This is a genomic window from Vreelandella profundi (assembly GCF_019722725.1).
Lineage (GTDB): Bacteria > Pseudomonadota > Gammaproteobacteria > Pseudomonadales > Halomonadaceae > Vreelandella > Vreelandella profundi.
On sequence record NZ_CP077941.1, the window covers coordinates 3,505,871 to 3,619,821 of the forward strand.

Genomic DNA, 113,951 nt, shown 5'->3' on the forward strand with positions numbered 1-113,951 from the left:
CGCCAGCACCACGAGTGGATTGGCCTCTGACCCGAGCAGCCGGTAGGCCACGCTGCGACCATTGATCGTGTGAAATGCCATAAAGCCTCCGTTAAACCCGCTCAATCAGTGTAGCGATACCTTGGCCAACACCCACACACATGGTGCACAGCGCGTAGCGTTTGCCGCTGTTTTGCAGCTCATGCGCGGCCGTCATTAACAGACGTGCACCGGACATGCCCAGTGGATGGCCCAGGGCGATCGCGCCGCCGTTAGGATTCACGCGAGGGTCGTCGTCTTGCAAGCCCAAATCGCGCATGCAGGCCAGTGCCTGGGCGGCGAACGCCTCGTTAAATTCAAATACATCGATCTCGTCAATAGAAACACCGGTGCGTTTCAGCAGCTTCTGTACAGCGGGTACCGGCCCGTAACCCATAATACGCGGCTCGACGCCTGCGGTGGCCATACCGATAATTTTCGCCATCGGCTGAAGACCGTGCTGTTTAACCGCTTCTTCGCTGGCCACCAGCATCGCCGCCGCACCGTCGTTGACGCCCGACGCGTTGCCTGCGGTAACGCTGCCGCCTTCACGAAAGGGGGTAGGCAAACCTGCCAGTTTTTCCAGCGTGGTTTCCCGCAGGTGCTCGTCCTGATCAAAGATCAGCGGCGCCTGCTTACGGCGGGGAATCTCGATCGCCGTAATCTCTTGAACAAACCGGCCGGCTTTTTGGGCAGCCGCGGCTTTCTGCTGGGAGCGCAGCGCAAACGCATCCTGATCTTCCCGGGAGATATTGAACTGCTCGGCGACGTTTTCTGCTGTCTCCGGCATGGAGTCAACGCCGTAAGCTTTCTTCATTAGCGGGTTGATAAAGCGCCAGCCAATGGTGGTGTCTTCCATTTTTTGGCTACGAGAGAAGGCGCGATCGGCTTTACCCATCACAAAGGGCGCCCGCGACATGGACTCCACGCCACCGGCCAGCGCCAGCGCCATCTCGCCCGCTTTAATGGCGCGAAAGGCGGTGCCCACGGCGTCCATCCCCGAGCCACACAGGCGATTCATGGTCGTGCCGGGAACCGAAGTAGGAAGACCCGCCAGCAGCGACGCCATACGCGCCACGTTGCGGTTATCTTCACCGGCCTGATTAGCACAGCCCATAAAGACTTCTTCAATCGCCGCGGGATCAAGACTCGGTGCTTCTGCCAGGACGGCTTTAAAAATGGTGGCCGCGAAATCGTCCGGACGCACGCTTGCCAGCGTGCCGCCAAAGCGGCCTACGGCGGTACGTCGTGGGTGACATAAATAAACGTTTGTCATGACCGACTCCTTATTCGCCCGCGTGGGCGCGTTCGGTGCGGGCTTTCAGCTCGCGCAGGATCTCAAGTTCTTTCTCGCTGGGCTCAGGCGTGCTTTCAAGCTGCTCAGCAAAGCGCACTTCCCACCCCGTCGCATCCATCACGTCGCTACGATTAATACCGGGATGCAGCGACACCACCACCAGCTCTTTCGTCTCCGGGTCGGGTTTCATCACGCACAGGTCGGTAATCACACGGGTGGGGCCTTTGCCAATATTGGGGACGTTATCGCGCCCTTTGCCGTCGCGGCCAAAGCCGAGAGTGGTGACAAAATCTACGTCTTTAACAAATGCCCGCCTGCTGTGCTTAAGCGTAATAAATACTTCGCCTGCGTTAGTGGCAATTTCGGGCGCGCCGCCGCCGCCCGGCAGGCGAACCTTGGGCGCTTTGTAATCACCGATCAGCGTGGTGTTAAGGTTAGCAAAGCGGTCGATTTGCGCGGTGCCTAAAAAGCCGACATTGACCTTTCCACCCTGCAGCCAGTAGCGGAACATTTCCGGCACCGCCACGGTGGTCAGCGCGGACTCACACAGCTCGCCATCGCCGATCGAAAGCGGCAGAATCTCAGGCTTGGTTTGTAGCGTGCCAGACTCATAGATCAGCACCACGTCAGGCGCGTGGGTCAGCCGCGCCAAGTTGGCGGCCTCAGAAGGCAAGCCGATGCCCACAAAGCATGTCATGCCATTTTCAAGCGCCCGCGCGGCGGTAACGGACATCATTTCAGAAGAGGTATATTCAAGGCGCATCAGGCTTGGTCTCCTACGTTAAACACGTTGTCATCAAGCCACTGGGTAAAAGTATCGCGGTCGCGGGCGATGGCATCCCACTCTTTATAAAAGCGGTTGCTGCGGCCGTAATAGCCGTGGGTATACGAAGGCAGTGCGCCTTTCTCAGCCACAGCAATGGCGCTGATGGCCCAGCCGGGAATCACGCAGGCATTAGGGTGCGACTTCAGGTCATCGACGATTTCTTCTACGGTCACGATGCTGTGTTTAGCCGCCAGCACGGCTTCTTTCTGCACGCCAACAATCCCTTCCACCAGCACGTTGCCTTGGCGGTCGGCGCGCTGGGCGTGAATGATCGAGACGTCCGGGCGCACTGATGGCACCGCGGCTAGCCGCTCACCGGTAAACGGGCATTCAATGAACTTGATTTGATCGTTCACACTGGGCAACTCGCTGCCCACATAGCCGCGCAGCACCGCCAGCGGCAAACCTGCAGCACCGGCCTCAAAAGCACAGGCCATGGCCGCATGGCTATGCTCAAGAATGTCGATCTTATGGGGCCAGCCTTTCTCAACCGCATCGCGCAGGCGATGCAGCGAACCCACGCCGGGATTTCCCCCCCAAGAGAAAATCACTTTTTTCGCGCAGCCCGCGCCAATCAACTGATCGTAGATAATATCGGGCGTCATACGAATTAGCGTTAGTTCACGCTTTTTCTGGCGGATGACTTCGTGGCCCGCGGCAAAAGGGATGAGGTGGGTAAAGCCTTCCATAGCTACGGTGGCGCCGTCTTGGACGTAGCGCGCTACCGCGTCATGCAAGCTGAGAAACTCGGCCATATGGGATGCCTCTTAGCAGATCGTTGGCGAATCGCAGGGAGCTTGTTCGTTTGGCGAACATAGATTCTTAATGCGAACAACTTACTGCCGAACGCTAATTAGGTCAAACCCTACAGCGGGCGTTTGATGCCCAGCGTTTAGGTGCCACTGTTAAAGATAGTTTGTAAAATTCATATTTTTCAGTAGCTTAATTTTTTATTAGCCATTTTTTAGCACGCGTAACCTGGGCAAAGCTGCTACCAAGGTATAAAGCAGGGTCGCAAGCTGTGTGCAGCGCATCGTCATCAATAATGCCTTGTGCATCAGGATATTCAGCGAGTACTTCTGTCAGTACCTCGGTATAGGGCCGCGACTCACGCAATGATATTTCCGCCGCCGCCGCGCTAACGGCTTTCGCCTTATCCAGGCCTAGTTTGGGTGCAAGTAATCGCGCCACAGGTTCAGCCATAATGCCGCCGCCAGTAGCCATCAGATTGCGCGACATGTTGTCGGGGTAGACCTCAAGCCCTTCCAGCAGCACGGCGACTTGCTCTAACGCACCTTCCACCAACAGCGCACTCTCCATTAGTGGTGCCCACTCCGCATGCCATTCGCCCAAACCGCGCTCAAGGGGCTGGGCGGCAGCGTTAATCAGTACACTAGTATGGCCATGGACTTGCCGCGCTGCGCCGCGAATGAGCGCGCTGCGCACTGGGTTACGTTTATGAGGCATAGAGGACGACTCCCCCATCCCAGGCGCCGAAGGTTCTGCCACTTCACCGACTTCGGTTTGTGTCAGCAGCGATACGTCCAGGGCAATTTTTTCAGCCGCCCCAGCGACTGCATCCAACGCCGTACCCAGGTCGTGAATAGGGTAGCGGTCGGTATGCCAGGGCAGCACCGGCACCGCCAAGCCTAACCGCTCGGCTAACGCATCCATCCACTCAAGCCCAAAGTCATCCCAGCCTGAGTGCACGCCTACCGCACCACCAAACTGCACGGGTAGCTCAACAGCGCTTAAACGGCGGCGCGCTTGCTCAAGGCCTATGGCCCAGTGAGCCACCTTCACCCCAAAGGTAATCGGCAGCGCCTGTTGCATCAGAGTGCGCCCCACCATGGGCGTGTCAATATGAGTATCCATCAGCGCCGTCGCCGCCGAGCGGCAGCGCAATAGCAGATCGTCTAGTGCTGTTAAGCGTGGCTTAAGTAGCAGCATGAGGGCGGAATCGACCACGTCCTGGCTGGTCGCGCCCTGGTGCCAGTAGCGCTTGATATCATCGGCGAGCAGTGCACGGCTCTGCTTAACGAAGGGTATCGCCACATTGCCACCGCTGGCGATGCCCTCGGCGATCTCAGCGACATTAACGCTGGCGCGCTCAAGCTGCTCACGCATTTGCTGGCTAATGCCACCAGGCACTGCTCCGCTGGCTTCCTGAACGTCGGCCAGGGCCAGTTCAAAGGCCAGCATAGCACGCACCATGGCGTCATCGTTGCACGCGTCTAAAGCGTGCTGACTCATGAAGGGATGCTTTAAAAACGCGGCAGGCATGGGCAGAGGCCTCCTCTTAGACGGGTGTAGAAAACAATAGCTCAGGAAACGTCGACAACAAGGGCAAGCATGCTCACGATTAAGACGGTGTCTCGTCAGCGCGTACGTAACGCAGCACCATATCGGTAACGTGCTCCTCTAATTTTTGCTGATTCTCCGGTGCGGTTTGGTGCCAATCAAAAATCTGCGAAAAGGTGTGCTGATTTGAGACATTGAAAAATGACAGCGCGCTAATCAGCCAGTGCAGCTCCCGAGGATCCAGGCCTTCGCGAAAACACCCCTCCTCTACGCCGCGGCTATAGACGTTGGTGAGTACGTCAATCACTCCGGCATTCAGCGATTGAATCAGCTCTGACTGCGCCAAAAACCGGCCATGATGAATATTTTCGATCATCACAAGACGAATGAAGTCAGGGTTTTTAGCGTGATGGCAGAAGGTAAACCTCACCAGTCGACTAAGCGCTTCTAACGGGGCTAAGTGATCAAGATCAAGCTCGGTCTCTTGTAAGCGTACCTTTTGATAAGAGGCTTCTAATGTATGCAGGTAGAGCGTTTCTTTATCATTAAAGTAGTAGTAAATCATCCGCTTGGAGGCGCGGGTTTTTTCGGCGATCTCATCGATCCGTGCCCCAGAGAGGCCTTTTTCTGAGAATTCGCGGGTGGCTACCGCCAAAATATCGGCGCGTACGGACTCGGGGTCATTTTTACGCTGCCGCCGCGCAGCGGGAGGACTGGCCTTGGTCGAAGGGACTGTCATAGAGCATGCCTTTTATTGTCGTGGTCGTCTTTTGTCTAGTATGCCACTTCTTGACTGAACGTACCATTTCGTACATTGTTGGCTAATACAGGACGGAACGGCTAAACACGCCATTGTTTCAGGCTGTTCCAACCCTTATAACAACGGCCCGAAAAGAGGACAACAACAATGTCTCTGACCCCACTGTTAACGTTGAAACAACTGCCTTTGAAACGCGCGCTGACGACGGCACTCGCTACGGCTACGCTCGTTGCCGCAGCGAGTGCCTCTGCCCAGACGCTGCGTTTTGCCCACGTTGACCCCGATGAATGGACCACCTCGAAAAAAGGTGCCGCCGGTCAGGTATTTAAAAACCTGGTAGAGGCCGAAACTGATCTCACTGTGGAGCTCTATCCAGCCGCTTCGCTAGGCGGTGAAACTGAGCTTCTGGAAGGTGCGCAGGATGGCACCATCAGCATCGCGATGGTGTCCGGTGCCTACGCCAACTTCTGTCCGGCGGTCGCTGTAACCGATATCCCTTACACCTTCCCGTCAGCACCCGTGGCATGGCAAGTAATGGACGGCGAATTCGGCACCGCACTCGCCGAGCACTGTTTGCAACAGACCGGGCTGCGCACGTTGGCTTACGGCGAGACAGGCTTTCGCCACTTCACTAACTCCGTGCGCACCATCAACTCACCGGAAGATATGCAGGGCCTGAAATTCCGCGTGCAGACCATTCCGCTCTACCAGGAACTGGTGCGTGCGTTGGGTGGCGAGCCGCAGGGCATCGCCTGGGGCGAAGTGCCCACGGCGCTTGCCACCGGCGTCGTCGATGGCCAGGAGAATCCCATCTCGGTGATCTATGGCAATAACTTCTACGAGTTTCAGGATTATTTGACTCTGGATCGTCACGTCTACGGCGTCGATCACCTGCTGATTAACGATGAGATATTCCAGTCGCTGACCGAGGAAGAGCAAGCCGCTGTAAAACGCGCCGCTGTGGTCGCGGGTAACACCGGCCGTGTCATTCAGCAGTTCAACTCGGCGGAAGGTATCGCCAAGCTAGAAGCGGAAGGCATGGAAATCACCCAGCCCAATGCCGAGCAGATGGAAGCCTTCCGCGAAGCAGCGCAGCCACCGGTTCAAGCATATCTGCGCGACGAGCTTGGCGACGATGCCGAGTGGATTGATCGTTTATCGTCTGCGGTGGAAGCGGCGTCCGAACGCTTCTAATCCCCGCCTGATCAAAGCGCTTCGCGAGTGAGCCATGTTGGGCTCACTCGCGACACTGTGTGCCTGACAATCGAACGAAGGTGCTTTTATGTCTCATCTTCTTGCCCGCATACACCGCGGCCTGATCCTGTTCAATGGCAGTTTGGCCGGGCTTGCCATGACGTTGATGTTTCTACTGGTCGCAGGCAATGCCTTTGCGCGCTACACCTATGGCGGCTCTATTAGCTGGGGAGAAGACGCCGCCATCTATCTGATGATTTACGGCCTGATGTTTGGCATGTCCTGGGCGTACTTACAGGACAAGCACATCGGCTTTGATCTTATTCGTCGCCTGCTGCCACCGCGCTGGGTGCGCTGGCAGGCGGTTGCTATCGACCTAGCGGTACTTGCGATCGGCATTGGCCTGATGGTTTCAGCGGTTGAATTCATCGCTTCACGCGGCGGGCGTACTTCATCGAGTACAGGCATGCCTATGTGGCTGTTTCAAACGTCCATGTTACTGGGCGGCGCGCTGCTTAGCCTATCGGCAGCCGTGATGGCGGGACTGCGTTTAACCGAGCACGTCGATGAGGAGATCGCCTCATGATCTTTGTGCTGCTGTTAGCCCTCATACTGCTTGGCGTGCCGTTTGCGTTTGCCATCCTCGGATCGCTGACGGTGCTGATGAGCACCGGCGATTTGCCTTACCACATCCGTATCGTCTCTCAGCAATTTTTTGGCGGCATGGAGTCCTTCCCGCTGCTGGCGATCCCGCTGTTCATTCTGGCCGGCGAGCTGATGAACGAAGCGGGCATCACGCATCGCATTATTAACCTGGCCACTGCCATTGTTGGTCGCCTCAAAGCCGGGCTGGCACACGTCAATATCTGGGCATCCGTCATCTTCGCCGGTCTTTCTGGTTCGGCGATTGCCGATACCTCGGCGCTTGGTCGGGTGTTTATACCGGCTATGGAAAAAGAGGGCTATCCGCGCGATTTTGCTGCCGCACTCACCGCTGCCTCATCGGTGATTGGCCCGATTATTCCGCCCAGCATTCCGGTGATTATTTACGCGCTTACGGTCTCTGGCGTGTCGGTGCCGGGGCTGTTTTTGGCCGGTATCGTGCCAGGTTTTCTGCTGGCGCTGGGACTTTCCCTCTACGTCTACTTTTTCGCCGGTGATCTGGGTGCGACCCAGTCGAAGCAACAGTCTCGCCGCCATGCGCTTCTCCACGGCCTGCTGCCCGCGCTGATGCCGGTATTTGTGGTAGGCGCCATTCTTGCCGGTATCGTCACGCCCACCGAGGCGGCGGCCTTTGCCGTGATCTACGCGCTGCTTCTGGGCGTGGTGCTCTACCGCAATATCAAACTGGTGAACCTGCCCGGCATCTTCGCCCGTGCCATGCGCGATAGCGCCGTGATCATGGTCATCATGGGAGCCGTTGCGGCCGCCAACTGGGTATTAACGTTCGAACGCGTGCCCAACATGCTCACCGAGTGGGCGTTGATGAGTATCGATACTCAGTGGACCTTCCTGATCGCCGTGATTCTACTACTGCTGGTGGTGGGCCTGTTTTTAGAGGGTATCGCGGCCATCTTAGTGCTAGTGCCGATCCTTCACCCCATTGCCATGGCGCTGGGTATCGACCCGCTGCACTTCGGCATCGTGGTGATCTTCAACCTGATGATGGGGCTGATCACACCGCCCATGGGGCTGTGCCTGTTTGTCGCTGACTCCGTTTCCGGTGTGGGAATGGGACCGATTATCCGCCGCATTTTGCCAATGCTGGGCGTGCAGTTTCTGATTCTACTGCTGATTACCTTCGTACCAGCGCTGGTTACCTTCCTGCCGCGCCTGGCGGGTTACTGATATTACTCACTGTAAGGAGCGTGATGCCATGTACTCGTCCATTGCCACGGTGTGCCTAAGCGGCTCGCTGGAAGAGAAGGTAGACGCCATTGCTCAAGCTGGCTTTGAGGGGCTTGAGCTATTTGAAAACGACCTAACGGCATTTACCGGCACCCCACTGGAGGCCGGCGAGCTGATACGCTCCCGCGGCCTCAAGCTGGTGACGCTCCAGCCGTTTCGCGATTTTGAAGGTCTCCAGGGGCGCGCCCGGGAGCGGGCTTTTGACCGCGCTGAGCACAAGTTTGATCTAATGGAGGAGCTCGGCACGGACCTGCTCATGGCATGCAGTACCGTGCATCCCGACGCCCTGCCGGGCTTAAGCCGCGCCGCCGATGACTACCATGAGCTGGGCGAGCGTGCTGCAAGGCGCGATCTACGCGTGGCTTATGAGGCGCTAGCCTGGGGGCGCCATATTCACGACTACCGCGACAGCTGGGAAGTGGTGCGCCGTGCCGCTCATCCCAATGTTGGCCTGGTGCTGGATACCTTCCATATTTTCTCTCGCCAGACAGAGCTTGGCACCATTGGCCGCATTCCAGGCGATCGCATCTTTCTGGTACAGACCGCCGATGCGCCGCGCCTCTCCATGGATCATCTGTCGTGGAGCCGCCATTACCGCTGCTTCCCCGGCCAGGGTGAGCTGCAGATGGATAAGTTCATGGCCATGCTGGAGGAAACCCGCTACGACGGCCCGCTCTCCCATGAAATTTTTAACGATATCTTTCGCATGGGCCACAGCGATCAGACGGCCCGTGACGGTTTACGCTCCTACAATTTGCTGCGCAGCATGCAAAGTGACAGCGGCATTCCCGCACCGCAGCCGATTGAGTCGGTCGCCTTTCTGGAAATCGCCGTTGAGCCTACCGATTTAGCACCGCTGCGCGAGTTGCTCGGCGCACTGGGAATGATCTGTGTGGGGCGCCACCATACGCTCAATGCCGAGCGCTGGGCCGCGGGCGACGTTAATCTGGTGCTCAACACCGAAGCGAACTTCACGGGCCGTGTACCGGGGCGCGATGCCACAGCCGTCACCGCCATTGGCCTGCGCGTGGGCAATGCCTATGAAGCGTTCAAACGAGCGGACAAGCTTGGTTACGCCATTGTTGAGCCCGAAGAGGTGGACGCCACCCACCGCATGAGCGCCCTGCGCAATGTCGACGGCAGTCTCTCCTATATTATTGACGACTCGCAGCTAAGCCGTACCTGGGATCGCGAGTTCCCTGTCGATGCGCAGCCCGTCCCCCAGGGGTCGCTAGTGGATATCGACCATATCAGCGTGGCGCTTTCCTACCACGACTACCTCTCATTGATGCTGCAGTACCGCGCCATTTTCCAGCTGGAGCCAACGCCCTCTTTCGATGTCACCGATCCTCGCGGATTGATCCAGAGTCAGGTGCTGCAAAATTACAACGGCCGCTTTCGCCTGGCGCTTAACGCCAGTGCCTCGCCGGATACCGCCAGCAACCGCTTCGTACGCCAATACGGCGGCTCAGGGATTCACCATGTTGCCCTTCGCACCAACGCCATGCGAGACACCAGTAAAGCGCTACAGCAAGCGGGCACGCCGGTACTGCCGATTCCCGGTAACTACTACCGCGACTTGGCCGCACGCGTTGACCTTCCTGCGCAAACACAAGCGTGGATGCAGGCGCACCACATCCTCTTTGATCAAGACAGCCATGGCGACTTCTATCAGCTGTATACCCAGCCCGGCCGACAGGCGTTTTTCTTTGAGCTAGTGCAGCGTGACGGCTACCAGGGGCTGGGCGCGCCGAATGCCTTTGTGCGCGTCACCGCGCAGCAGCGCCTGGAAGCGGCGATTGACGGCATTGCTCAAGACACGCCAAACCACGACGCGAGAGAGAGCCAAGCATGATCAAGCTCGGATTAGTAGGAGAAGGCATCGCCAAGTCGCAATCTCCCGATTTACACGAACGCCTGGGCGCCTCCTTGGGCGAGCCGGTACGCTACGATTTAGTCGATAGCCTGGGGGTGGCAGATTTTGACTTTCCCAGCGCGATACAAAGGCTGCGCGCGAAGGGCTACCGGGGCACCAATGTCACCTTCCCTTTTAAGGAGAAAGCCGCGCAGCTGGCTGACATTCGTGGCGAAGGCGCACAACGAGTAGGCACCGCCAACACGCTGCTGTTTGACGCTGACGGCCTGCGCGCTGAAAACACTGATTACACTGGTTTTATCAGCGCCTATCGCCATTCTTTTGGCCATCAGCCCGCAAGCGATGTGCTGCTGATCGGTGCCGGTGGCGTGGGCCGTGCAGTAGCCTGTGCGCTGGGTGAGCTTGCGGTCAATTGCATTCATATCCTTGAAAACGATGCCACCCGTGCAGAGAAGCTAAGCCGTGATCTTAACGCCATGGGTATCAACGCGGACTGCGTTACCCCAGAGCAGGCGCAGCAGAAGGTTTCTGATTGGCAGGGCGTGGTCAACTGCTCGCCGATTGGTCACATCAACCACCCCGGCTGCCCAATCGATACAACAAAACTTGGCGCCCAGCACTGGGTGTTTGATGCCGTGTACATACCAGCCCATACCGAGCTTTTAAACGCCGCCCATCAGGCCGGCGCTAAAATGCTCTCAGGTGTCGACCTATTCGTTTTTCAAGGCGTGGATGCGTTTCGCTTTTTCACTGCAGACCGCATCGCCTCTGAACAGATCGATGCGCATGTTATCCCGCTGCGTACTCACTATATCGAACAGTTAGTGACACCAGCCACTCATTCCAGTCTATAAAGACGAGGCTACAACGTTGAGGCCATAACGTTTTTACCAGAAAGCTCGTGCAATGAAGCCCTAGCAAAATAACGTACTATGATTCGTTATTCGAAAATGTCGATTCATCTTCATGCGCTAAAGAGGCCACAATGCTCGCTATTGTTAGTATTACCACGCCCATCTTTCTATTGATTAGCTTGGGATATGTAGCGAGGTGGAGCGGCATTATTCAGCGTGATCAGATACAAGGCGTGGGGATTTTTGTATTGTACTGCGCGCTGCCCGCCCTGGTGATTCGCGCGCTAACCCAGCAGCCGCTAGAAGAGATTCTGCAGCTTAACTATCTGCTCGCTTATGGGCTGGGCTCCATCATCGTTTTCGGCGCGAGTTTATTGCTGTGTTTCAAACTACAGCGTCAACCGCTGCATGCCAGTGCGATGCAGGCCTTGGGTATGGCGGCGTCCAACAGCGGTTTTGTGGGATATCCAGTGGCAGCCATGGTTATCGGCTCTCCAGCGGCCATCCTCATGGCGCTGAACATGGTCATTGAAACACTGATCATTATTCCTATCGCGCTCATCTTGGCTGAAATGGGTAGCCAAAAAGGGACAAGCCTCGGGAAAACGATACAGCAGACAGCTCTTAACTTAGCCAAGAACCCTGTCTTGATAGGGCTTTTTATCGGAATTGCCCTCTCAGTGAGCAACTTAAACTTACCTGCCCCCATTTATAAAGCGATGACTCTGCTCGCCGACGCCGCTGGCCCTGCGGCGCTATTTGTAATTGGTGGCACGCTGTTTGGCTTGCAGGTTAAGGGCATGGCCCGCGACGTAGGTCAAATCGTGATAGGTAAACTACTTATTCACCCACTAGTGATTTTCATAGCGTTTTCGCTGGTGCCCGATATCGACCCACTCTACAAAGTAGGGGCAATACTTTTCGCCGCCGCCCCGATGATCAGTATTTATCCTCTCATCGGCCAACGCTATGGCGCAGGAGGTATGAGTGCTGCTGCAATGTTGGTCGCGACTATTTCCTCATTTTTCACGCTGAGTTTGATTATTGGACTGTTGACGATGGAGGGATTACTGGCCTTCTAATCACTCAACGTAGTAGGCAAAAAAGCTAATCAATACTTTTGCTTACATTAAATATAAGCAAAGCAGTGGCAATCTTCTTCGCTCCCTATACATCCAGCCCCGTTATTCTTTCACTAAACAGTTGCCACCGGCGTGACCGGTGAACCTATCGCACCGGGTAAGCGCAGCGGTGGCGCTGTCAGTAAGAACCGATTACGTTCACGGCTATGCAGCCATTGGGCTAAGTCCTTCAGATACCACAGCTCCGCCAGCGGCAAGCCGAGTTTGAATAAACAGTGGTGGTGCAATGGAAGCTTAGAGCAGCAGCCAGGCGCCAATTCGCGATCCGCGTTCTCGACCGCGTAATTATCAGCGCAGATGGCCGAAATTCCGCTGTCGGTGATCCACGCCAGCAGGGCCTGATCGCTGCCGTCGAGCACGGCGCCGGTATTTTTCAGCACGTCCGGCTGTGGCTTGCCTTGCATATCCAGCAACGCCTCTGCGAAACCCGTGCGCAATACCAGCATATCGCCACGCTCAACCACCACGTTCAGTTGCTCCAGCGCCGCCATCAACGCCGTATGTCCTACCAGCGTTCTTCCCATGCCAAATACCCGAACCAAATCAACCAACACGGCCCGGCCCTGCATGCCATGTACGGCCATATTTTCAACGCCCAAACGCTGGGCATAAGAGCCGTGTTGCTGATCGGGCTGCTGGCTCAAATTGAGCACATCCTGGTCAGCTAAATAGCCGTTGTAATAGCGACGCTCTGGCTGCCCGTCGTTATCGCCATCGAACAGCGCGCCCACATGGGCAAGCGAGTCCCACTGTGTGGAGTACTGCAGCGAGAGCTGAACCTGATCGTCACTAATAACGTCCTGTAACTCTGGGCTATGAGTGGCCAGAGGAAAATTGATGTACTGGTCATCACCGAGCGCCGTGGGAGACAGCTTTGGCGGTGAGCGGCGAGGATTCAGCACCTTGCCACCAGGAATATCCAGCGGCAGCGACAGGCAGAACGTTACGCCCTCAAGCACTTCCTTAACGCCTTTGAGCACCTGTTCAGGCCCAATCAGATTGACCCGACCTAGCTGATCATCGAGCCCGAAATCACCCCAGTTACTGCCTTCAGGGCGCTGTTTCCATCGAGGCTGATTCATGACTCTCCTTTTTGCTCATGCTGTGTGGCAATGGCAATAATACGTTGCAGGCTCTCTCGCTCCTGAGCCTGGTGTTGCGCCCGGGACTCCTCGCTCCAGCGGTAAAAGCCGCGCCCGGTCTTGGCACCTAGACGCCCCTGGGCAACATAATCTTCAAGCAGCGCAGCAGGTTCATCACGCGCATCAAGATCTGGATAAAGGTAGCGAGCGATATTCAGGTGAATATCTAGCCCGTTAAGGTCGCGCTGGCATAGCGGGCCATTGAGCGCCATGCGCACGCCGATGGAGTACTGCACGATGTCATCCAGCGCCTCGGCCTCTACCACGCCTTTCTCTAATAGCGAGAGGCATTCACGCATAATGGCATGCTGAATTCGATTGGCGACAAACCCAGGCACGCAGGTATTGAGCACCGCCGGGCGTTTTCCCAACTGTTTTAGCCAGCGACACGTCGTCTCCACGACCGCAGCCTCCGTATGGCTACCGGGAACCACTTCTACGGTAGGAACAATGTCTGCCGGATTAAAGAAGTGCGTACCTAGAAAACGTTGCGGTAGGCGCAGGCTGCTCCCGATATCATCAATAGGGATACCCGAGGTATTGGTCATTATGATCGTGGTATCGGCCACGCTGGCCTCGATTTGGGCCACGACCTTCTGCTTGATGGCAATATTCTCGGTCACGCTTTCGATCACAAAATCTGGGGCCTGATTCATCTTCAACTGAGTGGTGAAACAAACGTTAGCAGCGCACGCCCCCATACTCAGGCGGCTGGCTTCCAGCACCTGCGGGTTGGTATCCACCACCACGACGTAAACACCCTGCGCGGCCATCAACTTAGCTAACGTGGTGCCCATTGTGCCGGCTCCCACCACGACAGCTTGCAATGAATCTTGTTGCATTAGCTTTGCTCCCTTCACGGCGTCTGATCAGCTTTTTAGTTAGACCTAGACAAACGTCGCATTGAATAAAATCATAAGCGGGTTAACTATGACACCAATAAACGAACTTATGTACGCTGTGCGCACATAGTAGACAATGTCGAATATGCCGACAATAGGGGTATTTACCAATGAATGCGCTGGCCAATTTCTTCACCCGGCTCGTTAATCGTTATATGCCTGACCCTCTGGTCATTGCCATACTGCTGACCGTGCTGACCATGCTATTGGCCATGTTGATGCAGGGCACCAGCCCATTGGATGCGGTGCGTTATTGGGGCAACGGATTCTGGGACTTACTCGCGTTTAGCATGCAGATGACGGTTATTCTTTTAGCGGGTTATATTCTAGCCAAAACGCCGCTAGTAGACGGTTCCCTTAACCGTATCGCTGCGCGCGTTAAAACACCCTTTATGGCGATTGTCGTCGCGACCCTGGTGGGCGGTATCGGGAGCTGGTTGAACTGGGGGTTCGGGCTGGTGATCGGCGGAATCGTTGCCCAGAAGCTGGCGCTGAACGTGAAAGGCCTGCACTACCCTCTGGTGATTGCCGCCGCGTATTCTGGCTTTGCGCTTTATGGCATTGGCCTGTCGGGTAGCGTGCCGCTGCTGATTGCCACCGAAGGGCACTTTCTGCAGGACACTATCGGCCTGATACCGCTTAGCGAAACAATCTTCTCTCCTATTCTTTTGATCACCAGCGCCTTTATTCTTCTCACCCTGCCCTTTTTCAATGCTTGGCTGCACCCTAAAAAAGCCGCAGACATTGTTGAAATCGATCCAAGCTCAGTCGCTAAACCTTCCGAAGTCCCTCTTGCTAAAGGCGAAAAAGCCACCGTTGCTGAGCGCATGAATCACAGCAGATGGGTGGGCATCGGTATTGGCTTGCTAGGGATGCTGTATATCGCGCTGTATGCGTTTGATGGCGGTTCGCTAAACCTTAATACGGTCAACTTCGCTTTCCTTTTCCTCGGCATACTGCTGTTTGCGTCACCGGCCCATTACCTAGCTGCCTTGGCAGACGGGGTGCGCATCGTTTCCGGCATCATCGTGCAATATCCTTTTTACGCGGGGATCATGGGCATTTTGGTCGGCTCGGGCTTAGTAGTGTCGTTCGCCAATACTTTTGTGGATATCTCCAGCGCACAAACACTGCCTATCTGGTCGTTTATCAGCGGCGGCATTATCAACCTGTTAGCCCCTTCCGGTGGCGGTCAGTGGGCGGTTCAAGGTCCAGTTATGGTGCAAGCCGCAACACAACTAGGTGCTTCCCAGGCAGCGACGGCACTGGCCGTACAGATAGGCGATCAATGGACCAACATGGTTCAGCCGTTTTGGATTCTCCCGGTACTGGCTATCTCAGGCTTGAAGTTACGCGACGTGATGGGCTATATGGTGCTAATCCTGATTTATCTGGGAATCATCTATGCCAGCGCCGTACTGATCTGGGGCTATCTTGGCGCCTAATGAGCGCTGCTGACTAATCTTATTAAAGGATTCGCGTATGCCCTTTCTCATCGAAACGTTCGACAAGCCAGACCACCAGGTGCTACGCCTGGAAGTGCGCCAGGCTCACTTAGAGTATCTGGACGCCAACGTCACATTATTGTTGGCCTGTGGTGCCAAGCTTTCTGATGACGGCACCACGGCTTCTGGCGGCCTTTATTTAGTCGATCTAGACAGCCGCGAAGAGGCTGAGCGCTTTATTCAGGCTGACCCCTTCCATGAAGCGGAGCTATTCGCCGAGGTCAACATCGTGCGCTGGCGGCAAGCCTACCTAAATCGCCAAAACACTCTGTAACGCTAACCCAAGGGAGACGTACGATGCTGTTTCATGTGGAAATGATCGTAAAACTACCGCCGGATATGCCAGCCGAGCAAGCCGCTGAGATTAAATCGAAAGAAAAAGCCTACTCTCAGGAATTACAGCGCCAGGGTAAGTGGCGCCATCTTTGGCGGGTGGCGGGCAGTTACGCCAATGTCAGCATTTTTGACGTTGATGACAACGCGGAACTTCAAGATCTTATTAGCGGTTTACCCCTGTTTCCTTATATGGATATCCAGGTAAAGCCGCTGTGTAAGCATCCTTCGTCAGTTCACGAGAACGATGCATAAAAAACACTTATTGCTTGCCCGCTAAGCGCAGGCTCACTTGATCGACATAGGCTGGAAATATCGGAATGAGTCAACACTCTGCTCAACACGAAAACACCTTACAACACTGCGCGGTGGTTACCGGCGGGGCCAGAAACATTGGCGAAGCTATCGCCTTACGCCTACAACAGGATGGCTATCAGGTTATCGTAGTGGATATCGTCGAGCCGGAGGCGGCTTCGTTGAAAGCGCATGCGCGTCAAGTCGACCTTTCCGATGCCGATGCCACTCGGCGCGTGATGGCTGAGATTGCCGAACGCTATTCGGTGACCCGGCTGGTCAATAATGTCGGTATTGTGGCACCGGCACTGCTTGAGGAAGTGCAGCTTGAGGACTTTGATAAATTAATGCACTTAAATGCGCGCTCAGCGCTGGTCTGCACCCAGGCGCTGCTGCCGGCCATGAAAGCCAACGGCATGGGCCGCATCGTGTTGAATACCAGCCGTGTCGTGCTTGGCAAAGAAGCCCGTACAGTTTACAGCGCCACAAAGGGAGCGCTGCAGTCTATGGCCAGAACCTGGGCGCTAGAGCTTGCTCAGCATAACATCACGGTCAACTGCGTTGCCCCCGGCCCCATCGCGACCAGCGCGTTCTGGCAAAACAATCCGCCTGACTCTGAGCGTGCCCGTCGTATCATTGATAATATTCCCCTGCAGCGCATGGGCCAGCCTGAAGATGTCGCCCAAGCGGTCAGTTTCTATTGTGACGAGCGCAGCGGGTTCATTACGGGCCAGACGCTGTTCGTGTGTGGCGGCGTCACCGTCGGCTAACAGGTGGTTATTTCACCACGCCTTTTTGACGCAGAGCGCTGATATCTAGAGCGCTCTTGCGCAGTAAATTGTGCAGAATCTGATCCGTATCTTCGCCTAATTTAGGCGGAGGCTTGCGATATTCCAGGGGTGTCTTGGAATACTTAATAGGATTAGCCACACCGGGCACGTCGCCCATTTCAGATGCCAACGCTATCTTCATATTACGCGCTTGAACCTGCGGGTCATTAAACACCTGAGCAATCGTCTGAATAGGCCCACAGGGCACGCTGATGGCACTCAAGGCAGCTATCCATTCACCGCTGGTGCGCGTTCGCGTGATCGCCACCATGATCGGGATTAGCTCTAGCCGATGCTTTACCCGCTCAGGGTTGGTACTAAAGCGCGCATCCACGGCTAACTCTGGCCGCTCTATCGCCTCGCAAAACCGCTTAAACTGCCCATCGTTGCCGATGGCGATGATCACTTTTTCGCCGTCGGCGGTCGGAAACGGTTGGTAAGGCACGAGATTAGGGTGGTACTCGCCGGTACGGGCTGGAGAATTCCCGCTGCAAAAATAATTAAGCGCCTGATTAGCCAGCCAGCTGACCTGCACATCGAGCAATGCCATATCAATGTACTGCCCCTCCCCGGTCAAGTGCCGGTGATGCAGGGCACCGAGAATAGCAATGGTGGCATTCATACCAGTGGTCAGGTCGGAGACGGCCATGCCGACGCGCTGCGGCCCGGCGCCAGGCTCCCCATCGGCGGCACCGGTAATGCTCATTAGCCCCGCCTGAGCTTGGATCAAATAGTCATAGCCGGCCATAGAGGCCATGGGCCCCGTCTGACCGAAGCCGGTGATCGAGCAGTAAATTAAGCGCGGATTAATGGCCTCTAACGTGGCGTAATCGAGCCCTTTACGCGCAAGCCCGCCACTCTTAAAGTTCTCAACCAAAATATCGCTCTGTGCTGCCAGCTCACGCACCAACGCCTGCCCTTCCGGCTGGCTAATATCGACCGTTACCGAATGCTTGCCGCGGTTGGCCGAAAGATAATAGGCCGACTCAGCGGTATCATTGCCCTGGCTATCTTTTAGCCAGGGAGGGCCCCAGTGACGCGTATCATCACCCAGCGTTGGGTGCTCAATCTTAACAACCTCCGCCCCCATATCAGCCAGTATCTGCGTGCACCAGGGACCGGCCATCACTCGGCTTAAATCCAGTACTCGTAAGCCTGTCAGTGGTCCCGCCATCGCGCCGTCTCCTGCCGAGTGTTATTTGGCCGCTATTAGGCGCTCGTTGACGTCGAATCGTCTTGCTTTGCCTTGCGGCGCGCCTCTACAAAGCGATACAGCGCCAGGGCAATAGAGCCGACCGTCAGTGCGATGAAGACCCAAGTGATAGGACCACGCACAAAAATCGACAGATCGTTAGACCCAATTAACAGCGAGCGACGCAGGTTATCTTCAAACATCGGGCCAAGAATAAAGCCGATAAGAAATGGCGCTGCGGGTATACCAGCACGATTAAATATATAGCCCATCACCCCGAAGGCCACCATTAACCCTATATCAAAGGCGTCGTTATTGACGGCATAAGAGCCGTAGACACAGAACATCAGTACGATAGGAAATAGAATCGACTTAGGAATATCCGCAATTAACGAGAAGTACTTGATAGCGACATTGCCCACCACAAGCAAGATAACGGAGCTAAGCATAATACCCATGAAAAGTGCATAGATGAGTGGCAAGTTCTCCTGGAACATAATCGGCCCAGGCGTCAGACCATGCACCATAAAGGCACCCAGGATGATCGCGGTGATAACATCGCCGGGAATCCCGAGCGAAAGCAGCGGAATCATCGTAGCGCCCGCAACGCCGTTGTTACCGGCCTCGGCTGCGGCCACCCCTTCAACCTCGCCTTTACCGAAATTGGCTTTATTAGGAGATCGACGCCGCGCATCGCTATAAGAAATAAAAGCCGCTGCGGTGGCTCCCGTACCGGGAATTGCCCCAATAACGACGCCGATCAAACTTCCGCGAACGATACTTTTCATGCAGCGCTTAAGCTCAGCAAAGGTCAAACCAACGCCGCTTGCTTTCGCTTTAATATGCGGTATTGCCTTCTTACGATAAAACTCCATGATCTCCGGTATCGCGAAAAGACCAATCAGCAGCGGGATAAAAGAGATGCTATCCATCAAGTTATAGTTATCAAACGTCAGGCGCTGCGAACCGAATACGCTGTCTAATCCTACTAAAGAGAGCAGCATGCCCAACAACGCGGCCATCAGCCCTTTAATCATGGAACCGCTAGCGAGCGAAATAATGATGGTCAATGAAAAGCAGATCAGCCAGAAGAATTCGGGGGCTCCGAAATTAAGCGCAATCTTGGCAAGATAAGCAGCAAAGAAGATCAGGGCGATATTGGAGATAAAATCGGCAATCACCGACGAATAAAGCGCCGCCTTCAGGGCTTTTTTCGCATGCCCCTGTTGCGCCATCGGATAGCCGTCAAGCAGCGTACAGGCCGAGGCAGGAGAACCTGGCGTGCGTATCAATATAGCGGTAATCGAACCACCGTACATACCGCCTTTATAAATGCCGACCAACAGTAAAATAGCGGCGATGGGCTGCATTGAGAAGGTAAAAGGCAGCGCCAGTGCTACCGCCATCGTTGCGGTCAGCCCTGGAATTGACCCGACCACGACGCCAATAACCACGCCTGCTGCAATCGCCAGGAAGTTTTGCACGCTAAAGAATAACTGTATGACTTCCGAAAAATTTTCCATAGTTCACCTAGAGTGGTTCACCAACAATAGTTAACCTAAAACAATAATGAGCGACTTAGTGCCAATACGGCATTATCGGAAGCGGCACATTCATTACTTCAGCAAATAAGAGTGTCACGACGATCGGAAACAAAAATGCCATGCTATATACCCACCACGTGCGAACAGGGTGCGCCACAAATAAGACAACGGTTGCCAAAATGCCGCAGAATACCGCGCCTAACGTTTCAAAAAAGCCGATATAAATCGCTAATGAAGCGACCATCATGATGAAGCGCAGTGACGAACCTTTTTCTATCCTCCGTTCATCCTCCTCGGGGCTGGATTCCACCAGCAAACCTTGAAAGATGAGAAGGATAGAAAACAGCAGTATCAACCAGCCCACGATGTTCGGCAGCCAGCGAGGTGACATCATCGGATTTTGCAAAATCGCCGGCTCATTGATGTAGTTGGGCACAAGGTAAAAAACCAGCACCGCGGAAAAGCCCAATAGAGCAATCCCCGCGATCACATCACTGGCGTCTTTTATCTTCACCCTGCGCTTGGGGTCCGATGTCGTCATCGCTACCTTCTCCAAAGAAACAAGAGAGGCGAGGGCATCAGCCCTCGCCTCAATACTAAATTAATGAATGACTTCGCTTACTGGCTGATACCCGCCTGCTCAGCAACCGCTTCCCAGCGCTGTAAGTCATCAATGATGAACTGCTTAAACTCGTCACCGGCCACTTTGCCCGGCTCCGCACCTAGCTGTTTGGCGAAGTCCAGGAACTCTTCCCGCTGCATGACATTGGCCAATGCATCTTGCATAACGCTTTGGGCTTCTTCTGGGAACGAGCTTTGGGCAATCAGACCAAACCATGCGGTGGTAACAAATTGATCAAGATTATATTCACCGATTTCCGACAGTGTGGGAACATCCGGTAAATACTCAGAACGCTCGGCTGAAGTAACGGCCAGCGCGCGTAAGTCACCCGAACGGATGTGCGAAAGCACGGTTGGCATGTTCTCGAAAGAAACATCCACATCGCCACCTAACAGTGCCGGAAGCGATGCACCACTGCCGGCAAAAGGTACTGCCGTCATGTTGGTATCGGTCAATGTTTTGAACAGCTCACCCGACATGTGGATAGAGCTGCCCACGCCGCTGTGACTAAACGTCATGTTTTCTTCTTTCGCTGCCTCGATAAACTCGATAACGTTCTGGTAAGGGCTATCTGCCGGCACGACCATGACGTTCGGGATATCGACCATGTTTTGTAGGAAAACAAAATCCTCGACCGGATCATAGGTCAGGCCTGGATAAATCGCGGCGCCAATAGTGTGTCCCGGTGATGCCATCAGCAGCGTGTGATCGGCATCACGCCCGCCGCGAGCGACTCGACCAGTTCCTACCGTGGAGCCCGCCCCAGGACGGTTTTCGACAATCACGTTGGCGTCCAGCTCTTGCTGAAGCAAATCAGCAACGCGGCGCGACAGCACATCCGTAGTGCCACCCGGTGCATATGGAACAATAAGATGAACATCTTTTGTCGGCCACTCATCGGCGCTGGCAGTAGATGCCATCAAACCCAGTGCCAGTGCGCCGCTGCAAGCGGCGATGCATGTTGTGCTTAAGATATTTTTCATTTTTTCTTCCTGTAATGCATTGTTTTTTGTGCGCACAGCGTACAAGTATTCGTACTACATACAACAAGATTACTTCTTTGTCCCCCCTGAGCAAAACACAACTTTAGTATATGAAGCCGGCAGGGCGATCCAGACGGCGGGCGCTTTAGATAATCAAATACAATAGTTCGCATAGCGAACTATTTTACAGTACTCTTTTAGTGACTTAAAAATAACGGATAGTAAACATGCAAGAAGAAACGCTTAATGAAGATAGCCGTGACTTTGTAACGGCCCTGGCGAGCGGCCTGGAGGTGATACGCACCTTTGATCACGAACATCCACGCATGACGTTAAGTGAAGTCGCGACGCGAACGGGGATGAATAGAGCAAAAGCGAGGCGTTTCTTACTGACATTGCATGCTCTTGGCTATGTGCGTAAGCAGCAGCGTTATTTTGAGCTCACGCCGCAGGTGTTACAACTTGGTTACGCATTTTTATCTGCCAATAACTACCAAGGCGTGATTCAACAATACCTGGAAGAAATCACCGATGAGACAGGAGAATCATCGTCACTAGCCGTTTTGGAAGGTAATGATGTGGTGTATGTGGCCCGCTCAGCGGCCAAACATCGCCTGATGACCATTACGCTTTCTGTGGGCACGCGTCTACCGGCAGCCTATACGTCCATGGGGCGCACACTGCTGGCGCAGCTGAGTGATACGGATCTTGAACTCTTTTTATCCACTGTTGAGCTACAGCCGCACACAGATAAAGCCATTACCAATATTGATCAACTACGAGATAAGATTCTAAACGCCCGCCAACAAGGCTATGCCATCTCTGACCAAGAGCTAGACCCAGGGCTACGCTCCATAGCCGCCCCAGTATATGATGCTAAAAAGCATCTTTTGGGAGCTATCAACATAAGTACCAATGCCGCCAGAGTCGACTTTAATACATTAGTGAATGTTTACTTACCTATCGTACGAAAAAAGGCTGCGCAAATTCAGCTGCACGTTAATTAGCCATCACTGCTTCTAATGCAGCCCGGTACCCCTGAACGCCTAGCCCGGCAATTACCCCGTCTGCACGCAGTGAGATATAGGAATGATGCCGAAAGGCTTCGCGCTTATGGACGTTAGATAAATGCACCTCAATGACGTGGCCATCAAAAGCATTGAGCGCATCAAGGATGGCCACAGAGGTATGCGTATAGGCGGCGGGGTTGATGATAATCGCCTGAGTACCATCAAGGCGCGCGGCGTGAATAGCATCAATCAGCCCCCCTTCATGATTACTTTGTAAGCAGGTAATGTCCCAATCGGCCATTACCGCCTTCTCTCGTAGCATGTTATTCACATCATCTAATGTCTCAAACCCATAGATTTCTGGCTGGCGACTACCTAGCAAATTCAAATTTGGCCCATGTAATACCAATACTTTTCCCTGACTCATTGCTTTCTTCCATACGGTGAAGTAACACATTATTTAGCCTAGCTATCTGTTCTATCACCTAACCTGCTAATGGCGCTAGGCCATGCCTGCAGATAACCACATTAGGCGGCATACTAGCGCCTGACTCTGTTGATATAGGCATCGCTTCATGACGCTTCCTCTCTACCTAGGCTTGCCCATGTGGGCCAATCATGACTGGCTGGGCAGTCTTTATCCGCGCCATGCGAAAACAGAGCTACTTAGCGATTATGCCGCGGTATTTTCCAGCGTTGAGGGTAACACCACGTTTTATAGCGGCACGCCCAAGCCTGCCATCATTGCCGCCTGGGCCCGCCAGGCGCCGCCCCACTTTCGCTTCTGTTTTAAACTACCTGCCAGCGTGACCCATGATCAACGATTAATGCGCTTAGAGGATGCGTGGGCATTTTTAGCCGCACTTGAACCGCTTCACGACCGTATGGGACCTACGATGGTGCAGCTGCCTCGGGATTTTGGCCCGCAAGAGCTGCCTCAGCTTGAAGCGCTGCTGGCTGACTGGCCTGCCCACTTGCCTTGCGCGGTGGAGGTACGCCACCCTGAGTTTTTCCACAAAGGCGCCGCTGAAAAAGCGCTTAACCGTCTGTTGATAACTTATTCAGCCAATCGGGTAATGCTCGACGTGCGCCCGGTCTTCTCTACCCCTGCCAATGGCCATCTGGGCTTGGCACATGCCCAGCAAGAAAAGCCGAAACTCCCACTTCACGTGCTTTCCACGGCAAATAATCCGGTGATTCGGTTCATTGGCCATATTGACAAAACAATTAATAGTGACTACTTCACTGCCTGGATACCCCGCATAAAGCTGTGGATAAGTCAGGGGAAAACCCCTTTCTTATTTGTGCATACTGCTGACAATCGCGAGTCTCCTCACTTGGCCCGCTGGCTGTATAACGCATTAGGAGAAATAACGCCGCTACCTCCGCTTGCTCCTTTTGCTGGCGAGAAGCAAAGCCAGCTGTTTTAGGGCACCTTTTTAGGTCAGCTAACTGGCATGCTGGCTATTGATCAGATAAATTGCGCTTACTTTCGGAAAATAACGCTGGGAATGGCTCAATTTTCCGAAAACTAGCGCGCAGCGCAGACTTACTGCTTACCTTCAGTACTTACACAACAATCGACTTAATAGGTGATGTATGGCGAAACTTGCACATGCACAATGGTCATCTCGTATGGGCTTTGTGCTGGCTGCCGCAGGATCGGCGGTAGGCCTGGGAAACATCTGGCGTTTCTCGTATATGACGGGCGAAAGCGGCGGCGCGGCGTTCGTATTGGTGTATCTAGCGTGTGTTGCGTTAGTGGGCCTGCCGATTCTAGTGGCGGAATGGATGATTGGCCGGCGCGGCCAAAAAAATCCCATCAATACCATGGCTGATTTAGCGAAACAGAACGGCAAATCACCCGCATGGGCATTAATAGGCGCCAGCGGTGTATTAGCCGCTTTTTTGATCCTGTCGTTTTACAGCGTCATCGGCGGCTGGTCGTTGAACTACACGCTAGGTTCGATCATTGGCACCTTTAATGGCCAGGACGCCGACAGTATTAGCGAGCTGTTTGGAGGCATGCTAGCCAGCCCGACTACGCTACTGCTTTGGCACTCTGCCTTTATGATATTAGTCGTTGGGATTGTAGCCCGCGGGGTGACGAAAGGATTGGAGAGCGCGGCTCGCCTAATGATGCCAGCGCTTATTGTGCTGATGCTGATACTGGTGGGCTACGGCGTGGCAAGCGGCTATTTTGGCGAGGCACTGGCCTTTATGTTCCGGCCTGACTGGAGCGCGCTAACGGGCGGTGTCGTGCTAGCCGCGATGGGGCAAGCGTTCTTTACCCTGTCGCTAGGCATGGGGATTATGATGGCTTACGGCTCCTACCTGGGTGAAGACGTTAACCTGATCAGCACCGCGCGTACGGTCATCATTCTGGATACCGCTATCGCTCTGCTGGCGGGATTAGCCATCTTCCCCATCGTCTTTGCCAATGGCTTAGGCGCAGGCGAAGGCCCCGGCTTAATCTTTGTCACGCTGCCACTGGCATTTGGCAATATGGCAGGCGGCACGATCTTAGGCCTGATGTTCTTCCTGCTATTAACCTTTGCTGCGCTTACCTCGGCGATTTCACTGCTTGAACCGGCCGTTGAAATGCTTGAAGAGCGCACCTCGCTTTCTCGCGTAATGGCGACATTGGTAAGCGGTATTGCGGTTTGGCTGCTGGGTGTCGCGGCGCTGCTGTCATTCAATGTGTGGTCCGACGTGCTGTTGTTTGGCCTCAACATTTTTGACTTCCTGGATACCTTTACCAGCAAGGTATTGCTGCCGCTGACCGGCCTCGGCGCCATTGTGTTTGTCGCATGGTGCTTTAAACGCGAAAGCGTAGAGGCCGAACTTGGGCTGTCAGCCACCGGCATCAGCGTGTGGAACATCATCGCGCGCTATGTAGCGCCCGCAGGCGTCGTTATTGTCTTCGTGACAGGGCTTATTTAAGCCGCCACCGCCCCGAGGCTTACTCTAGCCTCAGTGCAATTCGCTCTCTTGCCGTTCTTCATCGGGCAAGGGGGCGATATCCCGCGATAATTTCTGAAACTCACGATGCAGCTCAATACCACGCCGCGCTCTTAGGCTGCGCTGGGCAGCGCTTCGCTGACGCTGAGCATGCTCATCCACTTGCATACTCATTAAAATATCAAGCAGCTCGCTTTTAACCGAGGTGATGCGTTCGACGTTTCTCATAATCGACGTTCCTCCAGGTGAATATGCTCTCGTTCACCTGCACCTATGGCGAGTGCCTTTCTTCACACAATCGCCAAGACGATGCAGTGCAGCACTTCACTTCTTACTATAACCTACTTGACAAAATGATGACTGATCGTAAAAAAACTGCCTAACGGATATTAAACGCTAGCCTCTATGTCGCTTTCCTTCCCCGTTTGAGCTATCCGTCAGGCATACTGTGGCAAAGGCTTAACGCCGCACGAATCTAAAGCTGCAAACGCAGCGCAGTGCATATTGGTGGTCAACGCATCTGGATAACCCAGTCTTGCTGAGCCTCCCAGTATGCCGGAGAGCCAAGGAGCTGAATGTGAGTCGCGCCCTGTTCGATGAGATGAGACGCCGCATGGAGCACTTTCGCCGCTCCGAGCAGAAAGTGGCGCGGTTTGTACTGCGCAACCCAGAAGAGGTTATCCACATGCGTATTGTGGATTTAGCCACCGAAGCGAAGGTCAGCGAACCCACCGTGGTGCGCTTTTGCCGGGCGCTAGGCTGCAACGGCTTTCAGGATTTCAAGCTGCAGATGGCGCAAATGCTGGCCAGCGGTAGCCAGTTCGCGCAATTCTCGATGAATGACAGCGATTCAGTCGCTGAGTTTTCGCACAGCATCTTTGATTCAACCGTGGGCACACTGCTGTCAGTCCGCGACCGCTTGGATAACGAGGCCCTCGGCCGCGCCGTTAATGCCTTAGCCATGGCCAACCGGGTGGAGTTTTACGGCTTTGGTGCCTCTGGCGCGGTAGCGTTTGATGCCCAGCACAAGTTTTTCCGCCTGCAAATTTCGACCTCTGCCTACGCCGACCCGCACATGCAGAACATGTCCGCGGTAACGTTGAACGATGGCGATGTCGTCGTGGCGATTTCACAGACAGGGCGAACCAAGGCGTTAGTCGCCAGCGTTCGTCTGGCTCGCGAAGCGGGCGCCACGGTAATTGGCCTGTGCCCTAGCGGCTCGCCGCTGGCTGAGGAAGTTAGCCTGCCGCTGTATATCGATGTTCACGAGGACACCGAGATCTACACGCCGCTTAGCTCTCGCATTGCCCACCTGGTGTTAATCGACGTTCTCGCCGTGGGCGTCGCCAAAACACGTGGCCCGAAACTTGCCGAACAGCTCAAAGCCGTCAAGAAGAGTCTCAACACTCTGCGCTTTCCAGAAGAGTCTTGAGGCTTAAAAGAAACTAAGCCGCCATCACTGTATACACAGCCAGTGGGTAGGCTGTGCTAAACTGGCCGCCTATTTTTTTATCCGGCAGCGGCTACTATGGACGACGTCACGGCGATTCTCGATCAGCTCAACTCCGCCCAGCGCGAAGCAGTGAGCGCTACTCAAGGCAACCTGCTGGTACTCGCGGGGGCAGGCTCCGGGAAAACCCGCGTGCTGGTGCACCGCATCGCCTGGTTAATGCAGGCCGAAGGGCTTTCGCCCTACGCGCTGTTAGCAGTGACGTTTACCAATAAAGCCGCTAAAGAGATGCGCACGCGCCTTGAGGCGCTGCAAGGCATTTCGCTGCGCCATGTGTGGGTCGGCACCTTCCACTCTATCGCCCACCGTCTGCTGCGCACCCACTGGCAGGACGCCAAGCTTCCGCAACACTTTCAAATCATCGACTCTGACGATCAGCTGCGCCTGGTTAAGCGGCTGTTGAAAGATTATTCGGTCGACGTCGAGCGCTATCCGCCTCGCCAAGTGCAGCATTTTATTTCCGGCTGCAAAGAGGAAGGCCTGCGCCCCCATCAGGTTAATGTCGATGGCGATGCCTATATGGGGCAAATGGTCGAGCTTTATGAGCGCTATCAGCTAACCTGCGAGCGCGGTGGCCTGGTCGATTTCGGTGAGCTGCTGCTGCGAAGCCTGGAGCTATTGCGCGATAACCCGGCGCTGTTAAACCATTACCAGGAGCGCTTTGGCCACGTATTGGTAGATGAGTTTCAGGATACCAATACCCTGCAATACGCCTGGCTAAAACTACTCACCGGTATGAAAACACCAATGACCGCCGTCGGTGATGACGACCAGTCAATTTACGGCTGGCGCGGCGCCAAAGTAGAAAATATCAGCCGCTTTGAGAATGAGTTTCCGCAAACCCATACCGTGCGTCTTGAGCAGAACTATCGCTCCACCAGCGCGATTCTAGAAGCCGCCAACACGCTGATCAGCAACAATAGCGAACGGATGGGTAAAAATCTGTGGACCGATGGCATTGAAGGCGAGCCCATATCGATCTACGCCGGTTTTAACGATCTGGAAGAAGCCCGCTATATCGTCGACACCATCAAAGAAAAAGTCGACGAAGGCTTTAATCGTCGCGACATCGCGATTCTGTACCGCTCCAACGCCCAGTCGCGGCTGCTCGAAGAAACGCTGATTCGCCAAGGCATGCCGTACCGTATTTACGGCGGCCATCGCTTTTACGAGCGTCTTGAAATCAAAAACGCCCTGGCTTACCTGCGCCTGATGCTCAACCGTGATGACGATGCATCACTAGAGCGCGTGATCAATGTGCCTACTCGCGGCATTGGCACACGCACCGTTGAGATTGTTCGCCTGCGCGCTCGTGAACAAAGCGTTCCGCTGTGGCAAGCACTGCACGATGCAATAAATGATGGTTCGCTAAAAGGCCGCGCGGCCAATGCGGTGCAAATCTTCACCAACCTGATTGAGCAGCTCGACAACGATGTCTCTGGCATGGCGCTGCACGAAATTATCGACCATGTGACGGTTCATACCGGCTTGATTGAGCATCACAAAAGCGAGCGCGGTGAGAAAGGCCAAGCCCGAGTAGAGAACTTGGAGGAGCTGGTCACCGCTGCCCGCGCCTTTACCCAGGGCGACGTTTTTGAAGCGCCCGAAGCGGGGGAAGGCATGGCGGCGCTGGAAGCCTTTCTTTCAGAAGCGGCCCTCAATGCCGGTGACCACGAAGCCGAAGAATTTGAGGACAGCGTGCAGCTAATGACGCTGCACTCCGCCAAAGGCCTCGAATTCCCCGTGGTGTTCATTGCCGGTGTCGAGGAAGGCCTGTTCCCGCACAAAATGTCGCTTGAAGAGCCGGGCAGGCTCGAAGAGGAACGCAGACTATGCTACGTCGGCGTCACTCGCGCTATGCAGAAGCTCTACCTGACCCACGCTGAAACTCGTCGCCTGCACGGCAAAGAGGTCTTTCCACGCCCCTCGCGCTTCTTGCGCGAACTGCCTCCACACCTGCTCGAAGAAGTACGCCTACGCGGACACATTTCACGCCCGGTCACGGCATCCCGCACCTCCTTTGCTCAGCAAAGTATCGAAAGCAGCGGCGATATTCCCAGCCTGCACGTCGGCCAGGGAGTTGAGCACCCCGTCTTTGGCGAAGGGGTGATTTTAAATGCGGAAGGCGAAGGTGCCCGCGCCCGTGTGCAGGTCAGCTTTGACGGTGAAGGCGTTAAGTGGCTGGTGCTTGGGTTTGCCAAGCTAACCCCGCTTTAAACGGTTAACGACTTAGCGTTGCACTCAATGGCTTGCCGATTAAAACCCGCTTAGCGCATACTGGCGGACGGACACTGCGCGCGCCTGCGTGCTGACAAAAAAATCATATAATTTCCGGAGACTTACCCGCCATGCAACGCCGTAACTTTCTCAAGACCGTCGGCTTAGGTGCTGCCGGTGTCGCTGCTGCCCCCTTTGTAACCACTGCTAGCGCACGCGCTCAAGAAACCTACACCTGGGACATGGTCACCTCCTGGCCAAAAAACTTTCCTGCTTTGGGCACCGGCGCGAACGATTTCGCACGTCGCGTTGAACAGCTGTCCAATGGCCGCATGCAGATCCGCGTTCACGGCGCAGGCGAACTAGTGCCCGCGCTGGAAGTGTTTGATGCCGTCTCTGCGGGCACCGCTGAAATGGGTCACTCTGCCTCTTACTACTGGCGCGGAAAAGTGGCGGCTTCGCAGTTCTTTACGGCCGTGCCGTTTGGTATGACGACCACTGAAATGAACGCCTGGCTTTATCACGGCGGCGGTCAAGAGCTGTGGGATGAAATCTATGGCAAGCACAATCTTAAACCGTTCCCAGTAGGCAATACGGGAGCGCAGATGGCCGGTTGGTTCAAAAAAGAAATCAACTCGCTGGCAGACATGCAGGGGCTGAAGTTACGCCTGCCAGGCCTTGCGGGTGAGGCCATGAATGCCATTGGCGTCAGCACCGTTAACATGCCCGGCTCCGAGATTTTCACCTCGCTGCAAACCGGCGTGCTGGATGCCGCTGACTGGGTGGGGCCATACAACGATATGGCATTTGGCTTGCACCAAGTCGCGGACTACTACTACACCTCGGTGTGGAACGAGCCGACGGCAGTTCTGGAAGGCACGGTCAATCTGGATGCGTGGAATGCGCTGCCGGAAGACCTACAGGATGTCATTCGCGAAGCGGCGCGCGCCTCGAACATGGCGATGAACAGCGAATTTGCCTATCGCAATGCCCAGGCGCTCGAAACGTTAGTAGATGAGCACGGCGTCCAACTGCGCACCTTCCCGGACGACGTGATGGAAGCGCTGTATGTCTCCTCACAGGAAGTCATCCAGAACCAAATAGATAACGACGAAGAATCCCGTCAGGTTTATGAGTCTTACTCTGCGTTCCAGAAGGTGCTGCGGCCGTTTAGCGATGTGAGTGAATACGCCTATCTGAAGAGCCGCGATAGCGTTGGTGCCTAATAAACGGATGCTTAACACATTGGCAAGCACGTAAAGGGCAAGCACGGCAAAAGGGCGCACTTAGCGCCCTTTTGCTATTTGAGACACGACCTCTTTTGAAAAGCGCCTGACCCGCTAACTAGTCGCTATGTACCGCTCGGATACGACCGTTGTCGTCTAGTGCCACCACCACAAAACGCGCTTCCGTGACTTTTTGGCGCTCTTCAATCCGCTGTCCATGAGGCGGACGCACCCATACTTCTACGTCGATTTTAATCGAGCTGTGGCCGATCTCTTGCACCTGGGTATAAACGCTGATCATTGAGCCAACGCGCACCGGGCTTAAAAAATCCATGGCTTCAATTGCCACGGTCGCTGTGCGTCCGCCTGCTTCACGCCCGGCCGCCAGTTCGGCCGCCTGGTCCATGTGATTAACCAGCCAGCCACCGGGTATATCGCCATAAAGATTGGTATCTTGACGTGAGGCCACTAATTTTAAAGTAAGCTGCCCTTTGGGGGCGGGCACGTCGTCCAAATCCGTTTCCAAAAGAGTCATTAGTTTGCCGCTTAGTCAGTTTATTGTTGTAACCCTTGTTGCCAGCGCCACGCACAAGCGCGCTGCCGATATTGGTTGCTGCATCGCAACACGACCAAAGGGATTCAGTTAATCATAAGAGGACGCCCGTTTGAATACCCGTTTGCATACTCTCTTATCGAGTGCTTCACATACTTCGCTGCGTACTTTTTCACAGACGCCGTTGAATGGCCAGGGCGCTCAGCCATCTAGGCTTTACACCTTGTTGCGCTGGGCGACCATGACGCTGCTGCTGGCAAGCCCGCTTGCGTGGGCGCAATCACCGCCGGTTAGCGGCACCTTGGGGGCCGTAGGTTCTGACACCATGGCGGGCCTGATGCTGCGCTGGGGCGAAACGCTAACGAATCGCTATCCGGATGTAACGCTGCAATTTCAAGCCGGCGGTTCGGCCAGTGCGCCGACGGCTCTGACGGCTGGCACGACGCGGCTGGGGCCAATGTCTCGCCCGATGACCAAAGATGAACGCGATAATTTTACCCAGCGCTATGGCTATGCGCCACTGGAATTAAAGATCGCTCGCGATGCGCTTATCATTGTCGTCCACCGCCATAACCCGCTGCGGGCACTCACTCGCCGCCAGGTCGATGCGATCTTCTCAACCTCGTTGGCCTGCGGTGCAGAGGCGCCGATAAGGCGCTGGGATCAGCTTCCTGCAACGCGCGATTGGTCATTTGGCAGCATTGCGCTGCATGGCCGCAACTTGGCGTCAGGCACCCATGGGCTGTTTCAAGAGCGGGTATTATGCGGCGGCGCCTTTCGCCATGATATCAGCGAACATCCCGGCTCATCGTCCGTCGTCGCGGCCGTCGGTGAATCAACCAACGCCATGGGGTACGCGGGATATAATCACCTGACCCCCGCGGTTCACGCGTTAAGCCTTTATAACGACAATGGCGTCGCGATTCCTCCTAGTGAAGCCGCGATACAGCGTGGCGACTACCCGCTGTCGCGCGATCTCTACCTCTACGTTAATCTACCGCCTGGCGAGCACCTGCCCCCCGCTGAGCAAGCATTGATAGCGCTCATTATGTCGGATGAAGGCCAGCAAATTGCCCGCGCCTCTGGGTTTGTGGCATTAGCTCCGAGCACGTTAGAAGCTCAGCGGACGTGGTAAGTCACTGTCATTTAAATGTCATCAAAGTGCCTTAAGGTGAGGAGACATCTTATGCTGAAGGATCAGTGCTGTGCGCGCCCTGGTTTGCCAATGATAACGACATGACCTCACCTCGGTTAACGACGTCCCGCCAGCCGCTGCGTCTGCTGCAAGATCGCGTGGCCACAGGGCTAATCACCGCAGGCGGTGTCGGCGTGCTGCTTGCGATACTCGCTATCGGCATCTTTTTGGTGTGGGAAACCATACCGCTCTTGGCGATTGGCGATGCCTTAGCGCTAACAACGCTGACCCCGCTTGCCTGGGGTACGTTGAAAGCCGCGCTGGCAGCTCTGCTGTTTGCGATCCCCGTCGCCCTGGGGGCGGCCATCTACTCGGCGCTGTTTATGTCCGCGCGTTTGCGCAGCCGTATCAAGCCCACGCTAGAAATGATGGAAGCGATTCCCGGCGTGGTAGTGGGCTTTATCGCCGGGCTCATTTTGGCGCCTTGGGTAGAACGCCACCTGGCGAGTGCGCTGGTTGTGATGATTTGGCTGCCGCTAAGCGCGGGGCTAGCCGGTTTATGCTGGCATTTGGCTAAAACACGCTTACGCCGCCGTCTACCGCTGTCCTGGGCCGGACTTTGGTTAGTGCCCTGGCTTGCGCTAATGGTGGCAACAGCGCTCTGGCTCACGCCTTGGGTAGAGCAGCATTGGCTTGGCGGCGACTTACGCCAGTTGCTCTATCAGCGATTTGGCATGGACTACGCTACTCGCAACGCGCTGATCGTGGGCATCGCCATGGGCTTTGCGGTCATTCCCAGTATTTACTCATTAGCGGAAGATGCGCTGGCCGATGTGCCGAAAACCCTGATTGAGGGCGCCCAGGCGCTAGGCGCCAGTCGTTGGCAGGCACTGTGGAAAGTGGCGCTGACGGCCGCGGGCCCCGGTATTTTCTCGGCAGTGATGATTGGTGCGGGCAGGGCCGTGGGCGAAACGATGATTGTGCTGATGGCGAGCGGCAATACCGCGCTGTTGAGCGCAAACCCGTTTGAAGGGATGCGCTCCATGTCCGCCGCGATCGCCATAGAGCTGCCCGAAGCCGCGCCGGGTGCCCAAACGTATCATCTACTGATGTTGGCAGCGCTCGTATTGTTCATCTTCACCTTTTTAGTTAACACCTTGGCAGAGGTTGTGCGCCAACGTTTGCGGCGTCGTTACCGCCAGCTGGGGGGCATGTCATGACCGGCGTGCCGACAGGCAGCCAGCGCCGCCGCTTTCACTGGCTAGATGGCCTTTGGCCTTGGCTTTGCGCGGCAAGCGTTGCGCTGTCGCTCCTTATGCTCGGGGCGCTGCTGACACTGCTACTGGTTCGTGGGCTAGGACATTTCTGGCCCGCCACCCTAGAGGAAGTCACGCTGCGCTCAGGTGAAACCTTTGCTGGCCAAGCGGTACGCGAAGTGGCGCTGCCCCAGCAGCCAGGGGATGAGCGCCTATATTTCACCGGTAATCGTGATATTGAGACCGCGCGCTGGCGCTGGGTGGCAATTGACGACATTGCAATGCAAGCCCAGCCCGCAGACCTAATTCGCCTAGAGCGCAGCCCCTGGGATGACTTTATCGGCCGCTTAGTGGCTATAGAGCAATACGATCAGCGCTGGGAGGGGGACGCTGCCTGGCAGCAGTTAACGTCGCTGTTAGCGCTGCCAGCTAGCCAACGTCCAGATAGCCAGCTACTGCTGATCACGGCCAGTGGCCAAGCCTTGCAGCAGCCGCTGGCCAACGTGGTCAGCGCTCAGGCTCCCAATGCCATGACATGGCGACAGAAAACGCTCGCTTGGGGTCAATCTGTGTGGCGCTTCTTGAGTGAGGGGCCGCGTGCCGCGAATACCGGCGGCGGCGTATGGCCGGCCATTTTTGGCACCGTCCTGATGGTGATTTTAATGTCGGTCATCGTCACACCGTTTGGCGTGCTGGCAGCCATTTATCTTAATGAGATTGCCCATCAAGGGCGGCTCACTCGGTTTGTCCGCATTGGCGTACGCAATCTTGCGGGCGTGCCGTCCATTGTGTACGGCGTCTTTGGTTTAGGCGTGTTTGTGTATGGGATTGGCGGCTCGCTGGACACATGGTTCTTTAGTGATACCTTGCCTTCCCCTACCTTTGGTACTGGCGGCCTGCTATGGGCCTCACTGACGCTCGCATTGCTTACCTTGCCGGTGGTGATTGTCGCAACCGAAGAGGGGCTGGCGCGCATTCCTGAGGCCCAGCGCGAAGGCGCCGTGGCGCTGGGCGCTACGCGCTTGGAAATGCTGACGCGCATCGTGCTACCCATGGCGGCGCCCGCCATGTTGACAGGCATGATTTTAGCCATTGCCCGCGCAGCGGGTGAAGTGGCACCGCTGATGCTGGTGGGCGTCGCTAAATTAGCGCCACAAATGCCGGTAGACGGTGAGTTTCCCTATCTGCATTTAGAGCGCAAGTTCATGCACCTTGGCTACCATTTATTTGATACCGCTTTTCACGGCGACGATGTGCAAGCCGCCATACCGTTGGTGTACGCCACCGCGCTACTGCTGGTGTTAATTGTGCTGGTGCTTAATCTAACTGCCATATTTCTGCGTCATTATCTTAGGCGTCAACGGGGAAGCGAATGCTAGCGCCATTACATTCAGTTAATGCCTCTCAGCCACCGGTCACGCATTTTTCGCCTGAGCAGTGCTGTCTGAGCATTGATCATCTTAGCCTTGCCTATGCCGGGAAAGAGGCGCTGCGTGATTTAACGCTGAGCATTCCTCGTCATCGTGTCACGGCCTTTATTGGCCCGTCGGGGTGCGGTAAATCGACGTTATTAAGGGCCATAAACCGGCTGCATGATCTTAACGAAGCGGTGAGCCACAGCGGCCAAATTGTGCTGGAAGGTCAAGATATTCATGGCCCTCAGGTAAATGTTACCGAGCTACGTCGACGTGTTGGAATGGTGTTTCAAACGCCTAATCCCTTTCCCATGTCGATTTATGAAAACGTCGCCTTTGGCTTACGTTTGCAGCAGCGCCTGCCCAAGCGCAAACGTGACGACATTATCGAGTGGGCGCTAACGTCCGCGGCGCTGTGGGATGAAGTGAAAGACCGTCTACATCGCTCTGCCTGGCAGCTTTCCGGTGGTCAGCAGCAGCGCTTGGTGATTGCCCGCACCTTAGCGGTAAAACCTGACGTACTGCTGCTTGATGAGCCGGCGTCGGCACTAGATCCCATTTCGACGCTTAAAATTGAGGAGCTAATTCGCAACCTCAAGTCAGAGCTAACCTTGGTGCTGGTGACTCACAACATGCAGCAGGCGGCGCGAGTATCGGACTACACCGCCTTTTTGCATCAGGGTGAGCTGATTGAATACGGGCCCACTGACCAAGTCTTCACCAACCCCCGTTTGCAACGTACCGAAAACTACATCACCGGCCGCGTCACCTAGGCCTTATCGACGACAACATCAGGAGTGGTCCATGGATATTACGAGCGATACCCACAGCCAGCATATCTCCCGCCAGTTCAATCAGGAGCTGGAAGAGCTTAAAACCCACCTGATGGCGATGGGCGGCCTGGTAGAAAAGCAGGTGCAGGATGCCGTCTTTGCTCTTCTGGAAGGCGATACTCGGTTGGCAGAGCAAGTGCGCGACAATGATCGCCAGGTGAACGCTCTACAGCTGCAAATTGATGACGAATGTACGCGCGTACTGGCCCGCCGCCAGCCGGCAGCATCGGACTTGCGGCTGGTGCTTGCCGTTATTCGCGCTACCTCTGATCTGGAGCGAATTGGCGATGAAGCCAGCAAAATTGCCCGGAACGCGCTGCTGTTAAGCGAAAGCACCAGCACCATTCGCGGCCTGGTGGAAGTGCGTCACATTAGCGAGCACGTGCGTAAAATGCTGCGCGATGCGCTCACCGCCTTTGCTCGCTTTGATACCGATCTTGCGATGCAGGTCGTGCGTGAAGACGAGCTGGTAGATGATGAGTACAGCAGCGCTATGCGCTCCTTAATGACGTTCATGATGGAAGATTCACGCTCTATTACTTCCGTACTGAGCATCATGTGGGTACTGCGTGCCCTTGAGCGCGTGGGCGATCATGCTGACAATCTTGCGGAATACGTGGTCTATCTCGTGAAAGGCTTAGATATTCGTCACAGCGACCCTGACAATCTAGATCCGCAGGGGCTAAAAAAGTCTTGACCTGATTAGGGTTTCCTCCTGCAATACGTCCAGGTTGCCAGGCAGCCTGGACGTTTGAACCATAAGGAGCCACCTAATGCTGGATGCTGTCACTGCCCTTAGTCGAGGTACACGCTGTGTTTATCAGCCGGGTATGCGACGCTATATTTTCTTGCCCATTTTAATCAATCTCATCGTTTACATCAGCATGCTCAGCTTTGTGCTCTCACGCTTTGATGGCTGGCTGGCGCATTGGATGGGCATGGTGCCCACCTGGCTAGAATGGCTGTCGTGGCTCATTTGGCCGCTGTTTGTGATTAGCCTGATCGTCGTCGTGTTTTTTACCTTTACGCTAATTACCAGCTTCATTGCCGCGCCTTTTTACGGCTTTTTGGCCGCTAAAGTTGAAATACAGGCAACCGGCCGCGAACCCCTTGATGATCGAAACCTTACCCAAACGGCTATCGATGCGGTGGGTCGAGAGTTTGTAAAACTCGCCTATATTTTACCTCGCGCGATAGGCCTGTTTGTCATTAGCTGGATTCCTGGCCTGAATTTGGTTGCGCCCCTACTCTGGGCACTATTCTCAGCATGGATCATGGCGATTACCTATCTGGATTATCCGATGGATAACAACAAGGTAACTTTTAAAGATATGCGCCATCGCCTCGCCAAGCGTTGGTGGCAAAGCCTGACCTATGGCGGATTAATTACGCTGATTACCTGGATTCCGCTGGCCAATTTATTTCTGATTCCAGGCGCGGTGGCGGGTGCCGTACTGATGTGGGACGAGCATTATCGAGGCGTTCGCGACATTACGCCGAGTTAAACGTATCTGATTGATACGTTTAATGCCTGGCTCAGCGTGTTGAGATGGGCGATGAAGGCACTGTTGTCAACGCTCGCATACTCTAAAAACGCATAGGCCCCGCAGAAGCGAGGCCTATGAGCGCTAACAGTAACCGTTCAGCCAGTCACTACCATTCAGTGCTATCACCTTCATCACGGGTCAGATCCTCCGGGCTGTACTGAGTACCACGACGCGCGCTTTTACCGGTATCAGAAGCACTGCTAGACGGCGAGAAATCCATGCTGTCACCGTCATCACGCGTTAAATCACGCGGAGATACTCGCGTATCATTAGACGTGTTGCGCGAATGTGGTTCATCAAAAGCATCCTGCCCCACTGCACGATCCTTATTAAGCTCGATGGATGGGTGTGCCATTGCCAGCGGGCTGGCAACCAAGCCGAAAGAAATACCTACAATAGCGGCTTTTTTACCTAATTTTTTCAATAACATGGCGTTCTCCTCATTACTGCTACGTACCGCTAACGAGTAGTAGAAGTAACCGTTATCGCATTACTTCACAGCGGCTATCGTGTTCAACTAATTGTACGTGTTAGAAGTGCATACTGGATGCCAAAAAAATAAAAATATTTAAAATTACTTAAAAATCATATTCTTATTTAATTAACATTGGACACAAAAAAATGGCGCAGGCTGTTTTTATCAACAATAATGGTGCCGCTATTGCACATGTAGCGCATTGTCCTGCATACGATCATTGGCTTCTTCTAAATGAACCGTACTATTCGCCGCCCTATTAATGCTTAAGGGTTACTGAAGCCGGGGGCGGTTTTGACGTGAAGAACAGTATAAATAAAATGCTTTCATACAAAAAACTAGACCCCGCATAAGCGGGGCCCAAGACGTCATATAACTCTTTACGATTACAAATCGATTACCAAACTTGTCCATCGCCTTCGTCATGCGTTAAGTCTTTAGCCGTAAAATCTACATCAACGCTGGCACTCGTTGACTCAGGCTGAATAACCGCAGGACGATCGCCTTCATCATACATTAAGTCAGATGGGCTAAAGTCAGACTGAGCGACTGTGAGCTCTGACTGCGCCTGAATGGGTTCAATATCAACCGCACGGTCTTGGTTAGCTTTGATTGAAAAATTTGCAAAAGCAAAGGGGCTAGCCAATAACGTTAGTGAAATACCCACTAAAGCTACTTTTTTAACAAAAATATTTAACATTTTGACACTCCTGGAACTGTTGGTAACGCTGGCGTGGAAGAAGAAGCGCCTTGATGGCAAACTTTTAACTTAATCAACTTCCTTGCCCTTAGTAAGCACAAAGAATGCCACCTCTAGCATAAATTACAAAAAACGCCATTAATCAATAGTATATATTGCGTATGTTGCGCGCAATAATATAACGCAAAAACAATAATCGCACTAAATAATTGTGCACTAATGACACATGCGCAAATTTGTATGTGCCTTTTTGACACATAGACGATAAGAAGATGCAGAGGTTCTGTACTGTAAAAAGGATAGGAGTGAGCGGTATCACTAACGACGAGTGAACCTAGTCAGCCATATTTAATAAGAAAAACTAAGGGCAGGAAAAGCCAGCAGCGACGGAGAACGGAAAAACGGCTGACGGCAAAAAAAAACAAAGCCCCACCGGAGGTGAGGCTTAATGTCTAACTTGCAGATAGGTAATATTGACGTTAGCTTCCATTCCTTGTGCGGGGCTCCAACCTTGGATGCTACCCTGACTAACGTGCTGATTGCCTATTGATTCATCCTTGAATCCAAATATATCCCTATAGCAGAGCCTTTACAGACTCTTGGTACTGTCGTTCAGTACTATTTTTCAGAACTACAGTTACATACCGCTATTTTCTTCTGGTAACTCTTCTGTGCTTTCAAAATTAGCATCATCTGAGTTACTGGTAGACTCGGGCTCCATGTTGCTGGCGCCATCGCCTTCATCGTGCGTCAAATCGTGCTGGCCACGCTCACTAGCGGTATCCGTGTGGTTACCTTTCGGCTCCATCGCCTCATCATCCGCAGTAATGCCTTTATTCTGATCAATTGCCGTGCTTTGCTCAGATTCTGCGAACGCGAGTGGGCTAGCCATCAAGCCAAACGTTAAACCTAAAATGCCAGCTTTCTTGAGTAATTCCTTGGACATCATATTCCACCTCCGATCGCTGTTTAAACCGCTTAATTAAGAAAGAAAGGCTAATGTCAGCCAGCAATTCCTGCGGTCATCTCTCTTACTTATTTATAAATGTTGCAGCGGGCATGCCAAAAGCTGTCACTATTAATTAATTTTTAATAAAATCAATAATTTAATAAAAAATAAACCATAAAATAAATCTTAGTTAACGATTAAGCATGCCCAGAGAGTGTGTAAAAATGGCACATGAGCAAAGTTTTACCAATCTTGTATGCCAATATTGCACACTTCTACAGAGATTGTGCATAGCATCTACTTTCAGGGTGGGCTAAGGCGCGAAGCGGGGAATTTGCAGCGGAATAAGGCACCCTTACCCGGGTGAGATTCAATCAGAAGCTGCGCATCATGGCGCAGCAGCACGTGCTTGACAATGGCCAAGCCCAAACCTGTACCGCCCGTTGTCGTACTGCGCCCTTTATCAACGCGGTAGAAGCGTTCGGTCAGCCGAGGAATGTGCACCGGATCAATGCCCTCACCGTTGTCCTCAACCTCAATGCAAGCGCCGCCCGCTTGGCTATCTTGCCAGCGCAACGTGATGTGGCTCCCAGGCGGCGTATAGCGAACAGCGTTAAAAGCGAGATTAGAAATCGCGCTGCGCATTTCCTGCTCACTTCCGAGCAGGCGTGCATTGCTCTCAAGTGCAATGAGAATGGTATGCCGCTGACCCGATAGCGCTAGCGCATCATCACAAACGCTCTGCAGCAACGGCCCCAGCGACAAGGGCTGATGGTCCTTGCCACTTTGGTCAATTTCTAACCGGGACAGCAGCAATAGATCATTGACCAGATTCTGCATGCGCTGCGTCTGCTCCTGCATTTGGTAAATACCTTTACCCAAGCGCGGAGGTAGCTGCTCGGCAAGATCGCCATAGGTTTCTAAATAGCCGGAAAGAACGGTTAGCGGCGTACGCAGCTCGTGAGACACATTGGCCACAAAATCACGGCGCATCTGCTCCAAGCGATGCAGGCGCGTAATGTCTCTCGCCATCACTAGCCGCTCATCGTCGCCGTACAGGGTAATTTGGTACTGCAGAATGCATCGCTCATCAATGGGAGATGTCAGCGTTAGCGGTTCACTATAGTGACGGGCGTTGAAGTAGCTTATAAAGCCTGGATCGCGGAGTAAATTGGTAATGTGCTGACCACGGTCATGGGCCGTTTGCAGGCCTAGCATCGTGGTTGCGGCGCTGTTCCACCACTCTAGATCGCCATGGCGGTCGAGCATAACGACGCTGTCGCGCATCGCTTCTGACGACTCTTGAATACGCGCCAAGGTGGCACGCAGTCGACTTTGGGTAATACGCTGACTTTTTTGATAGCGGTATAAACGATCAAACAGTTCGCCCCATAGCCCCTTAGCAGCAGGCGGTTCATCATGGGGTTGCAGGGTTAGCCATCGATACAGCGCGCGCAGCTGCCGCAAGTGATAAAACAGGTACACTGCCAGTCCAGACGCCAGCCCAAGCCCTGCTTCATCCAATAGCCAGCCAATGCCTGTGCCCAGCGTGGCTAGCCAGGCCAGTTGCCACAGTTCACGGCTCCATAGACGCACATTTATACCCGTGAAGAGAAACGGTAACCGGTGCCCCGAACCGTTTGAATCAGATTTTGATGTGTTTCGCCCAGCGCTTTGCGCAACCGACGAATATGTACATCTACCGTGCGTTCTTCAACATACACGTTGCCACCCCACACTTGATCAAGCAGCTGGCTACGCGTGTAAGCGCGCTCCTGGTGCGTCATAAAGAACTGCAGCAGGCGATATTCCGTTGGGCCCATCTCAAGCGCCTTCCCATCGGTGCTGACGCGATGGCTCACCGGATCAAGCAGCAGTCCATTAACCTCGACGGGATCTTCAACACCGCGTGGCGTTGCGCGACGCAAAACGGCTTTAAGCCGCGCCACCAGCTCGCGAGGCGAAAAAGGCTTGGTGATATAGTCATCGGCGCCAGCTTCAAGCCCCTGAATCTTATTATCCTCTTCGCCTTTAGCGGTCAGCATAATAATAGGGATCTCAGCGGTGGCTTCTTCGCGCTTTAAGCGCCTAGCAAGCTCAATACCGCTGGTGCCAGGCATCATCCAATCAAGCAGCAGTAAATCAGGCTGGTGGTCGACGATCAAAGCATGAGCATCCTGAGCGTTATCCGCTTCGAGCACGCGATAGTCAGCCATTTCCAGCGCTACCGCAATCATCTCGCGGATCGGCGCCTCATCATCGACAATCAAAACGGTCTTGGCAGTCATACCAGAGCCTCAAGGTGTGCAAAGAGAGCTAGTTCAAATAAAAACAGCTCAATGACATATCGATGACGATAACACCATGACTTGATGACAGTTACATGACAGCGGCGGTTATTAGCCCGCCACAGGCCACCAACTTAACGCAATACCGGCGAAAATAAACAAACCTGACCAAAAATTATTGAGGAACGCCTGAAAGCACGCATCCCGGGCGCGGTGAAAAATTAACCGCTGCTGATGCAGAAAAGTGGCCGCCATTCCCACAAGACCTAACCAGAAAAAGCCGCCTAGACCCACTCGCCACCCCACCCACGCTAATAGCAGTAACGTCACCACCTGTAGCAAAGCAATAATGACGCGGTCCGCATTACCAAACAGCACGGCTGTCGATTTAATGCCGATTTTTAAATCATCGTCGCGGTCCACCATGGCGTACTGGGTGTCATACGCCACCGTCCAAACCACATTGGCAAAGAACAATAACCACGCCTCCAGCGGGACATAGCCGAGCACAGCGCCAAACGCCATGGGGATTGCCCAAGCAAAGGCGGCGCCCAGCACCACCTGAGGAAGGTGGGTGTAGCGCTTCATAAACGGATAAATAATCGCTAACAGCACGCCACCCAGCGAGAGCATCACCGTGAACCAATTGGTCAGCAGCACCAAAATGAAGGAAACGGCTATAAGCGCGATAAACAGCAGCTGGGCCTCGGTTTCGCTAATACGACCGGTGGCTAGAGGACGATTTTTAGTGCGCTTTACATGCCCATCAAAATGACGGTCGGCATAGTCATTCACCACACACCCCGCGGCACGCATGGCGTAAACGCCGGCAACAAAAATAAGCAGCACGTTTCGCCCCGGCACGCCCTGCGCGGCAATCCATAGCGCCCAAAGGGCTGGCCACATTAATAGCCACGTACCGATGGGCCGATCTAAGCGCATCAGTTGTAAAAAGTCTGCCACGCGAGCCAATCCCTTCGGCCGCAACAGTGAACGATCCATGCTTACCTCACGAAAAAGAAAACGCAGCCGTTAGCCTAGCGCGAAGGCAGATCAAGATCATCCGCCATCGCCAGCAAAAAATACTCTTGTACTAATAGCGACAGCCCGCCATGCGTAAAGACAGAGCGGCGACCCCAGGTACCGTCCTGCTCGATCCCATTTAGGCTAGCAAATGGCGGGCGTTGTGTTGTCGCCTCTAATGGCCCACGCACTAAATCTGGCTGCCGAAATAACCAGCTGCCTAACGAACGCTCGCCCAAACTGTCTAAACGCTGGCCTTTTAGCTGCGTCAACGGCGCTACTGAGCGCGCGACCACCCACGGCGTTTCATCTAAACACAGCGCTACTTCGCGCAGCCATGCATAGCGTTTAGGGCCAATGCCCAGCGCCTGTGCCTCATCGGGCAGCGGCCATCCCACACCTTGGCGCAGTAAACGCACCCGAAAAGACTTGCCGCCGCCTGCCGCTTTTAAACGAGCGGTTAACGAATCGGTGGAGGCTACCCACTGCCACCATGGAGAGCTCATTGCGGGGCGCGCCGCATGGACGGGTCGCCAGCGTGGAAAAAGATACGTTTGCCGGCCAGCGGATGGTGTCACCGAGTTCTCCAGGGCAATAATGGGAGCAGCTAGTGTAACATGGCGCTCTAACAGGCTTTTATTTCAGCAGCTCTTTCAGTAACTCTTTTAGCGACCTTTTGGATGTCTGCATGCCCGCACCGCATACACAGCTAACGTCAACGACGCCACTATCTTCTCGCGCTGCGCTGGTGATTATTGGCACGGGAATGGCAGGCATAGGTCTTGCTCGTGCATTGCGACGGCTGGGCGACACACGCTCCATCACACTGGTCAGCGCTGACAGCGGCGACGATTACAGCAAGCCCCTGCTTTCTACCGGCTTTAGCAAAGGATTAGCGCCCGAGAAATTAGCTCAGCGAAACGCCGCAGAGCTTGGCGAAGAGCTAAATGCCCGAATAGTTACCCACACCCCGGTCAGCGCACTGGATGTGGATAACCAGGCGATGCTTTTAGGCAATGCGCCAGGCCACGAGTGGCTGAGCTATGAAACACTGGTGTTAGCAACCGGTGCGGCACCCCGAATGCCTTTCAGCAGCGAGCCTAGCGTCGCTTCACGCTGTTTTACGGTCAACGATTTAGACGACTATCGCCGCTTTCATCAGGCGTTAAGTCGCGGAAATTCACGGGTAGCCATTGTAGGTGCCGGGCTAGTCGGCTGTGAGTTCGCTAACGACCTTCACGCCGGCGGCCACCCGGTGTCCGTCATTGCCCCCGAAGGCAATCTACTTGCGCGCCTGTTACCGCCACCATTAGGTCACGCCTTAGGCGATGCGTTCAGCGACGCGGGTATCCGACTTTTTTTAGGCCGCACAATTGAATCGATAGCGCTCAGCCACACCAATGACATTGCGCTCCATTTGGATAACGGCTCCGTGCTCAGCGCCGACATCATTTTGATGGCCACGGGCCTTGCCCCGCGCACCGCACTTGCCGAAGCAGCAGGGTTAACGGTGTCAGCTAGCGGCATTGTGGTAGATCGCCAGCTGCGCACATCGCACCCCAATATTTATGCGTTAGGCGATGTAGCCTGCGTCGATGGGGTGAACGCTATGTACGTACAGCCGCTGCAAGCCAGTGCCAAAGCCCTAGCGGCAACCCTGGCCGGCACCCCCACTCGCGTAAGCTTTGGCGCGTGGCCGGTCGTAGTTAAAACCCCGTTGTTGCCCGTGGTTGCCTACCCAGCTCCATCTCCTCCTGAGCGCTGGAGAATTGAAGGCGAAGGCGGCGATATCAGTGCCTTGGCAGAAGATAAAGACGGACGTTTGATTGGTTTTGCGTTGACAGGCGGCTGCGTGAGAAGGAAAGTGGAGCTTTCCAGAGCAGCACCTGCGCTGCTAGGCTGATTTTCGCCGCGTTCACGACTAGGCTAAATTAAGCTAACCTAGTCATGGTGACGCACCCAATAACATACCTTCGTTTTATACGTTCGATTTTTATCAAAGGGAGATTCCTTATGCGCAAACCTGAACTCGCTGCTGCTATCGCTGAAAGTGCCGACCTGTCTAAAGACAAAGCTGGCCAAGTACTGAATGTCATTCTGGATGAAATCACCAACAGCGTCGCCAAAGGTGAAGATGTTGCTCTGATTGGCTTTGGCACCTTTACGGTTCGCCAACGCGCTGCGCGTACCGGCAAGAATCCGCAAACCGGCGCACCGCTGCAAATTGCAGCCAGCAAAAATGTCGCCTTTAAGCCTGGTAAAGCACTGAAGGACGCCGTTTCCTAATGAAGCTCAAGCTGACGCTGTGGCTACTGGGCTTAATGCTCAAACGAGCCCTGCGCCGCAAGCCGCGTTTTCGTGAGCAGCTAGAGCGCATGCGCGGCTTGGACTGGGGAATAGCCACCGAAGATCTAAGTATTGCCCGCCACTACCGGATGACGCCGAAAAGCATCCGTACCGGTAAAGGGCTGCCCGTAGACTTAGATCTTGAGCTGCGCTTCCGCGATCAAGCTACCGCCTTGAAAGTACTCAAAAAGCCAACACAGCAGGCCTTTCTTGACGGCATGATGAATGGAAACGTCCGCTTAGTTGGCGACTCTGCTGATATGAACAAGCTGCAGAAACTGCTCAAGTATCTGTAGTAAGGCACTATCGGCTTAGAGCCAAAAACAGCGCAGAGGTATAACAGCTCTCGATGGATATACCTCATCAACGCTTAGTGTACTTCCGCGTTGCCCTGGAGTCTGGCTCGGTGCGCCGCGCAGCGGCACGCTTAGACATTGCTCCCTCGGCGGTTAGCCGGCAAATTTCATTGCTGGAAGAAGCCTTAGGGGCGACCCTTATGGAGCGTCAGCGTGACGGCATTTCACCCACGCCAGTGGGTGAAATGCTGCTTGAGTACTGCGAGCGACGCGGGGCTCTTGATGAAGGCTTTATCGCCTCACTTGAATCTTATCAGCGTATGGAAACCGGCAAAATTTCACTCACCGTGGGTGAGGGTTTTGTCAGCGATCTAGTGGCGTCCCCGCTACACGAATTTACCCAGCTTTATGCCGGCATTCAGCTGGATATCCATATTGCAGGCACCTCGGGCATTATTGAAGCAGTGGTCGATAATCACAGCCATATCGGCTTAATGTTCCACGAGCGCACTCATCCCCAGCTACGCTTTTGGGCCTCTAGCCCCCAGCCGCTGATGGCCATTTTATCTCCCGATCACCCTCTCGCCCAACAAACTACGCCGCTCTCACTTATTCAGCTCAGCGCCCAGCCGATGGCCATGTGGGATATCAGCCACGGCGTGCGTCAAATGGTTGATCAAGCCTTTCAACAGGCGCGGATTGTTCCACAGCTAGCCATGAACACTAATTCGATGGTGGTGTTGGCACAGTATGTCCGCAGCGGAATGGGAATCACCCTGCTGCCAGCCTTTGCCGTCGCCCATGATCTTGAAGCGGGCACGCTCGTCGCGCGGCCGGTCGATAATCCGCTATTTCAGCGCTCCCACGCGCACATGGTCACCCGCGTGGGTCGCCAGCAGCCCAAAGCCAGTATTCTCTTGCTGCGTCATTTACAGCGCTGGATGCAGGCGTTTCGCGACCCAGGCTTAGTAGTGAACGATCAACCCACACCGCTACCGTAGCCGAACGCAACGCTTGCCTGTGTCGCAGTTTCCACCCACACGCTTTGCGGCACGGTATATTCACGCAGGCCCTCCAGGCCACTAGACCGGCCAAAGCCGCTATCCCCAAAACCACCAAACGGCGACATGACGCTGATCGCTTTGTAGCTATTGATCCACACCGTGCCTGCACGCAGCTGCCCTGCCACGCGATGCGCTCTTGCCACGTCCTGGCTCCATACCGCCCCGGCCAAGCCAAAACGCGTTTCATTGGCTAAGCGAATAGCCTCGGCTTCATCGTCAAAGGCCATGGCGACCAGCACGGGGCCAAAGACCTCCTGCTGGGCGATTTCCATATCGGGCGTTACATCGACCAAAACCGTGGGGGCGATAAAGTAGCCTTGCGCTTCGTCAGGCAAGCTCGCAGGACGCTTACCGCCCGTTAATAGCCGTGCGCCAGCGTCCACGGCGGCATCGATCATCTGGATAACCTGATCAAACTGACGACGATTTTGCAGTGGCCCCATGCGAGTCGCCTCCTCGCTGGGCAGCCCGACCTCGATCTGTTCTGCGGCGCGCGCCAAGCGCGTGGTGACCTGCTCAAATACCGAGCGCTCAATCAATAGCCGCGATCCCGCCACGCAGCTTTGCCCAGCGGCGGCAAAAATAGCGGCTTGAGCGCCCGCGACGGCTTCATCCAGCTTAGCATCGGCAAACACGATGTTGGCCGACTTCCCGCCAAGCTCTAACACGCTGGGCGCCAAGCGTCGTGCGCCCGCTTCAGCAATCATGCGCCCGCTCTGAGGTGAGCCAACAAACACCAGCTTACTAATGGTGGGGTGATCGGTTAGCGCTGCACCGGTCGTTTTACCCAGCCCGTTAACAATATTAATCAGGCCTTTAGGCAGCCTTTGTGATTGCTCTAGCCCGCCGGTTTCGAGCAGCTTTGCAATCACTACCGATGAAAAGGGCGTTAGCTCAGAGGGCTTCAATACCGCACCATTGCCCGCCGCAATGGCCGGGGCCAGCTGCCAGGCGCAGGTAAACATCGGCGCGTTCCACGGGGTAATTTGCCCTACCACGCCATAAGGTACGTGACGCACGTAGTTAAGATGCGATGTCGGCACCGGAATTACTTCGCCATGCTGTTTGTCGCACCAGCCCGCGTAGTATTCAAACATCTCACGTACTTTTCCCACTTCAGCGCGGCAGTCTCGAATCGGCTTACCGGCGACAACGCTTTCCAACTGCGCAAGCGCCTCTTCATGGCCTTCTAGGCCACGCAGGGCAGCATGCATGCGTCGACCACGCTCGCTAGCGGTTAGCGCCATCCATTCCTGCTGCCCACGCGCTGCCGCTTGGGTGGCACGCTCAATCAGCGTAGCGCCCGCATCGCGATAGCTGACCAGCGCTTCGCCGGTGGCAGGGTTAATCAGGGTAATTTGTTCGCCATCCCCTGCCACTAAGCCGCCATCAATCCAGTTACTCAGTGGCGTGTCAGCCGCCAAGCCAAAACCTTCAAGCAGTTCGGCAAGGCGTTGACGGGCGAGTTGATTAAGTGACGTCATCATTTTCCCTCCATCTGCGTGGCACGCGCTAAAATCGGCGTCGCAATATGGTTAAAGTCATCGCTATCAGCGGGGTGATCAGCATTCGCGTGCCAGGCAGCAACAACGGCGTTGAGCAGGCCCAGAGGAATATTAAGCTGCTCAGCGGCATCCCGTGCCAAACGCAAATCTTTACGCATCAAGCCGGTGGTAAACCCCGAGTCAAAGCGCTCGCTCAACACCCACTCAGGGAAATTCACTTCACTCACCGCGCTGCGCCCAGAGCCACTATTAATCCCAGCTAAGCAGGCCGCGGGGTCAACGCCGGCTTTCGTCGCCATGGCCACTGCCTCGGCGGTGGTCAGCAAGTGCGCGGCGCACAGGTAATTATTCGCGAGTTTAACAACGTGGCCACAGCCAGGGCCGCCCACGTGAGTGCGCTTAGCCGACATTGCTTCCAGCATCGGGGTAACGCATTCGATAGTGTCGGTGTCGCCCCCGAGCAACATCCCCAGCTTGCCGTTGGCGGCGCCTTTCGGCCCCCCGCTCACGGGCGCATCCAGCCATTGAAGGCCCGCAGCAATGACTTTCTCAGCCAGCTCTCGGCTAACCACGGGGTCGCTGGTGGATGTATCGACAATCACGCTGCCCTTAGGCGCCAGCTTGAGTAGCCCCGGTGATTGCTCGATAACGTCACGCACATGAGCGGACGTGGGCAGCGACAGCAGATACACGTCGCTGGCGGGCAGTGCCTCAGGTGCTACGACGGCCAACCCTTGTTCAGCCAGCCGCGACCGCGCGGGTTCAAACACGTCGCTGCCTGTTACCGTAAAGCCTGCGGCTTTAAGGGTGAGCGCCATGTTGCCGCCCATCTGCCCCAGGCCAATCACCGTAATGGTTAACATAGTAAAACTCCTAAGCGTCTTTACTAGGCAATATGCAGCGTAAAGAGGCTCAACGTAGAAATTGGGCGTAGCCGCTCCCCTACCCATCGGGCATAGAAGAGCGAATAGCGCAGGTGCTTAAAAAAGAGCGGTTAGCGGTTAACGTCTGCTTTAAACAAGCAGTGCGCGTACAAGCTCCACCCAGTAACGCGTACCTAGCGGAAGCAGCGCGTCGTTAAAGTCATAGTGAGGGTTGTGCAACGAGGCGGAGTCTTCGCCGTTGCCCATCCAAATATACGCCCCCGGCCGTTCGGCGAGCAGAAACGAGAAATCTTCAGAGGCCATGCTCGGCGGCGGGTTACGCAGCACGCTGTCTTGACCCAGTAGGTTTTCCAGTACCGTGGCACAGTGCTGGGCATGCTCTGGGGTATTGATAGTGGCGGGGTAGCAGCGCTGGTAATCCAACTCAACGGTTAAGCCGTGAAACTCTGCCGAACTTGCAATCGCTTGCTTAAAGCGCGCCTCAAGGTGCTCTTTAAGCGCCATATCAAAACAGCGCAATGTGCCGCGCAGCTCCACTCGCTCCGGAATCACGTTGAAAGTATCCCCCGCATGCATGCTGGTAATACTCAACACGGCGGACTGGTTGGGCGGCGTTTCGCGACTCACTAACCCTTGCAGCTGACTAACCAGCTGACAGCTGGCTAGCACCGTATCGATACCCAGGTGCGGCATGGCCGCGTGGCAGCCTTTTCCGGTCAACGTTAAGCTGAAAATATCGAAGGCCGCCATCACATCGGTATCATGCACCGCCGCAACGCCCACGGGCAGCCCCGGCCAGTTGTGCAGGCCGTACACGGCATCCATAGGAAAGCGCTCAAACAATCCGTCTTCAACCATCACGCGCCCACCGCCGGCGCTTTCTTCGGCAGGCTGGAAGATAAACACCACGCGGCCTTTAAAGTCCGGCTGCTGTTTTAATGCCCAGGCGGCACCCAGCAGCATAGTGGTATGGCCATCGTGGCCGCAGGCGTGCATTTTGCCTGGCGTTTGAGAGGCGTACGCAAGCGACGTCTCTTCACGAATATCCAGCGCATCGATATCAGCCCGCAGGCCAATAGTTTTGCCTTCACCGCGCTGGCCATCCAGCGCAGCAACTACGCCAGTACTCGCGAGCCCCGTGGTCACTTCATAGCCCCACTCGGTCAGCAGCGCGGCAATACGCGCACTGGTGCGATGCTCTTCAAAAGCGGTTTCAGGGTGCTGGTGAAAATCGTGACGCCAGGCGCTTAACTCTGCGCTGTCGGGTAAACGAATTGAGGCCGTCATCCTTCTCTCCTTAAAGCATTATGTGAGCCACCACCGCTGAACCAATAAAGGTACCGGTGAAGACTAACAGCGACACAATCACCAGCTTCCAACCGGCCTGTTTGAACATGGCAAATTCGCGCCCGGTAAGCGTCAACCCTGCATACGCCAGCACGGGCGTCACCACCGCCAGAAAGTTCACTGCGGCCAGCTGCGCGATAATCCAATCACTACCGGGAAACACTGGCAGCGTTGCAATAATGCTAATCAGTGACACCCAGGCAACGCTAGGTAGGTAGAAGGGACAAAGCCGCCCCATCACTAAGCCAATGATGACCATCACATATAGAATCAGCATGCCGGGTAGCGCGTCTAATAGCGGCGCACCATTGACCACATTGCTAAACCAGGCCGCGACACACACCGCCGCTAATACCAATGCTGTTTTGCCCAGCTGATTTTCAGGGCGCAGCTCTTTTAACGCTTCAGCGTCAAAGCTATCAACGCTAGTTTCATGAGTTTTCATGGCGGGCCTCCTGGCGCGAACCTTTTAGGCGCTTGTACATCCACTCGGTTACCGGCAGTGCGATAAACAGAGAAACATACAGACCAGTGGCGTAAGTCAGCAGGTTGCTTGCCCCTGCAAAGGCCAGCAGCTCATCCTTAGAAGCAGGCACCGCTTCAGCTAACGCCGCCGAGCATGCCGCCACCATACTGCCGCTACCCACGCCGCATGCCATGGCTAAGGCGCGAATATCAAGAATATCCAACGAGGCGATATAGCCGGCGAGCAAGGCGAAGTAGAGCGTCCCGAACATGGTTCCCACCACGTAAACGCCCATAATGCCGATCCCTTCCGGGCTTCTTAGCCCGTAACGGTCTGAAATAATGGCAATATTCGGTTCACGAGCGATAGAGTAGGTGGCACCAATCGCCTCCCGACCCATTTTGAGCACCAGTACCGCAAAGGGCAGCGCTATCAGCATAGTGCCAAGATTGCCCAGCTCTTGAAGTATTAGCGCGGGGCCTGCAGCGATGATCTGATCAATCGCCGGGCCAATGGTAGATCCGAATTTAGCAATGAACGGCAGGATCGCGATCAAAATGATCGGCCCCGCTGCGCTGCTGACCGGCTTGGGAATAATCTTACCCATGCCCGAAAAAAGATGAGGATTAAACAAAACGCCAATCACAAACGCGTATAGCAGCGGTAATAACAGTAGCGTTCCAGGCCCAAGCGGAATACGCACGATGCCTATCCACTCAGCAAACATCGACGTCACTATCACCATCAGGTGAAGACGCCAGTTCAGCAACAGCTTGAGATCCATTGGGATGATCCTGTTTTTTTTAGAGTCACTGTGAGTATCGAAAGGTTAGTGTTCTAATCATAGAGGTTTAGTGCGCTATTTTTTAGAACATCCCGCCGCTGGATCAATGGCAATGCTGTGACGTAACATGAAAAAATTGATTAAACGTTGATTGAACTGTTGGCGACAAACACCACTGTAACGCTCTATACTGACGAAATTATACTAAAGTCTAATAACCGCCAATAAGAGACGCTATGCCACTTTCACTGCCGCTGCGGCGCCTTTGGACCCTGGATAAGTTTGCTTACAGCCTGCGCGTTTTTATCGCGTTCAGCGGCGCTCTACTATTGAGCGGCCTGTCTGGCGATATAGCGCTCGTTATTCCACTGTTCTTGGGGATTATTGCCTGCGCACTTTCTGAAACCGACGACAGCTGGCAGGGTCGTTTTCAAGCGCTCGTCGTGACGCTACTCTGCTTTACCTTGGCATCGTTTATCGTTCAATGGCTGTTCCCCTGGCCCTGGCTATTTGTCCTTGGGCTGGGTATTTCTACGTTCACGCTGATTATGCTCGGCGCTATTGGTCAGCGTTACGCCACCATTGCCTCGGGCACGCTCATACTGTCGATTTATTCAATGATCAACATCGAACAGCATGGCGGCGTGGATGAAGACGTAGCCGCACGCCAGCTGCTCCTGCTAGGCGGGGCGGTGTGGTATGGATTAATTTCGGTGGTGTGGTGCGCGCTGTTTTCACGCCAGCCGGTAAAGCAGAGCATGGCCCGGGTCTACAAGGCGCTAGGTGAGTTTCTAATATTGAAATCCGCGCTGTTTGAGCCGGTGCGCGGGGTAGATGTCGAAGCACGCAGACTGGCGCTAGCACGCCAGAACGGCAACGTCGTGGACGCGCTCAATCAAGCCAAAGAAATGATTTTTCGCCGCCTTGAAGGCCAGCGCGGCGACCGCCGGCTAAACCGCTACCTGCGTATCTACTTTATCGCCCAGGATATTCATGAACGCGCCAGCTCAACCCACTACCCCTATAGCGCGCTCAGCAAGGCCTTTTTCCATCATGATGTGCTGTTTCGCTGCCAGCGACTGCTAGACCAGCAGGGCCGTTCCTGCCGCCAGCTGGCTAAATCACTGCTGCTCAACCGGCCGTTTGATCACCAGCAAAGCGAAGAAGCCTTGGCCGATCTGCACGCCTCCATTGAGAATCTACGCGACCGGGGCAGGCCCGAATGGCGGCCGCTGCTTTATCCACTGAGTGCCCTCGCTGACAACTTAGCGACGTTAGAAACTCAGCTTGCCAGCGCACACAATCCCGATGCCAGCGAAGAACGCCGCGATAGCGCCCTCTATGATCGCTCGCCCTCCAGCGTGCTAGAAGCCTGGAAGCGGGTGCGTCTAAACTTCACCCTGGGTTCACCCACCTTTCGTCACGCCGTGCGGCTATCCATCGCGCTGATGGCAGGCTATGGATTGTTGCAGTGGATTGACCCTGAACAGGGCTTCTGGATTCTACTCACAACGCTGTTTGTATGCCGGCCGAACTTTGCCACCACGCGGCGGTTCTTATCCCAACGGATTATGGGCACGGTATTGGGTCTGACAGTGGGCTGGGCGTCGATCAGCCTCTTTCCGCACCCGCTAGTGCAAAGCATGATCGCCGTGGCAGCAGGGGTATCGTTCTTTGCCAACCGCGAAAAACACTATGTTATCGCGACCGCCTCTATCACGCTGCTGGTGCTATGCAGCTTCAACCAAGTAGGCGATGGCTTTAACCTTATCTTGCCGCGTCTTTTCGATACATTGATTGGCTCGGTGATTGCGGGATTAGCGGTATTTTTTATTCTACCCGACTGGCAGGGCCGCAGGCTTTACCGCGAGGCCGCCAACGCGCTGAACGGACATCGCCGCTACCTGGAAGAGATTATCCACCAGTATGAGGAAGGCAAGCAGGATGGTTTGGCCTACCGCTTGGCGCGACGCAATGCCCACAACGCCGATGCCGCGCTTTCCACGCTGCTCACCAACATGCTCCACGAGCCCGGCCACTACCGAAAACTGGATGCAGACAACGGCCTGCGTTTTCTAGTGCTTTCCAACACGCTGCTCAGCCACCTGTCGGCCTTAGGCGCCCATCGCCATCAATTAGCCGATGATGAAGACGATGCCACGCTAGTGCCGGTAGCAACACGTATTGGCGAACTGTTAGGTCATATCGCAGAACAGCTAAACAAACGCCAGCCGGTAGCAATACTGACAGAGCAAACGGCCGCGCTATTAGCGCAATTAGAGGAGCAAAGCGCCGCTATCGCAGATGAGCAAGCCGTCGCTCTGTATCGTCCTATTCAGAGCCAGCTGCGCCTCATTGCTGAACAGCTAGCCCCGCTGGGCGAGGCTGCTAATCGGTTGGTCGTCCACGAAGTGCCCGCAGCCAGCAGCGCTAGCGCTTAAACCTGCCCATAGCGGCCCGCGGCTTCTCCCAGCCAGCGGCGTACCAATACGGCGGTGACGTCTGCATTGCCTTGCAGCGCCTGGGCCAAAGCGCTAACGCGCTCTAACAGGTCAGCATCGCGCTCCAGGTCGGCGATTTTCATCTGCGCAAGGCCCGTTTGGCGAGTGCCCAGCACTTCGCCTGGCCCGCGAATTTCTAAATCTTTTTCCGCAATACGGAAACCATCGGTCGTTTCGCGCATGACTGCCAAGCGCTGGCGAGAGCTTTTCGACAGCGGCGGATGATAAAGCAGCACGCAAAAGCTTTCAGTGCTGCCACGTCCTACCCGGCCACGTAGCTGGTGAAGCTGTGAAAGCCCCAGGCGCTCAGGGTTTTCGATAATCATCAGGCTCGCATTGGGCACATCTACACCAACTTCGATCACCGTGGTGGCCACCAGCAAGTCTAGCTCGCCCGCTTTGAATGCCGTCATTACCTCGGCTTTCTCACTGGATTTCATGCGTCCGTGAATCAAACCTACGGCCAGCTCAGGTAACGCCACCGTTAATTCATCACGGGTGACTTCTGCGGCCTGACACTGCAATACCTCGGACTCATCAATCAGCGTACACACCCAATACGCCTGGCGGCCTTCACTGCAGGCAAGCTTAATGCGCTCTACCACTTCAGGGCGCCGCTCATCAGGCACTACCACGGTTTTAACCGGGGTCCGCCCTGGGGGCAATTCGTCGATCACCGATACATCCAGGTCCGCGTAGGCGCTCATGGCCAGCGTGCGTGGAATCGGCGTGGCGGTCATGATGAGCTGGTGCGGGGTCAGTCCGCCCGCCTCGCCTTTTTCACGCAGCGCTAGACGCTGATGCACGCCAAAACGGTGCTGCTCGTCAATAACCGCCAGCCCTAAGCACTGAAAGTGCACGTCGTCTTGGAAAAGCGCGTGGGTGCCCACGATCATTCGCGCGCGGCCATCGGCAATCGCGGCCTTCGCATCCAGCCGCGCTTTGCCTTTGAGCTTACCCGCTAGCCACGCTACTTCGATACCCAGCGGCTCAAACCACGCTTTAAACGAGCGGTAGTGCTGCTCAGCAAGGATTTCCGTCGGTGCCATGATCGCGGCTTGGCAGTTACCCGCCAGGGCACACAGCGCCGCCATGGCCGCCACGACGGTTTTACCCGACCCCACATCGCCTTGAACCAAGCGCAGCATGGGGGCTGGACGGCTTAAATCGAGGCTGATCTCTTCCAATACACGGCGCTGAGCACCGGTCAGAGCAAACGGCAGCTGTGCTAAAAAACGCGCCTGTAGGCTACGCCCTGAGGGTAGCGCCGGAGCGCCGTCGGCCTGAATACGCAGACGAACCTCGCGCAGGCTTAACTGATGAGCCAGCAGCTCTTCCAACGCGAGCCGACGCGTGGCCGGATGCTGCCCCCAGGTCAACTGTTCGATATTCACATCGGGCGGCGGCTGGTGAAGTAAGTGCAAACTGGCGTGAAGCCCCGGTAGCTGAAAGCGCTGGCGCAGCGCGTCAGGAATAACGTCAGGCAGCGCTTCGGGGGCCGCGTCTAATAGCCCAAGAGCCTGCTGCGTCAAGGCACGCAGGCGCGGCTGGTTGAGCCCTTCGGTGGTGGGATAAATAGGCGTGAAGTACTCATCTACCGGCGCTTCACTGCCCCCCACCAACCGGTATTCGGGATGATAGATCTCTAAACCCGTTGCCCCAGCACGCGCTTCTCCAAAGGCGCGCACGCTCGCACCGGGGTGCAGCTGTTGCTGCTGGGCAGGCGAGAAGTGGAAAAAGCGCAGGCTCAAAATACCGCTGTTATCACGCACGCGGACTAGCAGGCTGCGGCGGCGCCCTTTTACCACGTCGCAGGCCGTCACTTCGCCCTCAATCACCGCTTCTTGCCCGGCGCGCAGTAGGCCAATGGGCGTCAGGCGAGTGCGGTCTTGATAGCGTAGCGGCAGATGAAAGAGCAGGTCGCTAACATGCTGAATGGCTAAGCGGCTAAGCTTTAGCGCGAGGGCTTCGCCAACGCCTTTCAGCGACGTAACGGGCGCGGAGAGATCACTCATGAAGCGCTTTTCACGGCCTGAGTGGGCTGACGGCACTGGCTGATCGCCTGAATCAACGCTTCAATCGCCTTTGGCCGCGGAAAGCTTGCCCGCCAGGCAATCGCCACGGTGCGCGACGGTGCAGGCTCAACAAAGGGGCGACTGACCAACATGGCATTTTCATACTGGGCGGTACCTAGCGCCGACTGCGGCAAGACGGTAATGCCTAACCGGGAGGCCACCATATGGCGAATGGTCTCAAGCGAGCCGCCTTCCGCTATCAGCGTGTTATTGGGACTATTGAGCTTTTGGGTAATCGCCGGGCAGGCTTCAAGAATTTGATCACGGAAGCAGTGGCCTTCACCGAGTAATAATAGCCGCTCTTCGAGTAAATCTTCTTTATTGATCGCCTCGCGCGTCACCCAGGCGTGATTAGCCGGCATTAACACTTCAAACGCTTCGTCGTAGATCGGCTTGGTGACCACATCGGTTTCGGTGAAGGGCAGTGCCACAATAATCACATCCAGCTCACCGCTTCTTAGCTTGCCGCGCAGAGTGCCGGTCATGCCCTCTTCGATATACAGCGGCATCTGCGGAGCTGCGTTAGCCAGCGCGGGCACCAGGTGCGGAAATAAATAGGGCCCTATGGTGTAGATCGCGCCAATGCGCAGCGGGTTGGCCAGCTGGTCTTTACCGCTGCTGGCCAGCTCAAATATCAGCGTGCTCTGCTCGAGCACACGCTGAGCCTGGGCAACAATTTTTTCACCCAACGGCGTTACCTGCACGGTGGATTTCGAGCGCTCAAATAGCGGCGTCTCAAGCTCTTCTTCCAGCTTTTTCACTGCCACCGATAGCGTGGGCTGAGAGACATGGCAGCGCTCTGCCGCGCGGCCAAAATGGCGCTCTTGGGCAAGGGTTACGATGTAGCGAAGTTCTGTTAAAGTCATAGCGGTGCCAATGGCATCCTCTCGTAGCAGCGTGTGACTAATAGCATGCTGGCAGCGGGACGGAAAAGGACAAGCAAGCTCTGCCGACAATCTTCTCAACTGACGATTTTCACAACTGACGATTCTTGGAACTGACAGCGTCATGGTTCACTGTAATCGTTGGCAGAGACTTTGTATCTAATAGGGAATATTAATCAACAGGAGTGAGCACGGTGAAGCTAACCGTACTGATTATCGGCTGTGGCGATATTGGGATCAACCTTGGGCGCGAGCTGTTGGAAGAAGGGCACCGGGTGATTGGCTTACGCCGCAACGTCGAGGCCTTAAAGGGCACCGGTATTAAACCGCTAGCGCTAGACCTGAATAGCTTGGAAGACGCCGACGCCTCAAGCCTTCCTCACGCCGACTACGTCGTGTATACGGTCAGCGCGGACCGCTTTGAAGAAAGCGCTTATCAAAGTGCTTATCCCGAAGGCTTAAAGCGCGTGCTGGGCATCATGGCGCAGCACAAGAAGTCGCCGCGTCGGGTATTTTTTGTGTCTTCGACCAGTGTCCATGGCCAGCAAGAAGGCGAAGTGGTCAATGAGGAAAGCCCCACCGATCCGACTAGCTTCTCTGGCAAGCTGATGTGCGAAGCCGAGCAGGCGCTGATTAATCATGCGCTACCCGGTACGGTGATTCGCTTCTCCGGCATCTATGGCCCAGGCCGTGACCGGCTGATTCATCAGGTCGCCGAAGGTCGCGTGGCCGCCATTACACCGGTGATTTACTCCAACCGCATTCACCGCGACGACTGTGCCGGCATTATCGCCCACTTGATTCGTCGCCAGGAAAGCGGCGAGCCGCTGGAAGATATCTATCTCGGCAGCGACTGCGAGCCCGTTACGATGCATAACGTCATGATGTGGCTCGCCCAGCAGCTGAAAGTAGAGGCCACTGAGACGATGCAATCGCCGTTACGCCGCCGCGCCAGCAAGCGCTGCGATAACCAGCGGCTCATTGACGCCGGCTATCAATTCCGCTTCCCAAGCTACCGTGAAGGTTATGCACAGGTGCTTAAAGAAGGTGGTTTTCTAGCGGTTAATCCCGTCTAAAATACAGCGGTTTAGCGCCGGCGGGATTAATCGCCGATGATCATCACGGCTTCAGCTTCCACCTGGCTGCCTTTGGGCAGCGCTTTGACGCCGACGGCGGCGCGGGCAGGGAAAGGTGCTGTGAAGAACTCTTCCATGACTTGGTTAACAATGGCAAAGTTATCCAAGTCCACCAAGTACAGATTCAGCTTCACGATATCACTCAGTGAACCTGCTGCTTCTTCACACACGGCCTGCAGGTTGGCGAAGACTTGGCGTGCCTGAGCTTCAAAGTCCTCTGATACAATCGCCATGGTGGCAGGGTCGAGCGGAATCTGGCCAGAAAGATAAACCGTGTTACCCGCTTTAATAGCCTGGGAGTAAGGGCCAATAGCAGCTGGGGCTTTACTGGTGTTGATAACAGCCTTATTGCTCATGCGATGCTCGCTCCTTCAGTTAGTCATAAGTCGTTCGAATAGCTCGTTAGAATAGCTCGTTAGAATAAGTACCCAGCCAATACCACCAATAGCAGACGCTACCGATATAGCATCAGTACGTCGTAGATAGGGATAGTTAGTTGGCGAGTCGGGTGATTTTGCCGACATTGGGTAGATTACGGATTCGTTTGATAATCCGTGCTAAATGCACTCGTCCTTTCACAGATAGCGTCAGCGTCACCGTCGAAAGGCGTGCATCGCGTTCTTCAATGCCAATACGTTCGATATTGGCATCCGCATCCGTTATTAGTCCAGCCAGCTCAGCCACAAGCCCACGGCGGCTCTCAATTTCGATGCGCAGGGCGACCGGGAAGTCTTCATCAATCGTGTCTGACCACTCCAACGCGAAGAGCTTGTCGGGATCATTTTTATCGGCAAAGTTCTTATCAACAACGTTTTTACATTCAGCACGGTGTACGACTAAGCCCTTGCCCATGGAAAGATGGCCAACCACCGGGTCGCCCGGCAGCGGGTGGCAGCAGCGCGCAAAGTTGATCACCATGCCTTCACTGCCGCTGATCACTACCGCTTTGCCACCGTCCTCGGTAGCAGGATGCTCATAGTGACCGCCGTGTGCGGCATCCACTAATCGTCTTGCCACCACTTGCGTCATACGATTACCCAGCCCCAGCGACTCCAGTAGCGAGTCTTCAGACGACACGTCCAGCTCTTTAAAGGCGCGCTTGAGCACGCTTTCGTCCAGCTCTTCCAGGCTGGTATCAAACGGTGCCAGGGCTTTATTGAGCAATCGACGCCCCAGCATGACGGCTTCGGTTTGCTGCTGATATTTGAGCGCATGGCGAATGGCTGAACGCGCCTTCGCGGTCGTCACGAAGTTAAGCCAGGCAAGATTGGGGCGCGCACCGGGGGCGGTGATAATTTCGAGCGTCTGGCCGCTTTCTAAACGTGTAGAGAGCGGCGCCAAGTGGCGATCAATGCGGCAGGCGATACAGTTATTGCCGATATCCGTATGCACGGTGTAAGCAAAATCGATCACGGTAGCCCCCTGGGGAAGCTCCATGATGTCGCCTTTGGGCGTAAACACGTAGATATCATCAGGGAACAGGTCATTTTTGACGTGTTCAATAAATTCCAGTGAGTCGCCGGCATGGCGCTGCATTTCCAGCAGGCCCTTAACCCATGCCCGGGCACGGGCATGGCTACCTTCGGCAATCGGATGCGAGGTTTGCCCCGCCTTGTAAAGCCAGTGGGCGGCAATACCGTTATTCGCCATGGCTTCCATTTCGCGCGTGCGTATCTGAACTTCGATGGGCATCCCGCGTGAGCCAAATAGCGTGGTATGCAGGCTCTGGTAGCCGTTGGCCTTGGGAATCGCGATATAGTCTTTAAAACGCCCTGGGACCGGCTTATAGAGATTATGCACCACGCCTAAAATACGGTAGCAGCTGGCGACATCTTCCGTGATGATGCGAAAACCAAAGACATCCATGATCTCGGCAAAGGGCTTACGCTGGTCGCGCATCTTCTTATAAATCGACAGAAGATGCTTTTGGCGCCCAATCACGGTGCCATTGAGCCCATCATCATCGAGGCTTTTTTGCAGCGATGACTGAATCTCGCGCATGGCGCTACGCCGATGCCCGCGAGCATTAGCGACGGCGCGCTTAATGCGCTCAGAACGCATAGGATGAATGGCCTGAAAAGAGAGATCTTCAAGCTCAACGCGAATGGTGTTGATACCTAGGCGCCCGGCAATGCGGGCGTAAATTTCCAGCGTTTCACGGGCAATACGGCGCTTTTTATCCGGACGCAGTGCCCCAAGCGTGCGCATGTTATGCAGCCGGTCAGCCAGCTTGACGATGATGACGCGAATATCTCGCGACATCGCCAGCACCATTTTCTGGAAGTTCTCGGCCTGAGCAACCGCTTTGTCTTCAAAGGTGATTTGGGTAAGCTTTGATACCCCGTCCACCAGCTCTGCCACCGGTTTTCCAAACTGTTCTGCCAGGGCTTTTTTGGAGACCCCGGTATCTTCGATAACATCATGCAGCATGGCCGCCATCAAGCTTTGATGGTCCATGTGCATGTTGGCAAGAATGTTCGCCACCGCTAGCGGGTGGGTAACATAAGGCTCGCCAGAGCGCCGCCGCTGGCCATCGTGGGCCTGCTCAGCGTAGTAGAAGGCGCGTTTGACCTGCTGGATTTCAGCCGGGGGTAAATAGCCGCCGAGCCGGTCGGCCAGGTCATCAATGGTGAACATCTACCGCGCCTCTATCGCTTGCGTTATCGATTTCGTGATAACCGTTAGTCGTCGATATGAGTCGGTGCCATCGCAGGGCGCGGACGCACGGCGGCTTCAACAGGCTCGTCCAGAACCGTGTGATCCACCAGGCCTGCCGCAATTTCACGCAGCGCCATTACCGTCGGCTTGTCGTTTTCCCACGGTAGCAGGGCATCACGTGAGCCGCGAGCCAGCTGGCGGGCACGCTGGGTAGAAATCATCACCAGCTTGAAGCGGTTTTCAACATTTTCAAGACAATCTTCAACGGTTACGCGAGCCATGGGAGCCTTCCTGTTATGACAGAACCAGGCCGGCGCCGTATGGAACATAAACGGGCCGACCCAGCGGAAAAACGCATTTAACACCGCACTTAAAAACGGCATTTAAAAACAATAGAACCGAACAGATTACTCGATTGAAGGCGCCTGTGACAAGAGCGCAGATAATAGCAAAGCGTGGCGCTCGCTCATTAGCGAGCGGCTTAAGCGACGGCTGATGACCAGCGACTGTAATTCTTGCAACGCGGTGGTGAAGTCATCGTTGACGACGAGGTAGTCATATTCATGGTAATGGGACATCTCGCTGACCGCTTCGCGCATGCGCCGGGCGATGACCGCATGTTCGTCGGTGCCACGGCTTGATAAGCGCCGCTCCAGCTCATCACGCGACGGCGGTAAAATAAAAATCGATACCGCATCAGGCATTTGCACGCGCACCTGCTGTGCGCCCTGCCAGTCAATTTCAAGAATAACGTCCTGCCCAGCCGCCAGTAATGCTTGTACCGCCTGACGTGAGGTGCCGTAGTAATTATCAAATACTCTGGCATACTCAAAAAACTCACCGCGCGCGATCATCGCTTCAAACGCGGCCACATCAGTGAAATGGTAGTTCACGCCATTCACTTCACCCTCGCGCTTAACGCGGGTAGTGTGCGACACCGATACTTGAATACCATCCAGGCTTTCGATGAGTTCACGCACCAAACTGGTCTTGCCAGCACCCGACGGAGCAGAAACGATAAAAAGCGTACCTTGGGACATGAAGCACTTTCCCTCGCTTGCGAAAATAAGTTGCGAAAATTAGTAACGAAAATAAAGAGCCATAATAAACAAAACGGCTGCAGGAAAGCAGCAAGGCCGCGCAGTATCGCACACCCATCGCTGCGGCTGTAGGGTTAGTAACAACATACAGGGAGGTAAATATGCGCAGTACGCTGTTTATATTAGCTTTAATAGCGCTGGGCGTAGCCCTGCAAAAAGGCATTATTGAGATTCCCCGCCACTGGGCGCCCTGGGCACCGCTACACGTTGACGACCCCATTACGCCCATCACTCAGCTCAAGCTCAGCCGCCTGGCAGATGATCGCGCGGGCTGCCTGGCCGCCTTAGATACGGCCCCTGCGGGCGAGCTGCGCTATACGCCGCTGGCAGATTACGCCCCTACCGCGAGCTGCCCGCTATCCAATATCGTGCGAATGCAATCAAGCGGCGTCGCGTTTAATCAGAGCTTCGTAGCCTCCTGCCCCATGGCACTGGCCTGGGTCATGTACGAACGCCACGCATTACAGCCCGCAGCCGAGCAGCTGATGGGCAGTCGCGTCAGCCAGGTGAATCATGTCGGCAGCTTTGCCTGCCGGAACGTCTATGGTCGAGAAACAGGCAGGCGCAGCGAACACGCCACCGCCGAAGCGCTGGATGTCACCGGGTTTCAATTCGAAAATGGCGAGCGTATTACGGTGTTAAATAACTGGGATGATGAAGGCGCAACGGGTGAGTTCTTACGCGCCGCGCGCGATGGCGCCTGCGATACGTTCGGCAATATTCTCGGGCCCGATTACAACGCCGCGCATGCCGATCACTTTCATATGGGCATGCGCGGCTTTAGGCTCTGCCGCTAAGCAGTGTCAACCGCCCTTTATTCGAGGTTGATGTCGTCTTCATCGGTCGCCGCACCGGTGGCAGCACCGACACCACCACCAATAACGGCGCCCTGTACAACGCTACCACCGGTTACGGCCGCAGCACCGGCACCCACGGCCGCACCAACGCCAGCGCCACTAGTGGCACGCTCGCCGGTGGTCGTGCCACAGCCTGCTATAGCGACGGCCATCGCAACAATTGCGCCAAGGGCCAGAATACGCGAGTTTTTCAATAACTGAGTGTGCATGGTCATCTCCTTATGGGTTGCTCCCCTTACACACTAGAAAAAAATTCACGTATTTACCATTTAATTATCGCTGTTCGATAACGATAAATAGCTACGCTCGCCGGGTCGCAACGCCATAAGTGCGCTTTTCCAGCCAGCGCCCTGCGGCAAAAATAAGCAAGCCGCAAAGCGCTAATCCTGCGCCCACTAATCCCGTGCTCGACCAGGTAAAGCCTGCACTAATGGCCAGCCCAGCCAGCCACGCGCCGAGCGCGTTTGCACCGTTAAAAGCCGCATGGTTGAGCGAGGCCGCCATGGCTTGGGCATCTTCGGCCACATCCATTAAGCGGGTTTGCAGCGAAGGCGCTAACGCCATACTGGTGCCTACCAAACCGACACACAAAAGCCCTGTCCAAACGTTATTCGCCGCAAAGTAAAATAGCCCTTGAACAATGCCACACCACAGCAAGATGCGCGGGATCGCGCGCATGAGATTTTTATCTGCCATGCGGCCACCGATCAAATTACCGGCGATGGAGCCCAGGCCAAAAATCACTAGCACTAAGGGGCCCAGCGACTCACTCATGCCCGCCTGCCGGGTCAGTGTTGGCATTACATAGCTAAAAATAGCGAACATACCGCCGCAGCCAATGCAGGCCAGGGCTAAGGTCACTAACACGCGCTGTTTAAGCAACGCAGACAGCTCGCGCACGGGGCTGGCGCCTTTATCCACCGGTTGAACCGGGACATAAAGACGTATTAGCAGAGCGGTAAGCAGAGCAATTCCCCCCACACCCACAAACGCGATTTGCCAGCCAAACTGGTTGCCGGCCCACGTTCCTAGCGGCGCCCCGATCAAAATAGCCACCGTTAAGCCCAGCATCACTCTGGAGATGGCGCGTGCCCGTTGGTCCACCGGTACCGCCCCCGCGGCGACCAGCGCGGCAATACCAAAATAGGCCCCGTGAGGCAAACCCGCGAGAAAACGCAGGCCCACAAATGACCAGAAGCTCGGTGCCATAGCGCTGGCTATGTTGCCCACCGCAAACACCAGCATCAGTATGATTAATAGCAGCCGCCGAGGCGCGCGCGCAGCCAGCGCTGCAATTAACGGCGCCCCCACCACAACACCCAGCGCGTAGCTGCTGATCGCGTAGCCCACCTGGGGAACCGTGACGGCTAAGTCACCCGCCACGCGGTTCATCAACCCCATGATGACGAATTCGCTAGTGCCTATCCCAAACCCGCCTAGCGCCAACACAAATTCGGCCAAGCGCGGGTTACGCGCCAGCCCTTGGGACGACGATGCTGTCGAATCCTGCATGTTTATCTCCTAGGGGTACCGCTGTGTTGGCACCTTGATTAGCGCAAATGATCGCAGGATTAGACGAAAGTATAAACATGCCGCGTTTAAAAAGTTAGCAGACAAAAAGCATTCGCCATACGCCGCGTATGCTCTCTAACGTTCATTGAGCTTTATCAACAGGCCTGTGCACAGTACTGTTCACTTAATCCTGCTCACTTAACTGTTTATTTCTTTAATAGGGTGAAGGCGATGACACTCGATACCATTGAGCACGCCATGGCGGCACTTGCTGAGGTCGACTCGGATATTGCCCGCGCCTACCCATTGGTGGGTGCGCCAAGCCCACGCCAGCGCGACCAGGGGTTTGCGACGTTTTTCAGCACCATCGTTAGCCAGCAACTTTCCACCGAAGCGGCACGCGCGATTATGGGCCGTGTAAACACACTACTGCCTGAGCTGCATGCAAAAGCGGTGATGGACGTGGAGGGCCAAGCGCTGCGCGATGCCGGGCTCTCCTGGCTCAAAATCGAATATGCCAAAGGGCTGGCAGACGCCGAACTCGCCGGCACCTTTAGCGCCGATGGGCTTGAACGGCTAAACGATGACGACGCCATTGCCGCGATTACCGCGCTGCGCGGTTTTGGTCGCTGGAGCGCTGAAGTGTACCTAATGTTTTCGCTCAACCGCCCGGATATCTTTCCTGCCGACGATCTGGCCCTTCGCGTCGCCTTAGGGCGCCTGAAAGGAATGGATAACAAACCCACGCCCAAGCAGGCGCGCCAAATGGTAGAGCACTGGTCGCCATGGCGCAGCGTGGGCTCGCTGTTTCTGTGGCACTACTATCGAGGTGAGCCTTTATAAGGGCTAAACGTTCAACCCACCAAACTTGCCGTTCTGGTAATCGTCGACCGCCTGAGCAATCTCTTCACGGGTATTCATCACGAAAGGCCCGTGGGAAAACACCGGCTCATCAATCACATCGCCATGGCCAAACAGCAGGCGCGCATCGCTACTGGCTTCAATGTCGAGGCTATCGCCGTCGCGATCCACTTCGATCAAATGGTGAGACTGAACGGGCTCGCCACCCACCTCAACATCGCCATCGACCACGTAAAGAAACACTTGCCGCCCTGGCGCTGCCGGTAGCTGCTCACGCGTGCCGGCCCGCAATCGCAGTGTCGACATAAACACGCCCGTCAGCGTTTCGATAGGGCCAGCCTGCTCCTGCCACTGCCCGGCGATCAGGTTCAGCTCGCCGCCGCCCGGTAACGCAATGACGGGAATTGATTCCTGCTGTAATCCCACATAGCGCGGCTCGCTCATTTTCAAATGCGCAGGCAGATTAACCCACAGCTGCAGAATCTCCAGCGGGCCGCCGTCGCGTAGAAACTCCGACGGCGAGATTTCCGCATGCACGATGCCGCTGCCCGCCGTCATCCACTGCACTCCACCTTTATGAATCACGCTTTGATGGCTGGCACTGTCAGCATGAGCCAGCGACCCCTCTAAAATAAACGTCACCGTTTCAAACCCACGATGCGGGTGCGGGCCAAACGGCAAGCCACGGTTATTAGCCGGATACGTTTGCGGGCCGTGGTGATTCAAAAACAGAAACGGATCGAGCTGTTCAAGCGCAGGCCCCGGCAACGGCCGACGGGTGACTAAATCACCGATATCATCGCGCTGCGCGGGGTGCTGGGCGATGACACGGCGAAGGAATTGAGAACTGGCTGATGACATAACGGACTCCTTACAAATATACCCCTAGCGTAAAACCTACGCCCAGCAATAAGGAGCGAATAATTTGCCCCGATTCATTGAAATAAATCGTTATCTAACATTTCAAAACTCAGTCACCAGCGTTACGCCCGCTCCTTCGAATCTATCCATGTTCATCAGCGCATCAATTGACTGCTCAAGCGTAATCCGCTTGCCAATTAGCCTTTCAGGCGCCAGCTTTCCAGACGCTATCATCGCCAGCATGGCGTCATAACGGTGCGCCTGCATACCGTGGCTGCCCAGTATTTCAAGCTCGTTGGCAATGACCTTGCTCATCGAGGAGAGGGTCAACATAGGATAGGACTCTAAAGTGTAGCGCTACTCAATCAGGGGGTGACGTCGGCCTGCTCGACAAACGCAGGTGGCAAGCCTTAACCAAAATTTTGCGCCAGGGCTTAGCAGCCGCTGGCGCAAAAAATATCAAGCATTAGAACATCGACTAGCGGGGGCTATTGACCAGACTATTAAAAGGATCGAAAAAGGGTGCCGCGTTCAAGATTGTATTTTCTTGATTGACCAAATAACCAGCCTCGGCACTTTTTGCAAGATACGTTGCCCACTCTGGATCAGCCTGAAGAGCGCGGCGTTTGGCAGCCCGATCGTCTGCATCTTTATACATCCAGACGTGAACATAGGAGTTCACGTTTCCCGTTTCAACAGCACCATAAACAACCGGATAACCCAAATGCTTAGATTGAACGTCCCAACCATAATCCTCATATAATTTCATATGCTTTTTAATTGTACCGGGGCGGCAAGTATAGGTTCTTAGATCATAAATCATTTAGTAGCTCCTTTTCACAGTTAATAGAATTAGTTTTTATTTCTTTCAATGCTATAAAGACATCTCTAAGCGAGTAAGCACTCATTAACACACCGGCAATGGGGATTGATACGTAAAAAAGTCCAATGGGTAAATTTAAAACCGGAGTTAATGCGCTGCTTTTTTCTGTAAGCCGCCAGCCATACCATGTCATCGTTAGAAAAAACACTACGGATAATAAAGCTATCAACATTTTAAGTACTGGCGCAGCGTATCGTTGGCTTAAGGTTTTTTCGAGCCAATCTACTCTAAAGTGAGACCCCTCTCTCCATAAAGCAGCGGAGCCCATAAAAACCATCCAGGCAAATAAGCCTTGCACTACTTCATCCAGCCAAGCAAAGCTTGCAAGCTGAAAGCCGCGCGCAAAAACATTCACAAAGAGAAGAATGAATAAAGCGGATAAACACAGGATTGCGATGCCCCGCAACACATGACCAATAGCTATATCTAATTTATTCATGGATTCATTACCAGCCTAGGAAGCCAAGTTGATATTTCAGGAAATATTACAACCGCTAACAAAACGGCAAAAAGACCGATTAGATAAGGAACCAACGCACGTGACAGCCTGCCAACGGTAATATTCGCTATAGATGATGTTGCAAACAAGACCATACCTACAGGAGGTGTGAGCAGACCAACCATCGAGCACATAATCATAATGACGCCAAAATGAACGGGGTCTACACCAATTTGTGTGATCACAGGAAAAAATAGCGGTACCGTTAATACGATTACAGCAATACCTTCTAAAAACATCCCGAGGATTAATAATATAATAACGATAATCGCCATTATTATTGCGGGATTGGTTGAAAATGAAAGCATTGTTTCAACCAACTGATTCGGGACTCTCTGATGTATCAGTAACCATCCAAAAAAGCCAGCAGCGGCAATCACAAACATAACGCGCACGGTATGAGTTAATGTATCCCAAAGAATAGAAGGAAGATCAGAAACCTTAATTTCTCGATAAACAACCATCGAGAGAAAAAGAGCGTATGCGCTTGCCATAACACCGGCTTCAGTCGGCGTAAACAGCCCTCCAAATATGCCAGCGATGATAATAACCGGTGTTAATAACGATAACAATGCAGATAAAAAACTGCGCCCTATTTCGAACCAATCAATATGATCACGACGAGACATCTTGTGGCGTAAAGCATGAATATAAACGGCTAGCATAAGTGCTAAAGCCATTAAAATACCGGGTACAACCCCGGCTAGAAATAGCTGCGCAACAGAAACACCCGTAATGGAGGAATATAAAACGAAAGGGATCGACGGTGGAAATACTGGCCCAATAGTCGATGATGCAGCGGTAATGGCAGCAGAAAAATCCGGATCATAATTGCGTTCTGCCATTGCCTTAAGCTCAACTTGCCCAAGGCCAGCTGCATCCGCCACGGCCGCTCCTGACATGCCAGAAAAGAACAGAGAGGCAAGCACGTTAACTTGACCTAACCCGCCACGGATATGACCGACACATGCATCCGCAAAATTAAATATCCTATGCGTTATCCCACCGGTGTTCATAAGATTACCAGCCAGGATAAAAAAGGGTATGGCTAGAAGCGTGAATCCTGTCGTAGCGGAAAACATACGCTGGGGCAACATTGCGAGAATGTCGAAATTACCCTGAAGAGCATAGAACCCTACCGAAACCAGGCCTAATGAAACAGCAACAGAGAGACCTATCCCAATTAAACTAACAAGGCATCCTAAAATCAAGAAAGTAATCATATTTCATACCTTTTGTCAGTTTAGAGCGCTAAACCAGCCACTCCAAACTGTACCCTGATAGGTTAATCTAAGAAGTTCAGGAAGGTTTCCATATTGTCCTGCCCAACATGTTCCGCTACACGTGCTCTAGCGGGCCCCATAAGTTCAACAAAAAGAGATAAATCAGGTTCAGTTACCTGCATACCACGCTCTTTAAGCGCTGCAATCTCTTCTTCCTCTTGAGCCATAACAGCTTCACGCATCATCGCTGAAGCCGCTAGGCTCTCTTCTTTAATAATGGTTTGCTGCTCTTGAGTAAGCGAATCCCATGTGTTTTTATTAATCACATGGACCATTGAATTATATACATGCCGGGTCAAGGCTAAATGATCTTGAAAATCGTTTAAGTTATAATGGTATATAACACTAATCGGATTTTCCTGTCCATCAACGACACCTTGATTAAGTGCGTTAGGCAGCTCAGGAAACGAAATTTGTGCTGTCGAAGCCCCAAGCGCTTCAAGTGCTGCAACAATTTGAAGCTCTGGTGGAGTACGTAGTTTTAATCCTTTTACGTCTTCGGGTGTTTCAATTGGCCTCTCATTATTGGTTATATGACGGAAACCATATTCCCAATTTGATAATAAGACTAATCCTTGCGACTCTAGTTGGGGAGCAACCCAGTCATAGAAAGGCCCATCTAAAACGCGGTGCGCCTCTTCATAGCTATCAAATGCAAAAGGGGTCATGACAGTGCCGAATGCTTTAACATATTTATCCAGTCCACCTTGAGTGGGTAGATTCATATCGACGACACCTAAAACCGTCTGTTCTAATTGCTCAGGCGGTGAACCAAGTTCATTAGCAGGATAAAGCTCAACAGAAATTTCATTATTGGTTCTTTGGCTTACATTCTCAGCGAATTGCAACGCCGCTTCATGTCCGGGATGCGTTTCCGCAGCAAAGTGTGCCATTCGAAGCGTAATTTCTTGCGCACTTACGGTGCTTGAAATAATAAAGGCACAAGTACCCGTAATAATATATTTATAGTTCATTTGAGAGTCTCTTTTTAGTTGTTACTTATTATTGAGTTCTACTGGAAAAATATAATTCTTATTCTTTTAAGCAGGCTTGAACACCTGAAAGGTCTTCGTATGCTTTGATAACAGCCGTACAGCTTTCGCTACCGTGCCCCATAATTGAAGCAAGAGCGTAAGTGTTATGTACAGATTGAGCCATGAAAGCAGGCATTCCCGCTTTTCCCAGCCATTCTGCATAATAGCGAACGTCTTTTTGAGCGTTTTCTAACGACATATGTGGCGTAAAGTCACGCCTTAGAGTGAGGTCGCCATAAAGATCCATCATTCCAGACTTACCACCTGCTGCTGAAATAATATTAATAACTTTCGACATATCGAGCCCTTCTTTAGCGGCAAGAGCAAAGCCCTCACACCAAGAAGCCACATTCGCGAATGCTATATAGTTGTGTATCAGCTTAAGGCGGATTGCATGCCCTGATGGGCCGACATGAAATATGTTTTCGGAGTAAGTCTTAAAAACTGGCCGTAAACGCTCCAGTAGTGACTCTTCCCCACCAAATAAAATATTAACCTCGCCACGCTCAGCGTGAGCAGGTGTACGAGTCATAGGCGCTTCTGCGTAATTAATGCCCGCTTTAACGCAAGCGTCACGTAATAGGTCTACATGCTCAACCGAGACGGTCGTATGATCTAAAAAGACAGCATCTTTGGGTAAGGCTGCCAATGCGCCATCTGGGCCTAATGCCAAGGCTCGTACGGCTTCTGCTGTGGTAACACAAACAGCAAAAATATCAGATTTAGCCGCGATCTCGACGGCTGAAGCTCCTGCCGTTGCGCCATGCATAACAGCATCGGCTATCTTGTCTGAATCTAAGTCGAATACAGTGACGCTGTATCCTTTAGCACAGAGGTTTTTAACGAGACCACGTCCCATACCGCCCAGGCCTATAAACCCAATTCTTAGCTCTGGCATTAATGACTCCTTATTGTTTTTGAATTTTTTGCTTAGCAGGAGAGTAGATCACTTCCTATTGTCTGACAACTGTTTTTCAGCTATGTTTATGGTATAAATCTTCATCCCTTGCAACATTGATTTGGCTTTCAGCTCTGTACCGTCGCGAGAGTTTATAAAGCATCTAGGAACGTACCCTGATGAAGACACCAGTAACGTTTGAACGTATTGACCGGCCCCGCCGCTTGCCTGATGAAGTGGCCGCAGCGCTGACGGCGGCTATCGAAAATGGCCAGCTACGCCCCGGAGACCGCTTTCCTACCGAGGCTGTACTGTCTGAAAGCTTTGGCGTTGCCCGCACGGTTGTACGTGAAGCTATTTCGCTACTGAAATACGACGGCGTCGTTGATTCGCGGCGTGGGGTTGGAACCTTTATCACTGAAAACAGCAACCGGTCTGCCTTTCGCATTAGCCCTAGCTGCTTTGAAAAGCGTCAACAAATTATCAAATTGCTGCAGCTACGCGCTGAAGTCCAGGCGGGCGCTTCGGCACTGGCTGCAGAAAAACGCTCTATAAAGCAGATGCAGGGCATTGAAGAACGCTTCATTGAAATGGAGCGGCTGGATGCATTAGGCCCCGATGGCGCCCTTGAATCTAGAGTGGATATTGAACTCGATTTTTATCGTTTCATCACCGAAGCCTCAGGGAATGAATATTACATTGAAGTTATTGGCATGATTGAGGGCAATATCCAAAGCAATTTGCGTTCGGCTTTTCTCAAAAATGCAGCTGCGTCTGAGTTCGGCGTACCCATTATAAACGAGCATCGTGCTGTAAGAGATGCGCTTGCTACACAAGATATCGCGTTGGCTAGACAGGCGACACGCCTTCGTTTTGAACATGCCGCTGAGCGTATCGCGGCGCGTGAAGACTTTTTATAAGTAACAAGGACAAAAATTATGAATAACAAAAATGTTCGTCACGGTGGTCAAGTCTTAGTTGAAGCCCTGAAAACACAAGGCGTAGAACGCGTGTTTTGCGTTCCTGGTGAAAGCTATTTAGCAGCTCTTGATGCCCTTTATGAATCTGGCGTAGAAACGATCGTCGCTAGAAATGAGGGTGGAGCTTCAATGATGGCCGAAGCTGACGGTAAGCTAACAGGCCAGCCCGGTATCGCTTTCGTGACGCGTGGACCTGGCGCAACTAACGCTTCATGTGGTGTACATGTTGCGTTTCAAGACTCCACTCCCATGATCTTATTTATCGGCCAAGTTGCCAGCGACCAGCGCGATAGAGAAGCCTTCCAGGAGGTGGATTATCGTGCCATGTTTAATCCATTGGCAAAGTGGGTGGCAGAAATTGATCGCGTTGACCGAATTCCAGAATACATTAGCCATGCATTCCATGTTGCTCAGAGCGGAAGGCCCGGCCCAGTGGTGCTTTCGTTACCCGAGGATATGCTTTCTTCCGAATGCGATAATGTCGATATTGTACCGGCCGCCGTATTGCCTTCAGGAAAAGCAGCAGACAGCGATGTACATGCAGTATTAGAGCTATTAGCCTCCGCTGAACGCCCTTTAATCATCGCCGGTGGTGGCTCTTGGTCGCAACGAGCGGCTGATGCACTCGGCCAGTTCGCGCAGACAGCAGGCTTGCCAGTAGGCGCCTCCTTTCGGTGTCAGGATTACTTAGACAATAGGCACGCAAATTACATTGGTGATATTGGCATTGGCATTAACCCCAAGCTTGCTGAAAGAGTGCGTAATGCTGATGTTATTCTTGCATTAGGTAGTCGGCTGGGTGAAATGACCACTAGCGGATACACGCTGCTTACGCCACCGATGCCAAAGCAAACGCTTATTCACGTCCATGCCGACTCTTCTGAGATTGGCCGAGTATATCGACCTGACTTAGGCGTCGTTGCCAATGCCGCCGAATTCATTTGCCAGCTGGCAGAGGCGGCTAAAGCGCCTAAAACATCCAGAGAGCGGTGGATTAAAGAAGCCCGCGCTGATTATGAAGAGTGGCAACAGCCCCAACGCACGCCCGGCAACCTGAGGATGGAGAGCGTCATTGCACACCTCAACGAGGATCTTAGCGATGATGCCATCTTAACGAATGGCGCAGGAAACTATTCTGCTTGGTTACATCGCTACTATCGCTACCGCGGATGGCGGACACAGCTAGCGCCCACTAGTGGCTCAATGGGTTATGGTTTACCCGCAGCCATTGCGGCCAAGTTGCGGCACCCAGAACGCGATGTTATATGCCTAGCGGGTGATGGTTGCTTCCAAATGGCAATGCAAGAATTTGGCATTGCCTGTCAATACGGCGCTAACATCATTGTGCTGATTTCTAACAACGGCATGTATGGAACAATCCGAATGCACCAGGAGCGGCATTATCCTGGGCGCCCGTCGGGAACGAATATGCTAAATCCCGACTTTGCCGCTTTAGCAAAGGCTTATGGTGGCTATGGAGCAACGGTTACAAGCGACGAAGATTTTCCTACTGCTTTTGCCCATGCGAAAAATGCTGGCGTACCCGCAATTTTAGACTTAAAAGTTGCGCCGCAAGCGTTATCACCAAAACTCCTATTGGAATCGCCTTAAGCCAAGATATAAGGCTGGTCAGTTAGACCAGCCTTGGTAAAAAAGCATTATTTCCTTAAGCGAATTAATATTTAAAAGCCTAATTTTTCATAAAAATGAAAAACCATTGGCGCACAACTACCCATACCCGGCGGCGCCGGTATAAAAGCGTTCTTTAACGCTTTTTACGCCGTATCAAGAAGACAATTAGCCCTAATACCAGAAGCACAAAGATCACGCCTGCCGCAATCAACCAAGGCATGGCCTTCACCAGCAGCGGCGTTGGGCCGCCCTGGCGTAGCTCGGCAACGCGGGCAGCATCGACGTCAAGCTCGGAGTTGCCGAACTGGCTCAGCACGTAGTTGCTGACGGCGGCGACCTGCTCATCGTTTAGCTGCTCGCCAAACGCGGGCATGGCCACGATATAGTCATTGGTTTCACGGTGTACGCCCTGCAATACCGACATAATCAGATTATCGGCGTTGGCACCCTGCGTCGCGGTATTGTGTATCAGCGAGGGGTAGAACTGATCACCGGTGCCCTGACCGTCGATCTGATGGCAGCTAGCACAGGCGCCGTTATAAAGCGTCTGGCCGTCGGTGCTTTTACCATCGCTCATAGTCTGAGGATCATCGTTGCGCAGCGGCTCCAGCGTGGCAAGGCTTAAGGGTTCACGCTCGCGGGATGCCTGGCTGACATCAATGGCCGGGCCTGTCGCTATAGACGGCACCTGCTTCAAGTAGGCTGCCATGCTGTGCAGGTCATCATCGCTTAAATAGCGCAGGCTGTGCTCTATCGCCTCAGCCATGCCGCCACCGGCCTGTGCTTTGTTCTCAACGTGGCCAGTGCGCAGGTACTGCACCAGCTCTTCAACGCTCCAGTTGCCGATCCCGCTGGCATCGGAGGTAATATTGGGCGCATACCATCCACCAACGTTGGCCCCTGCCAGGTAGCGGTCACTGTTTTCTCCCATCAGCGCGTTACGCGGCGTATGGCAGGCGCTGCAATGCCCCAGCGTATCGACCAAATAGCGGCCTCGGTTGAGAGTGTCACTTTGTTCCGGATCGTGAGTATAGGCGTCGTCCAGGAATAAGAAATTCCATGCGGCCATGCTCACGCGGAGGTTAAAGGGAAACGGCAGCGATGTTTCAGGCGTCGGCTCGTCGACCGCTTCAACCCTGTGCATAAAGTAGCTATACAGCGCGTGAATGTCATCGTCGGTTAAGCCGCTATACGCGGTGTAAGGCATGGCGGGATAAAGATGAGCGCCGTCGGAACGAATACCTTCGGTTAGCGCACGTTTAAACTGTGCTTCTGAGTAGTCGCCAATACCGTATTCGCGGGAGGGCGTGATATTGCTGGCGATAATATCGCCCATGGGCGAGGCAATGACGTAACCCCCTGCAAAAGGCTGCCCAGACTCTTCCGGCGGACGGTGGCAGGCGGAACAATCAGCGGCACGCGCAAGATACTCGCCTTGTTGGATCAGCTCATCATCCACATTCGCTGCGTTACTGGGGCTAGCGGCACCACTTGCATGGCTGGCCAACGAAAACATAAAAGCGACACCTAGGAGCCAAGAGGACGGCAAGCGCATGTTAGATCTCCTTGGCGATGATGTCGGCAATGCGAATACTCAAAGCAACACCGGCAAGCGTGGGATTGATCACCCCTGACGCGGGGATAACACCGGTGGTCGCAAGGAACAGGTTATCGTGATCCCAAGTGCGGCATTCGCCGTTCACTACAGAGTCTTCGGCCTTGTCACCCATGATCACAGAGCCCATCAGGTGGTCACGATTCTGCCAGCCGGTGTCATCTTCAATCACCTGGCCGTTCATGAGGCGCACAAAGTTGGCGTAGTCACGCTTCGCGACATCAGCGGCTGCTTTTACATAGTTATCAACGCTGTAGTTAACCGTCAGCATGGGAATACCCAAGGCATCCTTGTAGCGCGTGCTGGGTCTAACGGTGTTATGGGCGTGGGGCAACATCTCGAACACCGTGGAAATATCCACCCAGCGGGCGGCGTCATGGCGGATGCGGTCGTCAAGCTCAGGGCCCACAATCAGATTATCCAGCAAGCGCTGTGTAACGGCCGTGTTGGGCACCATATTGGTTAAAGCGTGCTTGATGGCCGAGTGCTCGCGACGGAAGTCGCCATCGCGCCAGTTAAAGATACCGCCCTGCTGAACAGGCCCACGGCCCGGCCAGACCGGTTCATCGGCCAGGAACTGCAGCCCCATGCCGGTGTGATCCATCAGGTTACGGCCCACCTGATCAGACGAGTTGGCCACATCAGAAAGCAGCAGCAGTTTAGGAGTTTCCAGGCCATGGGCTGCGACAATAAAGTATTGCGCGCTCAGGCGAGTGTCGTCACCGTTAGAGCTGCGATAGTGCACGGCGGCGATTTTACCGTTGTCGCCCTTTTCAAGGTGGTAGGCGGTGGCATCGGTGATTAGCTTGGCGCCCGCGTTTTCAGCGTGGCGGGCGTGAACGTCGCCGCTGTACATGGCGCCAATCGGGCATACCGGCATGCAGTTATTATTGCCGCTACAGGCGGGGCGGCCATCCCAGGGCTTATGGGTACGGGCGTTGGGCTCGTGAATGAAATGGTAGCCTTCAGCGCTGATTCGATCCCTAATGCGCTGAAAATAATAGGTATCAGCCTCTGGGGAAACGGGGTAAGGCTCCGAGCGCGGAGGCCAGGCATCGCCGCCCTGCCCGCTTTGATCATCGGTATCGCTGCCGGAAACGCCCAGGGCTTTTTCAGCGCGCACGTAGTAAGGCTCCAGCTCGTCATACTCAATCGGCCAGTCGCGCCCTACGCCGTAAAGCGTTTTAAGCTTCATATCGCTTGGAATATAGCGCCACGTTGCCGCCGCCCAGTGCCAGGTCGTGCCGCCAACGAGCTTCAACATGCCGGGAAACAGGTCGAAATCACCGGTGTTTTCGATGTAGTTTTCCTGGTAGGAGGTCGGCGCCCACGGTGCATTGGGGTAAGGGTCGTTGAAATTTCCCTTTCGCGAGGAGGTGCGGAAGTTTTCAACAATCTTCCAGCGCGGCACATGCTCACCCGCCTCAAGAATAATCACCGATTTTCCCTGTTGAGCGAGTTCAAAGGCGGCATTGTTGCCTAGTGCGCCCGAGCCGATAACAATCACATCCGCGTCAAATTGCGTAGCCATGGTAATAAACGGTCCTGAATCAAAGAATCAATACGCTCAACCCGGCGCCTGTTAGCAAACCGGGGGCGTACTTTGGTATAAGTAAGGATTAATCGGTGGCGATGCTGGCAGGCGGGTCGACCCAATAGTCGGAGTGACCGCGGGAATACGTTGGAATAACCGTGGCGTCGATGGTCGGCTCGAACATCAGCGCCCCGGTATAGGTAATAAAGCGGGTGTTATCGGTAGCACTATGCCCTTCAACGCTCCCGGTGAACCCTAAATACCAGGCACTAATAATGGCAATCGCCGCTTGCGTTAGCGCCTCTGGCTGGGTTGCGGCAAAGGCTTTGAAACTGCGCATATCGGTAAGGTTGGCATCATCCATCGCCTGGACCAGCAGCCGCTGGTGATCGGCAAAACGTTCGTCGCTATCCAGCAACGCCTGCCAAACGCGCCCAGCGATACGGGCATCCAGCGCCTCTCTCCCGGTTAAGCGTTCGGAAAGCATCAGGAAATCCTGAATAGCCTGCTCGCTGGTGGCGTCGGGGCTATCCGCCCAAGTACGCGTCGCCCAAGGAAAAAAAGCGGCAGCAGAAACAGCCGCCATGCCACCCAATAACTCACGCCGGGAAAGACAAGGTGTCTTAACTGCGTTGTTTTTCATGGAATTCATTGATAGTCCACGCTTATATTAGCAGGCTAATTAATAGTCAAAATTATACGCGCCCCAATATGCTTATCAACTTTAATCGCAGTTTAAGCTACTCAATATTTTGTATCTGTTCCCGCATCTGCTCAATCAGCACCTTAAGCTCCACCGCGCAGCGAGTGGTTTCAGCCACCACAGATTTTGACGAGAGCGTGTTGGCTTCGCGATTGAGTTCCTGCATCAGGAAATCCAAACGGCGGCCTTTGGGGCCTTTCTGGGCGAGCTGGTGGCTCACTTCTTCGATATGCGCCGTTAGGCGATCCAGCTCTTCATCTACGTCGGCTTTTTGCGCCACCAGCACCAGCTCGGCTTCAAGACGTTGCGGGTCGAGTTCGGTCTTGGCGATTTCTAAACGCTCCAGCAGCTGGGCGCGCTGGCGCTCCAGAATCTGTGGCAGCAGGCTGCGCACGGTGGCGACCTGTTCGCTTACTGCCGTCAGGCGGGCGGTGATCATCTCGGCGAGCTTTTCACCTTCGCGGGCGCGGGCGTCAATCAGCTCGTCGAGCGCCTGGTCAAACAGGGTTTTAGCAGCGGCTTTGATGGCATCTTGATTCAGGTACTGGGTTTCCATCACGCCGGGCTGGTTGAGTAATGCCAAGGTAGTTGGCGGTACGGCGCTGGGCACCTGCTGCTGGATAGCCGCCAGGGCATCGGCAATTTCTTTGAGCCGCTGGGCGTTAACCGCAGGCGCGGTGTTAGCCTCGGCGGCTTCAAAACGCAGGCTACATTCCACCTTTCCGCGCGCTAGACGGTTGCGCAGGGCATCGCGCATTACCGGTTCTAAGTCACGTAAGGTGTCGGGAAGGCGAAAATGCGGCTCTAAATAGCGCTGGTTAACCGAGCGAATCTCCACCTGAAGGGTGCCGAAAGGGGCGGCCTGCTCGGTTCGAGCAAAGGCGGTCATGCTGTGCGTCATTGAAAAACCTGTAGAGAAATTAGCGTGATGGAAGTGTAGAGCATTTATCACCACTCTTGCTTTCAATTGACTCTCTATTCATTCGACGCAGTCAGTGCTGTGCGAAGGGGCAAAGATCACACACCAATGATGTCTGGCTGAACCTCAATGAGCAGTCGGGCGTCTGGCGATGGCGTATCAATCACCTCGAAGACGCGATCAATCATCTCGCCTACGTTTTGTCGCGCCATGATCAGGTGAGGGTGAAACGCGGCGGCCAGCGGGTCCCAGTCAAAACACCCAACAATCATGTCATCTAGCTGGTAGCCGCCCTGCTGAAGCCAGCGCACGACCCCTTCCAACGAAATCGTTGAGTTGACGAACATCGCGCTGGGAAGCGTGGCGCGGGGTCGCATATACGCCTCTAACGCGACCTGGGCCTTATCGGCGGCATAGTCGCAGGGAAGGATGTCCGCCTCCGATGTGGACAGCCCCCGTTCAGCGCGGGCCTGAGTGAAACCGGCAATCCTTTCGCGCGTGTTGTGGTCTTCGCTGCGCCCACCAATAAACAGGATGGCGTCGTCACGCGCAGCCTGCCCGGCCAAGCGGCCAAGAATGGCGTTGGTGAGCTGCCGCGCGCCTTCCCGGTTATCGGAAATAACTGAAGGTGCCTTGCTGCCGGGCAAATCCAGATTAATACTCGCCACGCCGCTTTCGTCGCACATCGCAGAGATAGTATCCGGATCAGTCACCCCGGTACTGACCAAACACTCGACCCGGTAGGCGAGCATCATGCGCGCCGCCTCACGCTCCTGTGCCGGGTCGCGGTTGGTACAGGCGACAATCGCAAACAGGCCGCGCTGGCGCGCCTGGGCTTCAAAATGCTGTGCAATCGAGCTGAAGTAGCGGTTGTCGTAGAGCGGCAGAATCATGCCGATAATACCTGAGCGCTCTCGGCGCAGCGCGCGTGCCTGCATATTGGCAGAATAGCCTTCGCTGTCGGCGAGAGAGAGGATTTTGTCGGCCAGCTTTTGGCTAATACGACGCCGTTGCCAAGAGCCGTTGAGCACGGCACTGACGGTACTAGGCGAGGTGTCGGCAAGCCTGGCCAGATCGTAAATGGTTAGCCGCTTAGGTGGCTCGCTTACCACGTAACCGCTCCTTGAAATAGATAAAAGTAGCATTGACGTGATTTCATAATGGGTCAATGCTGTATAATGCACAACCGATTGTGCATGCTAAGTTAAGAAAACAGATTTTGAGTGTTTACGCATCGCTTGATTAACGTTCAACGCCTTCAGCGTTATGACACTCTCCTAGCATTTTAGGACATAAAGCATCGATGCCTTTTTGACATAGGACAACGCATGTCGGCACCGTCAAAACGCTTCAATGCACTCCATTCCACTGGCTGGGCTAGCCAACAGCAAGCAGACAATGACAATGACAATGAAATATAAAGCACTTCTTACCGCCGTCACACTCACAAGCGTCATCGGCAGCAGTGGCGTAATGGCTCAGACGTCCCCTACTATCGCTGTGGTGGCGAAGATAGGCGGCATCCCTTGGTTTAATGCCATGGAAATGGGCATTGAGCAAATGGGTGAGGAATTAGGCGTTGAGGCTTATATGGTCGGGCCCACCAGCGCCGACCCAGCCTTGCAGGTACGCGCGATTGAAGACCTGATCAGCCGCGGCGTCGATGTCATCGGCGTGGTGCCCAACGACCGTGAAGTGCTGGAGCCAGTGCTGGAGCGCGCTCGCGAGCAGGGCATTATCGTGCTGACCCACGAGAGCCCCGAGTCGGTCAATATCGACTATGACTTTGAGATGATTTCGGCGCAGCAGCTCGGCGAAGAGCACGCCAAATTGCTCGCTGAGACCACCGGCTGCGAAGGCTCATACGCTGTTTATGTGGGCGGACTAAGCGTGCCTGCACACAATGCTTGGGCAGATGCTGCCGTGAACTGGCTGGACGACAATTGCGCAGGTTTGACCCAGGCGGCAGAGCGTTTCGGCGTGGCCGAGAGCGTCGACGATAGCCGTAATACCACCCTCGACCTGCTGCGTGCTCATGAAGACCTGGCGGGCATTATGTCGTTTGGCAGTCAAGGCACCATCGGTGCCGCTCGCGCGGTTAAAGAGCGTGGCCTAGAGGGCGATGTTGCCGTGATGGGGCTTTTCTCGCCGGGTCAGGGGCGTCGTCTTGTGCATGAAGGCGTGATTACTGGCGGTTTCCAATGGAGTCCGCTGGAGGCAGGAAAAGCGTTCGTTGCTCTCGGCGAGATGCTCTATAACGGCGAAGAGATTACCGATGGCGCTGAGCTGCCGGTACTCGGTGAAATCACCCTGGACGGTCATACGATCTTTGCTTCGCAGCCGCTGGAGCTGAGTAAAGAGACCGTGGATGAGCTGGCAGAGCTCGGCCTGTAAGACTGCTTATTCATATCGTGTCAACACTGCCGCGCTCAATGAGCGCGGCAGTTATGTTAAGAGAGCCATCATGTCTAGAGAGGAGCCGCCGATGAGCGAGATCGCGATTCGAGCGCGTCATGTTAGCAAGGTCTTCGGGCAAAGCCGGGTACTCGATGACGTCGAATTCGAACTTCGCCGTGGTGAGGTTATGTGCTTGGCGGGCGAAAACGGCTGCGGCAAAAGTACGCTCATTAAAATTATCAACGGCGTTTACAAGCCTGAGCCAGGCATTGAATTTACATTTGGCGATGAAACTCTCTCAGCCATTAATCCGCTAGAGGCGCGCAGCCGAGGCATCCACGTCATCTGGCAGGATCTTGCGCTCTTTCCGCACTTAACCGTCGCGGAGAATATCGTCTTTGATGACTATGTTTCAAAGCCGTGGCGGCCGATCTCTTATAAAGAGGCGCTGAAGCAGTCGCGCGAGATTATTCAGCAGTTTGGGCTCAATTTAGACCCTACCGTTCGCGTGGGCGACCTTTCAATTGCCCATCGTCAACTGGTCGCAATCTGCCGCGTGCTGCGCGCAGGAGCCAGCATTATTTTTATGGATGAGCCCACCGCTTCTCTCACCTACAAAGAGGTGCATGCGCTGTTGGCGATTACCCGCTCGCTGGCAGGAAAAGGTATTTCGATTGTATTAGTCAGCCATCGGCTGGCAGAGGTGCTTGAGGTTTGCCAGCGCGTCACGGTGCTACGCAACGGCCTGCTCGTGGGCACCTATCCGACTGAGGGAATGACTCAGGCTCGACTCTCCACCTTGATGACCGGTCTTGAGCTAGAGTTCACCCCCCGGGCTGAAACGCAGAAAGGCACAACCGTACTGGAACTTAAGCAACTAAGTCGTGAAGGCGAGTTTGAAGATATTTCTTTTACTCTACATCGCGGCGAAATTCTCGGCCTTACCGGCTTGCTTGGCGCAGGACGCACGGAAATCGCCCACACCATTTTCGGCATGACAAAACCCTCCTCAGGCGAGATCTACAAGGATGGTCAGTTACTCAGGCTGCGCTCCAACCGCGACGCTGTGCGTAACAAAATCGCCTACCTCTCGGAGGATCGACTCCATCTTGGCCTAGTACAGAACCAGTCAATTAATATGAATAGCGCCGTCACTGTACTGCCTTCCCTTGAGAAGCCGCGCGGCTTTCTCTCGCCGCGGCGTATTAAGGCGCTGACCGCACACTGGGTCGAGCAACTGAAGACTAAGGTGAGTGATGCCGAGCTTGCGGTCTCGTCGCTCTCCGGGGGTAATCAGCAGCGCATCGCCCTTGCCAAGTGGCTGGCGACTAAGCCTGAGGTGCTGATTCTTGACTGCCCGACCATTGGCGTCGATGTAGGGGCTAAGGCAGGCATTTTTGACATCATCCGTGATCTTGCCGATCAGGGCGTGGCGATTATTTTGATCTCCGACGAAGCGGGGGAAATTTGGATGAATGCCGACCGCGCGCTGGTACTTCGTGAAGGGCGCATTTCCACTGAAGTGATCCCCTCAGAAACAACGGAAGAAGCGCTGGAGGCGATCATTAATGCGTAATCTTTTATCGCGTACACGACTCGGCACCGAAGGGGTGCTGCTAGGCATTATTCTGGCGCTCTCGATGGTGCTGGCGCTGACCACCGACAGTTTTTTAAGTCTTCAGAACCTGTTTGATCTGCTCAACAATCAGTCAGTCAATATCATATTTGCCGTCGGGCTGGTGGTCGTACTCATCGCGGGGGGCATTGATATCTCTTTTGCGGTGGCCGCCTCGGTGGTGCAGTACGTGGTGATGACGCTACTTATCGACACCATGGGGGGTGGCAGCTGGCCGCTGGGCATCCTGCTCTCAATGCTGATGGGCACTCTGCTGGGACTCTTTAATGCGCTGCTGATTCATCGTTTTCGAATTGTCTCGATTATCGTCACCATCGGTACCTTTAATCTTTTCTTCGGGCTGCTGATGTACTTCACGGGCGGCGTATCGATTTACGATATTCCCGACTGGCTCTACTACTCGATTCCGCTGCTAGATCTTCCTGCTGAACGCGGCTCGGCCACGCTTTACTTCCCAGCTGCCGTCATGACAGTGATGGTCGTGCTCACCTGGTTCATTCTGGCGCGTACCGGCTTTGGGCGCACTATTTACGGCTTTGGCTCAAGTCCCGAGGCCGCCCGCCGCTCAGGTGTGAGTGTTTGGAAAATTCACGCCTTTGCTTACGGCTGGCTGGGGCTATGCGCGGGTGTAGCGGGCCTGATGCAGGCACATATTGTACAAGAGGTTGTGCCCAACGCCTTGATCGGCCAGGAGCTGCCCATTTTGGCTGCGGTAGTGCTGGGCGGCGCGACGCTGGGCGGTGGGCGCGGCTCAGTGCTTGGCGCCGTGCTCGGCGTACTGCTGCTCGCCGTGGTGCAAAATGGTCTGAACTTGTTGGGCGTTACTCCTTACGCCTTCCGCATGATTGTCGGGCTAATTATTTTGATCGCTATTACGACCAGTAACCTGGGCAATCTGTTGCCCCGTTCAACCAGAGCGAAAAACGTATGAATAAGCCTCTGAACACGCCATCCAGCACTGGCATACGCCTGGGTGGCGATACCATTGAAGTAATGGCCATGACGGCCCTTTTAATCGCCAGCATCGTTTTTTTCTCACTGCTGGCACCGGGCTTTCTCACCGCGACTAATTTTAACTCGATGTCGATGCAGTTGCCGGAGCTCGGGCTGCTTTCGTTGGCGATGCTGGTACCGATTATTTCCGGCGGGCTCAACCTCTCGGTCACCTTTACCGCCAATATTGCGGGGCTCACCACCGCTTGGCTGGTGCAGGGCCTGCTAGCAGGCATGGGCATTCTAAGCGTTCCCATGGCGATTATAGTTGGGCTTATTGTAGGTGCCGCTGCTGGTTTTTTAATCGGCTTTATCGTTGCTTACGTGGGTGCGCATCCCATTCTAGTGTCGCTAGGCGCGATGATTTTTCTGCAGGGCGTGGGCGAGTTTTTAACTCGCGGTGGCGGTATATCGGGTATGCCGCCAGTATTTCAAACTATCGGGAGTGGAAGTTTGCTGGGCGTGCCAATTCCCATGCTGATCTTTCTCGCCGCCGCCGCCGGGCTTATGTACGTCATGCACTTCACCCGCACCGGGTTCTCGATCTATATGCTCGGCTCCAACCCCCGTGCTGCCGAGTATTCGGGCATTAATGTGAAACGCGTTCTGATTACCGTCTACACCATTTCCGGTCTGCTCGCGGGTCTCGCGGGCATGGTTATGCTCGCTCGCTTCAATTCAGTGCGCGTAGGCCACGGCGAGAGCTATCTGCTGATTACCGTGTTGGCGTGTTTTCTGGCCGGAGCGAACCCCTTTGGCGGTTTTGGCCGCGTACTGCCACTGGTGCTGGGCTTAATGAGCCTGCAGGTGATCGCCTCCGGTATGAACCTGATGGGCGCTAGCCAGCATCTAGCCACCGCAGTCTGGGGTGCTTTTCTAATTATTGTGATGGCACTGCGTATGCCGTTTATCAAACAGTCGTGAGTAAGGTTTGCCATGAGTCATCAAGCACATGTTCTGGGTATCGATATCGGCACTGGCAGCGCTCGGGCGGGCATTTTCACGCTTGATGGCGTGATGCTTGCCGAGGCGAAAACACCCATTGCGATGCATCGCCCTGCCGAGCACCACGTAGAGCAGAGCTCCACGGATATCTGGAACGCAGTGTGCAGCGCCACCCAGCGTGCCCGCGAGGCTGCGGGCTTGGCGCCTGACGCCATAACCAGCATGTCGGTGAGCGCCACCTGCTCGCTCGTGCTGCTGGATCAACAAGATAAGCCACTTGAGCTCTCACCGGGTGATGAGGCGTGGAATATCATCGTCTGGATGGATCACCGCGCGACTGCTGAGGCCGCCGAGTGCACGGCCACCAACGCCGCACCAATGGTTAATCTGGGCGGTGTGATGTCGCCCGAGATGCAGATGCCTAAACTAATGTGGCTCAAGCGAAACCGCCCCGAGCTTTACAAGCAGATTGGCTACGCCGGAGACCTCGGTGACTGGTTAGGCTTTAAGTGTACGGGCTCCATTGAGCGTTCGGTATGTATGCTCGCCTGCAAGTGGACGTTTGATCCACGCCCTGGGTATGGCTGGGATCACGGCTTTCTAGATCAAATCGGTATGCAGGATGTGCTTGAGCGCGCCCGTTTAAGTGACCAGGCGCGCCCCGTTGGGGTAACGCTGGGACAATTAACCGCGGCGGCGGCCGCCGACCTGGGCCTAACCACCGATTGCACCTTCGCTGTCGGTATGATCGATGCCTACGCAGGTGCCCTTGGCACCCTCGGCAGAAGTCTAACCGACGCCCCTGAGAAGCGCCTGGCAGTGATTGGCGGCACCTCCACCTGCCATATCGGCGCCCAGCCAGAACGGCGCGAGGTGCCGGGCGTGTGGGGCCCTTATCCTGGCGCGCTGTGCAATGGTTTTGTGGCTAACGAAGGTGGGCAGAGCATTACCGGCGCGCTGCTGGATCACTTAATAGCGATGTTCGCCGCCGGCAGTGAATTTGGCGACGATGTGCACGGTACGCTTTCCGATGTGCTGCTGGAGCGCCTGAAAAACGGTGATCCTGCGCCGCATACTCACGTCTGCCCCGACTTCATCGGCAACCGCTCTCCGCTGGCGGACCCAGAAATTCGCGGCACGATTACCGGGCTCACGCTAGATACTCCACGGGAGAGTTTTATTAAAGTCTACTGGGCTGCCGCCACCGCCCTGGTATACGGCACTCGGGCGATTATCGAGCGACTGAATGCGCATGGTTATGCCATTGATACACTGCACTTAAGCGGTGGCCACGGCCGCTCGGCATTACTGCGCAAGCTATATGCCGACGGCACCGGCTGCCAAGTTATCCTGTCTGATGCACCCGAGCCCGTACTGCTTGGGGCTGCCGTGGCGGCGATGGCTGCAAAAGCCAATGGCGACGTATTGAGCGTTGCGAGCGAGTTATCCCCTAGCGAGCAGGTACTGGCGCCTGACTCAGCAACATATGAGCTACATGCAGCGCGATATGCTGCTTTCAAGCAGCTCTACGCCGGGCGGCTCGATTAACAACCACAGTTCCCGGGCCTTAAACCCATAAGCGCGCCCCGAGACGTGTACAATGAAAGGCTTTTCCTAGTTTCGCGTTTATTGAGAGGTACTATTTGTGAGCAGTGCTACGCGTCCTGATGTTGTGCGCCCCAGCGGCCGCCAAGCCGACCAGCTCCGCGAGATTCGCCTGACCCGCGACTACACACGTCATGCGGAAGGCTCCGTGCTGGTGGAGTTTGGCGACACCAAAGTGCTGTGTAATGCCAGCGTTGAAGCCGGCGTGCCACGCTGGCTACGCGGCAAAAATCAGGGCTGGGTTACCGCTGAATACGGCATGCTGCCCCGCGCGACGCACACGCGTAGTGGCCGTGAAGCGACACGCGGTAAGCAAGGTGGCCGTACGTTAGAAATCCAGCGTTTGATTGGCCGTAGCCTGCGCGCAGCGGTGAATTTGAAGAAGCTGGGTGAGTTTACCATTACGATTGATTGCGACGTTATTCAGGCCGATGGCGGTACGCGTACCGCGGCGATTACCGGTGGTTGCGTGGCGCTGATGGATGCGATCCGCTACCTGCAGCGTGAGAAAAAGATCAAAAGCGACCCCTTCAAGCAGTTGGTGAGCGCCATTTCTGTGGGCATTTATAAAGGCGTACCGGTGCTGGACTTGGACTACCCGGAAGACAGCAAAGCCGATACCGATTTAAACGTAGTGATGACCGAAAACGGCGAACTCATCGAAGTGCAGGGCACCGCCGAAGCCGGGGCTTTCACCCGCGCGGAGCTGAACAGCATGCTCGATTTGGCCGAGCAAGCGGGCGATGCGTTACGCGAGCATCAGCGCGAAGCGCTGGGTATGCGTGGTTAAACATTAACGCACGCTAAAAACGCAACAAGCCGACCCAAGGGTCGGCTTGTTGCTTAGTTACCACTTAAAACTACTGCGACGCGGGAAAAGTGCGCTGACTAGTGCTTAAAGCGCTAGATCGTACTCAATGATTAACGGTGCGAACTCGGAGAAGGTCGCATCATAATCAATCCACGCGTCAACCACATGGCGGCGGAAGTTGGGGCCGACTAACTGATAGTCGATCCGCCAGCCTTCTTGGCGTTCACGGGGCACGTCTTGGTCAAGCTTCGGCCACCAAGTGTATTCACCCGCATCGCGGTTAATTTCGCGGAAGGTGTCGATAAACCCGGTAGGGCCAAGCACCTGATCCATCCAGGCGCGCTCTTCCGGGCGGAAGCCTGATGTCAGCTGATTGTCCGACCAGTTGGCCAAATCGACGGTTTTATGGGCAACATGCCAAGTACCGCAGAGGATGTATTCGCGGCGTTTGCGCGACATCTTCGTCAGATACTCTTGGTACTGTTCCATAAATGCCTGTTTGGCTTTTTGATCGCTTCCGTCAGGCATCAAAAAGGAGACAATGCTGAAGCGTTCATAGTCCGCCTGCAGAAAACGTCCTTCATGGTCACACTGAGGAAACCCGAGGCCATACATAATCGCCTTGGGAATTTTGCGGCAATAAAGTGCCACGCCGGAGAAACCGTCTTCTTCGGCATCCAGGAAGTAGCCTTCATAGCCTTCCGGATACAGAATGTGGTCACCCAGTTCAAAACTTTTCGCCTTAATATTCTGCACACATACGACGTCGACATCCTGCTGAGCCAGCCAGTCCAGGAAGCCACGCTCGACGGCATCACGAATACCATTAACATTGATGCTGGCAATTTTCATAAATCGTCCCTTTTGCGTCGCTGCTGTATGATACCCGACGTTTAGACGTTTGGGTAAAGGCAGCGACTAAAACTTGCCATTTACCCCACTTTTATTGTTGCTTTCGTACCTATTTAAACTTACCACCTAGTGAGGAACGCCGTGGCCACTACTCTACAACCCTACCAGCACGATTTCATTGCCTTTGCCATTGAGCAAGGTGTGCTTAAGTTTGGCGAGTTTACGCTTAAATCCGGCCGCGTTAGTCCCTACTTTTTTAACGCTGGGCTATTTCAAACCGGTCGCGCACTAGCCAAGCTGGGGCGATTTTACGCTCAGGCGATTGTCGATAGCGACCTAAACGCTGATGTGCTGTTTGGCCCAGCGTACAAGGGAATTCCGCTGGCGGCGGTCACGGCCGCATCCTTGGCTGATCATCACGACAAAGATATGCCTTACGCCTTCAACCGTAAAGAGGCCAAAACCCACGGTGAAGGTGGCAACATTGTTGGCGCGGCGCTTTCAGGCAATATTCTCATTATTGATGACGTTATCACCGCAGGCACGGCGATTCGCGAAGTAATGAGTCTGATTGAACAAAGCGGCGCGCGTGCTGCCGGGGTGATCATTGCCCTTGATCGCCAGGAGCGTGGCCAGGGCGAACAGAGTGCGATTCAGGAAGTGCAGGCCCAGTACGCGATGCCGGTGGTCAGTATCGTCACTCTAGAGCAAGTGCTTACTTACCTTGAAGAACACGCCGGTGGCGAGATGCTGGCCTATGCGGAAGCGATTAGAGCTTATCGTGATCGCTACGGCATTAACGGCTGATTAGATGGACTGCGCGCCTTCAAACCCTTGTTGGCGCCACGCTTCGTAGCTCACAATAGCCACGGCGTTGGAAAGGTTAAGACTGCGGTTATTGGGCTGCATGGGCAGGCGCAGTTTTTGCTCAGCGGTGAGCGCTTCGTGTACTTGGGGCGAAAGCCCGCCGGTTTCAGAACCGAACAGGAGCACATCGTCGGGAGCAAAGTCAGCATCGCTGTAGCTGCGCGTGCCTTTGGTGGTAACCGCCCAGATGCGTCGGCCCTGCATGGCCGCTTGAAAGGCGCTAAAATCCGCGTGACGGGTAACGTTAGCGAGATCACGGTAATCTAATCCGGCGCGACGCAGCTTTTTCTCTTCCAGGTCGAAGCCAAGCGGCTCAATCAGGTGCAGTCGGCAGCCGTTATTGGCAACTAAGCGCATGATATTGCCCGTATTGGGCGCCATGCGTGGTTCAAAAAGCGCTACGTCAAACATCTCCACCTGCCTATTGTTCGCTCATTTTTGCATTCGCCCAGTGCTGCCGATTGTAATGGAAATAGCACTTAAAATCGTACTCGAAATAACGTGTAACACCCGCAGAGGACTACCTTCGCCATGACGCCCTCCACACCTAAGAGCATTCTTAGCCGCATTAAAGGGCTAAATCCACGCCAACAGGAAGCCGTGCGCTACATTGATGGCCCTTGCCTGGTGTTGGCGGGCGCAGGCTCGGGCAAAACCAGCGTTATCACCACCAAAATTGCTTATTTAGTCCAAGAATGTGGAATGAGCGCCCGCAGGATCGCTGCCGTTACGTTTACCAACAAAGCCGCCCGTGAGATGAAAGAGCGCGTAGGCCAGATGCTTCACGGTAAAGAAGGCCACGGGCTAACGGTTTCCACCTTCCACACGCTGGGGCTGAATATTATTCGCGGCGAGCTGAAAACCCTGGGCTACAAGCCGGGCTTTTCACTGTTCGACCCGGAAGACGCCAAGGCGCTTCTTCGCGATTTAATGAACAAAGACGCCCAGGTAGATGCCGAGCAGATCAACGCCGTGCAGAGCAAGATTTCTACCTGGAAGAATGATTTAGTGCTGCCGAGCGACGCGCTTTCGTTTGCGGCGGATGACGATGAGCATTTTGCTGCACGGGTGTATGAAGCCTACGTGCGCCATCTAAAAGCCTATAACGCGGTGGATTTTGACGATCTGATTTTGCTGCCGGTGGTGCTTTTACAGCGCGACCCCGAGGCGCTAGAGCGCTGGCGGCGTAAAATTCATTACATGCTGGTGGATGAGTATCAGGACACTAACGTCTCTCAGTACCTGCTGGTGAAGCTTTTGATGGCCGATCGCTCCACCTTTACCGTGGTGGGCGACGATGACCAGTCGATTTATGCCTGGCGTGGCGCCCGGCCTGAAAATCTAGTAACCCTGGGCGAGGATTTTCCGCGTTTAAAAGTGATTAAGCTGGAGCAGAACTACCGCTCTACCGCCACTATATTGCGCGCGGCCAACACGCTGATTGCCAATAACCCCCACGTATACGACAAAACGCTGTGGTCTGATATGGGTGACGGTGCGCCGATTAGAGTCATCGTCAACCGCCATGAGGAAGCTGAATCTGAGCGCGTTGCCAGTGAAATGCTGACCCGGCGTATTAAAGAAAAGGCCAACTGGCGCGACTTTGCCGTGCTTTATCGCGGCAACTTTCAGGCACGGTTATTAGAGCTCAAGCTTCAGCACTACCAAATTCCTTACAAACTTTCCGGCGGTACGTCGTTTTTCTCGCGTAACGAGATCAAAGACACCATGGCCTATCTACGCCTGCTGATTAATCCCGCCGATGACAACGCCTTTTTACGCATTGTGAACGTACCGCGTCGTGAAGTGGGCCCTGGAACGGTAGAAAAGCTCGCTAACTACGCCACCGAGCGCTCGATTTCGCTGTTTTCCGCGAGTCATGAGCTTGGGTTGGAGCAGGTATTACCGACACGAGCCGTGGAGCGGCTGTCGCGCTTTACCCACTTTATTGACGGCGTGCGTAAGCGCATGGATCAAGGCGATGCGATTGCCGCCATTCGTGACATGCTGCGGGATATGGATTACGAGGCCTGGCTGTATCAAAACGCCAGCGCGCCCACCGTCGCCGAGCGGCGTATGGGCAACGTGTGGATTTTGATCGACCAGTTAGAAAAGTCGCTCAACCGCGACGCTGACGACGATACCGATGCCACTGAGACGGAAACCGACGGCATTGAAGCCGCGATTTCACGCTTAGTGCTGCGCGATATTCTGGAGCAACAAGCAGAAGAAGATGACTCTGATCGCGTGCAGCTACTGACCATGCACGCCTCGAAAGGGTTGGAGTTTCCGCATGTTTATCTGCTGGGCCTGGAAGAAGATCTATTGCCACATCGCAACGCGATTGAGGTAGGCACCGTTGAGGAAGAGCGTCGGCTAGCGTATGTCGGCATCACCCGGGCACGGCGCACGCTGACACTAACGCTTGCCCGCCAGCGCAAAGCCTATGGCGAGCTGATGGATTGCCAGCCAAGCCGCTTTTTAGAAGAGCTGCCCGCCGAAGATTTAGAGTGGGAAGGCCGTGCGGATAAAGAAGATCCCGAAAAGAAGCAGGCGCGGGGTAAAGACGCGATTGCCGGGCTGCGATCGCTGCTTGGATAATAAAAATCATCCACAGGCCGACATTCAAAACACCCTGTGGATAAGCTAAAGCGTTATTTCAGCACTGGCGATTATTGGTCTTCCGCAATCATGTAATCAACAAGCGCCATCACTTCTTCATCGGAAAGAGTGGGGCGGCCACCTTTTGCTGGCATGGCGCCAATACCATTAATCGCACTGGCATATAAGGCATCAGTGCCTTTTGCCAAACGCGCTGCCCAGGCCGCTGAATCGCCTAGTTTCGGAGCGCCCGCGATGCCGTTAGCGTGGCATACGGCACAGCCCGCACTGGTATAAAGCGCGGCAGTATCGATGGAGCTAGCGGAATCAACTTCGCTGGCGGCCGCCTCTTCTTCGACGCTTGCATCAGCAGCAGCCAGAAGAACGGCCGTTCCGCACTCTTGCCCCTGTAAACACAGCTTACCTACCGGCGCTAAACGCTCGGCCATCGCGTCATGCTCACCTTCTTCAGCAAATGCGCCTGCTGCGCCCGTAAGCACGCTGAGAGCCACTAGACCGCTGATCATTCCCTTCGCTATCACTCTCGTCCCCTTTTGAGTACGGTCTTTTAACATTTATTCTTAACCCTGAGGGCGTGTGCATCAATACCACCGGGGCGCCAAGACGTGCGTATTGAACGAGTATAGCGGCAACACAAAGCGCAAGAAATGCAATAAAGCGTGCTAGGTTACCAACCTACAGACTATAACCTTTATCCTGACAATCAGAGCCTTTGTGCGCTATCTGTTTCGGTGCTTAGTGACTGCGGTTGATGTAGAGGAGTAACCACCCCGCCATGCGCATACTATTAGTAGAAGATGACCCCAGCTTGGCATCGGGCATTCGCTTGGCGTTAAAGCCTGAGCATTTCACGGTGGATCACCTGAAGGATGGTGTCACTGCGCTGGCCGCGTTAAAAGAGGGCGAGCCTTTTGATGCCGTTATTCTCGATCTAGGCTTGCCGCGCATGGATGGCATGCAGGTGTTGGAAGCGGTGAGGCGCCAGGGTAATCGTGTGCCTATCCTAGTGCTGACCGCTCGGGACGCCGTGGATGATCGCATCAATGGGTTAGATTCTGGCGCCGACGACTATTTAACCAAGCCGTTTGAAGTCGCCGAATTAAAGGCTCGCCTGCGTGCTCTGTTGAGACGCAGCAATGGCCAGGTTAATAGTGCCTTGGAGTGCCGTGGCATTCATCTTGACCCGCTGACCATGCGGGTCAGCTACCAGGATCAATTGGTGGTGCTATCGCGCCGCGAGCTAACCTTACTGCAAGAGTTTATGACGCATCCTGGGCGGGTGTTCACCCGCGATACCTTAACGCGCCTTGTCTATGGCTGGGACGAGGATGTGGAAAGCAATGCGATTGAAGTACATGTTCACCATCTGCGACGAAAATTTTTTCCTCAGCTTATTCGCACGCTGCGCGGTATTGGTTACGTAATGGATAAAACCGGCCAGGATGAACGCCCATGACCTCTATCCGACAACGCACACTGGGTCTTGTGCTGCTGGTATTTGGTCTCAGCATGTTGGTGATTGGTTTTATCAGCTATCGCTATGCGGCTCACGAAGTCGAAGAACTTTATGATGCCAGCCTAGCCCAAAACGCGCGCCTGCTAGACGGATTGCTGCAAACGCCCTTACCGGAAGAGTATCGCGGCGCGCTGCTTAATAGCTTGGATAACGCTTTGCAGCGTGCCAAGCAGTGGGATAAACGCTTTGCAGGGCAGCGTTATGAGAGCAAATTAGCCTTTCAGCTATGGGAAGACGACCGCTTATTACTGCGCTCAGCCAATGCGCCTGACGCCAATCTTGCCGACCAGCCTCCTGGTTTCACTAGCCTGCACATCGATGAGCATGAATGGCGCATTTATGTATTAGAAGTATCGAATTCTACTCAGCGAATAGTGGTCAGCGAACGTGAAGATGTTCGCGGAGAGCTCATTAGAGCCGTGGCGCTGCGTACACTGATGCCTGACCTAATCGGGCTGCCATTACTGACTGCTTTTTTATGGTGGTCCATCGGCTGGGGGTTAGCCCCGCTATCGCGTATGGCCGATCAAATTCGCAGCCGCGACCCACACAATTTACAGCCACTAACGCTCAGCCCATTGCCTCATGAGTTAAACACTATTGCTGGAGCACTCAATCGGCTTTTAAAGCGAATTCGGCTGATGCGCATACGTGAAAAGCGCTTCATCGCCGATGCGGCTCATGAGCTGCGCACACCCTTAGCCGTGCTCGATTTACACGCGCAGAATGCGCTGACGGCCGATAACATTGAGGACCGTCAAGAAGCATTAAGCCACCTGCGCAGTGGCGTTGCTCGCTCAACGCGCTTAGTCACGCAGCTACTTACGCTCGCTCGCTTAGAGCCCGAAGAAGAAGCGCTGCCCGATTATCGCCATACGCATCTGCTACGTGAAGTCCGCGAGACCCTTGCCAAACTGTCTCCATTGGCCACAGAGCGCGGCCAGCAGCTGTTATTAGAAGCGGATGAGCGCGCGGCTTGGCTAATGTTAGAAGAGCCGGGGGCAATTGAAACCTTGGTACAAAACTTAGTCGGCAACGCCATTCAGCACTCCCCCAACCGCAGTGTGATCAGTATCACGCTGGCAGCAATGGCACAGGGGTTTCAGCTAATCGTTGATGACCAAGGCCCCGGCATACCGCTAAGCGAACGCAAAAAAGTCATTGAACGTTTTCAGCGTTCTGGCCCCAGTGCGGGTTCAGGGTTAGGTCTGTCTATTGTGGAACGTTTGGTAACTCGCCATGGCGGTACCTTACAGCTTGAAGATTCTCCCAGCGCAGGGCTGCGCGTGATCATTAATCTGCCGCATCCTACCGAGGATGAGCTGCTGAAATTGCTCGCGACACAATAAAATTTATCAATCTCTTAAGGTTGCGGTAAGAATTGCATGTAACTGTGGAACAACACGGTGAACCCGATATTTACGATTCACCTTTTCTCCACATGGAGCGGCCCTAATGAACCAAGTAGCATATTCACCTAAGCCATTGACCCAATTAAGCACCACACCAATATTGGCAATGCCTGCACCCAAGCGGCTATTACCCACTAGCCCTGCGATGACCGTGCTGACTGATTTTTCTCAGCTAATGCCTCAGTCCGTCGATGCAGACACCCCAATAGACGATGCTCATCTAAAAATGCGCCACGGTGGCATACGTCTACTGTTCGTGATGGACAAAAGCGCGCACTGTATTGGCGTTATTACTTCAAAAGAAGTGATTGGCTCTCGGCGGATTAATCTTGCGATGCAGCAGCGCAATCTCAATCGCGAGGAAGTCACGGCTGAAATGATCATGACACCGTGGCAAAAACTCAGCGCCATGCCCGTTTCACAGCTGGGCTCATTGACGATTGAAGACTTAGTACTATCGATGGAGAGCTTTACCGATCAGCATCTATTGATTACTGAGCTCAACGATAACCAAGAACTGAGAATTCGCGGCCTTATCTCGGCAAGCGATATACAGAACGCCGTGGGTAAAGATATTAATCCGGTTCCTATGGCAAAGAGTTTTGCCGAAATTTGCCAAGTTATCACCGGTCACGATCTGTAAATATTGATCTCTTTTGAGGCGTAACCCATAACGCTTATTTCACTCTTTTACACGGGTTGTGCTGGGTTAAGTGCCCTAAGTTACGCTCATAAAGTTACTTTCATAAAAATGCCCCTCATTGAGTTATCAATGAGGGGCATTTTAGCTTTTCGGGCCCGTCTAATACGGTTTAAAATCTTAGAGCCTTAATGGTTTAGAACATCGAGGCATTAATCCATAGATGCGCCGCAATACTGCCGATATAGCCCAGTAAAATGGCCGGCATCCAGCGCAAGTGGCCAGCAAAGGTATAAATACCTCGCGCCTGGCCCATAAGCGCCACACCGGCCGCAGAGCCCATAGACAGCAAGCTGCCCCCGACACCGGCGGTCAGCGTGATCAACAGCCAGTTGCCTTCCGTCATATCCGGGGCCATCGAAAGCACCGCAAACATAACCGGTATGTTATCCACTACCGCCGAGATAAGCCCTAATACCACGTTAGCCCATACCGGGTTCCAACTGCCGTAGAGCGTTTCGGAAAGCAGGCTGAGGTAGCCCATAAAGCCAAGACCACCTACGCACATAACCACGCCGTAGAAGAACAGCAGCGTATCCCACTCGGAGCGCGCGATACGGCTGAAAATATCGAAGGGAACCACGCTACCGAGCTGTTCCAGCTTCTTCCAATCGCCCCGTCGAGAATAGCGCTCACGCTTGCGCTCAAGCGAACGCGGCAGGCTGCGTCGCAGGTAATAGCCAAAGAACTGCAAAAGACCCAGACCAAACATCATGCCCATGGCGGGCGGTAGGTGCAGAACAGAGTGGCACAGCACCGAAATCGCGACGGTAATTAAAAACAGCACGATAATCCGCCGTGAGCCTCGCTTGAGCCAAACGTTCTCTTTTAGCGCTGCGGGCTGACGATTTACAATAAAGAAATTCATAATGGCGGCAGGTACTAAGAAATTGACCAGCGCAGGAACCAACAGCACGAAAAAGCCGCCGAACGGTACTTGACCTGCCTGCCACACCATCAGCGTAGTGATATCGCCAAACGGACTAAAGGCACCGCCGGCATTGGAAGCTACCACTACGTTCACACAGCAAAGGCTGATAAATTTATTATCACCCTCGGCTACTTTCAGTACCACTGCGCACATCAACATCGCCGTGGTCATATTGTTGGCAATGGCTGAAATACCAAACGCCATTACCCCGGTGATCCAGAATAAGCTGCGATAGCTGAAACCTTTGCGCACTAGCCAAGAACGCAGCGCATCAAAAATACGTCGCTCTTCCATGGCATTGATATAGGTCATCGCGACTAGCAAAAACAAAAGCAGCTCGGTGTATTCAAGCAGCGTTTCACGGAAGGCCGTTTCCGCTTCTTCCGGCATACCCGCTTGAACATAGACCCAGGCGACTATCGCCCAAATAAGGCCAGCAGCGACCAGCACAGGCTTAGACTTGCGCATATGCAGTAGCTCTTCACTCATCACCAACGCATAAGCGAGCACGAAGATCAGGACAGAAGAGATACCGGCAATCGAAGCCGTAAGATTAAGCGATCCGGCGGCAGCATAAGAAAGAGAAGGAAAGAGCAGAAGAGTGCAGGCGAGCAACAGCCAAGCGCCTCGGCTAGCATAAAGCCGAGTTGCGAGGACGTTTGGTGATTTCATGGCGATGTGATCCCAGCAGAGAGGAGAAAGACCGCCACGATAATAAGCACACTAACGACATGCTGCAACGCAACGGCTGCGCACAACATGCGACATATTGCCGCATGCTGTAAAGCGTTTTTTATTCATTCACAAACACACGGCGTTAGCCGCAATTGTTATTCCACCGTGACGCTTTTTGCCAAGTTGCGCGGCTGGTCAACGTCGGTACCTTTAAGAACAGCCACGTGATAGCTCAATAGCTGTAGCGGCAGGGTATACAGTAGCGGCGCCAGCGCTTCGTGCACCTGTGGCAAGGTCAATACGCGAATATCTTCCTGGGCATCGATACCCACGCCCTCATCGGCAAATACAAATAGCTGACCACCGCGGGCACGGACTTCCTGAAGGTTGGATTTCAGCTTTTCAAGCAGGTCATCGTTTGGCGCTACCGAAATAACCGGCATTTCGCTATCCACCAGCGCCAACGGGCCGTGTTTCAGCTCACCCGCGGGATAGGCTTCAGCGTGAATATAGGAAATTTCTTTGAGCTTCAGCGCGCCTTCCAAGGCGATTGGGTAATGCGCGCCGCGCCCCAAGAACAGCGCATGCTGTTTTTCAGCAAACGCCTGGGAAAGCGTTTCAATTTTGCTGTCCAATCCCAGTACTTGCTGACACACCTCAGGCAAGGCTTTCAACGCGGCGATAATATCCGGGTATTCAGCCTGCCCCTTGGCTTTACTTACTGACAGCGTTAACAGCATTAATCCGATTAGCTGGGTGGTAAAGGCCTTGGTGGAAGCAACGCCAATTTCAGGGCCTGCGCGAGTCATCAAGGTAAGGTCAGACTCTCGCACCAGCGAGCTTCCCGGTACGTTGCAAATGGCCAACGTGCCAACATAGCCAAGCGTTTTAGCAAAGCGCAAGGCGGCGAGCGTATCGGCGGTTTCACCCGACTGGGAAAGCGTCACAAACAGCGTATTGTCAGGTACTACGGGGTGACGGTAGCGATACTCAGAGGCAACTTCTACCTGAACCGGCACACCGGCGTAGCGTTCAAGCCAATAACGCGCTACTAAGCCTGCGTGATAGCTCGTACCGCAGGCAATGATATGTACTTGGCGCGTCTGTTTAAAAAGCGCCTGCGCATCGGGGCCAAAACTCTCCACTAACACGCTCTGGTCGCTCAGCCGCCCTTCTAGTGCCGCCTCGATAACCTTTGGCTGCTCAAAAATTTCTTTCAGCATGTAGTGACGATATTCGCCTTTGCTGGCAGCGCCATCGCCGTGCTCGAAGGTATGAATCGGGCGCTCAACGTCATTACCATGACGATCAACAATGCGAATGCTGCCCTGCGAGCGCAGCTCAACCAAATCACCCTCTTCAAGGTAGATAAAGCGGTCCGTGACCGGTAATAGCGCTAGCGGGTCAGAGGCTAAGAAAGCCTCATCAATGCCTACACCAATGACCAGCGGACTGCCCTGGCGAGCGCCAACAACCACGCCAGGTTCTGCCGCACACATAACGCCGAGTGCGTAGGCGCCGCCTAGTCCGTTAACAATCTGCTGCGTGGCGTCAAACAGCGATAGCCCATCGACCAACTTTTCAGAAAGTAAGTGAGCGATCACTTCGGTATCAGTTTCTGAGCTGAACGTATAGCCACTGCGCTGCAGATTATCTTTTATATGTTCATAGTTTTCAATAATACCGTTGTGCACTACCGCAACCTGGTTTTCATGCACCAGGGAGTCGCTATGATGCGGATGCGCATTGGCTTCAGAGGGTTTTCCATGGGTTGCCCAGCGAGTATGCGCGATACCTGAAAAGCCCGGCAGTGCGGCGGTATCCAAGCGCGCGGCAAGAGCCGCTACTTTTCCGAGTGCTCTGTGGCGAGTCAACGCGCCATCATTAAACACCGTCATACCGGCCGAATCGTAGCCGCGATACTCCAGGCGTTTTAGCCCTTCTAATAAAATTTCTTGAACGTTGCGCTGGGCAACGGCGGCAACAATGCCACACATAATCAATCTCCTGAGCTATTCACCCATGCTAATTAATCGACAAGCAAAACGGTAAATCAGCGGTATTGGAATATAAATCCGGCCTTTTAATGATTGTTGGCACTGTTTTCTAAAACGTTAACGTTATGAGTTAAGCTTTATAAACTGGGCTTTATAACCTTGCTGGGCCGTTGCCATTCATTCTTTTCTACCTGACGGCTCCGCGTTACCGCCAGCGCGTACTCGGTGACGTCTTTTGCAATAGTTGACCCTGCCCCTATGGTTGCTCCTTTGCCTATCGTGACCGGCGCCACCAGAGAGCTGTTAGAACCAATAAAAGCGTTATCACCAATGTCTGTGTGATGTTTGTTAGCACCGTCGTAGTTACAGGTAATCGTACCGGCTCCCACATTCACATCGCGCCCTAAACGCGCATCGCCTACGTAGCTTAAGTGATTAATCTTACTGCCTTCACCCACATCGGCATTTTTGGTTTCAACAAAATTGCCTACTTTGGCTTTCGCTGACAGCCGCGTGCCGGGGCGTAGGCGTGCGAACGGGCCTATCTGATTAAGGCCTGCCGCCACGGTGCCTTCTATAACGCTGTGAGTATCGACAACGCTTTCTGCACCAATGGTGCTGTTTTTGATCACGCAGTAAGGGCCAATACGCACGCCTTCACCTAACTCTACGTCACCTTCAAACACGCAGCCCACATCGATAAACACATCGTGTCCGCAGGTCAAACTCCCGCGTATATCTAGACGTGAGGGGTCAGCAAGCGCTACGCCTTGGGCCATTAATTGATCAGCCACCTGGTGTTGGTAGGCGCGCTCCAAGCGCGCCATTTGCGCCCGATTGTTGACGCCTTCAACTTCCACAGCGGTGGCAGGTTGGGCAGTACACACCTTAATCCCTTCATCCGCCGCCATCGCAATCACGTCGGTAAGATAGTACTCACCCTGCGCGTTTTCCGCAGAAAGCTGCGGCAACCAGCGCTTTAGCTGAGCGCTCGTCATCGCCATGATGCCGGTATTGCATTCGTTAATCGCGAGCTGAGCGCTGTTGGCATCTTTTTGCTCAACAATCGCCACTGCGTCGCCTGCGGCGTTACGCACAATTCGCCCGTAGCCGCTAGGGTCATCCAGCGTCACCGTCAGCAGCCCCATGTGCTGTTCATCCACGTGGGCTAACAGCTCGCTCAATGATTCACGCTGCAACAGCGGCACGTCACCATAAAGAATTAATACGTTGCCGTTACCTAGCTGCTCAAGCGCTTGAGCGACAGCGTGACCTGTGCCCTTCTGCTCGGCCTGAACCGCAAAGTGCACGGGGCTTTCTGCCAGCGCTTCGCGCAGTTTGTCGGCGCCATGGCCAATGACCACATGAGTACGGTCTGGATTCAACGCAAAGGCTGAATCCAGCACGTGCTGCACCATTGGCTTACCGGCCAACGTATGCAGCACTTTAGGGGTATGTGACCGCATGCGCGTGCCTTTACCCGCTGCGAGAATGACAATATCCAGTTCTTGCATGTTATTCACCTGCTACGGGGGGAACGGTGGTGGTTGCCGGGGCCGGTAACTGCTCAATGCCCAGCTCACCTATCAATGTTTCGCCAAAATAGTTAACAAATTCAGGGCTGGCGACGCTGCGCCATGCATCACCATCATGAATAAGCATTAAAATTTTAAGATTGTTGTCGAGCGCCATCTGCATTGCGTCTTCTTCCCCCACCACTAACAGCGCGGTCGCCCAGGCATCCGCCCAAGCGTTGGAAGGGTGAAAAACAGACACAGAAGCGAGCTGGTGAGTCACCGGGCGCCCTGTGCGTGGATCAATGGTGTGGGAAAAACGCTCACCGTCAACGTCAAAATAGTTGCGATAATCGCCTGACGTCGCCACGGACATGCTTTCTAACGGAAGAATATGCTGAGCCCGCTGCTCACCATCTTCAGGCACTTCAATGCCAATGCGCCACGGCGTTTGCTCGTTTTCATCACGCAGGCCGCGGGCAATCAGATCCCCGCCTAAGTTCACCAAATAATGATTGATATTCTGCTGGTCTAGATAGGCGGCCACTCGATCGGTCGCATGGCCTTTGGCAACGCCGGAAAGGTCGACAAACACATCGCGGGTGCGGCGCGCCTGCATATTTTGGGTATCCGTCTCGATGGCATCAAAGCCCACCTGGGCGAGCTGTTCGGCTAATGCTTCATCGGAAGGGATTTGCTCAGGTCGTGCGCCAGGGCCAAAGCTCCATAAGTTCACCAGGTCACCCACGGTAATATCAAACGCCCCCTGGCTTGCTTCGGCCACCGATTGACTAATGGCCAACACTTCAATCAGCTCATTAGAGAGCGGCTGCCATTCGTCCAACGGCGCCTCGTTGAAGGCAATAAGCTCTGAATCATCTCGATAGGTCGACATCGCATGATCAACGCTTTCTAGCTCTGCCAAAAACCCTTCTTCTAACTCACGCGACTGGCCTTGCGTGAGAGGATCCATAATGGTCACCTGATAAAAGGTGCCAAAAATGTTTCCCTCATAGCGTACGGGCGGCTCCAGTGGCCGGTCATTTTCTGAACAGCCTGACAATACCAACAGGGCACTCATCAATGCGCCTAACACTATCAGCCCGCGTCCCCAACTGATCGTGCGTTCAACACACTTTTTCTCATCAGACCTTTTCATCGTTGCTTTGTCCTAGCTATAAAGCCTTAAAAGAGACGTTCTTAAAAATGAAAGAACCACAGCAGCCAAGCGCCGAACAGTACCCGATAAACCACAAACGGCTGCATCCCTAATTTTTTAATAACGACTAAGAAATAATGAATACACAAATAGGCGCTTAGCCCTGATATCAGAGTGCCCGCCAGCATCGCTACCCAATCAATGGACTGCGGTGATTTAAATAGCCCAACGGCTTCTAAACCGCCGGCCAGCACAATCACGGGGATCGATAGTAAAAAAGAAAAGCGCGCGGCTCCTTCGCGGCTCATTCCCACCATCAGCGCTGCCGTAATAGTAATGCCCGAGCGCGAGGTGCCCGGAATTAACGCCAGCGCCTGGGCGCCACCGATAATCAATACATCCTTTAAGCGCAGCTGATACTCGCTTCGTGTTCCGCGCTTACGCCAGTCGGCATAACCCAACAATAGACCGAAACTAATTAAACTGATGCCAATGATTAACGTAGAGCGCATATAGCCAGAAATAGCATCGTGCAGCAGTAAACCCACTAATCCCACGGGGATCGTTGCTATTGTTACCCAGAAGGCAAGCCGCGCGTCCTCATTGATGCCTTTACCGCGGAGGGCCGCCAGGCTGCTGGTGATCATTTGCCCTATTTCCTGGCGGAAATAAATAATGACCGCGGAGAGGCTACCTAAGTGCAGCGCAACATCGAAGGCTAGGCCTTGGTCTTGCCATTCGGTCAGCACAGGCACCAAAATCAGGTGAGCAGAGCTTGAAACGGGTAAAAATTCGGAAATTCCTTGCACAACCGCTAACACCAACACCTGGAGCCAATCCATAAATAATCCTGTGTCTACATCAATTTGATGGGTTGCAATGTCGCATAAGGATACACATACGCTAATTCTTTGTCCGCCATTGCCTTTGCTGATATTCATTAGCTCAGACACTCAATAACGCTGCTTCATGGCTTGGAAGCAGTGGATGCTATAGAGGATCATGAGGAGTACGCTACAATAGTCGCCAATTGAAAGCCTGCGTCCTTGCAAGGTACCCATGACTCAGACCATCGAAACGCCAGTGGTTCAAGACCACAAGCAACAAAGCCAAGAGGCTAAGCGCGTCACCTATATTGGTGCGTGGCTGGATGCGCTGTTGAGCATCGTCAAAGTGACGATCGGCTTTATGGTGGGTTCCGCGGCACTGATCGCTGACGGTATTCATTCGCTGTCTGATTTAGTCACGGATGGATTCGTGCTGGCGGCTATTCATTATGGTCGTCAAGAGCCTGATAAAGATCACCATTATGGCCATGGCCGGATCGAAACACTCACCACGCTACTACTAGGCAGCGTGTTGATTTTCGTGGCTGGCGGTATTGCCTGGTCGAGCCTAGCCCGCTTGTTTAGCGGTGCTGAGGTCAACGCACCGGGGCTGCTGGCCATTGTTATTACGGTCATCGCACTGTTCAGCAAAGAGTGGATTTTTCGCTACACCATGCGCGTTGCTAAACGCGTTAAGTCTAGATTATTGGAAGCCAACGCCTGGCATTCCCGTAGCGACGCCTTATCTACCGCCGTCGTATTAGTCGCATTGGTGGGTGCCCAGTTTGGTTTGGGCTGGCTAGATGCCGTGGCAGCCATCATTGTTGGTTTATTGGTCGGCAAAGTGGGTTTGGACTTATTGTGGGAATCCGCACGCGAACTGGTTGATACGGCGCTACCGTTGGATGTGCAAAATCAAATGCATGACGTCGCCTGCAGCATTCCTGGGGTAGATAGCGTGCATGATTTGCGAACCCGCCAATCAGCCGGTTGGGTAATGGTCGATCTACATGTCGTGGTAGGCCCTAAAATTACCGTTTCGGAAGCCCATGAAATTGGCAACGAAGTCAGCCGCCGCCTGCGCCATGAATTTCCAGCACTGACCGACGTGATTTTCCACGTTGACCCAGAAGACGATGCAGGTGCCGGCGATCCAAGCCGCCTACCCGGGCTACCGCTGCGCCCGGAAGTAGAGGACGCGCTTAATAAGCGCTGGTACAAACATCCGGTGTGGCGAACGCTAAACGAACTGCAGCTGCATTACCTAGACGACAAAGTCTCGGTATCGTTGATTATTGATGATGCGGTTAACCAGCCCCCGCAATGTCTCGCTAGCCAGTTAAAATCACTGGCCAGCGACATTGAATGGTTAGGGCATGTTGAGGTGATGTTCATTACTCGCGCTGCCAGTAGCTCAATGCGTTAGCCGTTAACGCGTCATTTACCTTAAGCGGCAGAGAGAATAGCCGTCGCAATCGTGAAATAGATCAACACGCCGGTGGCATCAATCAAGGTCGTCACCAGCGGTGCCGAGGCGGTGGCGGGGTCGACTTTAAAGCGCTCAAGCACAAAAGGTAGGCACATGCCTATCAGGCTGCCAAACAGCACAATGGTCACCATGCTAAGTGCCACCACCATGGCAACGGCTTCGCCACCTCGGAAAATACCAATGGGAGTGACCGCGATGGCCATGGTCAGTCCTAGCGCGCCGGCGACCAGCAGCTCTCGTCCAAGCATTTTACTCCAGTCTTTCACACCGATATCACCCGTTGCCATCCCGCGCACCATCAGCGTGGCGGCCTGAGCGCCCGCATTACCGCCACTACCAATCAGCAGGGGTAAGAAGAACACCAGCGCCACCTGTGTCGCAATAATATCTTCAAAATAGGCAATGCCCGCGCCGGAAAATAGGTTGGCAAACACCAGCAGTACTAGCCAAAATACGCGCTTGCGATAAAGGCTCCACAGCGGCACACGGCTCACGCCGTCTTCAAGCTGGCCAATCGACATCCCTTTATGGAAATCCTCGGTGGCCTCAGATTCCGCTACGTCCATAGCGTCATCGTGGGTCACAATTCCCACCATGCGGTCATCGGCATCGATCACCGGTAGAGCTAAAAGGTCGTACTTCGCCACGATACGCGCGACATCTTCCTGAGCATTATCAACCCGCGTGCTGATGACATCTTTGATCATGATGTCATCCACAATGGCGCCGGGGCGCGCCACCATCAGTTGGCGCAGCGACATGGTGCCTATTAGTTGCCCATCGCTATCCAGGATATACAGCTGATACACCGTCTCAGCATCAGGGGCCGTTTGGCGGACGCGCATCAGGGCTTGCGACACCGTCATGCCACTGGCTATGGCGACATAGTCAGAGGTCATGATGGCGCCTGCGGTGCCTTCTTCGTAGCTTGCGAGCCGCTTCAGATCTTCACGCTCTTGATGCGCCATGCTGCGCAAAAGCGCTTCGCGTCGGTCATCGTCCAGCAAATTAAACAGGTCGGCACGTTCGTCCGAGCCCATTTCTTCTAATAGCTTGAGTACCTGGCTGTCATCCAGCTCTCCAACGACTTCAAGCTGGCTTTCACCGGGCAAATAGCCCAGCACGTTGGCCGCCCGCTCGGCAGAAAGAATATTCAACAAAAAAAGCGCTGCCGAGAGCTCTTCATCGTCTTCAATCATCTCTTCAAGCACTTCACCGATATCCGCTGAGCGGATTTCGGCCAACCGTAACATCAAGACAGATTTGCTAGGCACGTCCTTGGCCAGCTCATCGAGTAGTTCAGCTTTTAATGCCTGCAGGCTTTCTTCATTCAGTGCCATAGTTCGTTCTCCCCTTCACGCTGACAAGCATCGTGCTGCCGACCTAGGCCACCATATTAATCGATCGCACTAACTCGTCGTACTGGCAGCCAAAAAAAACGCCCCTTAAACCCTGACCTGCAGGTTTAAGAGACGTTGTTCACACGACAAGCGCGCGGTTATTAGCCTTTGCCCGCCTTTTTACGTAGCTGCTGAATGGTACGCAGCTGAGCAGTGGCTTCGGCAAGTTCAGCGGCAGCTCGGGTATAATCCAGCTCCGTTGACTTCTCATTAAAGGCTTTTAAGGCCTGCTGACGCGCTTCTTCAGCAGCGGCCTCATTGAGGTCGCTGGCACGGGAAACCGCGTCGGCCAGAATCGTCACCACATCCGGCTGGACTTCCATGAAGCCACCCGAGACAAAGAAGTTCTCTTCCTTGCCACCGTCGTGGATCACGCGAACCGGACCCGGCTGAAGCTCGGTCAGCAACGGGGCGTGACCCGGCAAAATGCCCAGGTCACCCAACATCCCGGAAGCAATCACCTGCTCAACAGTACCTGAGAAGATAGATGCTTCAGCGCTGACGATATTGCAAGTAAAGCTATTCGCCATAGCGAATCCCCCTAATGGACGGGATTACTTCTTCATCTGGTTGGCTTTCTCGACAGCTTCGTCGATTGAACCGACCATGTAGAAGGCCTGTTCCGGCATATCGTCGTATTCGCCTGCAAGAATGCCCTTGAAGCCACTAATCGTGTCTTTCAGAGAGACATACTTACCTGGTGAACCGGTGAACACCTCGGCCACGAAGAACGGCTGCGACAAGAAACGCTGGATTTTACGCGCCCGAGATACGGCCAGCTTGTCTTCGTCAGAAAGCTCATCCATACCCAGAATAGCAATAATATCCTTAAGCTCTTTGTAGCGCTGAAGAACGTTCTGCACACCGCGAGCAATTGAATAGTGCTCTTCACCCACTACCAGCGGATCTAGCTGTCGTGATGTGGAATCCAGCGGATCAATGGCCGGGTAGATGCCCAACTCGGCGATTGAACGCGACAGCGATACCGTGGCATCCAGGTGAGAGAACGTCGTGGCCGGCGACGGGTCGGTCATGTCGTCGGCAGGCACATAGACGGCCTGGACGGAGGTGATCGAACCGGTCTTGGTCGAGGTGATACGCTCCTGAAGAACGCCCATCTCTTCGGCCAAGGTTGGCTGATAACCTACCGCTGACGGCATACGGCCCAGCAATGCAGATACTTCGGTACCGGCTAGGGTGTAGCGATAGATGTTATCGACGAACAGCAGAACGTCACGGCCTTCATCACGGAATTTCTCTGCGATGGTCAAACCGGTCAACGCCACGCGCAAACGGTTTCCCGGCGGCTCGTTCATCTGACCGTAAACCAGCGATACCTTATCGATAACGTTGGATTCAGTCATTTCGTGATAGAAGTCGTTACCCTCACGCGTACGCTCACCCACACCGGCAAAAACAGAGTAGCCGCTGTGTTCGGTGGCGATGTTGCGGATAAGCTCCATCATGTTAACGGTTTTACCAACACCGGCACCGCCGAACAGACCCACTTTACCGCCTTTCGCAAAGGGGCAAACCAAGTCGATAACCTTGATACCGGTTTCCAACAGCTCGCCGGAGGCGGCCTGCTCGGCATAGGTCGGCGGCTTGCGGTGGATAGGCATACGCTCTTGTTCGCCGATCGGTCCCGCTTCGTCAATCGGCTCGCCAAGTACGTTCATAATACGGCCCAGCGTCTCCTTACCTACCGGTACGGAAATCGCGGCACCTGTGCTGGTCGTTTCCATACCACGCTTCAAGCCCTCGGTGGAGCCCATAGCAATGGTGCGCACCACACCGTCGCCCAGCTGCTGCTGGACTTCGAGGATGGTCTCAACATCGGAGACCTTTAGCGCGTCGTAGACCTTGGGCACAGAGTCCCGCGGAAACTCTACGTCAATCACCGCGCCGATGATTTGTACGATACGTCCGCTCATCTTGGTTCCTCTCTAAAACCTGCAAATGAAACCTGTCTGCCGGGAGCCTTCATAATAAGAATGTGCTCCCTAGGCGTTATACGGCAGCAGCGCCGCCGACGATCTCAGAAATTTCCTGCGTGATGGCGGCCTGGCGGGCCTTGTTATAAACCATCTCCAAATCGTCGATCAGGTCGCCTGCGTTGTCAGTGGCACTTTTCATAGCGATCATCCGGGCCGCCTGTTCACAAGCGCCGTTTTCCACTACCGCCTGATACACCTGCGATTCGATGAAACGAACCAATAGGCTATCAAGCAACGCCTTGGCATCCGGTTCATACAGGTAGTCCCAGCTTCCGGGACGGGCGTTTTCATTGTCTTGCTCAGCGTCTGCACCCATATCGGATGACAGCGGAAGAAGCTGACGAACAACCGGCTTTTGCGTCATGGTATTCACAAATTCATTGTGCACCACATACAGCCGGTCAAGGCGTCCTTCATCGTACGCTTCGAGCATGACCTTAATACTGCCGATCAACCCTTCAACGGTCGGGTTTTCCCCTAATCCGCTCTTCGCTGCTACCAAATTACCGCCGTAGTTGCGGAAAAAGGTGCTGGCTTTGGCGCCAAGGGCGCAAAAATCTTGCTCAGCACCCTGCTTTTTCCAACCTGCGGCTTCTTTCAGAAGCGCTTTGAAAAGATTGTGGTTCAAGCCACCGCACAGACCGCGATCCGTGGATACCACGATATAACCAACGCGCTTAACCTCGCTACGCTCGACCATATAGTCGTGCCGGTATTCGGGGTTCGCGTCGGCAATGTGGCCAACCACATTACGGATCTGCCTAGCGTAAGGCTGACTAGCTCTCATCAGATCTTGCGCTTTACGCATTTTCGATGCAGCCACCATTTCCATGGCGCTGGTGATCTTCTGCGTATTTTTAATGCTCCCGATCTGGGTGCGTATCTCTTTTGCAGCTGCCATAGCGATCTACCTTTCGTTCGTGGCTCTCAGAAAGCATGCAAACCCGCCCTGACGGGCGGGCCAGACATTACCAGCTCTGAGTCGCCTTGAACTTCTCGAGACCCGACTTCAAGCTGTCTTGAATCTCACCGTTGTAGTCGCCGGTCTGGTTGATCTTGTCGAGTAGATCAGCGTGCTCAGACTTCATGTAGTCGTGCAACGCACGCTCGAAGTCCAACACTTTGCTTACTTCAACATCGTCCAGATAACCTTCGTTGGCGGCATACAGCGAGAGCGCCATTTCTGCTACCGACATCGGCGAGTACTGGTTCTGCTTCATCAGCTCGGTGACACGTTGACCGTGTTCAAGCTGCTTACGCGTGGCTTCATCAAGGTCAGAGGCAAACTGCGAGAACGCCGCCAGTTCACGGTACTGCGCCAACGCCAAACGCACGCTACCGCCAAGCTTCTTGATGATTTTCGTTTGTGCCGAACCACCTACACGAGAAACCGACAGACCTGCGTTAATCGCCGGACGAATACCGGAGTTAAACAGATTGGTTTCCAGGAAGATCTGACCATCGGTGATTGAAATCACGTTGGTCGGAACGAACGCAGAAACGTCACCGCCCTGGGTTTCGATGATAGGCAGCGCGGTCAAAGAACCGGTTTTGCCTTTCACTTCACCGTTGGTGAACTTCTCAACGTAGTCGGCATTAACGCGTGCAGCACGCTCTAGCAGACGCGAGTGGAGATAGAATACGTCACCGGGATAAGCTTCACGGCCAGGCGGACGACGCAGCAGCAGCGATACCTGACGGTAAGCGACGGCCTGCTTAGAAAGATCGTCATACACAATCAGCGAGTTCTCGCCGCGATCGCGGAAGTATTCGCCCATGGTGCAGCCAGAGTAAGGCGCCAGGAACTGCATCGGAGCCGGGTCGGCAGCGCCGGCGGCCACAACGATAGTGTGTTCCATCGCGCCATGCTCTTCGAGCTTGCGCACAACGTTGGCAATAGTCGATTGCTTCTGACCAATGGCGACGTAGACGCAGGTCACGCCCTTGCCTTTTTGGTTGATGATCGCATCAATGGCAATGGCAGACTTACCAATCTGACGGTCACCGATGATCAGCTCACGCTGACCACGGCCGATCGGTACCATGGCATCGATTGATTTAAGACCGGTTTGAATCGGCTCATCAACAGACTGACGAGTGATAACGCCTGGCGCCACTTTTTCAACGGCATCCGTCATTTTGGCGTTAATGTCGCCTTTGCCATCGATGGGGTTACCCAGCGCATCGACAACACGACCAATCAGCTCAGGGCCTACCGGCACTTCGAGAATACGACCGGTACACTTGGCGGTCATGCCCTCTTCAAGCTGCAGGTAGTCACCCAATATTACGGCACCTACGGAGTCACGCTCCAGGTTAAGTACCATGCCAAAGATGGCGTTGGGGAATTCAATCATTTCACCGAACATCGCGTCTTCGAGGCCGTGAATTTTCACGATACCGTCGGAAACAGTGACGATGGTGCCCTGGTTATGGGCTTCGGATGCGACGTCAAGCTTCTCAATTCGCTGCTTGATGATGTCGCTGATCTCGGAAGGATTCAGTTGCTGCATGCCATGTCCCTCAGACTCAAGCGGTTAGCGCGTCATTAAGGCGGTTCAATCGACCACGCACTGACCCGTCAATGACGGTGTCGCCAGCACGCAGGATGACACCGCCGATAAGCGACTTGTCCACCTGAGTAGTAATAGAGATTTCGCGATTTAGACGTTTCTTAAGCGCGTTCGCTAGCTTCGTTTGTTGCTCGCTATCTAACGTGTAAGCAGACGTGACGTTTACTTCAACACGCTGTTCGTGTTCAGCACGCAGGTGCTCGAACTGATCAGCGATTGACTTCAGCGCCATTAAACGACCTTGGTCTGCTAAAACAGCCAAAAAACGCTGTAAAGCTTCATCCTGTTGCTCTGGAATCAGCTTGATCAGCAGCGACACTTTTTGGTCGCTATCTAATTTTGGACTGCTTAAACGATGGCGAACAACGTCGTCGGCTACCGCAAAGCTTAAAAAACTCAGCGCTTGTGACCAGCTATCAAGCGCCTCATGATCACGCGCGTATTCAAACGCTGCCTTAGCGTAAGGACGAGCGACGGTCAGTAATTCCGCCATGATTCACCTCCTTACAGTTCAGCAGCAAGCTCATCGAGTAACTTGCGATGGGCTTGTTCGTCGACCGACGCTTCAAGAACACGCTCGGCACCCAATACGGCGAGATAAGAAACCTGGGCACGAAGTTCATCTTTAGCGCGATTCACTTCTTGCTCAATTTCGGATCGTGCACTCGCTACTAGGCGTTCGCCTTCGGCGCGTGCCTGTTCGCGGGCTTCTTCAATCATCTGGGCAGAGCGCTTATTGGTCTGCTCAAGAATCTGAGAAGCTTGCTCCTTGCTTTCGCGCAGCATCTGTTCTGCCCGCTCTTGAGCAAGCTCAAGGTCGCGGTTAGCACGGCTAGCTGCATCTAAGCCATCAGCAATTTTTTTCTGACGCTCGTGAAGCGCATTGCTGATCGGAGGCCACACATACTTTGTGCAAAACCAGACAAAGATCGCGAAGGCGATCGTCTGCCCGATTAGCGTCATGTTGATATTCACAGGGATGTACCTCTGACAAGTTCGTGGCGACCGGTGTGAAACAAAACCGAGCGGTTAGCGCTCGGCTGAGCTGTCATTAACCGGCAACAACGAAGATCAGGTACATTGCGATACCAACACCGATCATCGGAACGGCGTCTAACAGGCCTGCCATTAGGAAGGTTTTGGTTTGCAGCTGGTCGCCTAGTTCAGGCTGACGTGCAGTAGATTCCAACAGCTTGCCGCCCAAAATAGCGAAGCCAATGCCGGTACCTAGTGCGCCCATACCAATCATGATGGCAGCAGCAATGTAGATAAGTTCCATGGTAATGCTCCTAGTTTTTCAAGTTAAAGGTCGAGGGTTGAGGTTAAGGGTTAATGTGTTGCAAGCATTGCTCGGATTAGTGATGTTCGTGTGCAGCGCTGAGATACACCACGGATAAAACGGTAAAGATGAACGCTTGAAGTACAACGATCAAAATATGGAAAATGGCCCATGGCACATCCAGCACCCAAATAGCCCAGAACGGCAGCATGGCAATCAAAATAAAGATAACTTCACCGGCGAACATGTTGCCGAACAAACGCATTGCCAAACTGAACGGCTTAACCAGCAACGCAACAATTTCGAGTAGCAGGTTAAAGGGAATCAGTGCCCAGTGATTAAACGGTGTCAGTGACAGCTCTTTGGCAAAACCACCGACGCCTTTGACCTTAAAGCTGTAGTAGAGAATTAGCCCGAACACGCCCAGTGCCAGCCCTAAGGTGGCGTTTACATCGGTAGTCGGAACAACTTTCATGTAGTCCACGCCAAGCTTACTAAACAGCACTGGCAAGTAGTCAACCGGTATAATTTTGAGTGTATTCATAAACAGAATCCACACAAACAGCGTCAACGCTAGCGGTGCGATGATCGGGTTATGACCTTTAAATGTTCCTCTGATCATGTCCTCGACAAACTCAACCACCATTTCAACGGCATTTTGCAAACCCGTAGGCACACCCGTCGTGGCCATTTTACCGGCTTTGCGGAAAATGAAGATAAACAGCAGACCCATGGCAATTGACCAGCCCATAGTGTCTAAGTGAATGGCCCAAAAGCCCATTTCACTTGCTTCTTCCGCCGTATGCGCCAGCGACCAACCGTTTTCGGGATGATTACCAAAGGTCAGGTTCTGCAAGTGGTGCTGGATATAGTAAGTCGTAGAGACTTCGTTTCCTGCGGCCATGGACATGTCACCTCAATCAGTTGTGCGATTTTCTAGGCATTAGCGTTTTTTGGCATTAACCAAGGCGTGAACCAATGCGTTAGAACAACCGCCACATAAGCATAAAAAAAGAAAGCGGGGTTTGAGGGGGGCGCTGCTACGAACACTGCAACAAACAGTGCCACCGTCAAACCAAACTTACCTGCTTCGGCACGAAATAGGCGCATCGCTGCCTGCGAGGGCCGATTAGATCTCAAAACCCCCATCCGCTTTATGAAGAAAGCGTGCGGCAGTAAGGCCACTAAGGCGCCTAATAATACCGATAGCGCCCCGGGCGTTTGTGCCAAAAAATAGCCAGCCATCATCCCGATTAAGGTAATAATTAATTGTGTGATGGTCAGGCGAACAATATAGGTTCTGCGTCGCTGGGTTTCGTATCGCTGCATAGCTCTCTGCATGGTTTTCTGCATAGCTCTGGACAAATACCCAGCTCTTTAATAAAAATCGGCTGGCTGCAAAGAGCATATTCTTCGACAAACACAGACAACCTGCACAAATCTTGCGCGATTATAGGGAAGCGCTATCACACCTTCAACCGAGTAGCGTCGATTTTGACCGTTTAAGGGTCGATTTTCGACCAAATGGTTAAAACATGCCCCCTTCTTAGGCAATATTGCGTAGCCTGCTATTTAATATGCATTAAAATACCGTCTAATTCTTCAAGGCTGGTATAGCGAATAGTCAGCTTACCCTTGCCCTTTTGACCATGATCAATGGAAACCGCCGCACCGAGTAATTCGCCTAAATGCGTTTCAAGCTTGGCTACATCGGGTTGCTTAGCTGTGCGACTAGGCGTTTGAAGAGTGGCTTGGCTTGTTTGAACTTTCTTCACCAGCGCTTCAGTTGCGCGCACGGTCATGTCGTTATTGACCACTTCGTGGGCGACTTGCCGCTGCTGCGCACTGCTTAGCGTCAGCAAGGCGCGTGCATGGCCCATATCAAGGTCACCGCGCTCAAGCAGCGTTTGTACTTCGGGGTCTAATGCCAATAAACGCAGCAGATTAGCCACCTGGGTGCGTGATTTACCCACGGCATCGGCAATTTGCTGCTGGGTAAGCTCAAATTCTTCGCCCAGACGTTTAAGCGCCATGGCTTCTTCAATGGCGTTGAGATTTTCACGCTGAATGTTTTCAATTAACGCCAGCGCCAGTGCGACTTCGTCGCTGACGTCGCGAATAACCGCGGGAATAACGTCCAGTTCAGCCAGCTGAGAGGCGCGCCAGCGACGTTCACCGGCAATAATTTCATAGCGATCTACGCCGATGGGGCGTACGACAATCGGCTGCATAACGCCTTGGGTACGAATAGAATCGGCCAGCTCTTCTAACGCTTCAGGCTGAATATCGCGACGCGGCTGATATTTTCCTCGCGTTAACTGAGCTAATGGCAAACGCTCAAGGCGATCTTCAACGACTTCATCAGCCGCGGCGCTAAGCGCTGTATCCGTAAGCTCAAGCGGCGTGCCGCTACCGGCAAGTTCTAGGCTGTCACGACGACGAGCTCCAGCACCAATCAGGGCATCCAGGCCACGTCCTAGCGCGCGTTTACGCGTCATTCGCTTTCCCTCATTTATAACGATAGCTATAACTACAGCGCGTATTGTTTAAAGTGAAAGACGACGGATCATCTCTTTTGCCAGCACACGATAGGCCTGGCTCCCCCGTGAAAACCGGGCGTATTGCGTGACCGGTAGACCATGGCTCGGTGCTTCGGCGACTTTAACGTTGCGGGGTATGGTGGTTTTAAACAACATATCACCAAAGTAATCGCGCAGCTGCTTATCGACTTCGCGGGTTAAGCTAGTGCGCTTGTCGTACATAGTGCGCAAAATTCCCGCAATGGCTAAATCAGGATTAACGTTTTGCTTGATTTGCTCAACGGTATCCAGCAGTGCTGATAGCCCTTCAAGCGCGTAAAATTCGCACTGCAAAGGGATAAGCACGCTATTAGAAGCCGTTAACGCATTGACGGTTAGCATATTCAACGAGGGCGGGCAGTCGATCAGCACCACATCGTATTCATCCGCTACCGATGCTAAGGCCGTTGTTAGGCAGCTTTCACTTTGCTCACGATCTAATAATTCTACTTCAGCGGCGGTTAGATCGCCGTTACCCGGTAGAACGTCGTACTTAACTGGCAACTTTTTGACAATCGTTTCAGCCGCGGTAGCGTCGCCCAGTAGGACATCCAGAACACTTTTATCAAGCTCGTATTTGTCGATGCCGCTACCCATGCTGGCATGACCTTGCGGATCAAGATCCACCAACAGCACGCGACGGTCAAGCGCTGCAAGACTCGCCGCCAGATTAACGGCCGAGGTGGTCTTGCCCACGCCGCCTTTTTGGTTGGTCAGGGCAATGATCTGGCTCACTTACTCAACTCCTTCTGGGGTCAGAATCAACAGCTGCCGCTGGGCCGCTTCAAAGGGTACTTCCAGCAGATGACGCGCGTGTAATTGAATACCCTGGGGCAGGTCGCGCAGTTCATCATCCGCCCCCGGACCTTTCATAGCTAACCATTGGCCATTAACGGCCGGCAGTTCACGCGTGAGCGTGACAAAATCAACGAGACTAGCAAACGCCCTCGAGATTATCTGATCAAACGCAGCTGCTTCGAACTGTTCAACGCGGGCTTGGACAGGTGTTACGTTTTTTAACCCTAGTTCCATGACCGCTTGGCGTTGAAAGCGCACTTTTTTACCGTTGCTGTCTAGCAGCGTGACGTCTAGCTCAGGATTCAAAATAGCCAACACTATTCCAGGTAATCCAGGGCCTGCGCCAACGTCGAGTAAACGCGGCCCTTGCACATAGGGCAATACCACTGCGCTATCCAGCACGTGGCGCGACACCATTTCATCTAAATCGCGCACCGCCGTGAGGTTATAAGCCCGGTTCCACTTGTGCAACAGCGCGAGAAAGCCTAGCAGCTGTTCACGCTGATGTTGACTGACGTTAATCGCCAGTAGGTGAAGGCCTTTATCTAAACGTTGCGCAACGCTTACGGGTAAACTTTTTAGTAACACCGTTAGCGAACTCATTCGTTTACCACGTCGGCAGCCGCTACCAGTCGGCGT

The 113,951-nt window shown here is 54.1% G+C and carries 112 protein-coding genes and 1 pseudogene (2 of these 113 running past the window's edge); 44 read left to right on the plus strand and 69 right to left on the minus strand.

From position 1 onward, the window contains the following. The 6 genes from KUO20_RS16065 to KUO20_RS16090 all read right to left on the minus strand — a co-directional run. A protein-coding gene (locus KUO20_RS16065; protein WP_235040798.1) for an alpha/beta fold hydrolase crosses the window boundary here: on the minus strand, positions 1-81 show its beginning. The gene continues 1,116 nt to the left of window position 1, outside the view; the window shows 81 of its 1,197 coding nt (coding positions 1-81); the start codon lies at positions 79-81; the stop codon falls past the left edge of the window. Between the two features lie 10 nt (positions 82-91). Next, entirely contained in the window at positions 92-1,294 is a 1,203-nt protein-coding gene (gene pcaF / locus KUO20_RS16070) for a 3-oxoadipyl-CoA thiolase (RefSeq protein WP_235040799.1), read from the minus strand. Between the two features lie 10 nt (positions 1,295-1,304). After that, on the minus strand, positions 1,305-2,078 hold the full coding sequence (locus KUO20_RS16075; protein WP_235040800.1) for a CoA-transferase subunit beta: 774 nt from the start codon (positions 2,076-2,078) through the stop codon (positions 1,305-1,307). Continuing rightward, positions 2,078-2,896, minus strand: a complete 819-nt coding sequence (locus tag KUO20_RS16080; RefSeq protein WP_235040801.1) for a CoA transferase subunit A — start codon at positions 2,894-2,896, stop codon at positions 2,078-2,080. The genes KUO20_RS16075 and KUO20_RS16080 overlap by 1 nt, the downstream gene beginning before the upstream one ends. A 187-nt stretch (positions 2,897-3,083) precedes the next feature. Continuing rightward, positions 3,084-4,394, minus strand: coding sequence for a class-II fumarase/aspartase family protein (locus tag KUO20_RS16085; RefSeq protein ID WP_337926487.1), 1,311 nt, complete (start codon positions 4,392-4,394; stop codon positions 3,084-3,086). 109 nt (positions 4,395-4,503) lie between these two features. Beyond that, entirely contained in the window at positions 4,504-5,181 is a 678-nt protein-coding gene (locus KUO20_RS16090; protein ID WP_235040803.1) for a TetR/AcrR family transcriptional regulator, read from the minus strand. A gap of 168 nt (positions 5,182-5,349) precedes the next feature. Between KUO20_RS16090 and KUO20_RS16095 the strand changes: the two genes are divergently transcribed. The 6 genes from KUO20_RS16095 to KUO20_RS16120 all read left to right on the plus strand — a co-directional run bounded on the left by KUO20_RS16095 (position 5,350) and on the right by KUO20_RS16120 (position 12,116). After that, on the plus strand, positions 5,350-6,396 hold the full coding sequence (locus KUO20_RS16095) for a DctP family TRAP transporter solute-binding subunit (protein WP_235040804.1): 1,047 nt from the start codon (positions 5,350-5,352) through the stop codon (positions 6,394-6,396). Positions 6,397-6,484: 88 nt separating this feature from the next. Then, a complete protein-coding gene (locus KUO20_RS16100; RefSeq protein ID WP_235040805.1) occupies positions 6,485-6,982 on the plus strand; it encodes a TRAP transporter small permease in 498 nt (165 codons plus the stop codon). Continuing rightward, positions 6,979-8,244 carry a TRAP transporter large permease gene (locus tag KUO20_RS16105; protein ID WP_235040806.1) on the plus strand — a complete coding sequence of 422 codons (1,266 nt, stop codon included), beginning with the start codon at positions 6,979-6,981 and terminating at the stop codon, positions 8,242-8,244. The genes KUO20_RS16100 and KUO20_RS16105 overlap by 4 nt, the downstream gene beginning before the upstream one ends. A 28-nt stretch (positions 8,245-8,272) precedes the next feature. Next, the gene (locus KUO20_RS16110; protein ID WP_235040807.1) at positions 8,273-10,159 is read left to right on the plus strand and encodes a bifunctional sugar phosphate isomerase/epimerase/4-hydroxyphenylpyruvate dioxygenase family protein; all 1,887 of its coding nucleotides are present in this window, start codon (positions 8,273-8,275) and stop codon (positions 10,157-10,159) included. Further along, complete coding sequence (locus tag KUO20_RS16115; protein WP_235040808.1) at positions 10,156-11,034, plus strand: shikimate dehydrogenase family protein; 879 nt, start codon at positions 10,156-10,158, stop codon at positions 11,032-11,034. The genes KUO20_RS16110 and KUO20_RS16115 overlap by 4 nt, the downstream gene beginning before the upstream one ends. 131 nt (positions 11,035-11,165) lie before the next feature. Beyond that, positions 11,166-12,116: an AEC family transporter gene (locus KUO20_RS16120; RefSeq protein ID WP_235040809.1), complete on the plus strand. Its 951-nt coding sequence runs from the start codon at positions 11,166-11,168 to the stop codon at positions 12,114-12,116. A 113-nt stretch (positions 12,117-12,229) separates the two neighbouring features. Here KUO20_RS16120 and KUO20_RS16125 read toward each other — a convergent pair whose 3' ends face one another. Both KUO20_RS16125 and KUO20_RS16130 read right to left on the minus strand, forming a co-directional pair. Then, positions 12,230-13,258 (minus strand): cyclase family protein, encoded by a 1,029-nt coding sequence (locus KUO20_RS16125; protein ID WP_235040810.1) that lies wholly within the window; start codon positions 13,256-13,258, stop codon positions 12,230-12,232. Further along, positions 13,255-14,160 carry a 3-hydroxyacyl-CoA dehydrogenase NAD-binding domain-containing protein gene (locus KUO20_RS16130; protein WP_235040811.1) on the minus strand — a complete coding sequence of 302 codons (906 nt, stop codon included), beginning with the start codon at positions 14,158-14,160 and terminating at the stop codon, positions 13,255-13,257. Before KUO20_RS16130 ends, KUO20_RS16125 begins: the two co-directional genes overlap by 4 nt. Before the next feature lie 170 nt (positions 14,161-14,330). Between KUO20_RS16130 and KUO20_RS16135 the strand changes: the two genes are divergently transcribed. From KUO20_RS16135 to KUO20_RS16150, 4 genes are all read left to right on the plus strand, one after another. Further along, positions 14,331-15,665: a short-chain fatty acid transporter gene (locus KUO20_RS16135; RefSeq protein WP_235040812.1), complete on the plus strand. Its 1,335-nt coding sequence runs from the start codon at positions 14,331-14,333 to the stop codon at positions 15,663-15,665. Positions 15,666-15,702: 37 nt separating this feature from the next. Next, entirely contained in the window at positions 15,703-15,999 is a 297-nt protein-coding gene (locus tag KUO20_RS16140; RefSeq protein ID WP_235040813.1) for a YciI family protein, read from the plus strand. 23 nt (positions 16,000-16,022) lie between these two features. Then, complete coding sequence (gene catC / locus KUO20_RS16145; RefSeq protein ID WP_235040814.1) at positions 16,023-16,313, plus strand: muconolactone Delta-isomerase; 291 nt, start codon at positions 16,023-16,025, stop codon at positions 16,311-16,313. A gap of 65 nt (positions 16,314-16,378) precedes the next feature. Beyond that, positions 16,379-17,122: an SDR family NAD(P)-dependent oxidoreductase gene (locus KUO20_RS16150; RefSeq protein WP_235040815.1), complete on the plus strand. Its 744-nt coding sequence runs from the start codon at positions 16,379-16,381 to the stop codon at positions 17,120-17,122. 7 nt (positions 17,123-17,129) lie between these two features. Here the strand turns inward: KUO20_RS16150 and KUO20_RS16155 are convergent, their stop codons facing one another. The 4 genes from KUO20_RS16155 to KUO20_RS16170 all read right to left on the minus strand — a co-directional run bounded on the left by KUO20_RS16155 (position 17,130) and on the right by KUO20_RS16170 (position 21,523). Then, positions 17,130-18,356: a CaiB/BaiF CoA transferase family protein gene (locus KUO20_RS16155; RefSeq protein WP_235040816.1), complete on the minus strand. Its 1,227-nt coding sequence runs from the start codon at positions 18,354-18,356 to the stop codon at positions 17,130-17,132. A 35-nt stretch (positions 18,357-18,391) separates the two neighbouring features. Then, positions 18,392-19,897, minus strand: a complete 1,506-nt coding sequence (locus KUO20_RS16160; protein ID WP_235040817.1) for a tripartite tricarboxylate transporter permease — start codon at positions 19,895-19,897, stop codon at positions 18,392-18,394. Positions 19,898-19,952: 55 nt separating this feature from the next. Continuing rightward, the gene (locus tag KUO20_RS16165; RefSeq protein ID WP_235040818.1) at positions 19,953-20,459 is read right to left on the minus strand and encodes a tripartite tricarboxylate transporter TctB family protein; all 507 of its coding nucleotides are present in this window, start codon (positions 20,457-20,459) and stop codon (positions 19,953-19,955) included. A gap of 77 nt (positions 20,460-20,536) precedes the next feature. Further along, on the minus strand, positions 20,537-21,523 hold the full coding sequence (locus tag KUO20_RS16170; RefSeq protein ID WP_235040819.1) for a Bug family tripartite tricarboxylate transporter substrate binding protein: 987 nt from the start codon (positions 21,521-21,523) through the stop codon (positions 20,537-20,539). A 227-nt stretch (positions 21,524-21,750) separates the two neighbouring features. Here KUO20_RS16170 and KUO20_RS16175 point away from each other — a divergent pair, with 227 nt between their 5' ends. Then, entirely contained in the window at positions 21,751-22,530 is a 780-nt protein-coding gene (locus KUO20_RS16175) for an IclR family transcriptional regulator domain-containing protein (RefSeq protein ID WP_235040820.1), read from the plus strand. On the opposite strand, the gene aroQ is transcribed toward KUO20_RS16175, so the two are convergent. Continuing rightward, a complete protein-coding gene (gene aroQ, locus KUO20_RS16180) occupies positions 22,523-22,960 on the minus strand; it encodes a type II 3-dehydroquinate dehydratase (protein ID WP_235040821.1) in 438 nt (145 codons plus the stop codon). The two genes, KUO20_RS16175 and aroQ, sit on opposite strands and share 8 nt — an antisense overlap. A 148-nt stretch (positions 22,961-23,108) precedes the next feature. Here aroQ and KUO20_RS16185 point away from each other — a divergent pair, with 148 nt between their 5' ends. Then, entirely contained in the window at positions 23,109-23,963 is an 855-nt protein-coding gene (locus KUO20_RS16185) for a DUF72 domain-containing protein (protein WP_235040822.1), read from the plus strand. A 169-nt stretch (positions 23,964-24,132) separates the two neighbouring features. Beyond that, complete coding sequence (locus KUO20_RS16190) at positions 24,133-25,476, plus strand: sodium-dependent transporter (RefSeq protein ID WP_235040823.1); 1,344 nt, start codon at positions 24,133-24,135, stop codon at positions 25,474-25,476. Positions 25,477-25,506: 30 nt separating this feature from the next. Here the strand turns inward: KUO20_RS16190 and KUO20_RS16195 are convergent, their stop codons facing one another. Continuing rightward, positions 25,507-25,722: a PA3496 family putative envelope integrity protein gene (locus tag KUO20_RS16195; RefSeq protein WP_235040824.1), complete on the minus strand. Its 216-nt coding sequence runs from the start codon at positions 25,720-25,722 to the stop codon at positions 25,507-25,509. Between the two features lie 349 nt (positions 25,723-26,071). On the opposite strand from KUO20_RS16195, the gene hexR reads away from it, so the two are divergent. The 3 genes from hexR to KUO20_RS16210 all read left to right on the plus strand — a co-directional run bounded on the left by hexR (position 26,072) and on the right by KUO20_RS16210 (position 30,447). After that, the gene (gene hexR, locus KUO20_RS16200; protein ID WP_235040825.1) at positions 26,072-26,926 is read left to right on the plus strand and encodes a transcriptional regulator HexR; all 855 of its coding nucleotides are present in this window, start codon (positions 26,072-26,074) and stop codon (positions 26,924-26,926) included. A 96-nt stretch (positions 26,927-27,022) separates the two neighbouring features. Beyond that, positions 27,023-29,221, plus strand: a complete 2,199-nt coding sequence (gene uvrD / locus KUO20_RS16205) for a DNA helicase II (RefSeq protein WP_235040826.1) — start codon at positions 27,023-27,025, stop codon at positions 29,219-29,221. Positions 29,222-29,352: 131 nt separating this feature from the next. After that, on the plus strand, positions 29,353-30,447 hold the full coding sequence (locus KUO20_RS16210; RefSeq protein WP_235040827.1) for a TRAP transporter substrate-binding protein: 1,095 nt from the start codon (positions 29,353-29,355) through the stop codon (positions 30,445-30,447). 118 nt (positions 30,448-30,565) lie between these two features. Here KUO20_RS16210 and KUO20_RS16215 read toward each other — a convergent pair whose 3' ends face one another. Then, the gene (locus KUO20_RS16215; protein ID WP_235040828.1) at positions 30,566-30,982 is read right to left on the minus strand and encodes an acyl-CoA thioesterase; all 417 of its coding nucleotides are present in this window, start codon (positions 30,980-30,982) and stop codon (positions 30,566-30,568) included. Positions 30,983-31,241: 259 nt separating this feature from the next. Between KUO20_RS16215 and KUO20_RS16220 the strand changes: the two genes are divergently transcribed. From KUO20_RS16220 to cysZ, 6 genes are all read left to right on the plus strand, one after another. Beyond that, positions 31,242-32,135 (plus strand): PstS family phosphate ABC transporter substrate-binding protein, encoded by an 894-nt coding sequence (locus tag KUO20_RS16220; RefSeq protein WP_235042508.1) that lies wholly within the window; start codon positions 31,242-31,244, stop codon positions 32,133-32,135. A 101-nt stretch (positions 32,136-32,236) separates the two neighbouring features. Beyond that, complete coding sequence (locus tag KUO20_RS16225; protein ID WP_235040829.1) at positions 32,237-33,355, plus strand: ABC transporter permease subunit; 1,119 nt, start codon at positions 32,237-32,239, stop codon at positions 33,353-33,355. After that, positions 33,352-34,770, plus strand: a complete 1,419-nt coding sequence (gene pstA, locus KUO20_RS16230; RefSeq protein WP_235040830.1) for a phosphate ABC transporter permease PstA — start codon at positions 33,352-33,354, stop codon at positions 34,768-34,770. The genes KUO20_RS16225 and pstA overlap by 4 nt, the downstream gene beginning before the upstream one ends. Continuing rightward, complete coding sequence (gene pstB, locus KUO20_RS16235) at positions 34,764-35,579, plus strand: phosphate ABC transporter ATP-binding protein PstB (RefSeq protein ID WP_235040831.1); 816 nt, start codon at positions 34,764-34,766, stop codon at positions 35,577-35,579. The genes pstA and pstB overlap by 7 nt, the downstream gene beginning before the upstream one ends. A 31-nt stretch (positions 35,580-35,610) precedes the next feature. Next, positions 35,611-36,336 carry a phosphate signaling complex protein PhoU gene (gene phoU / locus KUO20_RS16240; protein WP_235040832.1) on the plus strand — a complete coding sequence of 242 codons (726 nt, stop codon included), beginning with the start codon at positions 35,611-35,613 and terminating at the stop codon, positions 36,334-36,336. A 76-nt stretch (positions 36,337-36,412) separates the two neighbouring features. Beyond that, entirely contained in the window at positions 36,413-37,144 is a 732-nt protein-coding gene (cysZ, locus tag KUO20_RS16245; protein ID WP_235040833.1) for a sulfate transporter CysZ, read from the plus strand. Positions 37,145-37,292: 148 nt separating this feature from the next. Here cysZ and KUO20_RS16250 read toward each other — a convergent pair whose 3' ends face one another. From KUO20_RS16250 to KUO20_RS16280, 7 genes are all read right to left on the minus strand, one after another. After that, positions 37,293-37,616: a hypothetical protein gene (locus KUO20_RS16250; RefSeq protein WP_235040834.1), complete on the minus strand. Its 324-nt coding sequence runs from the start codon at positions 37,614-37,616 to the stop codon at positions 37,293-37,295. A 442-nt stretch (positions 37,617-38,058) separates the two neighbouring features. Then, positions 38,059-38,361: a hypothetical protein gene (locus KUO20_RS16255; RefSeq protein ID WP_235040835.1), complete on the minus strand. Its 303-nt coding sequence runs from the start codon at positions 38,359-38,361 to the stop codon at positions 38,059-38,061. 637 nt (positions 38,362-38,998) lie between these two features. Next, on the minus strand, positions 38,999-39,310 hold the full coding sequence (locus KUO20_RS16260; RefSeq protein WP_338035383.1) for a hypothetical protein: 312 nt from the start codon (positions 39,308-39,310) through the stop codon (positions 38,999-39,001). Between the two features lie 303 nt (positions 39,311-39,613). Next, a complete protein-coding gene (gene phoR / locus KUO20_RS16265) occupies positions 39,614-40,906 on the minus strand; it encodes a phosphate regulon sensor histidine kinase PhoR (protein WP_235040836.1) in 1,293 nt (430 codons plus the stop codon). A gap of 2 nt (positions 40,907-40,908) precedes the next feature. Next, positions 40,909-41,598, minus strand: coding sequence for a phosphate regulon transcriptional regulator PhoB (phoB, locus tag KUO20_RS16270; protein ID WP_235040837.1), 690 nt, complete (start codon positions 41,596-41,598; stop codon positions 40,909-40,911). Between the two features lie 111 nt (positions 41,599-41,709). Next, complete coding sequence (gene ubiA, locus KUO20_RS16275; protein ID WP_235040838.1) at positions 41,710-42,600, minus strand: 4-hydroxybenzoate octaprenyltransferase; 891 nt, start codon at positions 42,598-42,600, stop codon at positions 41,710-41,712. Between the two features lie 35 nt (positions 42,601-42,635). Next, complete coding sequence (locus KUO20_RS16280; RefSeq protein WP_235040839.1) at positions 42,636-43,127, minus strand: chorismate--pyruvate lyase family protein; 492 nt, start codon at positions 43,125-43,127, stop codon at positions 42,636-42,638. A 182-nt stretch (positions 43,128-43,309) separates the two neighbouring features. On the opposite strand from KUO20_RS16280, the gene KUO20_RS16285 reads away from it, so the two are divergent. The 4 genes from KUO20_RS16285 to KUO20_RS16300 all read left to right on the plus strand — a co-directional run bounded on the left by KUO20_RS16285 (position 43,310) and on the right by KUO20_RS16300 (position 46,264). Next, positions 43,310-44,524 carry an NAD(P)/FAD-dependent oxidoreductase gene (locus KUO20_RS16285; protein WP_235040840.1) on the plus strand — a complete coding sequence of 405 codons (1,215 nt, stop codon included), beginning with the start codon at positions 43,310-43,312 and terminating at the stop codon, positions 44,522-44,524. A 110-nt stretch (positions 44,525-44,634) separates the two neighbouring features. After that, complete coding sequence (locus KUO20_RS16290; protein ID WP_096276881.1) at positions 44,635-44,907, plus strand: HU family DNA-binding protein; 273 nt, start codon at positions 44,635-44,637, stop codon at positions 44,905-44,907. Further along, on the plus strand, positions 44,907-45,263 hold the full coding sequence (locus KUO20_RS16295; protein ID WP_235040841.1) for a hypothetical protein: 357 nt from the start codon (positions 44,907-44,909) through the stop codon (positions 45,261-45,263). Before KUO20_RS16290 ends, KUO20_RS16295 begins: the two co-directional genes overlap by 1 nt. A gap of 53 nt (positions 45,264-45,316) precedes the next feature. After that, positions 45,317-46,264, plus strand: a complete 948-nt coding sequence (locus KUO20_RS16300; RefSeq protein WP_235040842.1) for a LysR family transcriptional regulator — start codon at positions 45,317-45,319, stop codon at positions 46,262-46,264. Here KUO20_RS16300 and KUO20_RS16305 read toward each other — a convergent pair. The 5 genes from KUO20_RS16305 to KUO20_RS16325 all read right to left on the minus strand — a co-directional run bounded on the left by KUO20_RS16305 (position 46,243) and on the right by KUO20_RS16325 (position 51,313). Beyond that, positions 46,243-47,811 carry an aldehyde dehydrogenase family protein gene (locus KUO20_RS16305; protein WP_235042510.1) on the minus strand — a complete coding sequence of 523 codons (1,569 nt, stop codon included), beginning with the start codon at positions 47,809-47,811 and terminating at the stop codon, positions 46,243-46,245. The genes KUO20_RS16300 and KUO20_RS16305 overlap by 22 nt on opposite strands. Further along, a complete protein-coding gene (locus tag KUO20_RS16310) occupies positions 47,811-48,695 on the minus strand; it encodes an NAD(P)-dependent oxidoreductase (RefSeq protein ID WP_235040843.1) in 885 nt (294 codons plus the stop codon). Before KUO20_RS16310 ends, KUO20_RS16305 begins: the two co-directional genes overlap by 1 nt. A gap of 150 nt (positions 48,696-48,845) precedes the next feature. Then, complete coding sequence (locus KUO20_RS16315) at positions 48,846-50,003, minus strand: M20 aminoacylase family protein (RefSeq protein WP_235040844.1); 1,158 nt, start codon at positions 50,001-50,003, stop codon at positions 48,846-48,848. 10 nt (positions 50,004-50,013) lie between these two features. Then, positions 50,014-50,508 carry a hypothetical protein gene (locus tag KUO20_RS16320; protein ID WP_235040845.1) on the minus strand — a complete coding sequence of 165 codons (495 nt, stop codon included), beginning with the start codon at positions 50,506-50,508 and terminating at the stop codon, positions 50,014-50,016. Beyond that, entirely contained in the window at positions 50,495-51,313 is an 819-nt protein-coding gene (locus tag KUO20_RS16325; protein ID WP_235040846.1) for a DUF3100 domain-containing protein, read from the minus strand. The genes KUO20_RS16320 and KUO20_RS16325 overlap by 14 nt, the downstream gene beginning before the upstream one ends. 236 nt (positions 51,314-51,549) lie before the next feature. Here KUO20_RS16325 and yccS point away from each other — a divergent pair, with 236 nt between their 5' ends. Beyond that, positions 51,550-53,754: a YccS family putative transporter gene (gene yccS / locus KUO20_RS16330; RefSeq protein ID WP_235040847.1), complete on the plus strand. Its 2,205-nt coding sequence runs from the start codon at positions 51,550-51,552 to the stop codon at positions 53,752-53,754. On the opposite strand, the gene recG is transcribed toward yccS, so the two are convergent. Both recG and KUO20_RS16340 read right to left on the minus strand, forming a co-directional pair. Then, entirely contained in the window at positions 53,751-55,829 is a 2,079-nt protein-coding gene (recG, locus tag KUO20_RS16335; RefSeq protein WP_235040848.1) for an ATP-dependent DNA helicase RecG, read from the minus strand. The two genes, yccS and recG, sit on opposite strands and share 4 nt — an antisense overlap. After that, entirely contained in the window at positions 55,826-56,755 is a 930-nt protein-coding gene (locus KUO20_RS16340; RefSeq protein ID WP_235040849.1) for a hydrogen peroxide-inducible genes activator, read from the minus strand. Before KUO20_RS16340 ends, recG begins: the two co-directional genes overlap by 4 nt. Positions 56,756-56,967: 212 nt before the next feature. On the opposite strand from KUO20_RS16340, the gene KUO20_RS16345 reads away from it, so the two are divergent. Then, positions 56,968-57,849, plus strand: a complete 882-nt coding sequence (locus KUO20_RS16345) for an SDR family oxidoreductase (protein WP_235040850.1) — start codon at positions 56,968-56,970, stop codon at positions 57,847-57,849. Between the two features lie 26 nt (positions 57,850-57,875). On the opposite strand, the gene KUO20_RS16350 is transcribed toward KUO20_RS16345, so the two are convergent. From KUO20_RS16350 to gmk, 4 genes are all read right to left on the minus strand, one after another. After that, positions 57,876-58,265, minus strand: coding sequence for a RidA family protein (locus KUO20_RS16350; RefSeq protein ID WP_096276857.1), 390 nt, complete (start codon positions 58,263-58,265; stop codon positions 57,876-57,878). A gap of 136 nt (positions 58,266-58,401) precedes the next feature. Continuing rightward, positions 58,402-60,546, minus strand: a complete 2,145-nt coding sequence (locus KUO20_RS16355; RefSeq protein WP_235040851.1) for a RelA/SpoT family protein — start codon at positions 60,544-60,546, stop codon at positions 58,402-58,404. Positions 60,547-60,590: 44 nt separating this feature from the next. After that, complete coding sequence (gene rpoZ / locus KUO20_RS16360; protein WP_007112267.1) at positions 60,591-60,848, minus strand: DNA-directed RNA polymerase subunit omega; 258 nt, start codon at positions 60,846-60,848, stop codon at positions 60,591-60,593. A 126-nt stretch (positions 60,849-60,974) separates the two neighbouring features. Further along, positions 60,975-61,607 (minus strand): guanylate kinase, encoded by a 633-nt coding sequence (gene gmk, locus KUO20_RS16365; protein ID WP_235040852.1) that lies wholly within the window; start codon positions 61,605-61,607, stop codon positions 60,975-60,977. A gap of 161 nt (positions 61,608-61,768) precedes the next feature. Between gmk and KUO20_RS16370 the strand changes: the two genes are divergently transcribed. Next, the gene (locus KUO20_RS16370; RefSeq protein WP_235040853.1) at positions 61,769-62,464 is read left to right on the plus strand and encodes an extensin-like domain-containing protein; all 696 of its coding nucleotides are present in this window, start codon (positions 61,769-61,771) and stop codon (positions 62,462-62,464) included. 17 nt (positions 62,465-62,481) lie between these two features. Here KUO20_RS16370 and KUO20_RS16375 read toward each other — a convergent pair whose 3' ends face one another. Both KUO20_RS16375 and KUO20_RS16380 read right to left on the minus strand, forming a co-directional pair. After that, positions 62,482-62,733 (minus strand): hypothetical protein, encoded by a 252-nt coding sequence (locus tag KUO20_RS16375; protein WP_235040854.1) that lies wholly within the window; start codon positions 62,731-62,733, stop codon positions 62,482-62,484. 91 nt (positions 62,734-62,824) lie between these two features. Continuing rightward, positions 62,825-64,036, minus strand: a complete 1,212-nt coding sequence (locus KUO20_RS16380) for an MFS transporter (RefSeq protein WP_235040855.1) — start codon at positions 64,034-64,036, stop codon at positions 62,825-62,827. Positions 64,037-64,267: 231 nt separating this feature from the next. On the opposite strand from KUO20_RS16380, the gene KUO20_RS16385 reads away from it, so the two are divergent. Further along, positions 64,268-64,879 (plus strand): DNA-3-methyladenine glycosylase family protein, encoded by a 612-nt coding sequence (locus tag KUO20_RS16385; RefSeq protein WP_235040856.1) that lies wholly within the window; start codon positions 64,268-64,270, stop codon positions 64,877-64,879. A 3-nt stretch (positions 64,880-64,882) separates the two neighbouring features. Here KUO20_RS16385 and KUO20_RS16390 read toward each other — a convergent pair whose 3' ends face one another. The 7 genes and pseudogenes from KUO20_RS16390 to KUO20_RS16420 form a co-directional block, all read right to left on the minus strand. Then, positions 64,883-65,758, minus strand: coding sequence for a pirin family protein (locus KUO20_RS16390; protein WP_235040857.1), 876 nt, complete (start codon positions 65,756-65,758; stop codon positions 64,883-64,885). A 102-nt stretch (positions 65,759-65,860) separates the two neighbouring features. Beyond that, a pseudogene (locus tag KUO20_RS16395) lies at positions 65,861-66,073 on the minus strand (alcohol dehydrogenase); the annotation flags it as partial. Positions 66,074-66,236: 163 nt separating this feature from the next. Further along, positions 66,237-66,581, minus strand: a complete 345-nt coding sequence (locus tag KUO20_RS16400) for an NIPSNAP family protein (RefSeq protein ID WP_235040858.1) — start codon at positions 66,579-66,581, stop codon at positions 66,237-66,239. Continuing rightward, positions 66,571-67,080 carry a TRAP transporter small permease gene (locus KUO20_RS16405; RefSeq protein WP_235040859.1) on the minus strand — a complete coding sequence of 170 codons (510 nt, stop codon included), beginning with the start codon at positions 67,078-67,080 and terminating at the stop codon, positions 66,571-66,573. Before KUO20_RS16405 ends, KUO20_RS16400 begins: the two co-directional genes overlap by 11 nt. Then, entirely contained in the window at positions 67,077-68,363 is a 1,287-nt protein-coding gene (locus KUO20_RS16410; RefSeq protein WP_235040860.1) for a TRAP transporter large permease, read from the minus strand. The genes KUO20_RS16405 and KUO20_RS16410 overlap by 4 nt, the downstream gene beginning before the upstream one ends. A gap of 62 nt (positions 68,364-68,425) precedes the next feature. Further along, a complete protein-coding gene (locus tag KUO20_RS16415) occupies positions 68,426-69,397 on the minus strand; it encodes a TRAP transporter substrate-binding protein (protein WP_235040861.1) in 972 nt (323 codons plus the stop codon). 58 nt (positions 69,398-69,455) lie between these two features. Then, positions 69,456-70,355, minus strand: coding sequence for an NAD(P)-dependent oxidoreductase (locus tag KUO20_RS16420; protein ID WP_235040862.1), 900 nt, complete (start codon positions 70,353-70,355; stop codon positions 69,456-69,458). A gap of 179 nt (positions 70,356-70,534) precedes the next feature. Between KUO20_RS16420 and KUO20_RS16425 the strand changes: the two genes are divergently transcribed. Both KUO20_RS16425 and KUO20_RS16430 read left to right on the plus strand, forming a co-directional pair. Beyond that, positions 70,535-71,275 carry a FadR/GntR family transcriptional regulator gene (locus KUO20_RS16425; protein WP_235040863.1) on the plus strand — a complete coding sequence of 247 codons (741 nt, stop codon included), beginning with the start codon at positions 70,535-70,537 and terminating at the stop codon, positions 71,273-71,275. An 18-nt stretch (positions 71,276-71,293) separates the two neighbouring features. Continuing rightward, on the plus strand, positions 71,294-72,946 hold the full coding sequence (locus KUO20_RS16430) for a thiamine pyrophosphate-binding protein (protein WP_235040864.1): 1,653 nt from the start codon (positions 71,294-71,296) through the stop codon (positions 72,944-72,946). Between the two features lie 154 nt (positions 72,947-73,100). On the opposite strand, the gene KUO20_RS16435 is transcribed toward KUO20_RS16430, so the two are convergent. The 5 genes from KUO20_RS16435 to KUO20_RS16455 all read right to left on the minus strand — a co-directional run bounded on the left by KUO20_RS16435 (position 73,101) and on the right by KUO20_RS16455 (position 78,850). After that, positions 73,101-74,522: a c-type cytochrome gene (locus tag KUO20_RS16435; RefSeq protein WP_235040865.1), complete on the minus strand. Its 1,422-nt coding sequence runs from the start codon at positions 74,520-74,522 to the stop codon at positions 73,101-73,103. Position 74,523: 1 nt separating this feature from the next. Next, the gene (locus tag KUO20_RS16440; RefSeq protein ID WP_235040866.1) at positions 74,524-76,113 is read right to left on the minus strand and encodes a GMC family oxidoreductase; all 1,590 of its coding nucleotides are present in this window, start codon (positions 76,111-76,113) and stop codon (positions 74,524-74,526) included. A gap of 88 nt (positions 76,114-76,201) precedes the next feature. Next, a complete protein-coding gene (locus tag KUO20_RS16445) occupies positions 76,202-76,759 on the minus strand; it encodes a sugar dehydrogenase complex small subunit (protein WP_235040867.1) in 558 nt (185 codons plus the stop codon). Positions 76,760-76,856: 97 nt separating this feature from the next. Next, positions 76,857-77,720 (minus strand): YicC/YloC family endoribonuclease, encoded by an 864-nt coding sequence (locus KUO20_RS16450; protein ID WP_235040868.1) that lies wholly within the window; start codon positions 77,718-77,720, stop codon positions 76,857-76,859. A 116-nt stretch (positions 77,721-77,836) separates the two neighbouring features. Beyond that, positions 77,837-78,850: a substrate-binding domain-containing protein gene (locus tag KUO20_RS16455; RefSeq protein ID WP_235040869.1), complete on the minus strand. Its 1,014-nt coding sequence runs from the start codon at positions 78,848-78,850 to the stop codon at positions 77,837-77,839. 361 nt (positions 78,851-79,211) lie between these two features. Here KUO20_RS16455 and KUO20_RS16460 point away from each other — a divergent pair, with 361 nt between their 5' ends. From KUO20_RS16460 to rph, 6 genes are all read left to right on the plus strand, one after another. After that, positions 79,212-80,132: a substrate-binding domain-containing protein gene (locus KUO20_RS16460; protein WP_235040870.1), complete on the plus strand. Its 921-nt coding sequence runs from the start codon at positions 79,212-79,214 to the stop codon at positions 80,130-80,132. 91 nt (positions 80,133-80,223) lie between these two features. Next, positions 80,224-81,711: a sugar ABC transporter ATP-binding protein gene (locus KUO20_RS16465; protein WP_235040871.1), complete on the plus strand. Its 1,488-nt coding sequence runs from the start codon at positions 80,224-80,226 to the stop codon at positions 81,709-81,711. Next, the gene (locus tag KUO20_RS16470; protein WP_235040872.1) at positions 81,704-82,702 is read left to right on the plus strand and encodes an ABC transporter permease; all 999 of its coding nucleotides are present in this window, start codon (positions 81,704-81,706) and stop codon (positions 82,700-82,702) included. Before KUO20_RS16465 ends, KUO20_RS16470 begins: the two co-directional genes overlap by 8 nt. After that, complete coding sequence (locus KUO20_RS16475; RefSeq protein ID WP_235040873.1) at positions 82,699-83,688, plus strand: ABC transporter permease; 990 nt, start codon at positions 82,699-82,701, stop codon at positions 83,686-83,688. Before KUO20_RS16470 ends, KUO20_RS16475 begins: the two co-directional genes overlap by 4 nt. A 12-nt stretch (positions 83,689-83,700) precedes the next feature. Beyond that, a complete protein-coding gene (locus KUO20_RS16480; protein WP_235040874.1) occupies positions 83,701-85,257 on the plus strand; it encodes an FGGY family pentulose kinase in 1,557 nt (518 codons plus the stop codon). 124 nt (positions 85,258-85,381) lie between these two features. Then, positions 85,382-86,104, plus strand: a complete 723-nt coding sequence (rph, locus tag KUO20_RS16485; RefSeq protein WP_235042511.1) for a ribonuclease PH — start codon at positions 85,382-85,384, stop codon at positions 86,102-86,104. Positions 86,105-86,209: 105 nt separating this feature from the next. On the opposite strand, the gene KUO20_RS16490 is transcribed toward rph, so the two are convergent. Further along, positions 86,210-86,977, minus strand: coding sequence for an exodeoxyribonuclease III (locus KUO20_RS16490; RefSeq protein ID WP_096276796.1), 768 nt, complete (start codon positions 86,975-86,977; stop codon positions 86,210-86,212). A 141-nt stretch (positions 86,978-87,118) separates the two neighbouring features. On the opposite strand from KUO20_RS16490, the gene pyrE reads away from it, so the two are divergent. After that, a complete protein-coding gene (gene pyrE, locus KUO20_RS16495) occupies positions 87,119-87,784 on the plus strand; it encodes an orotate phosphoribosyltransferase (RefSeq protein ID WP_235040875.1) in 666 nt (221 codons plus the stop codon). Here pyrE and KUO20_RS16500 read toward each other — a convergent pair whose 3' ends face one another. Continuing rightward, positions 87,785-88,255, minus strand: a complete 471-nt coding sequence (locus KUO20_RS16500) for a tRNA (cytidine(34)-2'-O)-methyltransferase (RefSeq protein ID WP_235040876.1) — start codon at positions 88,253-88,255, stop codon at positions 87,785-87,787. It abuts the gene before it with no gap. A 120-nt stretch (positions 88,256-88,375) separates the two neighbouring features. Between KUO20_RS16500 and rep the strand changes: the two genes are divergently transcribed. Next, positions 88,376-90,445: a DNA helicase Rep gene (gene rep / locus KUO20_RS16505; protein ID WP_235040877.1), complete on the plus strand. Its 2,070-nt coding sequence runs from the start codon at positions 88,376-88,378 to the stop codon at positions 90,443-90,445. A 71-nt stretch (positions 90,446-90,516) separates the two neighbouring features. On the opposite strand, the gene KUO20_RS16510 is transcribed toward rep, so the two are convergent. Then, positions 90,517-90,972 (minus strand): c-type cytochrome, encoded by a 456-nt coding sequence (locus KUO20_RS16510; RefSeq protein WP_235040878.1) that lies wholly within the window; start codon positions 90,970-90,972, stop codon positions 90,517-90,519. 269 nt (positions 90,973-91,241) lie between these two features. Between KUO20_RS16510 and KUO20_RS16515 the strand changes: the two genes are divergently transcribed. From KUO20_RS16515 to KUO20_RS16525, 3 genes are all read left to right on the plus strand, one after another. Next, positions 91,242-91,922 (plus strand): response regulator transcription factor, encoded by a 681-nt coding sequence (locus KUO20_RS16515; RefSeq protein ID WP_235040879.1) that lies wholly within the window; start codon positions 91,242-91,244, stop codon positions 91,920-91,922. Beyond that, complete coding sequence (locus KUO20_RS16520) at positions 91,919-93,331, plus strand: ATP-binding protein (RefSeq protein ID WP_235040880.1); 1,413 nt, start codon at positions 91,919-91,921, stop codon at positions 93,329-93,331. The genes KUO20_RS16515 and KUO20_RS16520 overlap by 4 nt, the downstream gene beginning before the upstream one ends. A 106-nt stretch (positions 93,332-93,437) precedes the next feature. Next, positions 93,438-94,037: a CBS domain-containing protein gene (locus KUO20_RS16525; protein WP_235040881.1), complete on the plus strand. Its 600-nt coding sequence runs from the start codon at positions 93,438-93,440 to the stop codon at positions 94,035-94,037. A 193-nt stretch (positions 94,038-94,230) separates the two neighbouring features. On the opposite strand, the gene nhaD is transcribed toward KUO20_RS16525, so the two are convergent. The 5 genes from nhaD to KUO20_RS16550 all read right to left on the minus strand — a co-directional run bounded on the left by nhaD (position 94,231) and on the right by KUO20_RS16550 (position 101,212). Next, complete coding sequence (gene nhaD / locus KUO20_RS16530; RefSeq protein WP_235040882.1) at positions 94,231-95,697, minus strand: sodium:proton antiporter NhaD; 1,467 nt, start codon at positions 95,695-95,697, stop codon at positions 94,231-94,233. A 158-nt stretch (positions 95,698-95,855) separates the two neighbouring features. Further along, positions 95,856-97,697 carry a glutamine--fructose-6-phosphate transaminase (isomerizing) gene (gene glmS / locus KUO20_RS16535; protein WP_235040883.1) on the minus strand — a complete coding sequence of 614 codons (1,842 nt, stop codon included), beginning with the start codon at positions 97,695-97,697 and terminating at the stop codon, positions 95,856-95,858. Positions 97,698-97,834: 137 nt separating this feature from the next. Continuing rightward, positions 97,835-99,211: a bifunctional UDP-N-acetylglucosamine diphosphorylase/glucosamine-1-phosphate N-acetyltransferase GlmU gene (gene glmU / locus KUO20_RS16540; RefSeq protein ID WP_235040884.1), complete on the minus strand. Its 1,377-nt coding sequence runs from the start codon at positions 99,209-99,211 to the stop codon at positions 97,835-97,837. Position 99,212: 1 nt separating this feature from the next. Beyond that, positions 99,213-100,292: an FAD:protein FMN transferase gene (locus KUO20_RS16545; protein WP_235042512.1), complete on the minus strand. Its 1,080-nt coding sequence runs from the start codon at positions 100,290-100,292 to the stop codon at positions 99,213-99,215. Between the two features lie 119 nt (positions 100,293-100,411). Further along, entirely contained in the window at positions 100,412-101,212 is an 801-nt protein-coding gene (locus KUO20_RS16550) for an undecaprenyl-diphosphate phosphatase (RefSeq protein WP_235040885.1), read from the minus strand. Positions 101,213-101,429: 217 nt separating this feature from the next. Here KUO20_RS16550 and KUO20_RS16555 point away from each other — a divergent pair, with 217 nt between their 5' ends. Then, positions 101,430-102,623 (plus strand): cation diffusion facilitator family transporter, encoded by a 1,194-nt coding sequence (locus tag KUO20_RS16555; protein WP_235040886.1) that lies wholly within the window; start codon positions 101,430-101,432, stop codon positions 102,621-102,623. Between the two features lie 20 nt (positions 102,624-102,643). On the opposite strand, the gene mgtE is transcribed toward KUO20_RS16555, so the two are convergent. The 14 genes from mgtE to mnmG all read right to left on the minus strand — a co-directional run. Next, complete coding sequence (mgtE, locus tag KUO20_RS16560) at positions 102,644-104,026, minus strand: magnesium transporter (RefSeq protein ID WP_235040887.1); 1,383 nt, start codon at positions 104,024-104,026, stop codon at positions 102,644-102,646. 161 nt (positions 104,027-104,187) lie between these two features. Beyond that, positions 104,188-104,616: a F0F1 ATP synthase subunit epsilon gene (locus KUO20_RS16565; RefSeq protein WP_235040888.1), complete on the minus strand. Its 429-nt coding sequence runs from the start codon at positions 104,614-104,616 to the stop codon at positions 104,188-104,190. A gap of 24 nt (positions 104,617-104,640) precedes the next feature. Next, complete coding sequence (gene atpD, locus KUO20_RS16570; protein ID WP_235040889.1) at positions 104,641-106,020, minus strand: F0F1 ATP synthase subunit beta; 1,380 nt, start codon at positions 106,018-106,020, stop codon at positions 104,641-104,643. A gap of 76 nt (positions 106,021-106,096) precedes the next feature. After that, complete coding sequence (gene atpG / locus KUO20_RS16575) at positions 106,097-106,984, minus strand: F0F1 ATP synthase subunit gamma (RefSeq protein ID WP_235040890.1); 888 nt, start codon at positions 106,982-106,984, stop codon at positions 106,097-106,099. A gap of 67 nt (positions 106,985-107,051) precedes the next feature. Then, positions 107,052-108,596 (minus strand): F0F1 ATP synthase subunit alpha, encoded by a 1,545-nt coding sequence (atpA, locus tag KUO20_RS16580; protein ID WP_235040891.1) that lies wholly within the window; start codon positions 108,594-108,596, stop codon positions 107,052-107,054. A gap of 16 nt (positions 108,597-108,612) precedes the next feature. After that, positions 108,613-109,149 carry a F0F1 ATP synthase subunit delta gene (locus tag KUO20_RS16585; protein WP_235040892.1) on the minus strand — a complete coding sequence of 179 codons (537 nt, stop codon included), beginning with the start codon at positions 109,147-109,149 and terminating at the stop codon, positions 108,613-108,615. An 11-nt stretch (positions 109,150-109,160) separates the two neighbouring features. Next, the gene (locus KUO20_RS16590; RefSeq protein ID WP_235040893.1) at positions 109,161-109,631 is read right to left on the minus strand and encodes a F0F1 ATP synthase subunit B; all 471 of its coding nucleotides are present in this window, start codon (positions 109,629-109,631) and stop codon (positions 109,161-109,163) included. Between the two features lie 76 nt (positions 109,632-109,707). Continuing rightward, positions 109,708-109,935 (minus strand): F0F1 ATP synthase subunit C, encoded by a 228-nt coding sequence (gene atpE, locus KUO20_RS16595; protein WP_096276749.1) that lies wholly within the window; start codon positions 109,933-109,935, stop codon positions 109,708-109,710. 76 nt (positions 109,936-110,011) lie between these two features. Then, positions 110,012-110,839 (minus strand): F0F1 ATP synthase subunit A, encoded by an 828-nt coding sequence (gene atpB / locus KUO20_RS16600; RefSeq protein WP_235040894.1) that lies wholly within the window; start codon positions 110,837-110,839, stop codon positions 110,012-110,014. Between the two features lie 32 nt (positions 110,840-110,871). After that, positions 110,872-111,264 (minus strand): ATP synthase subunit I, encoded by a 393-nt coding sequence (locus KUO20_RS16605; RefSeq protein WP_235040895.1) that lies wholly within the window; start codon positions 111,262-111,264, stop codon positions 110,872-110,874. Between the two features lie 239 nt (positions 111,265-111,503). Further along, positions 111,504-112,433 (minus strand): ParB/RepB/Spo0J family partition protein, encoded by a 930-nt coding sequence (locus KUO20_RS16610; RefSeq protein WP_235040896.1) that lies wholly within the window; start codon positions 112,431-112,433, stop codon positions 111,504-111,506. Positions 112,434-112,481: 48 nt separating this feature from the next. Continuing rightward, positions 112,482-113,249 (minus strand): ParA family protein, encoded by a 768-nt coding sequence (locus KUO20_RS16615; RefSeq protein ID WP_235040897.1) that lies wholly within the window; start codon positions 113,247-113,249, stop codon positions 112,482-112,484. Continuing rightward, on the minus strand, positions 113,250-113,915 hold the full coding sequence (rsmG, locus tag KUO20_RS16620; RefSeq protein WP_235040898.1) for a 16S rRNA (guanine(527)-N(7))-methyltransferase RsmG: 666 nt from the start codon (positions 113,913-113,915) through the stop codon (positions 113,250-113,252). It abuts the gene before it with no gap. Further along, a protein-coding gene (mnmG, locus tag KUO20_RS16625; protein ID WP_235040899.1) for a tRNA uridine-5-carboxymethylaminomethyl(34) synthesis enzyme MnmG crosses the window boundary here: on the minus strand, positions 113,912-113,951 show its 3' portion. Its footprint extends 1,865 nt past the window's final position; 40 of the gene's 1,905 nt are visible here — the last part of the coding sequence; the start codon falls outside the window, past its right edge; its stop codon occupies positions 113,912-113,914. Before mnmG ends, rsmG begins: the two co-directional genes overlap by 4 nt.

Coding starts and splice junctions, on each gene's coding strand:
- KUO20_RS16135 (WP_235040812.1), top strand. CDS start 14,331: ATGAATGCGCTGGCCAATTTCTTCACCCGGCTCGTTAATCGTTATATG.
- atpB (WP_235040894.1), bottom strand. CDS start 110,839: ATGGCCGCAGGAAACGAAGTCTCTACGACTTACTATATCCAGCACCAC.
- uvrD (WP_235040826.1), top strand. CDS start 27,023: ATGGACGACGTCACGGCGATTCTCGATCAGCTCAACTCCGCCCAGCGC.
- glmS (WP_235040883.1), bottom strand. CDS start 97,697: ATGTGTGGCATTGTTGCCGCCGTTGCCCAGCGCAACGTTCAAGAAATT.
- KUO20_RS16545 (WP_235042512.1), bottom strand. CDS start 100,292: ATGAGTGCCCTGTTGGTATTGTCAGGCTGTTCAGAAAATGACCGGCCA.
- KUO20_RS16610 (WP_235040896.1), bottom strand. CDS start 112,433: ATGACGCGTAAACGCGCGCTAGGACGTGGCCTGGATGCCCTGATTGGT.
- yccS (WP_235040847.1), top strand. CDS start 51,550: ATGCCACTTTCACTGCCGCTGCGGCGCCTTTGGACCCTGGATAAGTTT.
- KUO20_RS16380 (WP_235040855.1), bottom strand. CDS start 64,036: ATGCAGGATTCGACAGCATCGTCGTCCCAAGGGCTGGCGCGTAACCCG.
- KUO20_RS16350 (WP_096276857.1), bottom strand. CDS start 58,265: ATGAGCAATAAGGCTGTTATCAACACCAGTAAAGCCCCAGCTGCTATT.
- KUO20_RS16215 (WP_235040828.1), bottom strand. CDS start 30,982: ATGACTCTTTTGGAAACGGATTTGGACGACGTGCCCGCCCCCAAAGGG.
- KUO20_RS16515 (WP_235040879.1), top strand. CDS start 91,242: ATGCGCATACTATTAGTAGAAGATGACCCCAGCTTGGCATCGGGCATT.
- KUO20_RS16280 (WP_235040839.1), bottom strand. CDS start 43,127: ATGAGCTCTCCATGGTGGCAGTGGGTAGCCTCCACCGATTCGTTAACC.
- catC (WP_235040814.1), top strand. CDS start 16,023: ATGCTGTTTCATGTGGAAATGATCGTAAAACTACCGCCGGATATGCCA.
- KUO20_RS16305 (WP_235042510.1), bottom strand. CDS start 47,811: ATGACGTCACTTAATCAACTCGCCCGTCAACGCCTTGCCGAACTGCTT.
- KUO20_RS16400 (WP_235040858.1), bottom strand. CDS start 66,581: ATGATTTATGATCTAAGAACCTATACTTGCCGCCCCGGTACAATTAAA.
- KUO20_RS16250 (WP_235040834.1), bottom strand. CDS start 37,616: ATGTTATTGAAAAAATTAGGTAAAAAAGCCGCTATTGTAGGTATTTCT.
- atpD (WP_235040889.1), bottom strand. CDS start 106,020: ATGAGCGGACGTATCGTACAAATCATCGGCGCGGTGATTGACGTAGAG.
- KUO20_RS16440 (WP_235040866.1), bottom strand. CDS start 76,113: ATGGCTACGCAATTTGACGCGGATGTGATTGTTATCGGCTCGGGCGCA.
- KUO20_RS16465 (WP_235040871.1), top strand. CDS start 80,224: ATGAGCGAGATCGCGATTCGAGCGCGTCATGTTAGCAAGGTCTTCGGG.
- KUO20_RS16225 (WP_235040829.1), top strand. CDS start 32,237: ATGACCTCACCTCGGTTAACGACGTCCCGCCAGCCGCTGCGTCTGCTG.
- KUO20_RS16165 (WP_235040818.1), bottom strand. CDS start 20,459: ATGACGACATCGGACCCCAAGCGCAGGGTGAAGATAAAAGACGCCAGT.
- KUO20_RS16490 (WP_096276796.1), bottom strand. CDS start 86,977: ATGAAAATTGCCAGCATCAATGTTAATGGTATTCGTGATGCCGTCGAG.
- KUO20_RS16470 (WP_235040872.1), top strand. CDS start 81,704: ATGCGTAATCTTTTATCGCGTACACGACTCGGCACCGAAGGGGTGCTG.
- KUO20_RS16445 (WP_235040867.1), bottom strand. CDS start 76,759: ATGAAAAACAACGCAGTTAAGACACCTTGTCTTTCCCGGCGTGAGTTA.
- KUO20_RS16130 (WP_235040811.1), bottom strand. CDS start 14,160: ATGCAACAAGATTCATTGCAAGCTGTCGTGGTGGGAGCCGGCACAATG.
- KUO20_RS16370 (WP_235040853.1), top strand. CDS start 61,769: ATGCGCAGTACGCTGTTTATATTAGCTTTAATAGCGCTGGGCGTAGCC.
- KUO20_RS16520 (WP_235040880.1), top strand. CDS start 91,919: ATGACCTCTATCCGACAACGCACACTGGGTCTTGTGCTGCTGGTATTT.
- gmk (WP_235040852.1), bottom strand. CDS start 61,607: ATGTCCCAAGGTACGCTTTTTATCGTTTCTGCTCCGTCGGGTGCTGGC.
- KUO20_RS16340 (WP_235040849.1), bottom strand. CDS start 56,755: ATGACTTTAACAGAACTTCGCTACATCGTAACCCTTGCCCAAGAGCGC.
- KUO20_RS16355 (WP_235040851.1), bottom strand. CDS start 60,546: ATGTTCACCATTGATGACCTGGCCGACCGGCTCGGCGGCTATTTACCC.
- KUO20_RS16115 (WP_235040808.1), top strand. CDS start 10,156: ATGATCAAGCTCGGATTAGTAGGAGAAGGCATCGCCAAGTCGCAATCT.
- rpoZ (WP_007112267.1), bottom strand. CDS start 60,848: ATGGCTCGCGTAACCGTTGAAGATTGTCTTGAAAATGTTGAAAACCGC.
- KUO20_RS16310 (WP_235040843.1), bottom strand. CDS start 48,695: ATGTTAACCATTACGGTGATTGGCCTGGGGCAGATGGGCGGCAACATG.
- KUO20_RS16210 (WP_235040827.1), top strand. CDS start 29,353: ATGCAACGCCGTAACTTTCTCAAGACCGTCGGCTTAGGTGCTGCCGGT.
- KUO20_RS16460 (WP_235040870.1), top strand. CDS start 79,212: ATGGCTCAGACGTCCCCTACTATCGCTGTGGTGGCGAAGATAGGCGGC.
- rsmG (WP_235040898.1), bottom strand. CDS start 113,915: ATGAGTTCGCTAACGGTGTTACTAAAAAGTTTACCCGTAAGCGTTGCG.
- KUO20_RS16160 (WP_235040817.1), bottom strand. CDS start 19,897: ATGGAAAATTTTTCGGAAGTCATACAGTTATTCTTTAGCGTGCAAAAC.
- ubiA (WP_235040838.1), bottom strand. CDS start 42,600: ATGGATCGTTCACTGTTGCGGCCGAAGGGATTGGCTCGCGTGGCAGAC.
- atpE (WP_096276749.1), bottom strand. CDS start 109,935: ATGGAACTTATCTACATTGCTGCTGCCATCATGATTGGTATGGGCGCA.
- KUO20_RS16150 (WP_235040815.1), top strand. CDS start 16,379: ATGAGTCAACACTCTGCTCAACACGAAAACACCTTACAACACTGCGCG.
- KUO20_RS16255 (WP_235040835.1), bottom strand. CDS start 38,361: ATGTTAAATATTTTTGTTAAAAAAGTAGCTTTAGTGGGTATTTCACTA.
- KUO20_RS16565 (WP_235040888.1), bottom strand. CDS start 104,616: ATGGCGAATAGCTTTACTTGCAATATCGTCAGCGCTGAAGCATCTATC.
- nhaD (WP_235040882.1), bottom strand. CDS start 95,697: ATGAAATCACCAAACGTCCTCGCAACTCGGCTTTATGCTAGCCGAGGC.
- KUO20_RS16430 (WP_235040864.1), top strand. CDS start 71,294: ATGAATAACAAAAATGTTCGTCACGGTGGTCAAGTCTTAGTTGAAGCC.
- KUO20_RS16320 (WP_235040845.1), bottom strand. CDS start 50,508: ATGAAAACTCATGAAACTAGCGTTGATAGCTTTGACGCTGAAGCGTTA.
- glmU (WP_235040884.1), bottom strand. CDS start 99,211: ATGCAAGAACTGGATATTGTCATTCTCGCAGCGGGTAAAGGCACGCGC.
- KUO20_RS16450 (WP_235040868.1), bottom strand. CDS start 77,720: ATGACGCACAGCATGACCGCCTTTGCTCGAACCGAGCAGGCCGCCCCT.
- KUO20_RS16475 (WP_235040873.1), top strand. CDS start 82,699: ATGAATAAGCCTCTGAACACGCCATCCAGCACTGGCATACGCCTGGGT.
- KUO20_RS16175 (WP_235040820.1), top strand. CDS start 21,751: ATGCAAGAAGAAACGCTTAATGAAGATAGCCGTGACTTTGTAACGGCC.
- KUO20_RS16510 (WP_235040878.1), bottom strand. CDS start 90,972: ATGATCAGCGGTCTAGTGGCTCTCAGCGTGCTTACGGGCGCAGCAGGC.
- KUO20_RS16100 (WP_235040805.1), top strand. CDS start 6,485: ATGTCTCATCTTCTTGCCCGCATACACCGCGGCCTGATCCTGTTCAAT.
- KUO20_RS16075 (WP_235040800.1), bottom strand. CDS start 2,078: ATGCGCCTTGAATATACCTCTTCTGAAATGATGTCCGTTACCGCCGCG.
- KUO20_RS16375 (WP_235040854.1), bottom strand. CDS start 62,733: ATGCACACTCAGTTATTGAAAAACTCGCGTATTCTGGCCCTTGGCGCA.
- KUO20_RS16295 (WP_235040841.1), top strand. CDS start 44,907: ATGAAGCTCAAGCTGACGCTGTGGCTACTGGGCTTAATGCTCAAACGA.
- KUO20_RS16405 (WP_235040859.1), bottom strand. CDS start 67,080: ATGAATAAATTAGATATAGCTATTGGTCATGTGTTGCGGGGCATCGCA.
- KUO20_RS16120 (WP_235040809.1), top strand. CDS start 11,166: ATGCTCGCTATTGTTAGTATTACCACGCCCATCTTTCTATTGATTAGC.
- cysZ (WP_235040833.1), top strand. CDS start 36,413: ATGCTGGATGCTGTCACTGCCCTTAGTCGAGGTACACGCTGTGTTTAT.
- KUO20_RS16190 (WP_235040823.1), top strand. CDS start 24,133: ATGGCGAAACTTGCACATGCACAATGGTCATCTCGTATGGGCTTTGTG.
- KUO20_RS16080 (WP_235040801.1), bottom strand. CDS start 2,896: ATGGCCGAGTTTCTCAGCTTGCATGACGCGGTAGCGCGCTACGTCCAA.
- KUO20_RS16090 (WP_235040803.1), bottom strand. CDS start 5,181: ATGACAGTCCCTTCGACCAAGGCCAGTCCTCCCGCTGCGCGGCGGCAG.
- recG (WP_235040848.1), bottom strand. CDS start 55,829: ATGAGTGATCTCTCCGCGCCCGTTACGTCGCTGAAAGGCGTTGGCGAA.
- KUO20_RS16585 (WP_235040892.1), bottom strand. CDS start 109,149: ATGGCGGAATTACTGACCGTCGCTCGTCCTTACGCTAAGGCAGCGTTT.
- KUO20_RS16480 (WP_235040874.1), top strand. CDS start 83,701: ATGAGTCATCAAGCACATGTTCTGGGTATCGATATCGGCACTGGCAGC.
- KUO20_RS16425 (WP_235040863.1), top strand. CDS start 70,535: ATGAAGACACCAGTAACGTTTGAACGTATTGACCGGCCCCGCCGCTTG.
- KUO20_RS16125 (WP_235040810.1), bottom strand. CDS start 13,258: ATGAATCAGCCTCGATGGAAACAGCGCCCTGAAGGCAGTAACTGGGGT.
- KUO20_RS16170 (WP_235040819.1), bottom strand. CDS start 21,523: ATGAAAAATATCTTAAGCACAACATGCATCGCCGCTTGCAGCGGCGCA.
- atpA (WP_235040891.1), bottom strand. CDS start 108,596: ATGCAGCAACTGAATCCTTCCGAGATCAGCGACATCATCAAGCAGCGA.
- KUO20_RS16285 (WP_235040840.1), top strand. CDS start 43,310: ATGCCCGCACCGCATACACAGCTAACGTCAACGACGCCACTATCTTCT.
- KUO20_RS16195 (WP_235040824.1), bottom strand. CDS start 25,722: ATGAGAAACGTCGAACGCATCACCTCGGTTAAAAGCGAGCTGCTTGAT.
- KUO20_RS16110 (WP_235040807.1), top strand. CDS start 8,273: ATGTACTCGTCCATTGCCACGGTGTGCCTAAGCGGCTCGCTGGAAGAG.
- rep (WP_235040877.1), top strand. CDS start 88,376: ATGACGCCCTCCACACCTAAGAGCATTCTTAGCCGCATTAAAGGGCTA.
- KUO20_RS16385 (WP_235040856.1), top strand. CDS start 64,268: ATGACACTCGATACCATTGAGCACGCCATGGCGGCACTTGCTGAGGTC.
- pstA (WP_235040830.1), top strand. CDS start 33,352: ATGACCGGCGTGCCGACAGGCAGCCAGCGCCGCCGCTTTCACTGGCTA.
- KUO20_RS16260 (WP_338035383.1), bottom strand. CDS start 39,310: ATGATGTCCAAGGAATTACTCAAGAAAGCTGGCATTTTAGGTTTAACG.
- pstB (WP_235040831.1), top strand. CDS start 34,764: ATGCTAGCGCCATTACATTCAGTTAATGCCTCTCAGCCACCGGTCACG.
- pcaF (WP_235040799.1), bottom strand. CDS start 1,294: ATGACAAACGTTTATTTATGTCACCCACGACGTACCGCCGTAGGCCGC.
- KUO20_RS16500 (WP_235040876.1), bottom strand. CDS start 88,255: ATGTTTGACGTAGCGCTTTTTGAACCACGCATGGCGCCCAATACGGGC.
- KUO20_RS16550 (WP_235040885.1), bottom strand. CDS start 101,212: ATGGATTGGCTCCAGGTGTTGGTGTTAGCGGTTGTGCAAGGAATTTCC.
- atpG (WP_235040890.1), bottom strand. CDS start 106,984: ATGGCAGCTGCAAAAGAGATACGCACCCAGATCGGGAGCATTAAAAAT.
- KUO20_RS16155 (WP_235040816.1), bottom strand. CDS start 18,356: ATGGCGGGACCACTGACAGGCTTACGAGTACTGGATTTAAGCCGAGTG.
- KUO20_RS16140 (WP_235040813.1), top strand. CDS start 15,703: ATGCCCTTTCTCATCGAAACGTTCGACAAGCCAGACCACCAGGTGCTA.
- KUO20_RS16290 (WP_096276881.1), top strand. CDS start 44,635: ATGCGCAAACCTGAACTCGCTGCTGCTATCGCTGAAAGTGCCGACCTG.
- KUO20_RS16300 (WP_235040842.1), top strand. CDS start 45,317: ATGGATATACCTCATCAACGCTTAGTGTACTTCCGCGTTGCCCTGGAG.
- KUO20_RS16185 (WP_235040822.1), top strand. CDS start 23,109: ATGACGCTTCCTCTCTACCTAGGCTTGCCCATGTGGGCCAATCATGAC.
- KUO20_RS16555 (WP_235040886.1), top strand. CDS start 101,430: ATGACTCAGACCATCGAAACGCCAGTGGTTCAAGACCACAAGCAACAA.
- KUO20_RS16390 (WP_235040857.1), bottom strand. CDS start 65,758: ATGTCATCAGCCAGTTCTCAATTCCTTCGCCGTGTCATCGCCCAGCAC.
- KUO20_RS16325 (WP_235040846.1), bottom strand. CDS start 51,313: ATGGATCTCAAGCTGTTGCTGAACTGGCGTCTTCACCTGATGGTGATA.
- KUO20_RS16105 (WP_235040806.1), top strand. CDS start 6,979: ATGATCTTTGTGCTGCTGTTAGCCCTCATACTGCTTGGCGTGCCGTTT.
- KUO20_RS16605 (WP_235040895.1), bottom strand. CDS start 111,264: ATGCAGCGATACGAAACCCAGCGACGCAGAACCTATATTGTTCGCCTG.
- KUO20_RS16095 (WP_235040804.1), top strand. CDS start 5,350: ATGTCTCTGACCCCACTGTTAACGTTGAAACAACTGCCTTTGAAACGC.
- KUO20_RS16435 (WP_235040865.1), bottom strand. CDS start 74,522: ATGCGCTTGCCGTCCTCTTGGCTCCTAGGTGTCGCTTTTATGTTTTCG.
- KUO20_RS16315 (WP_235040844.1), bottom strand. CDS start 50,003: ATGACGGCCTCAATTCGTTTACCCGACAGCGCAGAGTTAAGCGCCTGG.
- mgtE (WP_235040887.1), bottom strand. CDS start 104,026: ATGGCACTGAATGAAGAAAGCCTGCAGGCATTAAAAGCTGAACTACTC.
- KUO20_RS16420 (WP_235040862.1), bottom strand. CDS start 70,355: ATGCCAGAGCTAAGAATTGGGTTTATAGGCCTGGGCGGTATGGGACGT.
- aroQ (WP_235040821.1), bottom strand. CDS start 22,960: ATGAGTCAGGGAAAAGTATTGGTATTACATGGGCCAAATTTGAATTTG.
- phoU (WP_235040832.1), top strand. CDS start 35,611: ATGGATATTACGAGCGATACCCACAGCCAGCATATCTCCCGCCAGTTC.
- KUO20_RS16085 (WP_337926487.1), bottom strand. CDS start 4,394: ATGAGTCAGCACGCTTTAGACGCGTGCAACGATGACGCCATGGTGCGT.
- phoB (WP_235040837.1), bottom strand. CDS start 41,598: ATGACTGCCAAGACCGTTTTGATTGTCGATGATGAGGCGCCGATCCGC.
- KUO20_RS16415 (WP_235040861.1), bottom strand. CDS start 69,397: ATGAACTATAAATATATTATTACGGGTACTTGTGCCTTTATTATTTCA.
- KUO20_RS16220 (WP_235042508.1), top strand. CDS start 31,242: ATGACGCTGCTGCTGGCAAGCCCGCTTGCGTGGGCGCAATCACCGCCG.
- KUO20_RS16525 (WP_235040881.1), top strand. CDS start 93,438: ATGAACCAAGTAGCATATTCACCTAAGCCATTGACCCAATTAAGCACC.
- KUO20_RS16410 (WP_235040860.1), bottom strand. CDS start 68,363: ATGATTACTTTCTTGATTTTAGGATGCCTTGTTAGTTTAATTGGGATA.